A 115,343-nucleotide genomic window follows, 5' to 3' on the forward strand; every position below is an offset into this window, starting at 1 on the left:
ACCACAGCATGGGCGAGCGGCGAAAGCGACTTCCGGTTTAAAGCGCGCGACGACACCACGGCGAAACCGCGTCGCGCCAGATAGATTTGCTGCGCCATAAGGAAAAGGCTCGAGATGATGATGAGCACCATCGATCCTGTCGCCGCTAGAGCCGGATTGCGTCCGGCTTCACTGAGGAAGGAGGTGTAGATCAGAACCGGCAGCGCATTGACGTCCAGACCGATGATTCGCGGTGTTCCAAAGTCAGACAAGGCTGCCATCGTCGCAAGATAGAGCCCGGTGATAATCCCGGGGAGCGCGAGCGGAATTTCGACGGTCATGCGCACACGAGGCGGTCTGGCTCCGAGGCTTTCCGCCGCCTCGATATGACCGGCGTCCAAGCTCTGAAACGAGCTATGGCTAAGCAGAAAGATGATCGGGAAAACAAGCCAGGTGATAACCCATATGACGCCATGCAAGCCAACAATCGAGACATCAAGACCTAGATAATTGGTCAGAACGCCATTTCGCCCCAGGAGCAAGCGCCACGCATATGCTCCCAAAAATGGTGGAGAAACGGACGCCATGGTGACAAGAAAGACGATCGCCGTGCTGCCCGCGACCCGGTAGCGCGCGATAAGATAGGCAAGCGAAACCCCGATCAGAGCGGCGATGCCGGTTGAGGTCAAGGCAATCAACAAGCTGTTCAGCGTAGCGGAAAGTGTTTCCGAGCGCGTGAAGAAATCGATGTAGTGAGCGGCAGAGAGCGATAATGCCTTGTTTTCAAAGGTGATGTAGGCGTTTGCGGCATGCGACAGCAAGACGGTGTTGGGGGCCTGCGCCTGCATCTTTAAAGGTGCGGGGGTTGTTGTGGCAAAAAGCCCGCGCGGCGCCTGTTGTGAGAGCGCGAAACGAGCGGTGCCCACATCAAGTTGCAGGAGCCCGGCGCCGTCCCTGCCCAGAGAAATCGGCTCTTGCGATGAGAGGCGCAGCGTTCGGTCGTCCTCGACACTAACCTTCAGATGGTCAGTCGAAGCCAGCGATATGGCCAGCCCGTCGGAGCTTTTCTCCACTCCGTAACGGGCGGTCATTTCCGGCACGGATTGCAAGCCGTCCTTATTATGCAGAAGAGTAAAACGGCCGCCCTCCTCCAGCAGGGAGGCGGCCATGAGGCGAACTTGCGGGACGATTATCGTCAGGCCGCAAAGCACGAGCGCGACGATTGAAAAGATCAGCCAATTGTCGCGCAGCACTTTCATTTTCCGCGAAGCTCCTGGAAGCGAGCCACGACAACCGGGCGCGGATCGACAGCCGACACGATCGTGAGCGTGGACATGTCAGGCAGGGCGGCCGGGGGCGTTACATCCTTGCGTGCTGAACGTCGAACGGTGGCATCGCGAACGATCTCATGCACCTTCTTGCTGCCCAGGAAATCGATGAAGCTCTTGGCATCGTCGAGGTGCTGCGCGCCCTTGGCGATAGCCTGAGCATCGATCTGTCCGGTGACGGCATCGCTTGGATAGACGATATCGATTGGAAGCCCCTGCGCCTTCCACTTGGCACCGAGATCTTCGTTGATCCAGCCGACTGCCGCTTCACCGTCCCGGACTGCGTTGAATGCGTCATCAGAACCGGGCGCAATACGCGCACCCTTGGCCATCTGGCCAACGAAATCCCAGCCGAAATTGCCCGCAAGAGCAGAGAGAATGACATAGCCCGTACCAGATTTCGCTGGGTCTGGAATAATCAGACCGCCATTCTTTGCAAAATCATGTGAAACGAGATCTTTTTGCGTCTTGGGCATGGAGCCGGTTTCGACCCGCTTGGTACTAACGATCAGAGGCTGCAATAGCACCGTGAACGGATGCCAGATGTGATTGGGATCGTTCGTCACCATCTCGGCGTCCGACTTGCTCTCGTATGCTTGGAAGAGCGCCGAATTTTCTTCGAAAGTCTGTGTCGGTCCGCCCCACATCACGTCGGCCGAGGAGTGACCGCCTTCGGCACGCAGGCGCTCGATGAGTTCGCCCGTCCCACCGCGCACGACAGTCACCTTCACGTCCGGATTCGCTTTGGCAAAAGCTTCAAGAATGGGAGCAGACGTTGCCTCCCCATGAGCGGTATAGACGACAAGCTCTCCAGCATTCGCAACACCCAGGATTGAGGCCGAGGCCAAAGCGCCCGCCATGATCCGCCGCAAGGTCCATTTCAGCATGACTGTGTTCCCTTTTTTAAAGTCACTGCACTGAGAAGAAGGCGTGCTATTAATTCCATTGGATGGATTAAAAATCAAGCTGCCTTTTTCGCGGATTTACGGGGTTTTTATTACATCTATATGACAAACTCCAGGACGGCATCGCACTGACCTGACTTGACGACAATGAGAGGCACTGATAAATTCCATTTAATTGAATAAATAGGATTTGGCACCCATGAGCCTGATGGGCAGCAATCACACATATTCGGGCCGCTACAATCGTCGCCTGGTTTTCGACCTTATCCGCGCCGCCGGCGGCATCAGCCGGCGCGACCTTGTTCAGGTGACGGGTCTGAAGGCGCAGACAATGTCCAATATATGCAAGGATTTGATCGACCGGTCTTTAGTGGTGGAATCCATTCAGCAGGAAGGCGCGCGCGGCGCCCCGCAAAAAAGGTTGCAAGTGCGTGCGGACGCAGGGTGTTGCCTCGGCATCCATGTGGATCGCGACGGGCTTCTGGGCATCGTCTGCGACCTGGCGGGGCAAGAACTGGGACGCGAAACGGCATCGGCATCGCTCGAAGATCCGTCCGATACGATACGCGCCATAGCCGATATCACGCAGCGTCTGCGCTCTGTTGCCGCCGACCGCCCTGCCTGGGGTATCGGTATCGCCATGCCAACGCTGCAGGAAGCAGAGTTCGAGCATCCCGTCGGCCCGCCGGGCTGGGATGCCTGGAGCCGCATCCCCGTGGCGGAGGCTATCGAAGATTCTTGCGGCCTTCCAACAATCATCGAGAATGACGCCACAGCCGCCGCAGTTGCCGAACTCAGGGCGGGCAGAGCCTCAGGACTGACCCACTACGTTCATATTTTCGTCGGGCACGGGCTCGGCGCCGGTATCATAAACGACAGCATGCCGCTTCAGGGATTTTGGAACAATGCTGGAGAGATCGGCCTCCTGACATGGCCTGCCGAATTCACCAATCCGGACGCTGATGGACAGACTCCGTTCTCTATCGATGAACTGGCAGCGATGCTCTCTTGCGAAAGCAAGGAGATTGCGAGGCCTGGCGTGTTGGAGCAACTCTATGCTCAACGCAACAGTGTTTTGATGCGGTGGCTCGATCTCAATTCAAGGCGCCTCCGATTGCTGGTTTCGCTGCTTGAGAACATCATGGACCCGCAGACGATCATCGTCGGAGGGCATTTTCCGCCAGCGCTCAACAACTCCCTGATTGACCGGGCCTATCCCCTTTTGCCATCCGTCAGCGCCCGAAGCCAACGGGATATTCCCCGGCTGTGTGCTGGCGCACTCGGCCCGGGAGCCGCCGCGATCGGTGCGGCCATGCTGCCCGTGATTGCCCATGGTAGCCCGGACTTCAGGCGTCTCTCATCCATGCGCGGGCGCAGCCAGACCATGGATTTCGAAAGACGCTTCGATCGCGTCGCCGGGGCGCCCACGGATGATGACGCATCCTCCTGATTTACCCCATTCTCGCCAACAGGACTAGAAAATGAAAATTGCAGTCGCCGGGCTTGGCTTTCGGCTTGCCAATGTCATCGCCTCCTTCGCCAAGGCCTGCCCAGACCTTGAAATCGTCGGCCTTATGGACCCCGAGCCTGCAGGACTGCCAGCCATTCTTTCTTCTGGCATGCCGGAACCGAAACGCTTCGATTCAGTGGAACTGATGCTGACGCAGACGCGGCCTGATCTGCTTATGGTCGGTTCGCCCAATGTTTTTCACCTGGACCATATCACCGCGGGGCTGCGCAAAGGCGTGCGCGTGTTCACCGAGAAGCCGGTCGTGATCGATGAAGATCAGTCAATGAAAATGGCGCGCCTGCTTGCCGAATACGGCAAGGAGAGCGTTATGGTAGGGCTTGTTCTGCGGTATTCCGACCTCTATCGGGACTTGCGCGCGGCGCAGGCTCAAGGCCACATCGGCACCATCACGTCGATCGAGGCATCCGAGCATATCGCGCCTTACCACGGCGCGTTCTTCATGCGGGATTGGCGGCGGCACACGCGCTATGCTGGTCCTTTCATCCTGGAAAAATGCTGTCACGACATCGATCTTTACGGCTGCGTCGTGGGGCAGCGCGCCATGGCCGTCGCCAGCTTCGGGGGCCGTAAGTCATTCGTTGCGGAAAACCGGCCCGATCAGCTTTCCGCGTTTCAACAGCGGGAATTCTACAAGAAACCAAGCGGCTGGCTGAAGAGCGATGCCGTCTTCGAGAGCGACGGCGATATTATCGACTATCAGACCGCGATCGTCGAATATCAGGGCGGAGCGACGATGGCGTTTCATACCAACCTCAACGTTCCGGATCAGTTTCGCCGCTTCTGCGTCATCGGCAACAAGGGAATGGCAGAGGGCGATTTCATCCGTAATCGCTTCGAGGTCCACTCCGCCATTACGGGCGAAAAGCTTGTCGAGCGGCGTTACGAGGGACACGAAAGTGATCACTATGGTGCAGATGATCAGATGGCTTTGGATATTTACAAGCATCTGACCCAGGCGGCACCACTACCCGTCAATATCGTTGCGGCTTTGGAAGCGGGACTCGTAGCAATCAAAATCGAAGAGGCACGTCGTGCCCGGCGCACTGTCGAGCTCGCTGAGACCTGGCAGCGTTTCGATGACGCGCTTTGCAGCCCTGTAGCTGCAGCCTGAGGCCAAGTTCATGAACATTCCCTCCCCATCATCACCCGTTGTCATCCGCAACGCCCAGCCTTCCGATGAGGCTGCGATCCTGGATATCTGCCTGCGCACATCAGACAGCGGACGAGACGGATCACGACACTACACTGACGCGAGACTTCCGGGTTTTGTCTGGGCCTTGCCCTACGTTCGCTTCTGCCCAAAAAATGCCTTTGTCCTGACCCAGCGCGGCGTCGTGATGGGTTACTGTGTCGCAGCACCCGACACGACCGCCTATGAAGATTGGCTTGAGGCCTCATGGTGGCCCTTCCTGAAAGAAGAGCTTCGCGATTTCTCAGCGCGGACTGCAGAGGATGAGAATGTTCTTTCTCATATCCAAAGCCCGTCAAGAACACCAGCTCAGGTGACGAACCCCTACCCGGCACATCTGCACATCAATATTCTACCTGAGCTGCAGAATGGAGGTCATGGGTCGTCACTGGTGAGACATCAATTGAATGCGTTGATGCTGTCCGGAGTAGAAGGGGTCCATCTCGGGGTGAACCAGCACAACGAAAGGGTCGTAGCATTTTACGCGAAGTTTGGCTTTGTCGAAATCGACCGGACGCCTTCGATCCTGATGGCAAAGCGGCTTGTTGAATGAAAGGGGCGTTCGCAAAGCAGTGAACCGAACTCACAACTAGCGTGAATAACAAAACCTTTCATCTGCACGCAGTCGCGGAAATAATTGCCACCAACCCGTCCTGTTGACTGAGGCCCAAAGCCAGGGCACAAAGGTGGCATTCAAGGTCGCTCGGGGCGGGAAAATATAGGGAATTTCAAAATTTATCCACTAAGTCACTGAAATCAAGTGAGAATCCGCCCCCCTTAGCCAATTCTCCCTAAATGTCCTTCATTCCTTGATTTCGCAGTCGGGCCGGATAGTGTTTTGGCATCATTGGCGACCTGATGCCCGGGCAAAATTCGGGCACGGGCATTGTAAGTGGCAATCGAGGTCAGAGAACTCATGGCATTTCGCCGCGACGCCGAGGATCGATCTGCATGCATGTAGCTGACGGAGGCTGCCAGGTTGACGTTAACCTGGAAGACCATCCCTGCATTGCAATCCTATGATCAGCAAAACGGATATTGCTTTTTGCAAAGTGCCAACTTTACTTTCTATACGGCTATCGTAGCCGGCTGAATATGCTCCGGGATTGGACACACGTAAGGCTCGCCGCTCATCGCCACCTGCCACTCGTCCTTTGCTTTAGCCAGCAACTCAGGTGAGGTGGCCAAATCCAGCCCTGTTGAAGCCAAAGCTTTCGCGGCGTGCACCATTGCTTTATGAGCGGCAGCGCTTTTTCCCTGCGCGACCACCTGCCATGTATGCGGATTGGTTCCGATTGCCCAGGCCGGAGCCCAGCATTGCGCAGTCGGGGTAACACGGCTCACGTCTCCGACGTCAGTAGACCCTGCGCGAAAGTGGGATTGGCCTTCGAAGGCGCGCAGGCCCGTGTGCAACGGCGTGGAGCCATCGATCTTCTCGTTGGAGAAGGCATCGCCTTTGATTTGGTAGAGTTTGATGCTGCTTCTGATCGCTTCTTGGGTGAATGTCGCCTGGATCTTTCGAGCAAAATCAATATCTGCCTCGTCGAATGGCACCGGCCCGATGGCCACCAGATTTTCGTGGATGGCATTTTCGAGCGTGAGGTTTGGCAGAAGATTTGTGGCGGCGGTGTCGAATATGATCTCGACCTCCGTTCCTGTCATCATCGCCGCCCCGCGCGCCACCTGATCGACGCGTTCGGCCAGTGCCAAGGCCTGTGACATCTCGGGCGCACGAACCAGATACAGCACTTCTGCTTTCGCCTGGACGACATTGGCAGCGCGCCCACCCGCGTCGGTGATAGCGTAATGAACGCGGCAATCCTGTGGCATGTGTTCGCGGAGGAAATTCACGCCGACATTCATCAGTTCAACCGCATCAAGAGCAGAGCGTCCGAGATGAGCAGCGTTAGAGGCGTGAGCGGCAACTCCCTTGAAACGGTAGTAATATTCGAGCACTGCCAGATTGTTCGTTGATCTGACACCATTGAAAGGTGCCGGATGCCAGGTGAGAGCAGCGTCCACATCGTCGAATGCACCTGCCCGTACCATGAAGGTCTTGCCCGAGCCCCCTTCTTCTCCGGGGCAACCATAATATCTGATAGTGCCCGGCAGGCCGTTCGCCTCAAGATGTTTCGCCAACGCAATTGCTGCCAAAAGCGAACCAGCCCCCAACAGGTTATGGCCACAGCCGTGGCCACTGGCACCGGGTTCGCCCTGAAGAGGCTCATCAATGCCCGCAAGCTGGCTCATGCCTGCAAGCGCATCGTATTCGCCCAGAAACGCGATGACGGGATTGCCGCCACCATACTGGCCGATGAATGCGGTTTCCATTCCTGCGATGCCTTGCTCGACCGCAAATCCATGCTGCTTCAGCATCTGAACGAGCAGTTCAGCCGATTTGAATTCGTCGAATTTGAGTTCCGCAAGATCCCAGATCCGGTCGCTCAGGATGGTAAAATCCGGCGCGAGACGGTCGATCGATTGAGTCAGGGATTTCAGGGCAGTTTGATCTGGCATGCTGTTCCTCAAGGCAAAGCGAAACCATGTCCGCGCATCGACAATGGCGGAGGCTTCTGTCAGGTAGATAGGCAACGCACGAATGCGATGCCTTTGCATGATGGGTTATTGAGCGACGGAGACTTCCCAGAGCCGCGCATTCGATTGCCAGACAGGCTGGCCTTGAAGGGACTTGGTTGCCCCCCAGACATCGATCATGTCGTAAAGAAAGATGCCCGGCATTTCCTCCAGCATGAGGTCATGAAACTGGTCGAAAATCGCCTGCCGCTTTTTCTGATCGATTTCTGCGTAAGCCGCCTTCATCAGCTCGATTGCCTTAGGATTGTCCCACATCAGCGAGGCATTCTTGTCCTTGTCACCGACGTAAAAGCTATACATCAGCGCCGGGTCGAGCCGCGGTGCAACGGATTGCGAGATGATCTGGTAATTGCCGGAACGACGGCGATCCACCTGTGTCGCGTAGTCCAGCACTTCGATCTGCACATTGAGTCCGATCTGCTGCAACATGGCTTGCGCGATAACGGCAGCGGGGAAGCTTGGAACATTGCCGCGCTTGTTGGCGATGATGTTGATCTGCTCGCCTTTGTAGCCGGAGGCCGCGAGCTCTTTCTTGGCCGCAGCCAGATCGTAAGGAAGGCGCTTCTTCTGGGTTTCACTGAAATAGATCGAGTCCGAAGCCACCATGGAGCCGTTGGCCTTGCCGGTGGCATTTGAAGCAGCAGCAACAAGCTCATCCATATCGAGCGCCATTGCCATGGCACGGCGCACACCGGGCTTGCTCATCACAGGGTCGCGGGTCTGGATATAGAACAGGTTCTTGCCGTTGTTTTGCGAGATGATGACCTTGGCCTTTTCGCTCTTCTCGAACTCCGGAATGAGGTCGGGAGAGATTTCTGCCGTGTCGAGCACGCCGGATTGCAGACCAGCCTTCACAGTGGATGCATCGGGGATGACCATAAACTTGATGCCGTCCACCAGCGGACGTTTTGAACCGACCATGCCATCCGGCTTGCCGTCATTGGCTGGCGATTGATATCCATCGAATTTGGACAGTTGAATGTATTCGCCCTTCTTCCACTCATTCCATTTGAATGGACCGGTGCCGACCGGCTTATCGAACGAGCCATCGGCCTTGAGCGAATCCTTCGAGATCATTCCGGTATAGCCACATTCAGGCCGCGCCATCAGACCGAGGAAAACCGCCGAAGGTTTCTCCAGCGACATGGTGACAGTCTGGGCATCGACGGCCTTGATCCCTGTCACTTTCACCGTTCCGCCGTCGAAGTCCTTGATGCAGGTCCATTTCGTGGCCGGATCCATGTAGCGGTTCCAATTCCAAACCACATCATCAGCCGTCAGCGGCTTGCCATTGTGGAACTGGACGTTCTGCCGAAGCTTGAAGGTGTAGGTCAGCCCATCGGCTGATGTCTCCACGCTTTGCGCCAAAAGAGGCTTCACCTCGCCGTTGTTGGCATAGCCCACAAGCCCTTCGACGATGTGCAGAATGACGCCGTCCGTGTTCCCATCACGGTTGACGCCGGGAATGTTGCTGCGCAAATCCGAGCTTTGCGCAATCACGATATCACGCGCCTCGGCCACGCCCGAAAGCGCGATCAGCATGGTTCCGGCAAGAGTTAAGCTTTTCATGTTCTACCCTCTGTTCTTGTTTGTTGTGATGCTGTTGGGTCAGGCTCGAAAATCATCCCAGCAGACACGCGAAAGACGCCCGATGGTTTCGAGAGATACGGTATAACCCGGCGTTCCATCCGGCATTTCCTGCGGAACCTGATCCGTAAAAGCGGTGATGATGTAGAGCGGCTGGCCGTCATCGTAGACGATGCCCGCATTCATGCGGCCGCGCTTTCCCGTGCCACCCTTGTGTGCGACCACAGTGCCGAAGGGCAGACGCGAGGGGATGGCATAGCGCAGGATCTGATTTTTCAGCGTCTGCAAGGCATAGCTGCTGAGTTCTTGTGAAACGCCGAGATGCTCTGAAGCCTCCTTGGATCCCTGCGCACTGAGGATAGACTGAAGCAGGAACATCTGGTCGCGTGCGGTCGTCGTGGTGACGGATTTCAGCGAATGATCGGGCGAAAGAGCCAGTGGCGGGATCAGGAAACGGTGGTGCGTGCCGACCATCCCGATGGATTGGCAGTAGCTGTTTACTTCTTCCAGCGTCAGCCGCTCGAACACCATCTTGGTGCAGACATTGTCGGACAACACCATCATGCCAGTGATGGCATCGCGCAGCGAGATCACAAGTCCCGGCGTCAGATAGCGGAACATTCCGCTTGCGACCTCTTCGGCAAAACGCGCCTCGTAGACAATCTGCTCTTCGAGATCGAGCCGGCCCTCATGCACGGCTTTGAGCGCCGCCATCATGATGGAGGTCTTGCGTGTGCTGGCCGACGGTGTTTCCTCGCCAGCGCCGCGTTCAAAGATCTCGCCGCTGCGCAAATTTTTGATGGAAAACCGCGTGATGAAGGGCTGCGCGTCACAAATCGCATTCAGCCTTTCAGCGATCGATCCGAAGTTTTCAGATGTGATGGGTGCTGTATTCATTGTCACGCCTCCAGGCGCCATTTGAGTTTCACGCCGCCGGTTTCGTTGAGATCGAGCGCGGGAATTGCCGAGAGAAGACGCCGCGTATAGGCCTCCCTCGGCGTGTCGAAGATCGTGTTGCGATCACCTTGCTCGATGATCCTGCCGTCCTGCATGACGATGACCCGGTCAGCCACCTGTTCGACCACGCCGAGATCGTGACTGATAAACAGGCAGGAGAAGCCGTATCGTTTCTGCAGATCTGAAAAGAGCGCGAGCACCTGCGCACGGACAGTGACGTCGAGCGCTGAAACAGGCTCATCGGCAATCAGGAACCGGGGCCGGCGCGCAATGGCTCTGGCAATTGCCACTCTCTGACGTTGACCACCGGAGAGCTCATGCGGGTAACGAAGAGCGAAATCTGCGCTGAGGCCAACCTCCTCCAGCGTTTCATAGGCGCGCTTCATCTTGGCTGCCCGATCAATTCCGGAAACGAGACGTAGCGCCTCTTCAACCAGAGCAAGGATCGTCATGCGAGGATCGAGCGAGGAATAGGGATCCTGGAAAACCATCTGACAGTTGAGACGATAGTCGCGCCAATCATGATCACGCGTGCGGCCCTGGAAGAGAACCTCCCCTTCGGTTTCCTTGACCAGTCCCGCAATCGTGCGTCCCAAAGTCGTCTTGCCGGAGCCGGAGCCACCAACAAGCGCCACGACTTCGCCTTCATGAATGTCAATCGAGACACCATGCAATGCGCGCTTCGGCTCGCCCCTTTTGAGAAGCGATTTGCGTCCCGGATAATCGACAACAATGTTGCGGGCCGAGACCATCGGCGCGGACGTCGTATCGATGGATCGAACCTCGCCACGGACCGGCAAGGATGAAAGGAGCTTGCGCGTATAGGGATGCTGCGGGCGCTCCAGAATCTGTTCCGTCGTGCCGGCTTCTACGATTGAGCCCTTTTCCATGACGACGATCCTGTCGGTGTAGCGTGCCACCATCGGCAGGTCATGACTGATGAGAAGGACGGCGGTCCCTTCTGCCTTGGTCAGTTCCACCATCAGTTCCATGACATCACGCTGGATCACGGCATCAAGCGCTGTCGTCGGTTCGTCGGCAATCAACAAGGCTGGCTTCAAAAGCATGACGGATGCCAGCATGATGCGCTGGCGCATGCCGCCGGAAAACTCGTGCGGATATGACGTGAGCGCCCTTTCAGGATCCCGAATGCCGACGCGTTGCAGCATGGACAGGATTTTTTCGCGGCGGGTGGAGGCTTGATCCTGCGTATGCAGCGAAAGCCCCTCCTCCAGTTGCCGTCCGATGGTCATCGAGGGGTTGAGCGAGGTCATGGGCTCTTGAAAGACCAACCCGATTTCCGCTCCACGCAGCGTGCGCAGGTTCTTTTCGCTGATGTTGCCGATATCGCGGCCCTTGAAGGTGACCGTGCCGGCCACCTTGCGTATGACAGGCGGCAGCAGGGAAACGAGCGCACGAGTCGCCAGCGATTTGCCAGATCCGCTTTCGCCGACAATGCCGAAGATTTCACCGGGCGCTACATCGAAACTGACATCGTTTACGACACAGACATCACGGCGCGCGATCTGCAGAGAAAGGTTGCGGACGCTGAGAAGTTCTCCTTCAGTCATTTCAAACCTCTCATGCGGGGATCGAGTTTGTCGCGTAGCGCATCACCGAGAAGGTTGATGCCAAGCAATGTGAGCGCGATGCAGAGGCCAGGGAAAAGCCCGAGCCAGACGGCCTGCTCGATGAAGGGACGGCCTGCCGCCAGCATGTTGCCCCAGGTCGGAGCCGGCGGTGGCACGCCGAGGCCGAGAAAGCTCAAGGCGCTTTCCGAAAGAATGGCCCAGCCGAACATTGAGGTGGCAAGCACGGTGATCGGCGCAAGGCAGTTGGGCAGGATGTGCCGGAACATCGTGAAGATCTCGCCGTTGCCCATCACCCGCGAGGCTTCGACGAATTCCCGCTCCCGCAGCGACAATACGGCCCCCCGCACAACGCGTGCCATGGACGGGGTGTAAGCGATACCGAGTGCGAAGATGATTCCGTATTGATTTGCGCCGAACACTGCAAGAAGACCAAGCGCCAGCAGGATGCCGGGGAAAGCCAGCAGTGCATTGTTGACCGCCATGATCAGGCCATCGATCCAGCCGCGGGCATAGCCGCTCACCAAACCGATCAGAGTGCCTGCGATCACCGCGAAGCCCACCGTGAGGCAGCCGATCCAGACACTTGCCCGCGCGCCGACCATCAGGCGGCTCAGGACATCGCGGCCGAACTCATCAGTGCCGAGCAGATGAAGTGGACCGGGAGCCGCAAGCCGCGCGGTGAAGCTGAGCTTCATGGGGTCGAAGGGCGTCCAGAGCAGGCTCAAGGCAGCGACTATCAGAAGGAAGGCGATGAGAATGCCGCCGATCAGGCCATTGAGGGAAACGTGTTTCATTCGGCCACCACGCGCGGATCGAACAGAGGATAGAGGAGATCGACAATCAGGTTGACGACCACGTAGGACATGGCGACGAAGAGAAGGCAGCCTTGAATAACGGGGTAGTCCCGCTGGAAAATGCTGTCGACCATCAGGCGTCCGAGGCCCGGAATGGTGAAGACAGTTTCGATGACGGCGATACCACCCAGCAGATTTCCAAGGATCAGGCCAATCATGGTCCAGGTCGGACCGAAGGCATTCTTGAAAGCGTGCTTCCAGAGAACCGCCTGCTCGGACAAGCCCTTGGCGCGAGCATGGGTTATGTAATCGAGCCTGAGAACCTCCAGCGTGGAAGCACGCGCCATGCGGATCAGAACACCAGCCTCGTGGATGACGAGTGTCATGATCGGCAGGACCAGGTAGAGCAGGCCAGATGTAAAATTGTCCGAGATGGACACATAGCCCAGCACCGGCAGCCAGCCGAGTTTCAGGCCGAAGAAGAGGAGCAGAAGCAATCCGAGCCAGAATGTAGGGATCGACAGCAGAACAGTCGCCGTGCCAATCAGGAAGAGGTCGGATGCGCTGTTTTGACGCCAGGCTGCGATGACACCCGCAGGCACTGCGATGAGACTGGCAAGAATGACTGCAACCACCACGATCTCGGCCGAAACCATGAATCTTGACGCAACAAGCGGCAGCACGGGTTCCTTGTTGACGATGGAGTGGCCGAAATCCCCGCTCAGTACGTTGCCTGACCAAACGAGAAACTGCTGTGGCAGCGATGTATTGAGCCCAAGCTCTCTGCGCATCTCGGCAATCTGATCCGGCGTGGCCATATCTCCCAGCATCAACGCGGCCGGATCACCGGGAATGAATCGAATGAGCGCGAAGACTGTGATGGCAACGATCACCAAGGTTGGGATCGCCATCAACAGTCGATGGAATATGAATCTTATCATCGGTTCCCCTGAACGCGAATGTCGGCACCGGATCTGCAAAGTCACCGGCTGTTATGGGGTAGACTATGACGGATCAAAAAAATGAGCGCAATCTTATGCATTTTTGTCATACAGTAATGCATAATCCTGCGAGCCCCGGGCGGCTCAGGATTCCATCAGGATCCGTTCCGACCTCAAGCGATTGCCCGCTTCTGGGAGATTACGATCTGCCGCTTGAGAGCCTCCATCAAGGCCTTGGTCGCCAGAGAGGCCGATGTTCCCGACGGCGTCGCCAAGGCAAATTCCTGTGTGGTGACGGGAACAAAGGGACGCTGAACAATGGGGAGGTGCTGGTAGAGATTGGCAAAGAAGCTGCTTAAAATGGCAACGCCTAAGCCATGGGCCACATAGGAGCAGGCGGAGCTATTGGTGTGGGTTTCGATCTTCACGTTCTGCTTCACGGCTTCGCGTGAAAATGTCTGGTCGAGCAACATGCGCGTGGGCCTCTGGCGACCAATGAGGATCAGCGGCACCCCACGCAAATCCTTGGCGTGAATTTTTGTCAACGATGCCAGCTCATGCCCTTCGGGCAAAACGCATACGCTCGTTCCCGTTGCCACGATTTCCATGTCTATACCCGGGAGGGCCTGATGTTCGTTGCGCAAAAAGCCAAAGTCGATGACTTTCTGCTCGACCAGGCGTGCAATGTTGGACGTCGTTTCGAAAAAGGTTTCGATTCGCACTGAAGGGTAATCACGCACGAAATCAGTCATCATGGCAGGTGCAAAATTCTCCCACATACTGCTGGGAAGCCCAACCCGGACCAGCTCCGGACCTTTTGCGCCGCTTCGAAGATCTTCTGCCAGCCCTGAAAAGCGGTTCAATCCAAGCAGGATCGTCTCGGCATCACGAGCCAGAATGCTGGCCTCAGGTGTCGGGATAAGCCTGCCCTTGTCCCGGTCAAAAAGTCTCAGTTGAAGATCCGTCTCCAACTGCTGGAGCAGGCGGCTCACTCCGGACTGACTGAGGCCCATGCTTTTCGCAGTGGCAATGGTTGAACCGGTCGCGAGCAGCGTTTTCAGAACTTCCAGCTGTCTGAAATTGATCATCCCGTCGCCACTCCCTCTTAACCGGCTCGATGGCTTAAGCCCATTCCCGAAGGTAGTTCAAGAAGTGAAACGCCATTTTTGGAAGCGGGGAAAGCTCGGAACTGACGACTGCGTAATCAACGGCTATGGTCGGTTCAAGCGCAACAAATGCCAGCGGCAAAGCCTGATACTCCAGCCCCAGCAATTCGCTGACGATTGCAATGCCAAGCCCCTCAGCCGCAAGAGAACAGGCGCAGCCGACGGAATGCGCTTCAATGGCGGGGCGACGGCGAAGACCAGCACGATAGAACACGGCTTCCAGTTCGTGACGGACAGCACGCTCCCGGTTCAGAAGAATGAGCCGCTCGGTCTTCAACTGTTCAACAGTGATTTTGGAGCTTTTGGCAAGGGGATGGCTCTCCTGCAGGACGCAGATATTCCGGGTCGGCATGACATGCTCTTCACGAAGTCCAGGCGTCGGAGACGGCAAACGCGTGAAGCCAAGATCGACCGCGCCTTCCGCCACCATTCGCTCAATCGCAACATAGTTGCCGCATGCAATCTCGATCCTCACGGGACCGGAGTCGGCTAAAAACCTCTTGATCAGGCGCGGCACAAGCGTCGCGGAGAGGCTGGCAGGAAAGGCCAGTTTCAGCGGAATATCCGTTGAACGCCCCTCCTCCAGTTCCTGCGCCGTGATCTTCAACGCAGTCAGCTTGTCTGCTATGGCCCGGATCTGCGGTCCCAGTTGCATTCCTTCGCGCGTCATCGAGAGGCGGTTCTTATCCCTGTCGAACAGGCTTACACCAAGAAAAATCTCCAACTGATGCAGAAGACGGCTGGTATTGGACTGGGAGATGCCAAGATCCGCGGCAGCAGCAATGGTGGAGCCTGTGGCTGCAATCGCATCGAAGGCCTGGATATGTTTGATGCTGATCTGAACGTCGCCCGACTTTTTCATTCTCGTTCTCCCGGATAACGTCACCCGTCATTTGCATAAGATTGCGCCCGTAAACCTGCCCGTTCATCAATGCCGCTTCATGCAAGTTTGCAAGGAAGCGATAGAATGACAACGGCCCTCGAAAGAATTGCGCGACGACTCGTTTCAAGAAGGTCCTTTTCAGCCATTGCGACGGAGAGGGCGGAAGATGCAATTGTGGATACGATTGCCTGCATGATTGCGGGCAGGAATGACCCGGCAACGCACTCTGTTACCGCAGCTTTCGCAAATGAAATCAAACAAGATGGTCCCTCGCTGGTTTTCACGGGTGGCCGTTCATCGCGCTCGATTGCCGCCCTGATTAACGGCACCGCCGCCCATTGTCTCGACTTCGATGATAACTTCCATCCCGCACGTGCGCATGCGTCTGCCGTTCTGGTGCCGGCTCTCCTGTCGATTGCAACAAGCAGTGATCATTTTTCAGGGCTTATGCTGGTAAGAGCCTACCTTGCCGGTCTGGAAGCGCAGGCCTTGGTCGGCTTCGGCGTCATCCCGTCACACTATAACAGGGGCTGGCACGGCACCTCGACAGTCGGCTGCATAGGAGCCGCAGCAGGTGTGGCCATTCTTTTAGGACTTAACGAAGCCCAGATAGCAACTGCAATGAGCCTCGCCACCAGCATGGCCTCGGGCCCGAAAGGACAATTCGGCACCGGAGCAAAACCATTCCATGCAGGGATTGCAGCACGAAACGCCGTCGAGGCAGCCCTGCTCGCCCAATCTGGTTTGGGCGGCAGGCTCGACATTCTCGAACGTCCGCAGGGTTTCCTCGATCTCTTCGGTGGTGACGAGGCCGTGGGTTGGGCCGATCTGTCCTGGGACGAAAAGCACGTCATCGAAACACGCGGTCTGGTCACGAAACTCCACCCATGCTGCGCCTCAACCCATAGGGCCGTCGATGCGGCCTTGGACCTCCAGAAGGAGCATGGATTCTCGATTGACGACATCGAACAGATCGATACGAAAGTTGGCCGATCTGCATCTGACAACCTAGCCTATCCCGATCCTTCCGATGAGATGCAGGCGAGATTTTCCATGCAATACTGCTTGGCCGTCGCGCTATTGAACGGAAGCTTGTCACTTGGTGACTTCACTCCTCAAGCTGCTACCCGGCCCAGTTTGCGCGTCTATATGTCGAAGATCACTATGAGTTCTTACAGCGCAGAAGAAGAACGCGGCGTTGAGCGCCTACCGCATCAAGTCCATATCTCGTTAAAGGATGGGAGCAGGTTCTCCACCGAGCGACTTCACGCCAATGGCTCTATAGCTGCGCCCTTGAATGACTGGCAGAAGCTTGCAAAATTTGAAGATTGCCTGCGGTGGGCGGAACTATCGACGGCGCATATCACACCTTCCCAATTGAAATCCATGTGCTCGGGGGAAAGCGTAAGGGCCGTCAGCGATGATGTGTTGCACGTATTGAAGCAACATTCCCGTCGTTAAGCCATCTTTTGAGGTAAGTTATTAATGATTATATCCGGCACGGAAAAAGTGACCTTCTAAAAAGCCAGGCAATATCTGCCGCAGTCCGGTAGGCTAGACTTGCTGGGGGCCTGCGAGCACTCTGCATGTTGAGGCATGAGGCGTCAGCCTGCTTCTCTCTCGTGGACGAAAAAGAAGCAGGCTGCCTCATGAGGGGTACTGTATCAACTCTACGATTTGGCGGTTGACGCGCGCACACCAAAACATCCGAGCCGGCGTGCACGCTGCATGACGATAACGTAGAAGGTTGGGACAAAGAACACAGCCAGGATCGTGCCAGAGATCATGCCGCCGAACAGGCCGGTTCCGATGGCGTTCTGGGTTTCCGAGCTTGCGCCCGATGCAATGACCAGCGGTACGACGCCCAGCGTGAAGGCCAGCGAGGTCATGACGATGGGGCGAAGGCGAAGGCGTGCTGCCTCGATGACTGCGTCCACCAGCCCCAGACCGTCTATCTGGCGTTTGCGCGCGAACTCAACGATCAGCACGGCATTTTTGGCGGAAAGGCCGATCAGGGTGATCAAGCCAACCTTGAAGAAGACATCGTTTTCAAGTCCGCGCAGATGCACCGCGATTACGGCACCGATCACGCCCAGCGGCACCACAAGCATGACCGAAAGCGGCACGGTCCAGCTTTCGTAGAGCGCGGCCAACACCAGGAACACGACAAGGAAGGAAAAGGCCATCAGCATCGGCGCCTGGGCACCGGATTGCCTCTCTTGCAAGGATTGCCCCGTCCATTCGACGGCAAATCCCTTGGGAAGCATCAGCGCGAGACGTTCGACCTCATCCATGGCTTTGCCACTCGATACGCCTTTGGCGGCGGAGCCGGAGAAGCTGATCGAAGGGTAGCCGTTGTAGCGCGTTACCTGCAACGGGATGGTCGACCATTGCGTCGTGACGATCTCGGACAGGCGAACCATCTTGCCGGTATCGCTTCGCACATAGAGGTTGAGAACATCGTTGACCTGCATGCGGCTTGCCGGCTCTGCCTGGACGATGACTTGCTGCAGCCGCCCATTGCGCGGGAAGTCGTTGACATAAGTCGAGCCGACGGCACCGCCCAGCGTGTCGCTGATCGTTGAATAGGCAACGCCAAGCGCGCTCGCCTTCTGGCGGTCGACGGTTAGCGTGACGCTGGGACCGCTGGGAAGCCCGTCGACGCGGACGTCGCTGAGGAGCCGGCTCTGAGATGCAAGCCTAGTGAGCTGGGCGGCGACCGCTGCCAGCTCCTTTTCTCCGTGATTGGCGCGATCCTGCAGTCTCAGCGAAAAGCCCGAGGTGGTGCCGAGTTCCTCAATGGCGGGCGGCTTCATGCTCATGATCTCGCCTTCGTTTGAGGCAGCCATGGCCTGCGTTGCCGCGTTCACTTCGTCATCGACCTTTGTCGAGCGTTGGCTCCAGTCTTTCATGGTGGTGAACGACATGGCGGTGTTGGCGCCGGAGCCTGAAAAGCCGAAGCCCATGATCGTCAGATTGTTGATGATATCCGGTCGCGTCTGCACATGTTTTTCATAGAGGTCAACCACCTCACGGGTGCGCTCCGCCGTTGCCTCGGCAGGCAGGGTGAAGGAGGTCATGAAGGAGCCCTGGTCTTCTTGCGGCACGAAGGTGGTGGACAGCGCGGCATAGCCATAGGCGACCGCAGCGACAATCGCGAGGTAGACGACGGCTGTCCGGCCGGTTTTTTGCACCAGACCCGAAACCCAGCCGACATAACGCTGCGTCAACCTGTCAAAGGCCTGGTTGAACCAGCCAAAAATGCCCTTGCGCTGATGGTGATCGTGACTGACTGGCTTCAGCAGCGTGGCGCAGAGAGCCGGCGTCAAGCTGAGGGCCAGAAACGCGGAAAAGAGGATCGAAACAGCCATCGAGACGGTGAACTGACGGTAGATCGCCCCGACTGAACCCGAGGCCAAACCCATCGGAAGAAGGACGGCCGTCAGCACAAGGGTGATGCCGATAACGGCACCCGTGATCTCGCTCATCGCCTTGCGGGTTGCATCCCGGGGGGACAGTCCCTGCGTCGCCATCAGCCGCTCGACATTTTCGACCACGACAATGGCGTCGTCGACGATGATGCCGATGGCCAGGACCATGCCGAACATTGTAAGGACATTGATCGAATAGCCAATCGCCAGCATGACGGCGAAGGTGCCGAGCAGCGCGATAGGCGCGACTATCGCCGGAATGAGCGTGTAGCGGATGTTCTGCAGGAAGAGCAGCATGATCAGAAAGACGAGCACCATGGCTTCGCCAAGCGTCTGTACGACCTTCTGGATCGACACTTTTACGAAGGGCGCCGTATCATACGAAATTGCATATTCAAGTCCTGCGGGCATGGTGAGCGCAAGTTCAGCAAGCCGCGCCCGCACGCCGCCCGATGTGCTCACAGCATTGGCACCGGGCATCATCTGAATGGCGGCGGCGGTAGCGGGCTTGCCACCATCGAGAATGGCAAAGCCGGACGACTGGGATCCGACCTCGATCCGGGCGACTTCGCCGAGGGTAAGGCGTGAGCCATCCGGGTTTGATCGCAAAATCACTTCTGAAAATTCTTCCGTGGTCTGAAGCTGGCCCCTGATATTGAGCGGCACGGTGACTTTCTGACCGGGAACCGTCGGAGCATCGCCAAGCCGGCCGGGGGCTACCTGGAGGTTTTGCGACTGGATCGCCTGCGTCACCTCTGCCATGGAAATGGAATGGGCGACGAGGCGTGCCGGATCGACCCAGACGCGCATGGCCGCCTCGGAGCCGAAGGACTGGACGCGCCCGACGCCGTCCAAGCGCTTGAGTTCAGGCGCGATGTTACGCACGAGATAATCATCCAGCGCGATCTCGTTGAGTGTTCCATCCTTTGACTTCAGGGAGACAATCATCAAGAAGCCGGAGGACGCAGATTCGACGGAAAGCCCGCTGCGGCGTACCTGCTCTGGCAATCGCGGCTCGACAGCCTTCAACCTGTTCTGGATATCCACCTGGGCCAGTTGCGGGTCGGTCCCCGGCTTGAACGTTACTGTGACGGTTGTTGATCCCGAGGAATCAGCCGAGGAGTCGAAATAGAGCACATTCTTGGCACCCGAAATCTCGCGCTCGATCAGACTTGTGACGCTGTCGTTGATCGTCTGGGGCGTTGCGCCGGGATAAGTCGCGGAGATCGATACGCTCGGCGGGGCAATGGTGGGAAAGCGCGACACCGGCAACTGGGGAATGGCAATCAGTCCGCAGATCGCGATCATTATGGCGATGACCCAGGCAAAGACTGGCCGATCAATAAAAAACTGCGGCATCATCGGCTCCTTAGCTTTGGGTCTGCGGAGAAGTCTGCATCGGCGCAGTCTCGAGCGTCTTACCCCTCTCGACCCGCCCCTGGCCTAGCACAACGAAGGTTTCACCGGCAGCAAGGCCAGACTTGACAAGATACTTGCCATCTACCAGCGGTCCCAGCTCGACGCTCCGCAGCAGGCCGGTTTTTTCCGCCGTCACGATGGTAAGCTGCGGATTTCCGGCGGGATCGCGCGTCACAGCCTCCTGCGGCACCAGAAGCGCTGCGGAATAGACCTCCCGTGGCACCATGGCGCGGATGAACATGCCCGGAAGGAGCTGCTCTTCGGGATTGGGGACGAGGATCCGGATTCCGAGACTGCCTGTGGCACCATCAACCGAGATGTCGGAGAACAGGATTCGTCCCGTGTGGCTGTAAGGTGTACCAGCAATGGTCTTGATTTTGACTGGTAGCTCCTCCGGATTGTCCGTCCCGGCTCCAGGGGCCGTTTGGCGCAGGCTTTCCAAGCTCATGGAGGATTGGCGGACATCGACATAGACCTGATCGATCTGATGCACCACGGCAAGCGCATTGGTTGCGGCAGAGGATGCAAGCCCGCCCTCGCTCATGAAGGATTGGCCGATCCGGCCTTTGATCGGACTGCGGATGGTCGCATAGGACAATTCAAGCTTTCGCCGTGCAAGATTAGCGCTGGCTTCCGCTGCACTTGCCTTGGCCTGGGCAAAAGCTGCCGTGGCATTGTTCAAAGCTTCCTCACTGGTGATTTTCTGCGCCGACAAAAGCTTGGCGCGATTGAACTTCACCTTCGCATTCGCGAGTTCAGCTTCGGTGCGGGCGAGAACGGCAGAGGCCGCATCGACATCGGCTTCGAAGGGGGCCGGATCGATCTGGAACAGCGGCGTATTGGCGTCGACCATGGCGCCTTCCTGGAACAGCTTCTTCTGGATGATGCCATTGACCTGCGCCCGGATTTCCGCCGTGCGCAACGCGCTGACCCGACCCGGCAGTTCGTCGTAGATCGTGACGGTCTGCGGCTCGACGATCATCACGCTGACGCGAGCGGGCTGTGCGTCCGCAGGCGCATCCTCTTCCCCGGTGTTCGGTTGATCGCTGCAGCCAATCAGCAGCAGCATGGGCATGCAAAGCAGGCCGAATAGCCGGAAACGCGCCAGGTGCTTCATCGCAGTGACCATCCATCTCACTTGGGTACAATCTTGATGCCGGTCCTTTAGAATCGGGACGTTGGCGCTTTGTGGAGGTTTTGTTGCAATTCTATGGACGCAGAGCGCGCCCACTCGACGCTTCAAACGTTCGGTGGCATTGAAGTATCAAGGAGCGCGATAACCATGGCAGAACTTGTTTTGATCGCCGAAGACGATGCCGAAATCGCCGGCATCCTCGAAGCTTATTTCACCCGCGAGGGGTTCAGGACGGTCCATGCCCGCGATGGGCAGGTGGCGCTGGATCTTCACCGCTCTCTGAAACCAGATATTGTTCTGGCCGACATTACCATGCCGCGACTGGATGGCTGGGAGCTTCTGGCCGAAATCCAGCGACGGGGCCGCACGCCCGTCATCATGATCACGGCCCTGGATGAAGATGTTGACCGGTTGCAGGGGCTACGCATTGGCGCGGACGATTACATCGTCAAGCCGTTCAATCCGATTGAGGTCGTCGCGCGGGCCAAGGCCGTATTGCGTCGCGCCGGCATCAGCCAGACAGGAGCGGTGATCCGAGCCGAAACGCTCACGATCGATCTGGACAGCTATCAGGTAAAGATCGAGAAGAATGGCGTTGCCGTCCCCCTTTCTCTGACGCTGACGGAATTCCGGCTCTTGGCCCACCTTGCCAGAACGCCTTCCAAGGTGTTTTCGCGCAGCGAACTGGTGGACGCCTGTCTTCAAGGCTCCGACGCGCTGGATCGGACGATAGACAGTCATTTGAGCAAGCTGCGCAAGAAGCTCGAGCAGGCCGGCGGCGAAGGCATGCTGGCCAGCATCAGAGGCGTCGGCTATCGTCTGGCAGTTAATCCATGATGGTGAAGGGGCTCAGCCGGCAGATCCTTGTGGCCATGGCGTCCGTGACTGTGGCCGCTGGCCTTCTGGTCTTCTTCGGAACCTATCTCGCTTTCGCGATCCTGTTCTATTTCTCCCCCTGGTCCGAGGATGCCGACAACTGGCTGACGGGCTTTGACTTCATTATCCTGGCCGTCCTGATCCTGATCGCGCTCATTGTCGCGGCAGTCGCTTCGGTCAGGCTGGCGCGACGCATCCTTCAACCCCTGGAATCGCTCGCTGTCAGCGCCAGACGGATCAAGGATGGAGACCTTTCCGCCCGCGCCACACCCGGCGACCAATCCCTTGGCGAAACGGCCCTTCTTGTGGGGGACTTCAACGCCATGGCCCAACGTTTGCAGGACATGGCGGCGGACATGACCCTTTGGAACGCCACGATCGCGCATGAATTGCGTACGCCACTGACGATCCTGAAGGGTCGCTTGCAAGGCATGATCGACGGCGTTTTCACGCCCGATGAAAAGTCTCTCCATGCCCTGATCCTGCAGGTGGACTCGCTTGCCAGGCTGGTTGAAGATCTCAGAACGGTAACCCTGGCCGATAGCGGTCATCTGGACCTGAACCTGCAGCCCGTGCAACTGAAAGACGAAATCCAGCGCCTTGCGAGTATCCTGGAACCGGAGTTGCGGAACGATGGGTTTGAGCTTGCGCTTAACCTCGATGAGGTCGTGGTGAACGTAGATGCAATGCGGATCCGGCAAGTGCTCCTTGCGCTTGCGACCAATGCACGCCGCTATGCGGTGCGCGGCACGGTCGAGGTCAGCCTGGCCGTCGAAAATAATCGCGTGCTGTTGCGAGTGGCAGACGAAGGGCCGGGACTGGACGCCGACATCGCCTCATCTGCCTTCGAACCCTTCAGGCGTGGAACCCAGTCCGGCTCATTGGAAAAAGGCGGAAACGGTCTCGGCCTGTCCGTGGTGCGCGCCATCGTTGAGGCGCATGGTGGCCATATACGCTACGCGCCGTCGAGCCGCGGCGGCGCCGTGTTCGAAATTTTCCTCGGCAATCCTGTCTCCTGATCTGAAGCGCCTACGGCTTCAGTCATGGCTGTGCGCCCCCCGGATTACGCCCCCTCGTCTCCACAGTAGCTTCACACAGCCTCCACAAAGCCGCAAACCCTGCTTGCTAATCCAATGCTGGCATTTCTGCGCGGGATCGGGAGGCACATCCCGTTTGGATATTTCCGACCCTGTAGCGCGATTGAACAGTTAAAGGGAAAGTCATGACCAGTCCTACCGTAAGCCTTGCCATTACTGATCCAGCCGATTTCGCAAAGTTCAAAAAGGAGCTTCAGGAGGCGTTTGCCGTTGCAGTCATCGAAGAATATGGAAAGCTGTCGGAAAGTCCCATACCGTCCGACGAGGATCTTACCAGGTCCATCACCGCACCCGGAGCGGTTGCGCTCAATATTCTTTCAGACGGCAGGGTGGTTGGCGGCGCCGTGGTGACGATCAACGAGACCCACCACAACACGCTGGATCTGTTCTTCGTGAAGGTCGGAGAGGACGGAAAAGGTTATGGTCACAAGGCCTGGCTCGCCATTGAGGCGCGCTATCCGCAGACCCTGACTTGGCAGACTAACACACCCTATTTCGAGAAGAGAAACATCCACTTCTACGTTAACAAGTGTGGCTTTCACATCATCGCCTTCTTCAGCGCCAAACACCCCGATCCACACCATCCCGGCCCAAGTGATCTGCCGAATGACGAAGGATTTCTGTTTGAAAAAGTGATGCGATAACGCGTATTCGATCTGGAGCCCTGGATCTCGCGTTGACCCAAGTCTGCTTTGTAGAACCGGCCTTGATGGCGAGAATGGCAGATTTGGAGAGGCAATGCTATCGGGCGCGCCCCGCCCGCCTCGTCGCGTTCTGAAGCCCCAAACGGAAATTATCGTCGCTGGAGCGTCCAATTAGCTCCGGTTCGGAGGTGGCCTTGTGGTGCTGAGGTCACCGGCAACCAATCAATCTGTCTGTTGAACCATCACCCCATCTGCACCATTTAATGGGCATGCCGAAGACTGAGAAGAGCGATGTCGAACTGATCCGCACATGGACGTTGTCGCCCGTGATGACGCTGGGGTCTGCCGTTCGAGCCAAAGGCATTCTGCAGGAGATGCAGGCCCGGCTTCCGGGGCTTTTGAAAAAGACAATCAGCTTGGAAGGCAATGAGATCACCCTAGCAATGCCTGCTACCGAGAAAACGGCATTCAACGTCGCAGCCGCCATCGTTTCCGGAGTGATGGTAGAAGCCGAAAAATTGCCAGTGATCCCACGCGAGATCCAAGATATCCTGGTGATCAAAACGAGCGAGCGCCATCGCTGGCTTGCGGACGGCCGGCTTCCAAGCGCGGGAACAAGAACGGTGCGACTGAGCGGCCGTGCGCGGCAGATTACCTTCCATGTCTTTGATCCGAAGGTGGTCGAGGACCTTCTCGACCGAGGCGCCGTGGATGAGTGGCGTGTGCAGGATGCCGAGGCGAAGGCTGAGAAGCGACAGAAGGCGGCATACGAAAGGAAGCTGTCACGATCGCTCAAGAAGAAGCAGAAGCCGGGACAGAGGACGGACCGCAAGACCGACAAGTGCGCAGGAGAACTTGATGGTTGGGAAGAGTTCGACCGCGATGGTTTTCTTCGGTAGTCAATCGGAGCCCTTGTTCGACTGGCAGTCTTTTACGACCAATGCCTCCTGTCGGTCGATATGAGCATCGGCTGTCACACAAGGCATTTTAAGCGATCTGATTTTCGATGGCGACTTTATCAATGACAGAAAACACCTCGACTATTTTACTGCCTGTCACCTCGTAAAACACATTCTCTGCAAATGAAACGCGTTGACCGTTGATGTTTAAGCCGAGGAACTGGCCTTTTGGCGAGCAATCGAACATCAACCTCGCTGCAATAATCGGCGGGTTGCATACCAGGCGGTCTACGACGAAGCGCAGATCGGGGATGTCCTCGAAGTCTTTGATCAGCATCGAGCGGTAGCCTGACAGCCCAAGCTGGCGACCATTGTGCTTAACGTCGTCGGCAACATATTGCCTGAGTTCATTCCAGTCTTGTCGATTAAGGCAATCGATGTAGGTGTGGTAAAACTCTTGCAGCATCATCTTGCAGATATCATCACAATTCCTTTTCCGTCATGTGAACCAAGACGAGAAATACCCGCTTTGTTATGCGCTCTTACCGTGCGCCGCCAGGACAACCAGAAGATTATCTTCCTGCGTTTCGCGGCATTCCTCGCAACGTTCAATAGGGGCGCAAGGCGGCGATGGCCTCGCCGCCGCGCTATCCTTCGACACAACGAACCCTCCGTCCGAATACTGAAATTCTTGCTGAAGCCTTGGCGCAAGTTCTACTTCGTGAGGGTCAAAGTCTGCAATGGTGTCCGCATTTTGTCGTCGGCACCGCGTCGTCTTTAAAGATTGCTCAGATGCAACTGCAATAGCTCATCGTAGCAAGACTGGTTTGCGGCGAGAACCGGATGTCCGTTCAGGAATTCGGGACCGCTTGCCGGAAAGGCGAGGTTCTTGCCGCCTGCTTCGCGCACAAGGCAGAAGCCTGCCATGCAATCCCAGGCCCGCATATGTGGCTCGTAATAGCCGACCAGGCGGCCAGCTGCGACGTAAGCCAGCATCAGTGCGCCTGATCCATTGCGGATGAAATTGCCGCCGCGCTCCATCAGGCCCGCTATGATGGCACCGACGCGCTGAGGGGTCACATAGTTGTTGCATCCAATCCCGGTCATCGCATTCTGCAGGTTGCGGCTGGGATCGAGGCGCAGGGGCTTGTCGTTCAAGGTCGCGCCAAAGCCGTGAGCCGCAGCATAGAGTTCGTCTGAGCAGGGCACGTGGATGACACCAACCACTGGCTCTCCATCCCGCACAACCGCCACGGAGACACACCAGGTCGGCATGCCGTTGACAAAAGGCGCCGTTCCGTCGATCGGGTCGACCACCCAGGTGAAGCCGGAGGTGCCTTCGTCGTGGCCAAACTCCTCTCCCAGAAACCCGTCATTTGCGTAGATTTCGGCCACGCGCTCCTTAAGGAAGGTCTCGACATTGCGGTCGGCAATGGAGACCACATCCTGCAAATCCCGCTTCGTCTCGATCACCAGCGTATCTCGTCGATTGAAGTAATCGAGTGCCATGGCCCCCGCTTCCACAGCCAGCGTCTTTGCGAGAGCAAACCGCGCGGCGAGCGCCGTATCATTCATTGTCATTTTCTTCTTCCTTAGTCTTGCTGCAAATTCATCAGCCGCCGATGACGGCAATGCCACGGTTCTTGAACGCCAGTGTGACGTCGCTTTCGGCGGCATGGGCGTAGTCCACGGCATGATCAATGACGAAGAGCGTGCCTATATCGGTCTCGACTTCATATTCTACATGACCACCGAGATAGGCAGAGTGGAGGACGCGCCCTTTCAAACCCTCCAGGCCGGCAACACGGATCCTGATGGCCCCAGGTCGAACAGCGAGTTTTGCCGGGCCAATATCTGCTTTGGAAAGCAGGCGATGTTCAATATTGCTGACCCGTACGAGTACCTCCGCGCCATTGGATTGAACCACTTCACAGGGAAGCACATTGGCCTCCCCCATGAAGTCCGCGATGAAGGGTGACGCCGGTGCTTCGTAGAGTTCGCGCGGGGCACCGGATTGAGCAATCTCGCCGTCCTTCATCACGATAATCCGGTCGGAAACGGCAAGTGCCTCGTCCTGATCATGGGTGACATAGACAGCGGTAAAACCCAGCCGTTGCTGGAGATCGCGGATTTCAGTTCGCACCCGCCGCCGCAGACGTGCGTCGAGATTGGAGAGCGGTTCGTCGAGCAGCAGGACCTGCGGCTCCAGAACCAGGGCGCGCGCGACCGCGACACGTTGCTGCTGGCCGCCGGAAAGCTCCGCCGGCAGGCGATGGCCCATCCCTGCGAGCCCAACAAGCTTCAGGCCCTCTTCGGCCTTCTCACGCGCTTCCTTCTTTCCCAAGCCGGACGATTGCAAGCCGTAGGCGACATTTTCAAGCGAGGTCATATGTGGAAAGAGAGCGTATGACTGGAAGACCATGGAGACGTCGCGCTCGTTCGCCGGCAGCATGGTCACATCCTTTCCGCCGATCAGTATTTTACCGGAGGTCGGATGTTCGAGGCCCGCCAGCATCCGTAGCGTCGTGGTTTTGCCACAACCGGAAGGACCAAGAAGGGTGACCAGTGTACCGGGTTCGATATTGATCGACAGATCGTGAATGGCGGTAAAGGCGCCGAAGGTCTTGCGGACATTCTGGAAGATGACAGATCCGGCTTTAACGGTGATCATGCTGTTTTCTCCTGACCGAGAGGAACTGGACGGTTGTCGCCGAGACCTGCGACACGATTTTCGCGGCGCAGCTTGCGTTCGCCGACAAGGAGTTGGAAGCCGGCGATGATGGTGATCATCACGACGATCAGCATCGATGAGTAGGCGATTGCCACGCCATATTCGCCGTTTTCGACAAGGCCGACGATGTAGGAGGTTGCCATGTTGTGTTCGGCGCTGACGAGGAAGATCACGGCGCTGATGGAGGTGATGGCGCGCACGAAGGAGTAGACAAGCGCCGCCGTGATTGCGGGGCGCAGCAGTGGTAGGATGATCTTGCGCACAGTGCGGAAGCTGTCTGCTCTCAGCGTAAGCGAAGCCTCATCCAGGCTCTTGTCGAGCTGGGTCATCGCCGCAATGCCGCCGCGTACGCCAACCGGCATGTTGCGGAAGACAAAACAGGCGATGAGGATGAGGGCCGAGCCGGTCATTTCGAGCGGCGGCAGGTTGAAGGCCATGATATAGCTGACGCCGATGACCGTGCCGGGAATGGCAAAGCTCATCATCAGGGCGAACTCGAACAGGTTGCGGCCAGCGAATTTCTGCCGGACAATGATGTAGGCGGTCAGCAATCCGACGGCTGCGGTCAGTGGCGCGGAGATAAGTGAAATCTCCATCGTGGTCCAGAAGGAGTTCCACGCAACACCCGTCCAGGCGATCGAGCCATTCTCTATGCCCACGGAAAAGGCGCGCGCGTAGTGCCTGAGCGTCAGCGTGTTGTCGAGACCCCAGGTGGTGACGAAGCCGCCAGCCAGGATCATGCCATAAACGACGACCGTGAAGATCATCCAGGGAATGACGATGGCGTGCACGCCGATGGAGACGCCGCGCGGCAGGGCGATATGCGCACCACTGTCACCCTTGCCGGTAACAGTTGCGAAATTCTTGCCGGAGAGCCATAGGCGTTGGGCAAGGAAGGCTGACAGTGTGAAGACGAGCAGCACCATGGCCAGGACGGCGGCCCGTGAAGGATCGTTCTGCGAGCCCACGACAGCGAAGAAGATTTCGGTCGAGAGTACGCCATTGCTGCCACCGAGCACCAGCGGGTTGCCGAAATCGGCCATGCTTTCGATGAACCCGATCAGGAAGGCATTGGCGAGACCCGGCTTCATCAGTGGCAGCGATACCCGCCAGAAGGTGCGCCAGCGGTCGGCGCGCAGTGTCTGCGAAGCCTCCTCCATGGATGGGCTGACACCCTCCACGACACCAATCAGCACAAGGAAGGAGATGGGGGTGAAGGACAATACCTGCGCGATCCAGATGCCGATGAGGCCGTAAAGCCAGCGGCCGGGCTCGATACCGAACAGGCTGGACAGCGTCTCGGTGACAACGCCGGCACGACCGAAAAGCAGAACAAGCGCGAGACCGATGACGAAGGGCGGCGTGATGATCGGCAAGACGGTGAGAAGGCGCAGGCCCTTTTTGAAGGGAAAGCGGGTGCGGGTGGCGACGAGCGCGAAGGCAAGCCCCAGCAGGGTAGATGCGGTCGCCGTCATGATGGCAAGCGTGAAGGTGCGCCAGGCGACGCCGCAACGTCCCTCGCCAATCATGCAGCTCAGGCTCCAAATGCTGCGATCCTGCAGATTGCGGATAAAACCGTCAGGATTGAAAGAGCCATCGAAATCCTGAACCGCAGCCACGAGCATGCTGCCGATCGGATAGAAAACGAAGACAAAGACGAGGAAGACAAGCATCGAGATAGACCCGACGACGAAGGCATCGCCCTTCATGACCCCGCGCTCCACAAGGCCGAAGGCAAACATGAGTACGAAGACGATAGCCATGCAAACAGCGCCAGCTCCCATGGAGGCTTGCCCATTGGTCAGCGGTCCGAAAAGGGCGTCGCTGATCCCCCAGGTCCAGCCGGAGAAGCCGATCGCAAGCCCCTGCAGGCAGAGATAGACGAGCCCTGCCCCGCCAGCAGCCGCGAAGAAGGCACCACGGCGCATTGGGTCGGCGATGAATCGCGTGGCAAGGCCGAGACAGAAAAAGAACACCACTCCAAGCAGCCAGAGGCGACCGTGGCCAAAAAGCTGCAGGACGCCTGGCGCGGTTTGTTCGGTGAAAGGAAAATCCCTAAGCCAGCCAAGACCGAAGAACCCGGATTCCTGCCTATACCAGGGAAGCAGGATGAAGGACGCGGCTCCGAACGCCAGCAACAGATCCGATCTGCGGTTGCCATGTTTCACGGTCGACCTCATTCGAAAGAAAAGCAAGGATGAAAGGGGCCGGCAATCGCCAGACGACCGGCCTGAAGAAGATGGTGTCAGTTCGCGGCGGCGCCGATCTCACGATCCCAACGCTCGAGCAGCGTCTTGCGCTTTTCAGGATCGCCATAGGTCTTGAAATCGTAGTTGATCAGCTTGATGTCCTCGAACCTTGGCGCGTCCTTGGGGATCTCCGCGGACTTGTTCGACGGGAGCTGGAAGGATTTGGCATCCTTCATGCGGGACTGAACTTCCGGTTTCAGAGACCAGTCGTACCAAACCTTGGCGTTCTCCATATTGCGAGCCCCCTTGACGATCGACATGGAACCGATTTCGTAGCCGGTGCCTTCGCAAGGTGCGATCGACTTGACGGGGAAGCCTTCGGCCGTCTGGGCCACCGCGTCATGCATGAAAACGATGCCAAGGCCGGTTTCACCGCGGGCGGCAGCCTTGACCGGCGCAGAGCCAGACTTGGTATATTGCGAGATATTGGCGTTGAGCGCCTTCAGATATTCGAAGGCCTTGTCCTCGCCCATGATCTGCACGAGCGAAGCGAGCGCGGTATAGGCGGTGCCCGACGAGTTCGGATTGGCTATCTGTATTTCGCCCTTCAGTTCCGGTGCCAGAAGGTCAGCCCAGCAGGCGGGTTCCTTGTAGCCCTTCTGCTTGAAGATTTGGGTGTTGTAGCCCCAGCCAAGCGCACCGGCATAGACACCCACGGTCTTGAAGCCTGAGCTTTCAGCCTGGTTCTTCGCCCAATCCTGCAACTGGTCGAGCATGGGCGATTTATATTCCGCCGTCAGCCCTTCCGAGGCTGCCTGCAAGTGGGGATCGCCGGTACCCGCCCACCAGAGGTCGGTTTTTGGATTGCGGGCTTCAGCGCGAATCTTCGCATAGGCTTCGCCGGAGGACATGCGAACCATGTTGACCTTGATATCATGTGCCTTTTCGAAATCGCCCTTCATCTGCTCACAGATGACGACGTCGGCGGCGCAGATGAGATTGAGCTCGCCTGCGGCCATCGCCGAACCGGCAGACAAACTCGTACCTGCGAAAAGAAGTGTAGACAGTATTGCCAGTCGCATGGGTATCCTCCTGTTGCTTGCGTCTGAAGTTCAAGAAAATGGACAAGCCTTCGGCGGCAGCACCAATAAGGCGCCGTTTTCGAGGTCGTCCGGTTGTTGAAAGGTCAGTTGGTTGGATTGATTTCGCGATCAAAGCGGCTCAACAACCGACTTCGCTGTTCGGGTGAACCGAAGGTGGCAAAATCATAGTCCACCATCTTGATCATCGAGATGTCGGGAGCCGCAGGCGGAAGCACGGCCCGGGCGTTGGATGGGACCTGGTTCTGGCCTGCGGCTGCACCAGTTGCCTGGCCTTCGGGGCTCAGCGCAAAATCGACAAAGCGGCGCGCCTCTTCCAGATTTCGGCTGCCCTTGATGATGCTGACCGCTCCGATTTCGTAGCCGGTGCCCTCGCAGGGCGCGACAATGACAAGGGGAGCACCTGCCTCTTTCTGCGTAACGGCATCATGCATGAAAGAGATGCCGATGGTGATTTCTCCCCGGCCCGCCGCCTTTACCGGCTCGGCACCCGCCTTGGTATAGTCGGTTATATTCCGGCCAAGCTCGCGCATATAAGCGAAAGCTTCGTCTTCACCGAGGAGCTGGACCAGCGTGACCAGGGTGGTGAATGCAGTGCCCGAAGAATGTGGGTTTCCGGAGAGGATGTGACCGCGATAGATCGGCTTGGCGAGGTCTTTCCAGCAGTTTGGTACCGGCAACTTTTGAGCCGAGAGAATATCCGCATTGTAGGCAAAGCCGAGCGCTCCGGCGTAAAGGCCGACGGATGTGCCTCCAGACAGAGAAAAGAAATTCCGCGCCCATGGTAGAAGGTCCGCCTCCTGGCGAGGCCGATAAGGTTCGAGCAGGCCTTCATAGGCCGCCTGCAGGTGGGTCACTCCGGTCCCGCCCCACCAGACATCGAAGGTGGGAGCATTGTGCTCCGTTCGCACACGGTCGAGTATCTCGCCGGTGCTCATGCGGGGCATGTGGACCTCAATGCCAGTCTTCGCCTTGTAGGCTTTTTCCATGGCGGCGCACCACACCTCGTCAACGCCACAAAGAACCTTCAAAGGTTCGGCAGCGTGGCCCGTCAGGGCCGTGGCAAGGGTGGCAAGCAGCCCCGCACCGATGGCGGTCAATAATTTCACGTCATCCTCCCTTGGAACCTCCCCGTTCCAATGGCTGAAGCATGTCCGCTTCCGGCGATACTGGCAACCCGGCGAATGGTTACCGATCTTTCACACGACCGTCGTCAGCTATTGCAGAGATTGCAAATATTACAATTGTGACATCGGCCGATAACCACAAGTCTTTGGTGTTTTCCCGCTGGCCAGTTATGATGCCGATGGGAGGACTGCAACGTGTTGAACCAGAAGGTGAAAATTCTGATCGTCGAGGACGATCCGGATATGGCGGAGCTTATTTGCGACCTGATCGAAGCTGAAGGCTGGATACCCCTTACCGCCCCTTCCGCTGAGGCTGCCCAGGAGCGATTGCAGCAGGAGACGGTGCAACTGGTTCTGGTGGACCACAATCTTCCAGGCCTGTCCGGCAGAGCTTTCGCACAGCGACTGCGGGCGCAGACCGATGTTGGCATCGTCATGGTAACGGCGGCAGGCAGTTCTACAGACCGTGTCCTGGGTCTGGAAACGGCAGCCGATGACTATGTCGTGAAGCCGTTCGAACCCATCGAACTCACCGCGCGCATCAAGGCGGTTCTCCGCCGTACGCACCCGCAATTGCGCCAGGAAAGGGAGAGCGAGCGCGAGCATGCTTCGGCAGCACTGCGGCTCGGCGAATGGGCTGTTGATCTTGCACAGCGCCGTGCTGTCTGCCTTGCCGATCCGACGAAGACGCTGACGTCAGCGGAGTTTGCATTGCTGGAAATCCTCGCCGAAACCCCAAACATGCCGGTAAGCCGTGCGAAGATACTCGACCGGATGGGGGCAGACTCCGATCGTTTTGTCGATCGAAACGTTGACGTTCTGGTGCTCAGGCTGAGACGCAAGATCGAGCGAAACCCGGACCTCCCACGCCATATTCAGACACGACGCGGCAAGGGGTACATACTTCACACCGACGACGCCGGATCATCGCCTTGATCAACCGCGCCTTCCTCTCATCAATTGCTTTTCGATTGCCCTTCGCCATCGCCTTCATTTGTGTGTCGGTTCTCATCCTGTCGACAGTCGCCATTTATGGCCTGCAACGGGCGCGCAACGAAATGTCGGCTTACAGCGTGCAGGCCTTTTCAAGCCTTGCCAAGGCCTCACTGGTCTCGAGGCAGGTCTCCGACCTTGTTTCCAGCGCTCCGTTCCTGATGAATGCTACCTCTCCCTATCGTGTCTCGAGCGAAAGCCGGGCAGTGGTTGCGCAGGTAGAGACACTGCTGGAGACAATCGCACCGGAACAGCCAAGTGCGCCATTGCAAGGGGCTGGTACACACAGGATTATCGAACTCCTCGAAGATATCGAAACGCAGACGCTGGCGTTAGCCGCCAATGCAGACGCCGCCCAGGAGCAGAAGGCCGAAGCGGCTGTGGCGCTTGGAGAAATAGCAACGGCTCGCACGATCCAGGATCAGGATCTGCGACAGCGTCTCAATGGTATTGCGCAATCCGCATCGACATCCGACAGCCTGTTTCAGCTGGGCGAACTGCAAAGGCGCTTCGTCGCGGAAACGAGTGTCCGGTTGGCGTTGCACGGCCCAGGCACGCAAATTTCGGCTGAACAACTCGAACCATACCAACGAATTTTTGAGGCACAGACACGTTACCTGCTTGAGATGTTTTCCATCCGCGCATCGGTTTCACGCCTGCACACCGTGTCTCGCGATCTGTCACACGCTACCGAAACCCAGAGCGCCTTGGTTGCGAGCGCGCTGAACCAGAACCTCAAGGCAACATCAAGCACGTTGCGCCAACTGCTCGTCATGATCGTGCTCGCGTCCTTGGCAATCGTCATACTCGCTATTGTGTCTATCCGCTCTGTCATGCGGGTTTCACACGGGATAGGTGATCTTTCGCGCGGCATGAATGCGCTTGCGCGTGGCGAGGAAAATGTTGGACCGCCCGTCTATGCAGGGACGGAAACCGAATTGATCCGACTGCTCGAAGCCTTCCGCGCTTTCAAGGAGAGCGTGGATCGCGTGTCGCGCCTCAGGCGCACGGCGGAAGCGGCCGCACGCACGATCCGCTCGACCTTCCGGACGATGAACGAAGGCATTGCCCTCTTCGATTCAGTCGGTCGTCCGATCACTATGAATCGTCGCATTATCGAACTGATGCGCCACACAGGCTCGTCACGGAAAATGTCGCTGCGCCGTTTTGTTGGAACAGTCCCTGAGATTGATCCACTGCTCATGCCAGCCGAAAGCGAGCGCGGCTTGCTTGTTGAGCGTCAGGTACTCCGGCATCGATTTGTTAACGACCAGGTTGTCGAGATTTCCGCATCGCGACAACCTGACGGAGGCGTCGTCCTGCTCGCCCGCGACATTACGGCCATTGATCGGCAAGAAATGGAAGCTGCCCGTGCCCAGCGTCTGGATGTGGTCATGCGCATGACACATCAGGTCAGCCACGAGGTCGGCAATATGATCGGGATCATCACGGGAAGCCTTGGCCTGCTTGAGCGCGAGCCTGACTTTACCGAGAGGCAGAAGCGCCATCTGGGGCGCATACGAAAAGCGGCCGAGCGCGGGCGAGCGCTTGCCTCCAGCATGTTGTCTGTCGGCAGCCAGCAGCAGATCCATCCGGCACCGATCGACGTTGCCACAATTCTTCATGGCATGGCTGACGTGCTGGAAATGGCGATCGGCAATCGCAATCGGCTGAAGCTCGAACTTGAAGCCAACTTGCCGACTATCAGCCTTGATCCCGCGCTGCTGGAGCAGTCCATCCTGAACCTCTGCCTCAATGCATCGGCGGCCATGCCGGAAGGTGGCACGGTGCGAGTAGAAGCATTGGGACAGACCGATACAGTCATCATCGCAGTCGTTGACGAAGGGGTCGGCATGTCGCCAGAAGTCCTCGACCAGGCGATGGAGCCCTATTTTACAACCCGCTCAAAAACCGGCGGATCAGGGCTTGGGCTCGCGATGGTCTACGGTTTCGTGCGCCAGTCTGGTGGCGAGGTCAGAATTTCTTCCCGCATAGGAGAAGGCACTCGGGTCGAGCTTTGCTTTCCTTCGTTCGAAGTCCGGGGCAACGCGGTGGCAAGTTAAACAGGAGCAGGTGAAGCTCCCTTTCGAAGGTCGGTAACGTTTCGGTCACTGACTGATAAATGCCCGACTGCGAACATCATGGTCTGTGAGCCTCGTCCAGTGCCACCATGTGGGTGGCGACTTGTTCCTCAAAGAATTTTGAGAACGAGGCGATACGCGGTGGCAAGGCCTGGTAAGGCGGATAGTAGAGCGTCAGCCAGAGGTCAGGCGGCGCCCATCCCTTGAAGACGTGGACGAGGCGCCCGCTACGGATGTGCTCAGCGATGTTGAAGCCAGGAAGCAAGGCGACGCCTGCTCCATCTGCGGCCATATCGGCCAGCACCTCGCCACTATTGGCACTGAATGCTCGTCCGGCAGAAATCGCAATGCTCGATCCACCATCCGACAGAACCCAATTTTCCCGTCGGCTTTCCCCGCTATAGGCCAGACAGTCGTCCGGTGACAGCTCATTCGGATGTGACATATCGACGAAGCGACTGCCGGGCGCTGCGACAAGAATTCGTGGAACAACGCGGATCTTTCTCCAGATCGTGAACTTGTCAGATGGCTGGGAGGAGATGCGGATCGCCAGATCGTAGTCGTCGTCCACGATGTTTACCAGACCGTCCGACAGGGAGATTTCGAAACACATCTTCGGATACCTCTCCTTGAAGCCGGACAGGATCGGCGGCAGCACGACCTTTCCGAACCAGGTGGGTGCGCTGATTCTCAGACGCCCCTCCTCCGCTTTGTGTGCGTTCATGATCTCGCGTCGCGCGTCCTCAAGCGTCTTGACCGCAGGTTGGATTTGCGCGGCGAAGATTGCACCGTCGGTGGTCAGGGAAACCTGCCTTGTGGTGCGCACGAAGAGCTGAACCCCGAGCTCCGTCTCCAAGGCGGCTATGGCTCGTGTCACAGCCGCAGGCGTCATGTCGAGTTCGCGGGCCACTTGCGCGAAGTTGCGCTTCTCAGCGGCGAGGAGGAAGGTGCGAAGCGCCTTGTAATCGTTCATTCGATTGTTTCACCTGATGCAATTCTATCAAAATAAATATTGTAATTCCGTCACTTGATCAACGGCCTCAACCATTGCCGGCCCAGAGGCCAGTCGAGCTCACTGCGCTCCGATTGCAAGCGAGCTTCGACACGCTTAACCGCGCGTTCATATCGAGTTCTACGGCAGCTAGAGTTTAGCCCCGACAACTATTTCGTTTTCCGCAATTCACTCGACATTTTTATTGCAATTCCGAGTCAAGACCTTCGGCGATAGGTTTGTTTTCAGCAGCCAAGGCGGTGAGCAACGAGGTCAATGAGACCGGGACACTCCCGACAGCAGCTACCCAATTTTTTGGCACCCTTTGCGGGCCGCAACCGAGGAAGAGAACCATGTCCAAGCTCGAAGTCCTGACCCCCGCCAACAGCCAGCTTATCTTCATCGATCAGCAGCCACAGATGGCTTTCGGCGTCCAGTCGATTGATCGCCAGACACTGAAGAACAACGTCGTCGGGCTTGGCAAGGCAGCCAAGATCTTCAATATCCCAACCACGATTACCACGGTCGAAACCCTGTCCTTCTCAGGGAACACCTACCCCGAACTGCTGGCAGTTTTCCCCGAGAACGACATCCTTGAACGTACCTCGATGAACTCCTGGGACGACCAGAATGTCCGCGATGCCTTGGCGAAAAATGCAGCCAATGGCCGGAAAAAGATTGTTGTCTCCGGTCTCTGGACGGAGGTCTGCAACACGACGTTTGCCCTCTCCGCTCTTAACGACGTTTCTGACTACGAAATCTACATGGTGGCCGACGCGTCGGGCGGCACTTCGCTGGAGGCCCATGACAGAGCTATGGATCGCATGGTGCAGGCGGGCGTGATCCCTGTGACCTGGCAACAGGTCTTGCTTGAATGGCAGCGCGACTGGGCCCGCAAGGAGACCTATGACGCCGTCACCACGCTGGTGAAGGAGCATTCCGGAGCTTACGGCATGGGCATCGACTACGCCTACACGATGGTCCATGGCGCAGAAGAACGTGTGAAGCACGGCAAGCGCATCGGCCCGAACCCGGCAAAATCATGATCCCGCTGCCACTCCGACGAAATGTCGGAGTGGCTTCCAATTAGATAGGTGTCCCATGAAAATGTATCTCATGTCGCTCGCAGCCGGCCTGCTGGTCGGAATTGTCTACAGCCTGCTGAATGTCCGCTCGCCTGCCCCGCCGGTCATTGCCCTTGTTGGCCTGCTCGGCATTCTGGTCGGTGAGCAGCTTATTCCCTTGGCTAAAACGCTGCTGGCGCAGGAACCGGCAGCTGTCTCATGGATCAACCAGATCAAGCCACATATGTTCGGTCACCTCCCGAAGGGAAGCAAGCAGGCCGAGCTTGCCCTTCCGACCACAACAAGTCATGAGGAACGGAGCTGATGGCAACACGCAGATCCTTTCTTGGCGGGGCCTCCAGCCTCGCCTTCTCAAGCCTTTTCTCCGCAGCCCAAGCTGCTGATCGAAACCAGTCCGGAGTGGATAGCATGTATCCCGATCTTATCCTTCATAACGGCCGCGTGACCACGCTCGACCGGACAAATCCGAACGCGACAGCAATTGCGATCAAGGACGGCCTGTTTCTGGACGTTGGCTCCGATAGCGAAATCATGGCTCTCGCCGGTTCGGGTACGAAGATTGTTGATCTCAAGGGCAAGCGCGTTCTGCCGGGCCTGATCGACAATCACACGCACGTTGTTCGTGGCGGACTGAACTACAACATGGAACTGCGCTGGGATGGCATTCGGTCACTCGCGGACGCTATGGACATGCTCAAACGCCAGGTGGCAATCACGCCTGCTCCGCAATGGGTGCGCGTCGTTGGCGGCTTTACGGAACATCAGTTCGCCGAGAAACGCCTGCCGACGATCGAGGAAATCAATGCGGTTGCGCCCGATACGCCCGTCTTCCTGTTGCATCTTTATGATAGGGCGCTTTTGAACGGCGCCGCCCTTCGTGCCGTCGGTTACACCCGTGACACACCGAACCCGCCCGGCGGCGAGATCACCCGCGATGCCAGTGGCAACCCGACCGGCATGCTGCTTGCCAAGCCGAACGCTGGCATACTCTACTCAACGCTTGCCAAGGGCCCGAAGCTGCCTTTCGACTACCAGGTCAATTCCACCCGCCACTTCATGCGAGAGTTGAATCGTCTCGGCATCACCGGCGTCATCGATGCGGGCGGCGGCAATCAGAATTATCCTGATGACTATGAGGTCATCCAGAAGCTGTCCGACGAGAACCAGCTCACCGTTCGCTTGGCCTATAACCTCTTCACTCAAAAGCCGAAGCAGGAAAAGGAAGACTTCCTCAACTGGACGTCCTCGGTCAAATACAAGCAGGGCAACGACTACTTCCGCCATAATGGCGCTGGCGAGATGCTGGTCTTTTCTGCCGCCGACTTCGAGGACTTCCGCCAGCCGCGCCCGGAAATGGCCCCGGAGATGGAAGGCGAGCTCGAGGACGTCGTGCGGATTCTTGCTGAGAACCGCTGGCCCTGGCGGATGCACGCCACCTATGACGAAACGATCTCTCGGTCTCTCGACGTGTTCGAGAAGGTCAACAAGGATATCCCGCTGGAGGGCCTCAACTGGTTCTTCGACCACGCCGAGACAATCTCCGACCGATCGATCGACCGGATCGCAGCCCTTGGCGGCGGCATCGCCACCCAGCACCGCATGGCCTATCAAGGCGAGTACTTCGTCGAGCGGTACGGCCATGGAGTGGCTGAAGCTACGCCACCCATCAGGAAGATGCTGGACAAAGGCGTCAACGTCTCGGCGGGCACCGATGCCACCCGCGTCGCCTCATACAATCCATGGGTATCGCTTGCCTGGATGGTGACGGGAAAGACCGTCGGCGGCATGCAGCTCTATCCGCGCGCCAACTGCCTTGACCGAGAGACCGCGCTTCGCATGTGGACGGAGAAGGTAACCTGGTTCTCAAACGAGGAAGGCAAGAAAGGCCGCATCGAGAAGGGCCAGTTTGCTGACCTCATCGTGCCGGACAAGGACTTCTTCTCCTGCCGCGAGGACGAGATCTCTTTTCTCGTTTCCGAGCTAACCATGGTCGGCGGCAAAATCGTCTATGGTGCGGGCGAGTTCAAGGCCCTTGACGAGAACAACATCCCACCCGCCATGCCGGATTGGTCGCCGGTGCGCAAGTTCGGCGGATATGCCGCCTGGGGCGAGCCGGACGGCGCAGGCGCCCGCTCGCTGCGCCGCACTGCAATTTCCACATGCGGATGCGCAAACGACTGTGGCGTGCACGGCCACGACCATGCCGGTGCCTGGACATCGAAGCTTCCGATTTCGGATTTACGCGGTTTCTTTGGAGCCCTTGGTTGCTCATGCTGGGCTGTCTGATGCGCCAACGATATTATTCAAGCAAAGGGCAGCGGCATAAACCGCTGCCCTTTTTCGATTGCTCAACATCCGCATAATTGCGATTTATGCAATTATCTGACAACTATTGATGCAATTGTTATAAGAGACTTTTCCTAACACTATCGCTCCATCAGACGAACACGAACGCCGCTCGCACTGACCGGCCAGGATCGCAGGAGCAACCATGATCAGCACTTCATTTCCAAAAGCACGCGGGCTTGCCGCCTATGTCCTATCGGCACCTGCCTTGCGCAGAGCGGCCCTTCTTGCGCTCTGCGCCGCCTATATTCAGGGCCCTGTCACCAAGATCGCCGATTTCAATGGTGCGCTCGCCGAGATGGATCATTTCAATCTGCACCCTGCAACCTTCTTTGCCGTGGCCGTCATCGTCTTTGAACTGACAGCGTCGGCGATGGTCGTCACAGGCTTCCTTCGCTGGTTGGGCGCGCTCGCCTTGGCGGGCTTCACCATCCTCGCCACTTTCATCGCGTTGCGCTTCTGGGAAATGGCCCCGGGCATGGAGCGCATGATGGCGACCAATGCTTTCTTCGAACATCTCGGGCTTGCTGGCGCATTCCTTTTTGTCGCCACATACGATCTTTCGAAAGGAGAAGGCAAATGAGCTCCGCCAAGTCATCCGGGGGAAGTTTCGCACCCCTTGCACAGCCCGTCTTTGCGGTCCTGTGGGCCGCCACCGTTCTTGGCAATACCGGAAGCTTCATGCGCGACGTCGCAAGCTCCTGGTTGATGACGGACCTGTCTGCATCGACAGCCGCGGTTGCCATGGTTCAGGCTGCAGGAACCCTGCCGATCTTCCTGCTCGCCATTCCCGCGGGCGTACTTACCGACATCCTCGACCGCCGCAAATTCCTGATCGCCGTGCAGCTATTGCTGGCATCGGTCAGCATCTCGCTGATGGTCCTTTCACAGACGGGCATGCTTTCAGTCAGTGCACTTATCGGCCTAACCTTTCTAGGCGGCATCGGCGCGGCGCTGATGGGCCCAACCTGGCAGGCCATCGTACCTGAACTGGTCAAACGCGAGGATGTGAAAAGCGCTGTCGCGCTGAACTCGCTTGGCATCAACATTGCCCGTTCCATAGGACCGGCCGCAGGCGGCCTGCTTCTCGCGGCCTTCGGTGCGGGCATTACCTATGGCGCGGATGTGGCAAGTTACATCGTCGTCATTGCTGCGCTTGTCTGGTGGCCGCGTGCCAAGAACACCAGCGACGCGCTTCAGGAGAATTTCTTCGGCGCGTTCCGGGCAGGACTTCGGTTCACCCGTTCCAGCAGGCCGCTGCATGTGGTTCTCCTGCGTGCAACGATCTTCTTTTCCTTTGCCAGCGCGGTGTGGGCCCTTCTCCCCTTGGTTGCCCGACAATTGCTCGGCGGTGATGCGAGCTTCTACGGGATTCTGCTCGGTGCGGTCGGCGCCGGTGCAATCGGGGGAGCACTCGCCATGCCGAAGCTGCGTCAACGCCTGAACTCTGACGGCCTGCTTCTCGGCGCCGCCATCACCACCGCGGCTGTCATGGTTGTCCTTGCGCTTGCCCCGCCAAAGATCGTTGCCATCCTTGCGCTACTCTTCCTTGGCGCTGCCTGGATTACTGCTCTGACGACGCTGAACGGCACCGCGCAGTCCGTGCTGCCAAACTGGGTCCGCGGTCGAGGGCTTGCAGTCTACCTGACCGTCTTCAACGGCGCGATGACCGCGGGTAGTCTCGGCTGGGGCGCGGTCGGCGAGGCCGTCGGCATCCAGTCCAGCTTGCTGATCGGCGCCGCAGGTCTGCTTGTCGCAGGGTTCGTGATGCACCGCATTAAACTCCCGGCAGGAGAAGCCGACCTCGTGCCATCCAACCACTGGCCTGAACCACTTGTCGCAGAACCCGTCGCTCATGATCGTGGCCCGGTGCTCATCCTGATCGAATACAAGGTGGAGAAACACCACCGCAGCGCATTCCTGCATGCGCTCGATCACCTGTCACAAGAACGACGTCGGGACGGAGCATATGGATGGGGCGTGACGGAAGACTCAGCTGATCCGGAGAAGATCGTCGAATGGTTCATGGTCGAGTCCTGGGCCGAGCATCTTCGCCAACACAAGCGGGTATCGAACGCGGACGCGGATCTACAGGGCAAGGTTCTCGCCTACCATACAGGAACAGAGAAGCCTGTCGTCCGTCACTTCCTGACGATCAACCGACCAGGCGCTGCCTGACAGAGAGCGGGCCTGATCCTTCCCCCCACTGTTGCAAATAATGAAATAAACTCGAAACTATTGATGCAATTGTTGCTTGGACGAGCTTCGGTAGATTGAGAGCGTCAAACAACGGCAGCCTCACCAAACGCTCAAAGCGTGCTGCATCACAAAACAAAGGAGCTACGGCAATGGAATACATCACGACAAATGACGGCGTTGAAATCTTCTACAAGGATTGGGGCCCAAAGGATGCGCAGCCGATCGTCTTCCACCACGGCTGGCCGTTGTCGTCGGACGACTGGGACGCACAGATGCTGTTCTTCCTTGCCCACGGCTATCGGGTAGTCGCCCATGACCGGCGCGGTCACGGCCGTTCCGCCCAAGTTTCTGAAGGGCATGACATGGACCATTATGCCGCCGACGCCTTCGCGGTTGCCGAAGCTCTTGATCTAAGAAATGCAGTCCATATCGGCCACTCCACCGGGGGCGGCGAAGTTGCCCGTTATGTTGCCAAGCACGGCGAGCCTGCAGGCCGCGTTGCCAAGGCGGTACTGGTTTCCGCCGTTCCACCGCTGATGCTGAAGACGGAAAGCAATCCGGAAGGCCTGCCCATGGAAGTCTTCGACGGTTTTCGCTCAGCACTCAGCGCCAACCGGGCCCAATTCTTCCGCGATGTTCCCGCTGGCCCGTTCTATGGCTTCAACCGCGACGGTGCGACCGTCCAGGAAGGTGTTATCCAAAACTGGTGGCGGCAGGGCATGATGGGCGGCGCCAAGGCGCATTACGACGGCATCAAGGCCTTTTCAGAGACCGACCAGACGCAAGACCTTAAGGCTATCAGCGTACCTACGCTCGTGCTGCATGGCGAAGACGACCAGATCGTGCCGATCGCTGACTCAGCGCTCAAATCGGTCAAGCTTCTAAAGAATGGCACTCTCAAGACCTATCCCGGTTTTTCGCACGGTATGCTGACAGTTAATGCCGATGTTCTGAATGCCGACTTGCTGGCCTTTGTTCGGGCCTGATCAGCGCCTGCGGCGGGGTACGGCATGTGCCACCTCCGCCGCCTCTCACTGCGCGAAGAAAACCTCCTCACGATATCCGCCAAGGAAACGACCATGACCACTAGCAAATCCGCACAGAAGAAGATCATTAATCACGGCGTTGCCTGGGAGCAGGCCTTCGGTTACGTCCAGGCTGTACAGGTCAAGGACACCATCTACATATCCGGGCAGCTGAGCCACGGCGAAGACGGCAAGCTCATTGCTCCAGCCGCGCTCGACGATAAGGGTCGTCCCCGCGACTTTTCGCAGATGGAATCGCAAATTCGCCAGACCTACGTCAATGCCAGGAAGCTGCTTGAGCAATTCGGTGCCACTCTCAACGATGTTGTTGAAGAGACACTTTACGTCCTTGATGTTCCGAGCGCTTTTCAAGCCGGATCGAAGATCCGCAAGGAGATGTACGGCACGGATATCCCCCAATGCGCCAGCAATCTGATCGGTGTCAATGCCTTGGCGTTTCCAGAACAGATCGTTGAGATCACATTCCGCGCCGTCATCGACGGTCCTACGGACTGACCTTCTCAAATCAATGTCGTTAACCGCCGGACACGACCGAGCTTCGGCGGCCATATTCCCAGGAGGGTGACAAAGATGCAAAGAAGACCTACCCCTAAGACACGAGCCACGGCTGCTTTGCAATTGACACCCGAACTGGTTGCCAGAACGATCAAGGTTGTTGAGGATGAGGGCCCGGAGCCCCATTGGACACCGATCTCTTCCCAGCAACTTGATGCACTTGTAAAGCGGGTTGAAGAGGAGGCCGCGGACGAGGATCTATGGATATTCGCCTACGGATCTTTGATGTGGAATCCTGGCTTTGAGCCGTCGGCAATCGAACCTGCGGTTGTTCATGGATGGCACAGGGCGTTCGCCTTGCGCATTGAACGCCTGAGAGCGACCACCGAATTCCCCGGCCTGATGCTCGCGCTTCGGCCAGGAGGAAGCTGTTCGGGCATTGTTTTGAAGCTATCTCGTCACGCCCGGCGTCAGGACATTCGCCGGCTTCTCGCCCGTGAAATCCGTTATGCGGAGGTCTGCGAAATGACGCGCTGGGTATCTGTCCGAACACCTTCCGGAACGCGGCGCGCACTTACCTTTTGGGCAAGTCCGAAAACCTCTCCATTGACGGAAAAAATCGGGCTCGACGAAACAGCCAGGCTCATCGCCCAGGCATGTGGTCCCGCAGGATCATGCGCGGAATACCTCTACCGTGCAGTTTCCCACCTTGCAGACAGGGGCGTCCAAGACCGCAACCTATGGCGGCTTCAGACCCTCGTGGCCGGAAAAATCCAGGATCTCCACGGTCTGCCCAATCACGTTAAACGGGCTTGATGGAAGAAAACATGAGCGAGCGGTGGAGGCTGCACCGGCCAGATTGCCGTCGCAAAATTCATCAACGTGCCGCTTCAGCATCTCCGTGACACTCACGTCACCCGCAACGCCGCGATCAGCGCACGCAGTGCTGGCGGCGATTGGCGTCTGCTTGGGTGATAGAGATGAAAGCCCGGAAAGGACGGACACCAGTCCGCAAGCACCTTAATCAACGCGCCAGATGCGATCTCGTCTGCCACGTCGTGCTCCATTATATATCCGAGACCGACACCGGCCCGTACTGCGGCGGCCGGTAAATCGCTATCGTTTGCGACCAGCGGACCGCTCGTGTAGATTTTGATCTCCTTGCCGCCCTTCTCGAATTCCCAGGGCAGAAGACCGCCAGAAGTCGTCAACCGATAGCCAATGCAGGCATGGCGATCGAGATCGTAGGGCGTCTGTGGCGGCGGGTGACGTTTGAAGTAATCTGGTGTGCCGACCACGACAGTACGCAGGTCCGGCCCGAGCCGGACGGCGATCATGTCTTTGGCAACCGCCTCGCCCAGCCGGATACCAGCATCAAAGCCCGCAGCAACGATATCCGTCAGGCCGTCGTCCACGTTCACCTCCACGCGAATATCAGGATTGGCGAGAAGGAAAGCGGGCAGTTTGGGGAGCAGGACCATCCGGGCCGCATAGGCAAAGGTGGTAATGCGAATTGTTCCCGAGGGGTTATCCCGCCATTCCCGAAGCGCCTCCAGCCCCTCTTCAATACCTGAAAGTGCCGGTCTGAGTGATTGCAGCAGGCGCTCTCCTGCCTCGGTCGGCGCGACGCTGCGGGTTGTGCGGGCCAAAAGACGCACGCCCAGACGTTCCTCAAGGCCACGCATTGCATGACTAAGAGCAGATGGAGACATGCCAAGCTTTGCCGCCGCGCGCGTAAAGCTGCGTTCGCGGGCGACCGCTTCAAAGGCTAAAAGATCGTTGAGTTCGCCTCTTTCCATTGCTGCATTCTGCTCACAGGTTCATGTGGTGAGCAAGGGCTAATCCCGGGCCTGCCAAGCATCTAGATCTGTTGGCAACAAGCGAGGAGAATGCAAATGAACCTTACAAGCTATCGAACTCTTGGAAATTCCGGGCTTATCGTCAGCCCCTTGGCTCTCGGCACCATGACGTTTGGCGCAGGTCGATGGGGTGCCAGCGAAGCAATGTCTCGTGCAATCTTCGATGCTTATACGAAGGCAGGCGGCAACTTTATCGATACGGCGGACATTTACTCCGGCGGCGAAAGCGAGAGCATGCTCGGTCGTTTCCTCAAGGATAGCGGCCAGCGAGACCGCCTCGTCGTGGCGACGAAATCCGGCTTTTCCCGCGGGCCACATACGCCTCTTTGGGGCGGCAATGGTGCGAAGAACATTCGTCTTGCACTAGAAAGCTCGTTGAAGCGCCTGCAGACCGACTACATCGACATGTACTGGGTACATGTGTGGGACCGCATGACACCCGTTGAGGAAACCTTGCAGACGCTCACCGACGCCGTTCGCGCCGGCAAGATCCTGCATTATGGCTTTTCCAACACCCCTGCCTGGTACGTCGCCAAACTCGCGACACTCGCTACAGCGCATGGCCTTGCAAAGCCCATTGGCCTTCAATACGCCTACTCGCTGATTGATCGCGGTGTCGAACTCGACCTTTTGCCAGCAGGCCAAGAAATTGGCCTTGGCCTTGTACCGTGGAGCCCTTTGGCTGCCGGTTTACTTACCGGCAAATATGGCCGAGACAAGCTTGCCGATGCCGCTCGCGCCGCAGCCATGCCTGACCGTGGTTCGCACGTCAGCGACGAAGGCAGCAATGGCCGGCTCAACGGCGACAACCCCTTCGGCGGCATGCTGTTCACAGAACGAAACTTCCAGGTGGTGGATATCGTGAAGGAAGTCGCTGCGGAAATCGGCTGCACGCCTGCTGAAGTGGCGCTCAAATGGGTGGTGGAAAAGCCGGGCGTCTCGTCTGTGCTGATCGGCGCCAGCCGCGTGGAGCAGTTGGAACAGAATGTAGGATCACTCAATGTGAAACTGGAAGCTGACCACCTCGCCCGACTGGAGCAGGCAACCGCTCTGCCGCCGATCAACCCCTATTTCATCTTTCAGCTACCAATTGAACAGCTGTTTGGAGGACATGAGGTACGTCGTTGGTGATGAGTCCAGCCAATATTGGTTAGGTTGGCAATTCGGCGGGCTTGCGTGCCGCAGAAAACGGATGCTTTAACGCAAAAAGCGTTTTGCGGCCCATACGGTACCGAGCCCAATGACCAACACAAGCAACCCGCGCCATATCCAGGGTGTTTGATTGATCATGAAGCTTGAAGCGGGATAGGGAAATAAACCTGTTCCCTGACCAATCCAGACCAGGCCGAGCAGCGAGATCACGAGGCCGATGGCCAATACTATTCGCCTGTATGCCATCTTGCCTCCGGTCCAGCTGCTTTGACAGTTGGCAAGGAGACTACAGGCGGGATAGTGCAACGGCAAGTTCCCACCGGATTGATCGACTAATGAGAACGGATGGGTCGGGCGGGATTTCCGACCACTGTCTGGCCTGCTGGCACGCTTCGCGTGACCACTGATCCGGCGCCAATAATCGCCCCGTCTCCCACTGTCACCCCTCCAAGGATGATGGCGCCGCCACCGATCCAGACATTCTTGCCAATGGTGACCGGGCGAGCGCGCTCAAGCCCTGCCTTCCTGAGTGCCACGTCATGATGGTGTTCGGCGCAATAGATTTGCACGGCCGGACCAAGCATGCTGCCTTCGCCAATCACCACTGAAGCGCTATCGAGGATGACGCAGCCCGAATTGATGTACACACCATTTCCAAGCGAAATATTCATTCCGTATGCGCAATGAAATGGTGCCTCGATGAAAACATCACCGGCACCCGCCAACAATGATCGAAGCTCATCAGCGATGGGGCCACGTTCGTCGGGAGGCATAGTGTTGTGAGCATGGACGGAACGCCTGGCAAGCTTGCGCAATCCATCAAGCTCTAAATCCATGCAGGAATACCACTCGCCCTGCTCCATCTTTGCGCGCTCACTCTTCAAGTTTCGTCTCCACGCATCTCACTTCGTCGCCGTTCTTATACGTCGCATTTGGCGTTTCGTATCCCCGGTTTCACCCTCATGAGCACAATCGATATGTTGATTGGGACGGTCATCTTTATTGACGGTCAAAGCTTTTGCGTCCAGAAGAGGAGACTTATTCAGCTACATGACCTTGACGACAGACTGGAAGGCGGGTCCGTTGACTTATCTTCATGCGATGCAATCCGAAATCCAGGGCATACATGCTCTAGCGCCGGCAAAATGGCGCTCTCTGGATGGTATCGTCGGTGTTCATTGGGAGGCCGAGGGCCAGGCTGGTGCAAGTGGATATTATCTTTCCCCAGATCCCCGCATCGTGTTGTTCTTCAAGGACGTCAGCAATCACATCCGTGTTTCGGACCAATCCTCGCGCCTTGACCATTTCGAACGAGGCATGGCGGCTGCGATTTATGTACCGGCTGGTGTGCCGCTGTGGACGAAGTTTAGCCAGCGTCATCGCTTTTCCCATCTTGATCTGCACCTGCACCAGGACCGCCTGATGCGCTATATAGCACCGGCGATAGGATCTTCCGCTGCCCGAGCCGCTATCAGGAAGCCGGTAGAACTGAAAGATCCGGGTCCACTGGTGAGCCTTGCCAAGCTTGTCGTGGACGAGCTTGAGGATAGTGGCAAACATCCAGCCTTCGCCGAGAACCTGATCGGAAGCATTGTGACGGGCCTGCTCGATCTGCACGCAACGGCTGATGAAAATAGTGGTGCAAGCGGGCGGCTGACGCAGGCTCAACTCAATCGTCTTTCCGCCTATTTCGCCAATTGCGGTGGCCGACGTCTGACCGTGCGGGAAATGGCGGATGTGGTTGGTCTGTCCGAAAGCTGGTTTGCCACCGTTTTTCGGCAAACGACCAATCTGACCCCGCTACAGTGGCAGTTGTCCCGTCGCATCGACCTTGCCAGGCGCATGCTCAGTGATACCGGCATGAGCATCGCAGACATCAGCGCACAACTTGGCTTTTCCGATCAGGCGCACCTGACCAAGGTGTTTCGCAGCATGAGCGGAGATACACCTGCCGCATGGCGTCGCAAACACCAAACGGCATGAGAGAGATGGTCCCGCCGGGCGTCGCCGGGACCTGCTTCCACTACCAGCTCTGGCGAAGCGTCGCAAAGATGGCGCGTCCGGGATTGTAGTAGAGCGCGCCCCCATCATTATTCGCGATGTGCTTCTCATCAAAGACATTGCTGACATTGAGTTGGAAGGTCGTGTTCTCCCGTATATTGTAGGAGAAAGAGGCGTCGAAGACGACCGCGCCCTTCGATTTACGCGTGTTGGCGTTGTCGAAGTAGTAGGAGCCGGTGAACCGCGCTCCCGCACCGAAGGTCATGTCGCCCCGCGTGCCGTTTCCTTCCAGTGTATAAGTGCCCCACAAGGATGCCATGTGCTGCGGAACCTGGGCAAATTTCTTGCCATCATAGGTCCCGCCTGCATCGACGATCTTGGAGTTGATATAGGAATAGGCACCGATCAGGTTCACATTCGACGTCAGTTCCACCTTGCCTTCCAGATCGAAGCCGCGATGGCGCACCTTCTCTACCGTATTCGGCAGGTAGACAGGCGCTTCATAGGTCGTGATGTTCTCCAGTGTCAGGTCGTAAATGGAGGCCGTGATAAGAGCTGGAACGGCGTCCGGTCGATATTTGATTCCTGCCTCATATTGCTTGCCATAGGTAGGCTCTTTTCCAGACGTGGGAGGTGCGACCGATTCCGCATAGCTGACATAGGCTGCAAGCTCCTCGGTGAACTTGTAACTCAAACCAAACCGCTTGCTCAATTCGCTGTAATTGCCGCTTTGCTTTGTGCCGGCGAGCAGGTTGGTGTCGTCCAGATCCAGCCAATCGTTGCGCAGGCCTATGCTGGCCGTCACCCGATCAGAAAACACCAGATCCTGCTGTAGATATATTGCCCGTGTGACCTGATCCTTTTGCGAACTGCTGTAGGGCGAAAGCGGCCCTGGGCCACCGGCGAAGACCGGATTGATAAAATCGATCTGTGGCGCAGCGGTATAGTAGTTCGCGCCACTGGAATCGAAGTGGCTGTAATCCGTGCCAACCAGTGTGCGGCTTTCAACCTGCTCGAATTGCGTTTCGTAAAGAAGATGGGCATCGGCAATGAAATGCTCTGCCGAACCGTCGCTGCCAAAGTAGCTGCGATCAACCAGCGTATCGGCGGGATCGCGTGCACCAAGCGCATCGAAGATATAGGTGTAGCCAAAGCCATTTCTGGACTTGCTGTAACGGGCGTTGGAGCCGAACGACAAGCCATTGCCGAAATCATGCTCGAACATGACGGAATAGGTGTTTCGATTGGTCGTATCGTAGTTGTAGGATGGCTCACCGAAGAAACGGTCACGGCTGAAATCCGTGTCGAGAGGATGACCGCCGCTGCTCGGAGTACCCTTGCGATCCAGATGATCGAAGACGAAGGTCAAGGACGTCGCATCTGTTGGCCTCCAGGTCAGGCCGCCCTGAATGAAATTTTCGTCATTGTTCGAGAAATCGAACTCGCCATTCGAGCGCTCGAATTTGCCGGTCAGGCGGTAGGACAGTGTATCGTCTTGCGTCAGATTATCGCCGAAATCGATGCCTGTTTCCTTATGCGCGTAAGAGCCGGTGGTGGCGTAGACTTCACCGAAACGTTCGCTGCGCGGCTTCTTCGTGACATAATTGATTGCGCCGCCCGGATCGGAAACGCCAAAGCCGGTGGAATTGGCTCCTTTAAGCACTTCCAGCCGTTCAAAGCCGTAAGGCTCTTCCTTCACGCCAGTCCAGGTGCGCCCGACCATAAGACCATCGCGATAGGTAAAGGGCGTGAAGCCGCGAATCTTGACATAGTCGTAGCGCTCGTCCGAGCCATAGTAATCGGTGGTCACGCCAGCCGTGTATTGCACCACCTTCTCAACGCTATCGGCCTTGCGCTGTTCGATTTCCTTGGAGGTCACGACAGACACGGTGGCCGGCGTCGTGAAAATCTCGCCTGGCATCTTACCGACCGCACTTGATCGGTTCGCAACGATCGATTTGGAATCAGCATCTGCTTGTCCAAAACCCTGCACGGTAACCGCTTCCAGCACGATCCCGTCCCCATTAGCCTCCTGCGCGGATGCGAAGGCTGGCATCAATGCGACGAATGCCGTGCAGCCGAGAAGGGCAGCGGTGCGATGGCGCAGGGAAGCTCGGGTTTTGCTATTGGCGGAAATGGCGCTGATCATGCTTTCATCCAGTCATTGACGTTCCAAAACTCCCGCCGATGAACCGGTCATCGTCTGGAGCCGTCCGACAGCAAGGCTATGCCCGCAGGGGCATGAGGCAGCAGGCATTGTCGAACGAGGCTCTTTAACTGGATAATTTTCATCCAGTATTGTAAATATCTCTTTTTTGTAAAATTCCCCGGAAAATCAAGAGTGGGAGGGAATTGCACCGTCCAATTTGCTTGACCTCATAGCTTTAAGCTGAGAGTGACGGTCAACTTAGCAAGGAAAGGAACAGGACCATGCGGATCAGATTGCATCAGCTTGCGCCGGTAGCAGCCCTTCTCCTGAGCATGGCCGTGCCGCACGCCGTGGCAGCTGACGAGGTCCGCTATCCGCTGGAACTGAAGCATGCGCTGGGCACGACGACCATAGCCGAAAAGCCGCGTCGAGTAGCAACGGTCGCCTGGGCTAACCATGAAGTTCCTCTTGCTCTTGGAATTGTGCCGGTTGGCATGGCGGCTGCAAATTTCGGTGATGATGACGGAGATGGTCTGCTGCCTTGGGTCGCAGAACGCCTGAAGGAACTCGGTGCTTCAAAACCACGACTGTTCGATGAGGGCGACGGCATCGATTTTGAAGCAGTTGCAGAAACCCAGCCGGACATCATTTTGGCTGCCTATTCCGGCCTGAACCCGAGCGATTACACAACCCTCAGCCAGATTGCGCCGGTCGTCGCCTATCCCCAGGCGCCGTGGTCTACCGACTGGCGCGAGACCATCCGTTTCGATAGCGCCGGTCTTGGCCTGGCTAAGGAAGGCGAGGCACTGATCTCAGACATCGAGAGCAAGATTGCCGCGGAGGTCGCCAAATACCCTGAACTGAAGGGTAAGTCAGCGATGTTCGTGACGCATCTCGATGCCACAGATCTCAGCATCGTCAATTTCTACACGACGCAGGATACACGCGTTCGCTTTTTCAAGGATCTTGGCCTCTCCATGCCGAAAAGCGTGGTGCAGGCCTCTTCGAATGGCAGCTTTGCAGGGTCAATCAGCGCCGAGCAGATCGACCTTTTCGATGATGTCGATATCGTGGTGACCTACGGCAATCAGGAACTCATACAGGCAATGAAGGCCAATCCTCTCCTTGCCAAGATGCCTGCCGTCAAACACGATGCCATTGTAACCTTAGGTCGTGATCCGGTTGGAACAGCGGCCAATCCCACACCTCTTTCCATCACTTGGGTGTTGCCGGAATACGTGGCCAAGCTTGCCGAAGCGGCGAGAAAAACGGAATGAATGCGAGCCGCATGCTGCTTTCAAAACAGCAATCGACCATTCCACTGCCAAAGCACACCCGGCTGCTCTCTCTCTTCGCGGTTCTTGCGGTTGCAGGCCTTGTTGCCATCCTGTCTTTGATGGTGGGCACGCGTGATGTGCCACCGTCAGAAGTCTTGGCGGCACTTGCTGGCGACACATCTACACTTGACCGCGCAGCCGTGGCGACGCGCATTCCACGAACATTGCTGGCACTGTTGGCTGGGGCCTCGCTTGGACTGGCCGGTGCCGTGATGCAGGGCGTTACGCGCAATCCCCTGGCAGATCCTGGCATACTGGGTGTCAACACCGGCGCATCACTGGCGGTTGTGGTGGGTGTAGCCTGGTTCGGCATCAGCTCTGCCCATAGCTTCATATGGCTGGCCATCTTCGGGGCCGCGGCAACTTCCATTTTTGTTTATATCATCGGCTCAATGGGACGTGGGGGTGCAACACCCTTGAAGCTGGCATTGGCTGGCACGGCGACAGCCATTGCCTTTTCATCGCTTGTCATTGCCATTGTTCTGCCGCGAGCCGATATCGCCGGTGGCATCCGCTCCTGGCAAATCGGCGGCGTTGGCGGAGCAAGTTTCGAGCGCATCGAGCCGGTCTACGGCTTTCTGATCGTAGGCTTCATGCTTTGCCTCCTCTCTGCCAGAAAGTTGAACGCGCTTGCGCTTGGGGATGAGCTTGCAGCGGGGCTTGGCGAGCGTGTTGCAATCGCTCGGGTTATCGCAACCCTTGGCGCGGTCATCCTGTGCGGTGCCGCAACCGCCGTCTGTGGACCCATAGGATTTGTCGGCCTTGTGGTTCCGCATGTCTGCCGGCTTCTTGTTGGCGTGGATTACCGCTGGCTTCTGCCATTTTCGGCACTTGGCGGCGCGATCCTTCTCACAGTCAGCGATGTCATCGGCCGTTTGGCCGCGCGTCCTTCAGAACTGGAAGTGGGTGTCGTGACGGCTTTGGTGGGTGCGCCCTTCTTCATCTTCATTGTCCGTCGCCAGAAGGTGAAGGAGTTGTGATGCCTGCGCACATATCATCACCCTCTGCGGCAATGATGGGGAAAAGCCGCAAGCGCCACAGTCAACGTCGCCATGCGCTGCTGGTCACCATGCTGCTGGTCATCCTTGCCGGGTTCTGCGGCTCGCTGGTTTTCGGCCAAACCTATGTTCCTTTTCAGAATGTCATGCGCATTCTAGGCGGTGAGAACGTTCCCGGTGCAAGTTTTACGGTGGGCCAATTGAGGCTGCCTCGGGCGGTTCTTGGCTTGGTGGCGGGCATGAGCTTCGGTTTGGGCGGAGCAGCGTTTCAAATCCTGCTACGCAATCCGCTCGCCAGCCCCGACATCATCGGCATCACATCGGGCGCGAGTGCAGCAGCAGTCTTTTGCATCGTCATCCTTGGCGTCAATGGCCTTGCCGTTTCCGTTTTTGCGGTGCTGGCAGGACTTGCCGTGGCATTGCTTGTTCATGGCCTTTCATCCCGCAATGGCGTGGCAGGCGCCCGGCTCATCCTTGTTGGCATTGGCGTTTCGGCCATGCTTGAGAGCATGATCGCCTATATCCTCTCCCGCGCTCCTGCCTTCAGCCTCCAGGAGGCCATGCGCTGGCTGACAGGAAGCTTGAATGGTGCGAAGCTTGAGATGGTGGCCCCTCTCCTTCTTTCCCTTCTGATATTTGGCGCCCTCCTTTTGGTCAAGGCGCGGGACCTGGAAGTGATGCGAACGGGTGATGAAACAGCCACTGCACTTGGCGTCGATGTCGCATCCACCCGGCTTTGGGTCATCGTTTCCGCCGTGGGGTTGATCGCGACGGCGACCGCCATAACCGGTCCAATTGCTTTCGTTGCCTTTCTGGCAGGCCCCATTGCTGCAGGCATATTCGGACGCCGTCATTCCATCCTTCTTCCCGCCGGGCTGGTTGGGGCAGTGCTCGTTCTGGCAGGTGATTTTGTCGGGCAATTTCTGCTGCCCAGCCGCTATCCGGTTGGTGTCGTGACCGGCGCACTTGGAGCGCCCTATCTCATCATCCTGATCATTCGAGGCAACCGCCAGGGAGCGACCTCATGACTGATCCCCGCCTTGAGGCCCGGACCCTCTTCGCCGGTTATGGTGACAAGCAGATCTTGAAGGATCTGGATCTTGTCCTCCCTCCCGGTCAGATTACCGCAATTGTTGGAGCCAATGCCTGCGGAAAATCAACGCTGCTCAAGGCCCTTTCACGCCTGATCACGCCACAACAGGGCGAAGTGCTTCTTGACGGGCGCGCCATTCATCGGTTGCCAACGAAAGAGCTTGCGCAACGGCTGGGTCTTCTGCCGCAATCACCCATTGCCCCCGAAGGCATCACAGTGATGGATCTTGTGAGCCGCGGGCGGCATCCTCATCACGGTCTCTTCGCATCCTGGACCAAGGATGACGACCGCGCCGTTACAGATGCGCTTGCCGCGACGCAGACACTGGATCTTGCGGAACGACCCTTAGATGAATTGTCCGGCGGCCAAAGGCAAAGGGTCTGGATTGCCATGGCTCTCGCACAGCAAACTGCGGTGCTTCTGCTGGACGAGCCGACAACCTTCCTGGATGTAAGCCATCAGATCGATGTTCTCGACCTTCTGACCGACCTCAACCATACGCGCGGCACGACCATTGTGATGGTGCTGCACGACCTCAACCTCGCTGCGCGTTATGCGGATCACCTCGTCGCAATGCTGGAAGGACAGGTTTTCAAGGCAGGTTCGCCCCATACTGTGCTGACGCAGGAAATGGTTCGTGAAGTCTTTGGACTTGAGAGCCAGATCCTTCCCGATCCAACCTCTGGCAGACCGATGATGCTCCCGATGGGCCGCCATCACATGCAAATCCGTCAAGCCCCTTCTATGCAGGCAAGATCATGACCGCATTACTCCTCTCCACAATTTCCGGTGTCGCCTATCCTGCTGATGTCGGCGCCATGCTTGCCGAAATTTGCGAGCACTTTGTCGAACATTCCGATGTTGCTCCATCCGATCAGGGGGCCTTCCTCTCTTCTGAAGACTGGACGATCGATATCAAGACTTCTGATGCGCGTTTGATGATCGAAATTCGGACAGAGGACGATGACAAGCTTGCCGCCGCACGCACAATGTTTGCCGAGCATTTGTTCTATTTCGCTGGCGATGAGCCGTTTTCTCTTGAATGGTCCAAGCCCGCGCCAAAGGTACGCCCACCCGGGTTTTACGAGGCAACAGTTGTGGGATCGGAGGATGTCACGCCGCGTATGCGACGCGTAATTCTCTCCGTCGCGGATGTAACGCCGTTTGTGGGCGGTGATATTCACGTGCGTTTGCTCATTCCCCCGCTTGATCGAGTGCCTGTCTGGCCAAACCTTAAAGAAAACGGGAGCATTGGGTGGCCGGAGGGCGAGGATGAACTGCTAGTGCGCGCCTATACGATCCGTTCCGTTGATCAGAAGGCCAAACGCATCAGCATCGATTTTCTCCAGCATCCGAAGCAGGGTGTTGCCACCCCTGGCGCAGACTTTGCGCGTGACGCTCAACCCGGACGACAGGTAGCGCTGATGGGGCCGGGGAGCGGCGGCTTACCCGCCGCAAAGTCAATTCTATTCGCGGGAGATGAAAGCGCATTGCCTGCCATCTTACGGATGGTGGAAGAAGCTCCAGCCGACGTGCGAATAAATGCGATTATCGAAATTGAGGATGGCGCAGAAGAGCAGACGATCAAACATGATGGGCTGCTTTCAATCGAATGGCTGCATCGCGCCAGCTATTCCCAGCAAGCCAACGGACAGCTGGTTCATCGGCTCAAGGCTGAGATCGACGAAACGCAACCGGAAACATACATCTGGTTTGCCGGGGAAAAATCGGATGTTCGAAACGTAAAACGTTATCTTGCGGACAAGAAACGCGACCGCAGACACCAGTATATTGCATGGTACTGGAACAAGGATGATTGAGCACGACGCACCTTCAGAGCGTAATATGTGACTGGAGAAAGTCCATCGTCACGCATAGGAGCCTGATCAAAACGGATTGCTGCCAGCCATTGAACCATAGGCGTTGCTCGGGACCATGCGCAGCGCTCAGAACACCGTTGGCTTGGCAAAAAAGAGTTACTCGGCGGCAAGGATTTGGCTTGCGTCGATGATCCTTCTGATTTCCGGGCGACAGGAGCCACAGTTTGTTCCAGCGTTCAAGGCGGCACCAATCGCTTCCACAGATCGGCAGCCTCGATGCGCAGCATCCTCGATCTGGTTGATGCCAACCGAAAAGCACGAGCAGACAATGGCCCCTTTATCCGGTCGACCAGGTGCGGGCCGCCCAGCCATCAGCATGAAGCGGGCAGATGTTTCTGCGTGGGTAACGGTCAATTGCTCCACCGCCCATTGGCGCGAAACGGCAACGGGTCTCCGCGACACATAGAGCGCTGCTATGAGCCGGTCACCATTGAATGCGAGAAGGCGGTGTTCGCCGCCATTGGCGTCCACATAACCGGAAAATCCGGTTTCATCCTTAATTTCCAGCGTCTCGCGCAGCCAGTTATCCCAACCCTGTGCGGGACGATCGCCCGCGAACTCCAGACGATGGCCGCCATCGGTTCTGGCGATAGCCCAATAGGAAAATGGTCGCGATTCCGGCTTGGATTGCGAGACCAGAAAGCCATGGAAAGCAGGTACATAGCGCGCGACAGAGGCAACCGCATGCTTCAGCGCGGGCTGGCCAGAGATGGGATCGACCCGGTCACTCACCAGCGCGTCAACGCGTGCAGCCGCCGCCGTCTCACCGGTCCAATGCATCGGCACAAAGATTGAACCGCGCGGCTGCCGGTCCGTCAGCAATGCGCGGACGATAATGCAGCGGCCGGAGGCAGACGCGACGGTGACGAGGTCGGCATCCGCGATGCCAAGCACCTGTGCATCAAGCGGATGTATCTCACAGAACGGCTCTGCGATATGTGCCGACAGGCGGGCGCTCTTTGCTGTGCGGGTCATGGTGTGCCAATGGTCGCGCACCCGGCCCGTGTTGAGCGTGAAAGGGAAAACATTGCCTCGCTGGACAGGAGCCGGCGGCGTGACGGGCACGAAGCGAGCCTTGCCATCCGCGTGATAGAATTCACCATCTGCGAAGAACCGCTGGCGGGACGGTGCGCCCGCTGGCTGCGGCCATTGGAACGGAATAAGCGCATCATAGCTGGCCGCATCAATTTCGGCATAGGCTCCGATGTCGAAGTCGCGAGCACCCTCGTTCTCAAAGGCAGACAGCGCTGCGTGCTCGGCGAAGATATCCGCAGGCGACGCAAAGTTGAAGCCTTGCGCAAAACCTATGCGCTTTGCCACTTCCACCATCTGCCACCAGTCTGGCCGGACCTCTCCCGGCATGGGCAGGAATGGCCTCTGACGGGAAATACGGCGCTCCGAATTGGTGACCGTCCCGGATTTTTCACCCCATCCTGCAGCAGGCAGCAGCACATGCGCAAGCCGGGCCGTATCAGTGTTGGCCTCTATGTCTGAAACGACGACGAAGGGGCAGGCTTCCAGTGCAGCACGCACCGCATCCGCATCGGGCATGGAAACCACGGGATTTGTGGACATGATCCAGATCGCTTTGATCCGCCCGTCCGCCACCGCCTCGAACATGTCGACAGCCTTGAAACCTGGCTTTTCGGCCATCACAGGCGCATTCCAGAAGCGCTGAACGATATCGCGATGCGCAGCACTGCCGAGCTCCATATGCGCCGCCAGCATGTTGGCGAGACCACCGACTTCGCGACCGCCCATGGCATTGGGCTGACCTGTCAGAGAAAACGGTCCCATGCCCGGCTGACCGATCCGACCTGTGGCAAGGTGGCAATTGAGAATGGCATTGACCTTGTCCGTGCCGCTCGCCGACTGGTTGACGCCCTGACTATAGCAGGTCACAACCTTTTGCGTCTCTGCAAACAGTTGGAAAAACTGGCTAAGCATAGTGGCGGAAAGCCCGGTTATCTTGGAAAGATGCACCATATCGAGCTTGGCTGCGGCCAGTATTGCCTCGGGGAAACCGCTGGTATGTGCGCTGACAAAGGCCTCATCGACCCGCCCAGTATCAACCAGATAATGAAGCAGCCCGTTAAACAGGGCCACATCGCCATCGGCGCAAATGGCGAGATGCAAATCCGCAATGTCACAGGTTGCGGTGCGGCGCGGATCGATAACAACAATCTTCATCGCCGGACGGGCAGCTTTCGCAGCCACAAGGCGCTGATAGAGAACCGGATGGCACCAGGCCGTGTTGGAGCCGGTCAGGATGACGAGATCAGCGAGTTCCAGGTCTTCGTAACAGCCAGGCACGGTATCGGAGCCAAAGGCCCGCTTGTGGCCAGCAACCGAGGAAGCCATGCAAAGCCTTGAGTTTGTATCGATATTGGCCGATCCGATGAAGCCCTTCATCAGCTTGTTGGCGACATAATAGTCTTCCGTCAACAACTGGCCGGAGAGATAGAAGGCGACCGAGTCTGGCCCGTACGCATCAACGGTTTGCTTGAAGCGCTGTGCCACAAGCTCGAGGGCCTCGTCCCAGCCTGCCGTTTCGCCATGGATCTGAGGCGCAAGAACCCTGCCCTCCAGATCAAGCGTTTGTGCCAGCGCCGAACCCTTGGAGCAGAGCCTGCCGAAATTGGCCGGATGCTCCGGGTCGCCCTTGACTGTTACCTGGCCATCATCATCGACCTGGGCCATCACCCCGCAGCCAACGCCGCAATAAGGGCAGGTAGTGCGGGTCTCATTGGGCATTTCCGTCACTCCGCCGCAACCAGTGCCTTAGCCTCGAGCGCAATCGAAAGCTGTCCATTCACGTTTCGGACAGGGATCGTCCGCACCTCGCCCTCATCCGCCCCCAGCGCCTGGCCGCTTTCCAGAGAGATGACGAAATTGTGCAGCGGGCAGGTAACGGCTTTGCCGTGTACGATGCCCTGGCTGAGTGGTCCGCCCCTGTGGGGGCAGTGATCTTCAATGGCAAAGACTTCGCTCTCGGCAGTGCGGAAAACGGCGATCTTGCCTTCCGGCGTTTTGACGCAGCGTGCGCCGCGTAACGGTATATCGTCGATATGGCCGATGGCGATCCAGTTCGTGGTCATGATGTTACTCCGCTGCCTGATGGAAGCCGACAGTCGCCATCGGCTTGAACTCGTGCTTGTCCTTGCCGGAGACGCGCTCCGACCAGGGATCGACCTGGGCGAATTTCTGGCTGAAGACGAAACGCTCGTAATAGGCGCGGCGTTTGTCGTGATCCTCCATGATCTGGCGGCGGACTTCGTCATGGCCAATACGCTTCGCCCATTTGTAGATGCGCTCCAGGTAGCGGGCCTGTTCGCGATACATCTGGGTCAGCGCCACGATATGCTCCAGCGCCTCGTCCTCAGTTTTCACCAGGCCCAGAACGTCAGTCCCCTTGATGTCGAGGCCAGCAGCGCCCGCAAAATGAATTTCAAAGCCTGAATCCACGCAGATGACACCAATATCCTTGCAGGTCGCTTCCGCGCAGTTGCGCGGACAGCCAGAGACCGCCAGTTTCAGCTTTGCTGGCGTCCAGGAGCCCCACATGAATTTCTCGATGCGAATGCCAAGCCCGGTCGAATCCTGCGTGCCGAACCGGCACCATTGCTCACCCACACAGGTTTTCACGGTGCGCAGGCCCTTGGCATAGGCTTGGCCGGAGATGAAACCGGCCTTGCCGAGATCGGCCCAGACGGCGGGCAGGTCTTCCTTCTCGATGCCCAAAAGGTCGATGCGCTGGCCGCCGGTCACCTTCACCATCGGAATCTCGAACTTATCGACCACATCGGCAATGGCGCGCAGTTCAGATGCGCTGGTTACGCCGCCCCACATGCGCGGCACCACTGAATAGGTGCCATCCTTCTGAATATTGGCGTGCACGCGTTCATTGATATAGCGCGATTGATAGTCATCGGCATATTCATCGGGCCAATCGCAGACGAGATAGTAGTTGAGCGCCGGGCGGCACTTGGCACAGCCACAGGAGGTTTTCCATTCCAGTTCCTGCATAACGGCAGGAATGCTTTTGAGCCCTTTGGCCTTGATCAGCCGGCGCACGTCGTCATGGCCAAGCTCGGTGCAGGTACACATGGGCGTGACAGCAGCCGGGTTATAGGCATTACCCAGCGTCATCGACATCAGCTGCTCGACAAGGCCGGTGCAGCTGCCGCAGGAGGCAGAAGCCTTGGTGTGGGCGCGCACAGCGTCCAGCGTTGTTAGTCCCTTCTCGGTAATGGTCGAGGTGATTTTGCCTTTGCATACGCCGTTGCAGCCGCAGATTTCCGCATCATCCGGCAAGGCTGCAACGGCCGCCATAGGGTCCAGCGGCGTACCTCCCTGGAATGACTGGCCGAATATCAGCGTGTCGCGCATCGCTGAAATGTCGGTACCCTTCTTCTTCAAGTCGTTGAACCAGGCGCCATCGGACGTCTCGCCGTAGAGAACCGTCCCGATGATGCGATTGTCCTTGATGACGACGCGCTTGTAGATGCCCGCCGTCGCATCGCGCAGCACGATTTCCTCCCGGTCATCGCCATCGGCGAAATCCCCCAGAGAAAAAAGGTTGATGCCTGTCACTTTCAGCTTGGTCGGCGTGTCGGAATGGACAAAGGCGGGCTTTGTATCACCGGCAAGATGGGCGGCGGCAATGCGAGCCATCTCGTAAAGCGGTGCAACGAGGCCGTAAACCATGCCATCCACTTCGGCGCATTCTCCAACCGCGAGGATATTGCCGTCGGAGGTTTGCATGCCCGCATCAACCACGATGCCGCGATTGACGGCAAGGCCTGCCTCCTTGGCAAGGCCCGCATTCGGCCGGATGCCGACAGCCATCACAACCAGCGTTGCCGGGATGATGGTGCCGTTATCCAGTTCAATTCCCTCAACACGATCCGTGCCGATAATGCGTTTGGTATTGGCCTTGGTGATAACCTTGATGCCACGTTCTTCCACGGCCTTTTGCAGCAGATAGCCAGCGGCTGGATCGAGCTGGCGCTCCATCAGCGTCGGCATCACATGCAGCACCGTCACGTCCATGCCGCGCAGCGCAAGCCCAGCGGCGGCTTCCAGCCCAAGAAGTCCGCCGCCGATGACCACGGCCTTTTCACGCGACTGAGCGGCCAGCAGCATTGCGTCAACATCGTCAAGGTCGCGGTAGGTGATGACGCCGGGCAGATCTTTGCCCGGCACGGGAATGATGAAGGGTACTGACCCGGTCGCGATCACCAACTTGTCGTAGCTTTCCGTCACGCCATGGTCGGATGTGACGGTGCGGGCGTTGCGGTCGATTTCGACGATGCGATGGCCCTTGTAGAGAGTGACGTTGTTCTGAATATACCAGCCATCGCCATGGATGATGATATCTTCGAATGTCTTCTCCCCCGAGAGCACAGGCGAGAGCATGATGCGGTCGTAGTTAACGCGCGGCTCGGCATTGAAGATCGTGACATCGTAGAGGCCGGGCGCCTGTTCGAAGAGATGCTCCAGCATGCGGCCCGGTGCCATGCCGTTGCCGATGATGACGAGTTTCTGGGCCCCAAATTTTGGCATGGTGTTTACTCCGCGGCTTCGACGAAGCGGTGGCGTTCGTAGAGGAACTTCAGCACGGCTTCGCGGGATTTGAGGTAAGTGCGGTCAGCGGAAAGCGCGATACGGTCTCGCGGTCGCGCAATGGGAACGTCGAGAACCTCACCAATGCGAGCAGCAGGTCCGTTGGTCATCATCACAATGCGATCCGAGAGGAGAACGGCCTCATCCACGTCGTGCGTGATCATGATCATCGTGTTGCCAAGACGGGCATGGATTTCCATCACCGCATCTTGAAGATGGGCGCGGGTCAGCGCGTCGAGGGCGCCGAATGGCTCGTCCAACAGCAGGATTTTCGGTTCCATGGCCAGTGCGCGCGCAATGCCGACACGCTGCTTCATGCCGCCGGAAATTTCTGACGGACGTTTGTCTTTCGCATGAACCATCTGCACAAGGTCGAGATTGTGCATCACCCAATCATGCTTCTCTGTCTTGCTTTTGCGACCGGAAAACACCTTCGAGACGGCGAGATTGACGTTTTCGTAGACGGTAAGCCAAGGCAATAGCGAATGGTTCTGGAATACCACTGCCCGTTCGGGGCCTGGCGCGTTAACCTCCGTATTTCCGAGCAGGATCGCACCTGAAGTCACCCGGGTGAGGCCGGCGATCAAATTCAGAAGCGTTGACTTGCCACAGCCGGAATGGCCAATGATGGAGACGAATTCGCCCTTGTCGATGGTCAGGGACACATCTTTGAGCACGTCTGTTCGGGTGCCGCTGCGCTCGAAACTTTTATCGACATGATCGATTTTGAGATAGCTTTTCATGCCGGCCTTCCTCAATTGCTGCGCGTGACGATGAACCCGACAAAGGCAACGAGCTTGTCGAGGATGAAGCCGGTAACGCCGATATAGATGAGCGCTACGATGATGTCGGAGAGACGCGACGAGTTCCATGCATCCCAGATGAAGAAGCCGATGCCGACGCCCCCGGTCAGCATTTCTGCTGCAACGATTGCGAGCCAGGAGAGACCCACGCCGATGCGAAGACCAGTGAAAATGTAGGGGGCTGCAGCCGGCACCATGATGCGGAAGAAGAATTCCAGATGGTTGAGGCGCAGCACGCGGGCAATATTGCGATAATCCTCTGGAATATTGCGTACGCCGACAGCAGTGTTGATGATGACCGGCCAGATCGAGGTAATGAAGATCACGAAAATGGCCGAGGGGTTGCTGTCGCGGAAGGCCGCAAGCGACAGCGGCAGCCAGGCGAGTGGCGGCACGGTGCGCAGTACCTGGAAGATCGGATCAAGCCCGCGCATTGCCCAGACCGACTGTCCAACAACCGCTCCGAGGATGACGCCAACGAGAGCGGCAAGGCCAAAGCCGATGGCCACACGCTCCAGCGAGATCAGCACCCGCCAGCCAAGGCCGATATCCTGCGACCCGTTGTTGAAGAACGGCGAAACGATGAGATCGGAACTATCTGCCCAGATCTGCGACGGCGGTGGCAGGCTGGCACCTGGATGAGAACAGGCAATCTGCCAGACGGCCAGGATCATCAGCACGACGACGAGCGGCGGCAGAACTGCGCGAGCCACCGCGGCCAGAAAGGTTTGCGGGCGAAAAGCTCGGCGCGTTTGCCTGGGCAGCGTGACGACCGTCGACGTCTTCATCTTGTTCATCAGCGTGGCCTCAGACGCGGCCTGGGCCTTGCGGGCAGTTGCGGTCATGGAGAACTTCCTGTTTCGGCGCTAGACCGCTTCAGAGTTTCTGCGAAACCCCGAAACGCTCTTTGTGTTTGGTTTTAAGCAACTCCGGAGGCAAAGCGGTTTGCTCTTTCACGGGAATTGCCATGGGTTCAGGGAGAGCCCCGCCACTGCGAAAGATCTCAGTGCGGCGGGACAGGTCGCATCAGGCCGTGGCCTTTATCGTCAGGCTATCGAGGTAGGCCTTGGGGTTGTCGGGATCGAAGACCTTGCCATCGAAGAAGGTCTCTGGTCCTCGTGAGGTGGAGGCCGGAATATCGGCGGCCGCAACGCCGAGATCCTTGGCAGCAGCGCGCCAGATGTCCTCGCGATTGACCTTGTCGACCAGCGCCTTGATATCGGTATCGGGCGCAAATTTGCCCCAGCGGATATTTTCGGTGAGGAACCAGGCATCGTGGCTCTTGAAGGGGTAGGACGCATGATCCTTCCAGAACTTCATTTCCAGGCCGGTCTTCTCAGCCACACGACCGTTGCCGTAATTGATGTTCCCCTTGAGGCGTCCAGCGACATCCTTCGGCGGCACGTTGAACCATTGCCGCTTGCCGAGGATTGCCGACATTTCTTCCTTGTTGTCCATGCTGTCGGCCCACATCTGGGCTTCCATGACAGCCGTCATCAGCGCCTTTGCGGCGTTCGGGTTCTTCTCGATCCAGTCAGTACGCAGCCCTAACGCCTTTTCTGGATGGCCCTTCCAGAGCTCGCCGGTCGTACAGGCGGTAAAGCCGATGCCCTGGTTCACGAGCTGCTCGTTCCACGGCTCGCCCACGCAGAAGGCGTCCATATTGCCGACCTTCATGTTTGCAACCATTTGCGGCGGCGGCACAACGATGGTGGAAACGTCCTTGTCCGGATCTATGCCGCCAGCGGCGAGCCAATAGCGTATCCAGAGATCATGCGTACCGCCGGGAAAGGTCATGGCAACCTTCACTTCGCCGCCCTTTGCCTTCTTGGCCGTAAAGGCCTCCTTCAGCTTCGAGGCATCAAGCTGGACGCCACTCGAGGCATATTCCTGCGCCACAGAGATGCCCTGGCTGTCGAGATTGAGGCGAGCGAGAATTGACATCGGCACCGGCACGTTGTTCTGCGTCACCTTGCCCGTCGAAATGAGATAAGGCATGGGCGTGAGAATATGGGCGCCATCAATGCCGTTGGCCGCACCGCCAAGCACGAGATTGTCGCGGGTGGCACCCCAGGAGGCCTGCTTGATGACCTCAACCTCTGTCAGGCCATACTTGTCGAAAATGCCTTTTTCCTTGGCGATCAGTAGCGGCGCGGCATCGGTCAGCGCGATGTAGCCAAGTTTGATGCCCTTGACTTCAGGACCAGCTGATTGCGCGAAGGCCCCGCAAGGGAATGCCATTTTAACCGCGCCGATCATCGCCACGGCGGAAGTGATCTTCAAGAGGTCGCGGCGACCCATGCCTGTTCCTGTCGTCTTCGTCATTTGCGTCGTGCCCCTCTGGTTGACGGAGATTAAGAAAACAAAAAAACGCCGCTTGCTTTCCTGCGTTGTCCTGGCGGGAAGAGCCGGACAGCAAGTAGCCTGCGACGTCGTTGTCTGATGGTTATCTGCGCCTGTGAGGGCGCTCATCTGCCCTCAAATCGCCGTTGACTGAGGACAGAGTTGGATATGCAAGCAGCGTGCCAACTCGAGATGGCGCACGGGAAAGCTTAAGGATCTCAGCATTACCAGCTGCTTCAGGTGACGACCCTCAGCTCCTTACGAGCCTGAGCTGCTCGTTTGGAGGCCTTGAGCAAAATGCAAATGCCTTACGTTTGTGCACTGCCCCATTCACGCTTCGGACGTTCCAGGGAAGGCGGTTGCTGTTTGCCGGACGGGAAAGTTTTCGATGTAAGACGGCACATTCTCAGGATCGAAGAACTTGCCATCCATAAAGCCATCGTAACCGGAATGGCCCGTTTCCGCTGCCTCATCCGGAATGGCGGCATCTTGACCGAGGGCAGCCCGATATAGGTCGGGGCGGAACGCGCCTCTTGCATTTTGGAGGCCTTCACGGCTGAATCCAATCTGGCCCCAACGGATCATTTGGCTATAGATCCAGCTTGCCTGATCTGGCCGGGGATAGTTTGCCGCTCCGCGATGGAAAAGAAAGTAGTCTGGAACCACCCTCTTCGTTCCAAGCGCATCGAGATTGAACTGCCCGCTGAGGACACTGCGAATGATGCTCTTCGGCGCAGCGATGAACTCCGGCGCACTTAGAATATCTGCAAGGTCATTGTGATGGGCTTCATCATCGCACCAGCGGGCTGCACGGTCGAGCGCAACGATGAGGCGTGAGACTGTATCGGCATTGGCCTCGGCCCATTCGGGACGCATGCCCAGGACTTTTTCGGGTGCGAGCGGCCAGATATCCTGCTTGGCGGCAACAATGCGCCCAATGCCTCGCTCTGAGGCGATCATGTTCCAGGGTGCGCCGACGCAAAAGCCGTCAATAGCACCGGCAGCCAAGGCATCGGAGGTCAAGGGTGGAGGAACCACCACCAGTTTGACATCACGGTCCGGATCGATTCCCCCAGCCGCCAGCCAGTAGCGGAACTCAAAATTGTGGGAAGAAAAAGGATAGGTCACGCCGAGTGTCAGCATGGCCTCGTTCCTGTTTCGCATGTCGGCAAGGACCGCCGCCAAGGCTTTCGCATTGGCGAGCCCATCTGCATCGTCAACAAGCCCGGTCAACGCTTTCATGCGCTCGAAAATACGCACCGACAGCGTGATAGCGTTGCCGCCACGCCCAAGGGAAAATGGGGCAATGGTCGGAGAGGGATTTGAGCCGAGCCCCAGCATGGACGCAACAGGCATGGGCGAGAGCATATGTGCAATGTCAAACTGGCGAAAAGCGAGCCGGTCACGGACATTGGCCCAGGACACATCGCGAACAAGCTCAAGATGCAGCCCCTCGGTTTCTGCAAAGCCAAGCTCTGCCGCGGCAATCAGGATGGAGGCATCCATCAGGGGGATGTAGCCCGCCCTCAGTACTCTTTTTTCCTTGGCGCGCCCGCGTGCGGGAGCATGGACAGAACCGTCATCAGGTTGGGTCAAAACCGTTTCGTTCACCAGCATTCTCCGATCCCTCCCGCGCTCAAAGCAGCAGTCCTGCAGCCGTCACGACGCTCTGAGCGATATCGGCCAGCTTCTTCTTCTCGTTCATCGCTGTCTGTCGCAGCAGGGCGAATGCCTGTTCTTCGCTCAAGCCCCGCATCTTCATGAGGATGCCTTTCGCCCGCTCGATGACCTTGCGCTCCTCAAGCGCATTACGTGCCTCCGCCAATTCACGCTGCAGCCGGCTGAAGGCATTGAAGCGGCTCACCGCCATATCGAGGATAGGCTTGACACGTTCCTTCTTCAGCCCATCCACGATGTAGGCCGAGACCCCTGCATCCACGGCCGCCTCGATAGCGGCACTATCGGAGCGATCCACGAACATGGCAATCGGCCGCGAGACGCTGCGCGTCAGCTGGAACATGTGCTCCATCATGTCCCGATTGGGATTTTCAATATCGATGATGATGACATCCGGGTCCATCGTCTCGATCAGCCGGGCGACGCCCTGCATCTCGTGGATCACGGTGACCTTCAGATGACCGGCGTCTTTCAGTCCCTCTTCGATGATCGATGCACGGATTGCGTTTTCGTCAATGACCAGGATCGTGAGCTCGTTTGAGGCTTTGGACATGGTCAGGCCAGGTCCTCGTCAAGCAAGCGGCTGGGATGCGCATCACCGGAAGCCGTAACCCAGCCGAGCACAGTATCTTGCGCTCCTCTTGGCTGCATTAACAGCGCGTGGATAGCCCTCTGTTTCGGCAATGACATCTCCTGCAGATTACGTTCTGCAAGATATGCAATTATCGCGCCAACATCGGTCGGCGATGCTACTGCATGGAACGCTTGTTCGTCTCATGGCTTTTTCAACGATCTTGGTTTTAGTGTAGGACCAGCCCAGCAACTCAGTTGTCTCGCACAAAACCAGAAGTTCTGATTGAAAGAAGGAGCCCGTGCATGAGCGTGGCCTTTGTAAAAGAAGAGAGTGCTGAAACCGCTGCAGAAACCCTGCTGCCGGACCGCCCGATATCGCCTCACCCCAACCTTGTAACAGAGGCGGGCCTGGAGCAACTGAAACGGCAGATGGATGAGGCACGCGAGGCCTATCATGCGTCCAATGCCATTGAGGATGTGAATGAGCGAAGACGGCAAGCCGCAGGGCCTTTACGTGACCTGCGCTATCTGACCGAGCGGGTTCGAACGGCACAGATCGTTCCATATGCGCAGGATACGGAAATCGTTGCCTTCGGCCATACCGTCACCTTTTCGCGAGAGGATGGCAGGGTGCAGACCTACAAGATCGTGGGTGAAGATGAAGCCGACCCCAAGGCAGGCAGCATCTCCTATGTATCCCCCGTTGCCAGGCAGCTGGTCGGAAAGCGCGTGGGAGATGTGGTTATGGCAGGAGGCCAGGAACTGGAGCTGCTTTCCATCTCGCTTGAAGGCGAAACCTGAAATAGGGCTTCACGCAGACAGGCGCTTGAGCGCCGAGACTTCAGATGCTGTGAGCTGGCGGCTCTCGCCCTTACCCAGCTCGCCTAGCGGCAAGTCGCCAATGGCGATGCGTATGAGACGCAGACATTCAACATTTTGCGCCTCCAGCATCCGACGGATCTGCCGGTTCTTGCCTTCATCCAGCACGAATTCCAGCCAGGCATTTTTCTCGCCCTGCCGCAAAAGATCGATACGCCGTGCGGTCAATCTCTCCCCATCATGATCCACCCCTGCCCGCAGGCTTGCCAGCAAGGCGTCATCTGCAAGCCCATCAATCTGCACATGATAGGTTTTCGAAACATGCGTTCTGGGATCGAGAAGTGCATCGGCAAACCGGGTATCATTGGTGAAGAGAAGCAAGCCTTCGCTGGCTTTATCCAGTCGCCCGACCGGCGAGATATGGGCCGTTGCAGCATCCTTCAGGCAATCATAGACCGTTGGCCGCCCTTGGGGATCGTGCCGTGTCGTGACAAGACCGCGCGGCTTGTTGAGCATGAGGTAGACAAATTCTTGCGCTTTGATCGGTTGACCATCAACCGCAAGCCTAGACTGCTTGAGGTCAACCCAGGTTTCCTTGTCGAGAACCGTCTTGCCGTTCACTGTCACACGCCCGCCAAGGATCAGTTGCTCGGCCTGCGTTCTCGAGCAAAAACCGAGCTTGGATAGCGCGCGTGACAGGGTTGCACGCTGGCTATTATCAGGCGCCAGTCGCGGTGGACGCGAAGTGGCGGGTGCTTCCCGCCTCTCCTTCTGTCCCTTGGGCGGGCCACGCCTGTTGTTCGCCATTGCTCATCCCATCGAATTGCCGCGTGACAGCTTTTCCCAAAATGTTTTAGAGCAATAATGAACCTAGTCATTCTTGGAAAGTGAAACAGTGCCCAATCTGGATGAAACCGCCCGCGAACTTGTGACCCTGCGCGATTTCTGGCGCTATGCCATTTCCCGCTTCAATGCGGCAAATCTTTCCTATGGGCATGGCACATCCACTGCAGGCGATGATGCTGCCTTTCTCCTGCTCGACTCGCTGGATCTTCCAATCGACACGCTTGACCCATTCCTCGACGCACGGCTTCTTCCGCATGAACGCAAGCTATTGGCAGAGCGCATCGAAGCGCGTGTGGTGAGCCGCAAGCCTTCCTCTTATATCACGGGCCATTCCTATATTCAGGGCGTTCGCTTCCATGTGGATGAACGGGTGATCGTACCGCGTTCACATATCGGCGAAATCCTGTTCAACGAATATCTGAACCCCAATGGTTCCAGCTTTTTGCCCGATCCGATGCAGGTGAAAAGTGCAGTGGATATCTGCACCGGCTCAGGTTGCCTGGCAGTGATTGCAGCCAAGTTCTTCCCCCACGCGACTGTCGACGCTGTCGATCTGTCTGCCGATGCGCTGGAAGTTGCCAAGCTCAATGTTGCGGAACATGAGGTAGAGAGCCAAGTGAACTTGTTACAGGGCGATCTCTTCGCGCCGCTTGCAGGTCGCACCTATGATCTCATCATCACCAACCCGCCCTATGTCGATCATGAGGCTTTGGCCGGCTATCCACCGGAATATCAGGCAGAGCCACGCATGGCACATGATGGCGGCGAGGACGGACTTGATCTGGTGCGCCAAATCCTTCGCGATGCGCCAGCCTTCCTCAACCCGGAGGGGCTGCTGATCTGCGAAATCGGTTCAGGTCGCGAGATTCTGGAAGAAGAATTCCCGCATCTGGAATTTGCCTGGATTGAGACCGCTGAATCCCAGGATGCGGTGTTCCTGATCAGCGCCGAGACGCTATCGAGCTGATTAATCGTTATCGTTCGGAATATTCAGCACCTGCCCGCAGGCCTTGCAGTGAACGGCATCCAGATCGTGCCGCTGCAATCCGCATTGCGGGCAGGGAAACGTGACCTTGTTGGGCCGCACCACGGCCTGCGCCAGCCGCACGAAGAGGGAAATCCCAACGATCATGGTGACGACGGAGGTGAGCTTGCCTACGGTTCCGGGCAACGTGATATCGCCAAAGCCGGTGGTCGTCATGGTCGCGACGGTAAAATAAAGCGCGTCGACGAAGCCTTCCAAACCATCCTGATTGTAGAAGAAGGTGGTGTAGACGAAGCTCGTCACCACAAACAGGAAGACCATGAAGTTGAGCGCGGCTCGCACCACTTCATGATAATTGCCATACCCCGCTTTTCGAAGCGCCACCCGCAGAAGCGGGCTTTCCCCAATCGCCCAGAGGCGCATGGCGCGCAGAAACGCGAAATTGAACAGCGTGTCGGGAAATAGAAGCGTCGCCAGGACCGCCAGATCTATCCAGGTCAAAGGTCGCTTGAAAAAGGCCTTCGGCGAATCCGCCGCCAGCGCCCGCACCAGAAGCTCGCCCGCAATCCACACCGCAATCGCATAATCAATGATGAGATAGGTGGGGCCGCTTCTCAAGTAAGGGCCGAGAATGAAAAAGGCGAGGATGCAGAGATCCACGACGGCGAGCAAGGACTGCCAGCGTAGCGCCCAGGCATCGCGTCCACGCGCCAGGCGCCGCGCTGCCATGCGCCCATGGGCCAAACGTGTGGGAATGGAATGGGACGATGCTTTGCGTGTCTTCATTCGGCGGCGATATAGTGCTGATTGTGACGGGTCAAGCGGTGGCTTGCAAGTGCAAGCCAATCGCGAAGCACAAGCCAGCATGCTATGTCTGCCTCCAGTTCTTTAAAGGATGGAGATCAGGACATGGCGGAAAAGATAGCACTCATTACGGCAGGCGGCAGCGGCATGGGTGCGGCGGCAGCCAAAAGACTTGTTGCAGACGGTTATAAGGTCGCAATCCTTTCCTCTTCCGGCAAAGGTGAAGCTCTGGCCGCAGAGCTTGGCGGAATTGGTGTGACCGGCTCCAACCAGTCGAATGACGATCTGAAACGGCTGGTGGATTCCGCTATGGGCAAATGGGGCCGCGTTGATGCGCTGGTGAACTCTGCCGGTCACGGTCCTCGCGCTGCTATCCTCGATATCACTGACGAGCAATGGCATAAGGGCATGGATGTGTACCTGATGAACGTCATTCGTCCGGTCCGGCTGGTGGCACCCATCATGCAGGCGCAGAAATCCGGCGCCATCGTCAACATCTCGACAGCATGGGCGTTCGAACCCTCGCCTATGTTCCCTACATCCGCAGTCTTCCGCGCCGGCCTTGCCGCCTATACCAAGCTGTTTGCCGACACATTTGCCGCCGACAATGTGCGGATGAACAATGTGCTGCCAGGCTGGATAAATAGCCTTCCAGGTACGGAGGAACGCCGAGAGAGTGTGCCGATGAAACGCTACGGCACGATGGACGAAATTGCCGCCACCGTTGCATTTCTTCTCTCGGAAGGTGCCGGTTACATGACCGGCCAGAACCTCAAGGTCGATGGCGGGTTGATGCGTTCCGTTTGAGATCGCTGCCGATGAATTAAAAGCTCGGTGGCGTGCAGGCGCTGATAACTTCACACGCCACCGGTCCTACACATCGGAAACGATGCGGGCGACGACTATCGAAATAGTATGCGTCGCCGGGGCCGAGGATGCGGCGCTCATCATCCACAGTCACTTCCAATCGCCCGGACAGGATAATGCCGCCCTCCTCGCCTTCATGGACAAGCGGAACTTTGCCGGTATCGGCACCGGGCTGATAGCATTCTTTGAGAATTTGCAGGCTGCGCCCGAAGGTGTTCTCTCCCACCTGACGGAAAGAGATGCGGCCCTTGCCGATCTCTACCAGCTCCTCTGCCGCATAGAAGGCTTTCTTCGGTTTTTCCGGCTCGAATGCAAAGAATTCCGCCAGCCCAATCGGGATGCCATCCAGAATGCGCTTCAGTGCTCCAACGGAAGGATTGGAGGCATTCGATTCAATCAACGAGATGGTTGAATTGGTCACACCGGCGCGCTTTGCCAATTCCCTCTGCGAGAGCTTGTGCGCCATGCGGATCTGGCGCAACCTGTTGCCTATATCGACGGACATGCCACCACCTGTTTCACCTGTTCGACATATCGAAACTCATGGCGTATCCTATCAGTAAAATCAACAGGTTGCATGACATCAGAAAAGGACTTGTTGCCGCTTTGAAAATGCCGCACACAAACACATCGGAAATGGAGCCGCATTGCTATGGACCACTCTTCACGTTCTAACCTGCCTTCGATGGAAAACTTCTGGATGCCGTTTACGGCAAACCGGCAGTTCAAGGCCTCGCCGCGCCTCTTGGCCAGTGCCGAAGGCATGTATTACACCGATGTGGATGGCAATCAGGTGCTGGATGGCACGGCCGGTCTGTGGTGCGTGAATGCTGGCCATGGCCGCAAGCGCATTGCCGATGCAGTTGAGCGCCAGCTGCGCACGCTCGATTTCGCACCCACCTTCCAGATGGGACATCCCGTTGCCTTCGACTTCGCTGAAAAGCTTGGCAAGATGTCGCCCGGCGGCCCTTCCGCACAGCTTGACCGCGTGTTTTTCACCGGCTCCGGTTCCGAATCCGTCGATACCGCCCTGAAGATCGCCATCGCTTACCAGCGCGCCATCGGCCAGGGCACGAGAACGCGCATCATCGGACGCGAAAAGGGCTATCACGGTGTTGGCTTCGGCGGCATTTCTGTGGGCGGTCTCGTCAACAACCGCCGCATCTTCCCGCAGATCCCGGCAGACCATATGCGGCATACGCTGGATCTGGAGCGCAACGGCTTCTCCAAGGGTTTGCCACCGCACGGCATTGAACTGGCGGAAGATCTGGAACGTCTGGTGCAGTTGCATGGTGCTGAAACCATTGCCGCTGTGATCGTCGAGCCGCTGTCCGGTTCGGCTGGCGTTATCATTCCGCCGAAGGGTTATTTGGAACGTTTGCGTGCGATTTCCGAAAAGCACGGCATTCTGTTGATTTTCGATGAAGTCATTACCGGCTTTGGCCGTCTCGGCACGCCGTTTGCGGTGGATTACTTCGGCGTGGTGCCGGATCTTATCACGACAGCCAAGGGTCTGACCAATGGTGCGATCCCGATGGGCGCTGTGTTTGCAAGCCGCAAGGTGCATGACGGCCTGATGCATGGGCCGGACAACGCCATCGAGCTGTTCCACGGCTACACCTATTCCGGCCATCCGGTTGCCAGCGCCGCCGGTATCGCAACCATGGAAATCTATGAGGAAGAAGGTCTGCTGACGCGCGGTGCAAGCATGGCGGAAACCTTCCAGGAAGCCCTGCACAGCCTCAAGGGTCATCCACATGTGGCCGATATCCGCAACCTTGGCCTTGTAGGTGCCATCGAACTGACACCGCGTGATGGCGCACCAGGAACTCGCGCCTATGACGTGTTTGTCGATTGCTTCAAGAGCGGCCTGCTTATCCGCGTGACGGGCGATATCATTGCGCTTTCGCCGCCGCTGATCATCGAGAAGGAGCACATCGAGATCATCGTTTCCAAGATCGGCGATGCCTTGAAGCGGGTTGCTTGATCGACAAATGAGAAGCGGCCCTGCTCAGGGGCCGCTTCGTCTGTTCAGATCAGATCGACGTGACGGTTCACGTCCTTGTAGAGCAGGTAGCGGAAGCGGCCGGGGCCACCGGCATAGCAGGCCTGCGGGCAGAAGGCGCGAAGCCACATGAAATCGCCTGCCTCCACTTCCACCCAATCATTGTTCAGGCGGTAGACGGCCTTGCCTTCCAGCACATAGAGCCCGTGCTCCATGACATGGGTTTCCATGAAGGGAATGATGCCACCCGGCTGGAAGGTGACGATGTTCAAGTGCATGTCGTAGCGCACGTCTGACGGATCGATGAAGCGAGTGGTCGCCCAGCATCCATTGGTATCCGGCATGGCGACCAGTTCACGCTCATCCTCATGGGCAAAAATGGCAGGCGGAGCTTCCAGCCCCTCCACCACCTGAAAGCGCTTGCGCACCCAATGGAATTTCACGGCAGTAGAGCCGGTATTCTTCAACGTCCACTTTGCACCAGCTGGCAGATAGGCGAACGAGCCTGAGCGCAACGCATGGGCCGTACCTTCCAGCGTGATCGTCATCTCGCCTTCCACCACGAAGATTGCGCCTTGGGCTGCGGCGTTCGGCTCTGGCCTGTCGCTGCCGCCGCCGGGCTGCACTTCCACGATATATTGCGCGAAGGTTTCTGAAAAACCTGTCATCGGACGCGCGATAATCCAGGCGCGTGTCTCATTCCAATGCGGCAGAAGGCTGGTGACGATATCCGTCATGACCGTACGGGGGATAACTGCATAGGCAGTGGTGAATGTGGCCTTGCTGGATAGAAGCTCGGTCTGTGGTGGCAGACCGCCCATGTTCGCGTAATAGCTCGTCTTTTCCATTCCAATCTCCAATCGACACGCAGGCCATCCGTGTCATTTCCTTTGAACGCCTCATGTCTTATCGCCAAGTGATGATGAAATAAATCGCCAACTTCGGTGACATTGCATTCCGCAAAGCGCTGTTCCCTCGAAGGATAAGATCGGCTGTGGACTTAGACGAAAGTCGTTCTGATCCGTCCAATCCCTCTGTGTTACTTTGGCACCATCGCATTCTGTCACATGGGTAGGAGTTGACAGTCTGGCGGGGGACGCCGTGTTTAAACCGGCATGCAAGGAGGGCCGCACCCGAAAGGGAGAGATTGCAGACAGACGGCTGGAGGGCCGGACTGATGAAGCGAAGCGAGCCAGAAATGGCACCACGCGCACGATGTGATCAGCGATATTTGACGGTCGGAAGACCGGAATTCTGGAGGAGGAATTCATGGCAGCAATTGAAATGAACGCAAGGGACCGCTCGCGTCCCATGACCGGGGAGGAGAAGAAGGTCATTCTCGCCTCTTCCGCTGGCACCATCTTTGAATGGTACGATTTCTATCTTTACGGCTCACTGGCGGCGATCATCGGCGCACAGTATTTCACCGCCTTCCCGGAAGCCACACGTAACGTGTTTGCGCTTTTGGCCTTTGCAGCCGGCTTCATCGTTCGCCCCTTTGGAGCGCTCGTGTTCGGCGCATTGGGCGACCTTGTTGGCCGCAAATATACCTTCCTGATGACCATCCTCATCATGGGCCTTTCGACCTTCCTCGTCGGCCTTCTGCCAAGCTACAGCAGCTGGGGTGCGGCGGCTCCGGTCATTCTCATCATTCTGCGTATGTTGCAGGGCCTGGCGCTCGGCGGCGAATATGGTGGTGCCGCGGTCTATGTGGCTGAACACGCGCCTGCCAACCAGCGCGGCTATTTCACCGCCTTCATCCAGACAACGGCAACTCTTGGCTTGCTTCTGTCACTCATCGTCATCCTGATGGTGCAGAGCTATGTAAATGCCAATTGGGCTCCAACCGCGGTTCTCGATGCAGCAGGTGCAGCCGTCCTCAACCCTGATGGTTCGGCAAAGATGATCAAGGCCTTCGATCTTTGGGGCTGGCGTATACCCTTCCTGGGCTCGATCGTTCTTCTGCTGATCTCACTCTACATCCGCATGCAGATGCATGAATCGCCTGCCTTCAAGAAGATGAAGGAAGAAGGTGCAGCCTCGAAAGCTCCGCTTCGCGAAGCCTTCGGCACCTGGAAGAACGGCAAATTCGCCCTCATCGCCCTGTTCGGCCTCGTCGCAGGTCAGGCTGTAGTTTGGTATTCTGGCCAGTTCTACGCTCTGTTCTTCATCCAGAACGTTGTGAAGGTTGATAGCTTCACCGCCAACGTCATGGTGGCCTGGTCACTGATCCTCGGCACAGGCGGCTTCCTCTTCTTCGGCTCGCTGTCAGATAAGATCGGCCGCAAGCCCATCATTCTGGCCGGCTGCCTGATTGCGGCTCTCACCTACAAGTTCGTCTTCCCGCTTCTCACAGAAACAGCCAACCCGGCTCTCTACGCAGCACAGCAGACGCCAGTCACTGTCACCGCAGCTCCCGGCGACTGCTCGTTCCAGTTCAATCCGGTCGGCACGGCCAAGTTCACCTCCTCTTGCGACATTGCCAAGGCAACACTTGCTCGTAACTCGGTGAACTACACATCCGTCGAAGATCCAGCAGCCACGACAGCGCAGATCAAGGTGGGTGAAAGCGTTATCCCATCCTACGATGCCAAGGCTCTGACAGGCGATGCCGCCAAGGCTGCTCCTGCTGCCTTCACCAAATCGGTCAACGACGCTCTCACGGCTGCCGGCTATCCGCTTGCTGCCGACAAGAATACCAGCGTGATCAAGGCTGCGCACTTCTTCGATATCTTTACCGGCCAGAAGATCATGGTTATCCTGATCCTGACCTACCTGATCATTCTGGTGACGATGGTTTACGGCCCAATCGCCGCCATGCTGGTGGAACTCTTCCCCACTCGCATTCGCTACTCCGGTCTCTCCCTGCCCTACCACATTGGTAACGGCTGGTTCGGCGGCCTGATGCCAGCAACGGCCTTCGCCATCTCGGCACAATCTGGCAATGTTTACGGTGGTCTCTGGTACCCGATCATCATTGCGGGCGTCACGGTCGTCATCGGCGCGCTGCTGGTACCGGGCAATACGCACAAGAAGGACATCTTCGCCGACGACGCGAAATAACCCTCATATCGAATGATTGACGACGAACAGGCTGGCCCTCGCGCCGGCCTGTTTCATTTTAAAGTATAAGATTGTCAGATACTTATGTTCTTCATCTCGCCACTCACCTCCGTCGACACGCAACTTTGAGATGCTATAGGCGCTGGATCGAGAGCGAAGCAGCAGGCGTTGAACCAGCCAGCGCCAACTCGTGAGGATGAGCCGCACGAGCCGAGGCAGAGGCTCTGCTCTCGAACAGGAGTGATGAAGATGGGGATACCTATCGCAATCACGATTGAGCTAAGGAAAACCCGGACGAGCTGGTTAATTCGCGTCCGGGTCCAATTCTTTAGCTAGTCGCAACGAGGTCAAGTGTTAGCGCACTTGACCTCACTCCTGTAAGATACAGGCACGGCGTCTGACTTTCAAGCACGGCATCAGGTGCTTGTCTTCATCGCCTTGACTTCTCCCATGCCAGCCAGCCGAGCAGAAAAACGCCGAGAATAATGGCATTTGCAACAACCCCAAAGCCGATCGCCTGAACCCTGTCGACACCTGCTCCTGCCGCCGTGGTAAGCGGTAGCAGGACGGCGACGAAAACCACACCCATGGCAAGCGGCATGGTAAGGCCCATGGTTTCGCGTGTCCGTAGCGCCGTCATCAGCAAAAAGAAAATAAGCCCTATGCGGAACGGATCGAGCAATTGGCCAGTCAGAATGTCTATCATGGCTCCCCCCAATTAACACATTGGCGAGACTATGAAATCTCTGGGATGAACAAGCAATCGCAAAAGAAATGCCGGCGGATGAACCACCGGCACAGTCCCCATCAAAGATGGTGCTCAGGCCAGCGTGTAGGCTGTCTTCACCACGGTGAAGAACTCGGCGGCATATTTTCCCTGCTCACGTGGTCCGAAGGAGGAGGCCTTGCGACCACCGAAGGGCACATGAAAATCAACACCAGCCGTTGGCAGGTTCACCATCACCATGCCAGCCTCAGAGTTACGTTTGAAGTGGGTCGCGTGTTTCAGGCTTGTCGTTGCGATACCGGCGGAAAGGCCAAAGGGCGTATCGTTGGCGACCGCGAGCGCTTCCTCATAATCCTTCACACGGATGACAGCGGCAACAGGCCCGAAGATCTCTTCGCGGCTGATGCGCATATCATTCGTCGCCTCCGTAAACAGCGTCGGCTGGAGGTAGAATCCGGGCGTTTCGCGCTCGATGCGCTCCCCGCCATAGGCTAGCTTCGCGCCTTCTTTTCTGCCGATGTCGATATAGTCGCAATCCTGCTTCAACTGGCGCTCATCAACAACCGGGCCGATATGCGTGCCTTCTTTTAGCGCGTGATCGACATTCAACTTGCTGAGACGCTCCGTCAGTGCTGCGACGAACTTATCATGAATGCCTTCGGTAACGATCAGACGAGAAGACGCGGTGCAACGCTGGCCGGTGGAGAAGAAGCCGGAATTGGCGGCCGCCTCTACGGCCACGCCAAGGTCGGCATCATCCAGAACCACCATCGGGTTCTTACCGCCCATTTCCAGCTGGAACTTGCGGTTATGCTCAATGGATGCCGCCGCCACGCGCTTTCCTGTTCCGGTGGAGCCTGTGAAAGTGATGCCTGCCAAATGCGGGCTGTCAAGCATGGCCTGACCGACAACGGAACCCTTGCCCATGACGAGGTTCATCACGCCCTTGGGCAAACCTGCACGATGCAGAATATCCACGATCGCCCAAGAGCAGCCCGGCACGAGTTCGGCGGGCTTGAACACGACCGTGTTGCCGTAAGCCAAGGCTGGCGCGATTTTCCAGGCGGGTATGGCTATGGGGAAATTCCATGGCGTGATAACGCCGATTGGACCTAACGGCTCGCGGGTAATCTCGACCCCGATATTGGGCCGCGCCGAAGGAACGAGTTCGCCGGTCAAGCGCAGGGTCTCGCCCGCGAAGAAATCGAAGATCTGGGCGGCACGGATCGTCTCACCGATACCTTCAGCCAGCGTCTTGCCTTCTTCCAGCGAAAGCAGACGGCCAAGCTCGTCCTTGCGGGCCAGAATTTCGTCCGCCGTCTTTTTCAGAATGGCATGACGCTCGAGAATGCCGGAACGCGACCAGGATGGAAAAGCCGCCTTAGCGGCAGCGATAGCCCGTTGTGCATCCTGCGCTGTCGCCTGAGCATAGAGGCCTACCACATTGCGCGTATCGGAAGGATTGATGTTCTCTTCCGCCTCCGAGCCCACCCACTCGCCGGCAATAAGGTTTTGGTGAAGTGTCATGACGCCTATCTCCTTAGGGCGATCATCCGCCCTTCACATCTCACTAATCTTACTTATCATATGTCTTTTGAAGAGAAATGTGACAAGTGGCTTTTGCTCTTGGAACAATCCCGCCCTGCCTGCGGTTTCTGGTGGAAGAAATTTTCTGCGAAAGCGGAGCACGCACCATGTCTCAAATTAACTCTTCCTAAAGGTTGAATTTCGGGTTTGCGCCACTACATAAAGTATCATCGCGCGCAGGTCTTTCCATTGGAAGAGTCCTCTCTCACGAGGCAGAGCGCAATTTCAGGCGTGACCCTTGTCCGCCCTTTCGCGGTGATGCCATCCGCATCTCTCGCGTGTTGTTCGGCACTTGCCGAAACCGTACCAGATCATCAGGCACTTCGTTTTCGGGGTGCAGAAGGAGATATTTTTGCAAGTTCTCGTCCGCGACAATAATGTTGACCAAGCTCTCCGCGCCCTGAAGAAGAAGATGCAGCGTGAGGGTATTTTCCGCGAGATGAAGGCGCGCAGCGCCTATGAAAAGCCATCCGAACGCCGTGCCCGTGAAAAGTCGGAAGCCATTCGCCGCATGCGCAAGCTTGCGCGCAAGAAGGCGCAGCGCGAAGGGTTGCTGCCGATGCCAAAGAAAGCCGCCGCTGGCGGTCGACGCTGATCAAAGTGTGAAACGTTCCCGATAGTCGTTAAGAAAGGATAGGCCATGTCCCTGGATGATGTGACGATTGCTCCCGTAAAACTTTCCCCGCGCGACAGAGCGGAAGCGACGGATCGAGCCGCCCGAGAAATCATTGATACCGAAGCGATGGCGCGGGAAAAGAAAACTGAAAAGCTTCGCGCCATGCGGCTTGCCAAAATGGCAACGCAAAGTCCGCGCAAGGGCCGATAATACATTGGAAAAAGGCGATCCAGCAGGATCGCCTTTTTTGTTTGTCGTCTTACATCAACCGCCTGACGGGTTTTGCGGTGCCTGCCCAGGCTTGATGACCGGCATATTTCCGGTTTGCGGCGCAGGTTCAAGGATATCGTGATCCCCCGTTGCCGGCGGCTTTAACACCCCATTGCAATTTGCCAGATTGCCGGAAAGAGCTTCCGGCTTGCTGCCACCTGCCTGATTGCCACCATCGCCGCCAGTCTGCCCCTGGGCTTGGGGTGCGAGGCAGCGATCCGTTGATGGGCTTGGGGCGGTCGTTCCGGCCTGTGCCATGGCTTCGCTCGCTGCCAGCACTCCACCAACAGCGATGATAACGGAGAGAATAAGCGTTCCGCGCCTACGCTTCAAAGTTTGAAATTCGGACATGATATGCTCCTCCTTTCAAACGAAACCGCCTCACCCCGCCGCCGTTCCCGAAATGCATGTTCAACTTGCCGGGATGAAGCTTTCGCGAATCACCAGATCGGGGATGAGGCGAATTGTGCGGTGTGGCGCATCCGGATTTGCGGCACGCTCTTCCAGAAGCTCGATCACAGCAGCGGCGACACGTTGCGGGTCCTGGCGAAAGGTCGTCAGGCTATAGTTCAGCCAGGCTGCTTCGGGCACGTCATCAAATGCCATGACAGCCACATCCTCCGGCACCCTTTGACCGGAGCGCTTCAGCACATCGATCAGCCCAAGGGCCAGAAGATCGTTGGCGCAAAAGACCGCATCAAATTCCGCCTTGTTTTCCAAAAGTCTGTGCGCGGCCGTAACACCACCCTGATAATCCGAATCCGCACCGTGCGTCGCTGGAACTGGGGTGAGCCCGTGTGCTTTGCACGCCTCGGCGAAAGCAACTTCCCTTTCGCGAATGCTGGGCGTTCCCGAATGCGAACCAATGTAGGCGAGCCTTTTGCGTCCTGCTTGAAGAAAGAGTTCGGCCGCGCGGGTGGCTGCTTCCTGGTTTCCGGCCTGCACCAGATCCGCACCCGCTTCGGCCCGTCCGATCATCACCACCGGCTGGCCATTGCGCCTTGCCAGTTCGAAGAAGCTCTCAGGCGGGGAGCCAGAGAGGATGATGGTTGCCGCTGCGCGATGGCCAATGAGAATGCGCTGGGCGGCCAGCAATTCCTCTTCCGTCTGGCCTGTATTGATAAGAATTGGTACGCTGCCACGGGCGATCAGCGCTTTGGAAAGGGCTGCTGCCAGATGCGAGCGAAAGCCGACCTCCGGTTTGGTGGCGACAATACCGACAAGGCGGCTCTGATTGGCAAGAATTCCCCGTGCCAGATCGTTGACGTGATAGCCAAGTTCTTCTGCCGCTTTCATGACCTTCTCGCGCGTGGCGGGCGAGACACTGGCACCGGGCGTGAAGGTTCGCGAAACGGCAGAGCGTGAAACGCCTGCCTTGCGTGCCACCTGTTCGGCGCTGACAAAGCGGGTCTGGTTGCGGGCGGGCTTTTCTTTTGTCATCAAGACCTCATCGTCCCACGCGGGACAGCACGTCCGCTTTCAAGAAGCGTTCGACGAGCAGCATGAATACAAGCGAAGGGATCAGCAGCAGTAGTGCTGTGATGGAAGCAATCTGATAGTTGCCGCCAGACCCTGCGGAATAGAGCAACAGGGGCAGCATGTTCACATCCGGTGCGCCGACGAAGTAGCTTCCGGTAAATTCATCCAGCGATTCCAGGAAAACGAAGATGGCGCTTGCCAAAAGGCCGGGTGCTGCGAGCGGCAGGGTGATATCGCGAAAGGTCCGTATTGCCCCGGCACCGATCGACCGAGCTGCCTGTTCCAGTTCCGGCTCAATGGCGGAAAAGGCCGCCGTTGCGATCCATACCGCATAGACCAGACCATGCGACACGTGGACGAGAACCACGCCCGCAATGGTGCCATTCAGGCCGATCTCATAGAAGATACGTGCGACATTGACGTAAACCGTGAGGTTGGGAAAAGCCTGAGGCATGAGGAAAGCAAGCAGGATCAAGCCCCTCAACGGGAGCTTCAACCGTGCGAGCGCATAGCCCGCCGGAATGGCCAGCGCTAGTGAAACCAGCACGGTCAGGATTGCAACGATCAACGAGTTGCCAAGCGATTCAAGCGCTCCTCCCCTCGGCGCGAAAACCTTCTGCCAGCCGGAAAGTCCATATTCCAGCGGCAGCGCATGAGGAAAGTACCATTTCTCTGTCACAGTCCAGAGCAGCATGTTGAACAGCGGCCCGAAAATAACAAAGGCCATCAGCCCGAAGATGATGCCACGCGGCACCCACCAAAGAGCAGAAAGTGTGCGGGAGGAAACGTTCATGACACCCGCTCCTTCATGCTGATCCTGAGATAAAACCAGGCAACGCCAGAGGCCATGAGAAGCGAGATGAGGCCGAGCGCGTTGGCGACGCCATAATCACCATAGGCATTGACGCGGAAAGCGATGTCCGCCGTCAGCATGGTGGGCGATTGCGCATTGATCATCAACGGCACCGAGAGAACCGACATCATCGTGACGAACGAAAGGATGAGGCCCACTGCAAGTGTGGTAACCGCCTGGGGCAGGACGATCTGAAACAGAATGCGAAAGCGCGATGCGCCGAGGTTCATCGCTGCCTCAATGCCTTCCCGATTGACCGATGCCATGGCGCCGGACAGCAGGAGCGCCACGGAAGGCGTCTGCTTCCACACGAAGGCAATGACAATGCCGCGCCAATCCAGAAAACTCATGGCTTGCAGCGGCTCGATGAGACCAAGGCTGATGGCGGTATTGTTCATCATGCCATTCTTGGCAAGAAAGGTGCGCAAGACCTGCCCGACAACAATGAATGGCACGAACATCGGCCAACGATAAAGAAACCGGAGAAGCGCCACGGCACGCGGATGGTTACCGAGCGTAAGATAGCCGCCAATCGCAACGGAGAATGCGCCGATTAAAGCCGTCGAAAGCGTGATGATCGCAACGGTGAATGCCATGTCCTTCCAGTAAAGATCAAAAGACTTCCAGAAATTCGCGAGGCCCCAGCCCTCATCCACGCGGAATGCGCCAATACCGGAAAGAGTGAGAGGCAGGATGAACAACAGGCCGATCACCGCAAGCGCAGGTGCCACGAGGCAGAGGCCGAGAAAACGTCTGGACATGAAAGAAACCAGTGAACGTAATGTATGAAAAAGGTGCCCTCCCCTCCGAACCGAGCCGGAGGGGAAGCCAAGCAGGCGGTTACTTTACAGACTTCTCATAGGCCTCGAGAATAGCCGTATTGTAAGGCGCAATCGGAAATGGCTTGCCCTTGGAGGCAAGATCTTCCGGCGAAATATCCACGAAGAGCTTGTTCCAGGTCGCGTCGTCCAGTTCCGCCTTCACATGGGTTGCGTCGATGCCGGGATACCAGTTGAAGCGCTTGACGATGCCTTCTGCCTGTACCTTCGGGCTGGTGGCCAGCGCGACGAACTTCTCCGCCAGTTCCTTGTGGGCCGCATTTTCCGGGATCACGTAGTGCATCGGCTGACCAGGCATACCGGGTGCGGGAAGAACCAGCTTCATCTCCGGCGGCAGGCGGCCATCGGCCTTCCAGCTGTAGAACATGTCCACCCAGACCGGACCCATGGCGATTTCGCCGCGTGAGAGAAGATCAAGCGTTCCGGCATTGCCAGGGGTCAAAGTCGCATTGGTAGTGAAATCGGCGAGCTTCTTCAGTGCGCCGTCCCACTTCTGCGTGTCGGCCTGATCGAAGGGGCCGTTCATCAGTTTGTTGGCATCAGTATTACCGAAGGCGTAGATCCAGCCCATGACGAAGCTAACGCCGGATGCACCGCCCTTGATGCCGTTATAGCCGAACTGCTTAGGATGGGCTTTCGCCCAATCCACCAGTTCCACGTAGCTCTTGGGCGGGTTGGGAACGAGCGTCGGATTATAGGCAATGGCCGTCTGGCTGTTGAACATCGGCATGACATAGCCTTCGACATTGGTGCCGAGCGCCATCTTGGCATTGTCGCGCGTGACGAGCTTGCCGGTATCAATATCACCGCGATACTTGGCGAGATAAGCCTTGGTGACCATGGGACCAACGAACTTCTCGTGGACCACGGCAACATCCGTATCCCAGGTCTTCTGCTGGGCTCCGGCTTGCGCATCAAACCGCTCCAGAATCTTTTGTGAACCGGCATCGCCAGGGCCAGTACCCACCGCACGAACCGTGTTGCCGGGATTGGCTTTTTCAAACAGCGGCGCAAGATATTGGTTGATATAATCGACCATATTCTGATCGCCCGCCGTTACCACGGTCAGTTCTTCGGCATGGGAAGGAAGGGCAGAAAGAGGGAAGGCAGACAAGGCAAGAGCTGCCATTGCAGACAATCGGTTCATTGGTCGTCTCCGTTTGAGATGAAGAGGTTGAATTCGGCCCGGCGGCTTCAGGCAGCCGGGTTAAAGACAAAGAAGTTTTCGTTGGCGACGCCCAGCACCACATCCGCGCCCGGCGTGAAGGCGCGAGGCGCATCGGCCATCACCTCGTGTTCGCCAACACGGATGACATGCCGCCAGTGACCGCCGGGATAACTGACGGAGAGAACGCGCCCGTCGAAAAGCTGGCCGCCGGCTTCCGGCACAGCTCTGCCCGGTTCGAAAAGTTGGGCTGCCTCCGGGCGGAAGCGTGCTTCCATCAGGCCGGGCTTCAAAGCGTGACCCGGCACCGGCATTGTCAGCGTCTTATGGCTTGGAAAAGATGCAAAGCGCACGCGCTTATCCTCAACCTCGCCCTTGAAACTCAGAAGGTTTTCCGCCCCCATGAAGGCCGCAACGAAGGAGGATGCGGGCTGGTTATAGACGTCTTCCGGCTTTCCCTGCTGGGCGATCTGCCCACCATTGAGGATGACGATGCGGTCCGCCATGACCATCGCCTCCTCCCTGTCATGTGTGACATGAATGGCCGTAATGCCCAGCCGCTGCTGCAGGGCACGAAGCTCATGACGCACTGTGAGGCGAATACGCGCATCGAGATTGGAGAGGGGCTCATCCAGCAGCAGAATTTCCGGATCGATGACCAGCGCGCGTGCCAATGCCACACGCTGCCTCTGGCCGCCGGACAAGGCTGCGGGCTTGCGTTGACCAAGCCCCTGCAGCCCCAAAAGCGCCTGCACCGCTTCAACCTTGGCTGCAATTTCTGCTGAGGCAAGTTTGCGCAGCTTCAGGCCATAACCGATGTTTTGCGCAACCGTCATATGCGGCCAGAGCGCGTAGGATTGGAACATCAGCGCCATGCCGCGACGATCCGGCGGAAGCCTTGTAATATCGCGGCCCGATATGCTGACGGCCCCTTGAGACGGAGAAACGAAGCCGGCAAGCAGGCGCAGCAGGGTGGTCTTGCCACAGCCGGATGCACCGAGCAGGGCAACGAACTCACCCTTTTTGACGGACAGATCAATGCCCTTCAGCACCTGGGTTGACCCATAGGTGCTAGCCACCTGCCTCAGTTCGAGAAATCTATCTTCGCTCATTCCATGCCCCAAATGCACAGCCGTGCAACCGTTGGGAACACTCTTATGATTGCTTTCTAACAGGCAGATGACAGCAGGCGGCCATAGGCCAAAATTTGCTCACCCCATCAAAAGTGAGGGGCATACAGGCTGCTTTTGCCTGCGCTTTGTACCAAAGCAGACACTATATCCGATTTCGCTAATTTTAACGGAACAAGAACGCCGCGGGTTGTGTTTCTTGGACAGAGGGTATGGAGGCAAATATCATGACCGATATGACCACACATCATCGGGTTCAGGCTCAAATGATTGAGTTGATCCCCGCGCTACGTTCTTTCGCAAGACGATTGGACCGCAGCCCTACCAATGTCGATGACCTCGTTCAGGAAACGCTGGTTCGTGCATTGGCCAATATCGATAAGTTTCAGGAAGGAACCAGCCTTAAATCCTGGATGTTCACGATCCTTCGCAATACATTTTGTACAAAGTTTGGTCTTGCCAAGCGCGAAACCGTTGGACTTGAAGACTGCGCCTCGGCGCGCCCCAGCGTGAATGCGCCGCAGGAATGGTCTGTGCGGGCGCATGAATTTCATCGCGCACTTCTGGCACTGCCTGATCACTACCGCGATGCGGTGGATATTATTCTTCTTCAGGGCCAAAGTTATGAAGTGGCTGCTGAACGGTGCGGTTGCCCCGTCGGCACTATCAAAAGCCGCGTCAACCGCGCACGCGCACAGCTTTCCACTCAATTAAACTAACAAAAAACACCCCTCTCACCTCAAAAGGTAGCCATTCGCTACCTTTTATTTTGTCTGCTTCAGGGATGGGTGCACGCTTACTGGTCAATCGCGTGAGGGGACGGCTGTCCGGGAGCATCCCCGGAGGTGGAGAAGGGTCTGATCACGATCAGCGCCAGCACGACCAAGATGATCACGGCAATACCCAGCAGCATGTTTCTTTGCATGGCGAAATACCTTTATGGGAAATGGCGACCCATGAAAGGCCGCCATCGAATTTCGTTTACAGAAAATTATAGCTGCTCTGACTGAGCACCGCTGCCAGGCTTGGCAGGCCCGAGATCAGGCTTCGGTCCCATTGCGGAAAGGGGTGTCGAGGTGAAATTGCCCTTGCCATCAATGGAACGACCCTCAGACCAGCGACCCGCGACCGGCGGGGTTCCATCCGCCTGAAAGCCAAGGAAGGCATAGGAGAATTCACGCTTTTCCTCTTCCTGGGGGAAGCTGTTTGGAATGGGGAACGCACCTTCAGCGCCGCCCAGTTCTTCCAGCGCGGCCATCCACTGGTTCTGGTGCATGGTGTCACGGGCGATGAGGTAGGACAGCATGTCCTTCATGCCGGGATCGCTGGTCATGTTATAGAGACGCACGGCCAGTGTGCGACCTGTGGATTCGGCGGCGATATTGGCAGTCATATCCGCCGCAATATTACCGCTGGCATAGACGTGCGACATATCGAAGGGAACGCCGTCGCTATCCACCGGCATGGCGGAAAGCCCGGCCGAGAGCAGGTTCTTCATGTTGAAGCCGTTCATGACCATGCCGTTGACCGGATCGGCAGCCATGGCTTCCTTCTCCGTAAGCGGTGCAGCTTCCATATTAAGCGCAACGGCTGTGGCCAGCATTTCAATATGGCCCAATTCCTCGGCAGCCGTGTTCATCAACAGATCGCGAAATTTCGGGTTGCCGCGCGCACCGCATGCCTGGAAGAAATACTGCATCGCCACGCGGATCTCACCTTCCACTCCGCCGATTGCCTGCTGAAGCGCACGCGCAAACCTTGGGTCCGGTTTTTCCACGCGAACAGGGTGTTGCAGCTTTCCATCGGTATAGAACATTGAGCATCTCCTTGGGTTTCGGTGGCCCTCCAACAAGAGCATTTGGGAGAAGTTCCGTCCCTCCCCGGCAAAAGAGATTTCAACTTGCGCAGGCGGCGAAACCGCGTTAATGCCGATGCGTAATGTTATTACATATCTTTTTGGGCGACAGGGACGTCGCCGCCGTTTGAAAGGGAGTGGACGTGCACAAGGTCATCAAAACGCTTGGTTATGCCCTGGCGATTTCAACCACGGTCATCGTGGCGAGTGCAGCATCGACGCAGGCTGCCTCACACCACAAGCATAATCACAGCCATTCGCATGGGGAGGAGAAGGGCGTGCAGCAGGGCTATTTCGAAGATTCACAGGTAAAAGCGCGTGCGCTTTCCGATTGGGAGGGCGATTGGCAATCCGTCTATCCTTACCTGGTGGACGGCACATTGGATCCGGTGTTAGCGCATAAGGCTGAGCACGGAGACAAGACGGCAGCGGAATATCGCAGCTACTATGAAGAGGGTTACAAGACCGATGTGACCCGCATCACGATCCAAGGCAAGAAGGTCACCTTCTATCGTGGGAAGGACGTCGTCAGCGGCGACTATGAGAGTGATGGCCATGAAATCCTAACCTACAAAAAGGGCAATCGCGGCGTTCGCTTTATCTTCAAGAAGACGACGGGTGACGAAGCAGCGCCGCAGTTCATTCAGTTCAGCGATCACATCATCGCGCCGGAAAAGGCAGAGCATTACCACCTTTATTGGGGCAATGACCGCGCCGCCCTGCTTCAACAATTGACGAATTGGCCAACCTATTATCCGGCCAAGCTGAACGGCAAAGAGATCGTTGAAGAGATGATGGCACACTGATCATCACCAGATGGGCAGTGCAGAGGCAAGCCTTGGCGGCACCTTCTGCACTGCCGCTAAAAACTCTTGGTGATGAGGGCTTTAGCGCAGTTTTCGTTTGCAAGCGGGACCAAGCGGACGCAATGTTTGTTGCGCAAGTCATTTCATTCAAAAGAGCAGCATTACATGTCGGCAGATGTCATCGTTCTGGGTGCGGGTATCATTGGTGTTTCAACGGCGGTGCATTTGGCCAAGCGCGGCAAATCGGTGGTTCTGGTGGATCGCCGGGGACCAGGGGAAGAAACCTCCTATGGCAATGCCGGTCTGATTCAGCGCGAAGGCGTCGTGCCCTACGGCTTTCCGCAGCAGTTGGGAATGATCCTGCGCTATTCGCTCAATAATCGGATCGATGCGCACTATCACCTGAGCGCCCTGCCCTCCGTCGCCAAATTCCTGGCGACCTACTGGTGGAATTCCAATGTCAGCCGGCATCAAGTCATTGCCCGCGCCTATGCGCCTTTGATTGAGCATTCCATCACCGAGCACGACATCCTGATTGGGGAAGCAGGCGCCGCTCACCTCATCCGCAAGGATGGCTGGACGGAAGCATTCCGCACCAAGGCCAAGCAGGATTCAGAGGTGAAGGAGGCAGAGCGGCTGAAGCGGGAATATGGCCTGAACTTCGTTGTTCATGATGCCAAATCACTCGCGGAGAAAGAACCGCATCTATCGAATGATTTCGTCGGCGGTCTGAGCTGGGTCGAACCCTGGTCTGTGCTTGACCCCCATGCCCTGACCCTTGCCTATGTGAAACTCTTCGAGAGCTTGGGCGGACGTTTTATTCGCGGCGACGCCATGTCGCTCAAGCAGAAGGGAAGTGGGTGGGAGGTCACGACGGAAGATGGCCCCGTTTCCGCCAAGGATGTCGTCATAGCACTTGGGCCCTGGTCGGATACGGTCACCAAGCCACTCGGCTACCAGTTCCTCGTCGGCGTCAAGCGCGGCTACCACATGCATTATGGCATGCGTGACAATAAGGTCTTGAACGGGTGGACCATGGATGCCGAGCGCGGCTATTTTCTCGCTCCTATGAAACAGGGCATTCGCCTCACCACGGGCGCGGAATTTGCCACGCGCGATGCGCCGAAGACACCTGTTCAGCTGGAGCGCGCTGAAGCCGTGGCGCGCACTGTTTTCCCGCTTGGTGAAAGGCTCGACAAGGAACCTTGGATGGGTGCCCGACCCTGCACGCCGGACATGATGCCAGTGATCGGCAAGGCACCGCGACACAACGGCTTGTGGTTTGCCTTCGGCCACAGCCATCACGGGCTGACGCTTGGGCCAGTTACGGGCCGCGTCATTGCGGAATCCATTTGTGGTGAAAAGCCTTTCATGGATATCACGCCCTACCGCCCGGACCGTTTTGCCATCTGAGGAACATGTTGTCGTGACCCGCGCTACAAGCAGCAATCCCGGCCATACGGCCTCCTGGTATGCAGCATCCGCTAAGGATCAGCGCGTCCGCCCTTCGCTGGAGGGCGAGACTGATGCGCATGTTTGCGTGATCGGCGCTGGTTTCACCGGCATGTCCGCAGCGCTGGAATTGTGCGAGCGCGGCCACAGCGTGGTGGTACTGGAAGCGGAGCGCATCGGTTTTGGCGCATCGGGCCGCAATGGCGGGCAGATCGTCAACGGCTATAGCCGCGACCTTGCCACCATTGCCAAACGCTACGGGCCGGAGAAGGCTGTCGCGCTCGGTCAGATGTCTCTGGAAGGTGCCGCCATCATTCGCGAGCGGGTGGCACGCTACGACATCGACTGCGATCTTCGCGATGGCGGTTTCTTTGCAGCTTTCACCGAAAAGCAAATCCGGGAAATGGAAACGCACAAGGCTGACTGGGAGCGCTACGGCCATCCGGCTTTGGAGATGGTATCGAGATCGGAGCTCCCGCGCTACGTGAAGACGGACCGCTATGCGGGCGGCATGATCGACCGTTTGGGCGGCCATATTCATCCGCTTAACTTCGTGCTTGGTGAAGCGGCGGCAGTGGAAGCCCTCGGTGGACGCATTTTTGAGCGCTCCCGCGTGCTGGACGTTGAGGAAGGCGCACGATTGACAGTTCGCACCGCCCAAGGCCGCGTGAGTTGCGACTATGTGCTGGTCTGCGGCAATGCCTATCTCTTTCCTCAATTCCCGGAAATCAGCAGTCGCGTCATGCCGGTATCCAGCCAGATCATTGTAACGGAACCGCTCGAGCCCGAGCTTGCAGCCTCGTTGCTTCCCGCCGATTACTGCGTTGAAGATGCCAATTATGTTCTCGATTATTATCGACGCACCGGGGATAACCGCATCCTTTACGGTGGCGGCATCGGCTATGGCGGGAGAGACCCGGCCGATATCGAAGCTGTTATTCGCCCGAAAATGCTGAAGACCTTTCCGCGATTGGAAGGTCGCAGGATCGACTATGCATGGGGCGGCAATTTTGCCCTGACCCTCACCCGCATTCCGCACGTGGGACGGCTTTCAGATCGCATCTATTTCTCGCATGGCGATAGCGGGCACGGCGTGACGACCACGCAGCTGTTGGGCAAAATCCTCGGCGAGGCAGTGAGCGGCCATGCGGGGCGTTTCGATATATGGGCATCACTGCCCAACCTTCCCTTCCCTGGCGGCCAGACATTTCGCGTACCACTGACCCAGCTGGGTGCCTGGTGGTATGGCCTGCGGGATAAGCTCGGATTCTAGAGCATGCGCTTGGAAGTGAAGTAATGCCATCTTCACTGAAAGTGCCATAAGCAGAAAGGCGGGACAAAAATGCCCCGCCTCTAATCATTCTCTCGATGCCAGTCCGTTCAGCAGACGACGAAGCGGGCCAGCTGATGATGGATCGAGACCTTGAAGTCCGAAACGATCTGCGCACCTTCGCGCTCTGGCACCTTGATCGCCAGACGGACCATGCTGACCGTGAGATGACACATGACAAAGGCCGTGCGGCGAAACTCTTCGCGCAGATTTTCTGGCACGAATTGCTCTGAAGCTTCACTGAACATTTCCGAGATCTGACGTGCTTCACTGATATCAATATCGGCCAAGGCCTTATCCGCCTGGATCGCATTGATCAGGTCCTGCACCGGCGGATGGCTGCGCACAAAGCTGGTGTAAAGATCGATCATCATATCGGAAGCAGGTGCAATATCGCTTGGACCAGCAATCCGGCTCAAGCCTTCCGCCAGCATATTGCGAACTTGGCCAATATAGCGATCGTAAAGCGTTGCGATAATCGCTGTCTTGTTCGGGAAATATTGATATACCGACGCAATCGGGCCGCCAGAAAGGCTGGCGATTTCTTTCATGGTCACGGCATCGATGCCTTTTTGGCCGATGAGGTCCATCGCCACTTTCAGGATTTCATCAATGCGTTCGCGGCTGCGTTCCTGCTTGGGAATGCGACGCAAAGCCATTTGCGATCCGATATTGCGCCTTTCAACCATCTGGCTGCTTGCATCCATAATTATATCCCCCTTCCAGCGGCGTGATGCGCACGCTGTGTCTTGCCCGTTCGCCGCCACAGAAATAGCCTATGCTATTCTTAATATCGGCCTTTGCCCATCTCGGCGAGAGGTACAGTATCAACCCCTGTACACACTTGCCGCTGCCCTTACCCAATCTCAACTGACGATAGAAGTTTCTTCAACCATTCGTGAGAACGAGGATCGAATGCGTTTGGGAAAGGTTGGCCCTTTGCTTTGCACCCGACAAAACCGCCCGTACAGATGCAAATCATTACTTTCTCAGTCAAGAAGAAAGCCTTTATGAGGAGAACCCTCGAAATAAGGTCCTTCGTTCCGGAAGTCTAATACCAATTCTTACCAAAGCGCAGTTTTTGTTCGTTATCAGAAGCTCACGTACCGCGAAGCTCAACTCTGTCAGTACTTCATGTTGTACACTTGTTCAACTGCAACAGACAGCAGATATATCAATTTTTGAATACGGTTTTTTGTAGATGATAATTTACCGATCTCTCACCCACGCGATCATAGCGGGCATTAGAAAAGACAAAAATACAAGACGGACAATATGATGTGTTGCCACATAGGCGGGGTCTGCATTGAGAATAACGGCCATGGCGGCCATGGTTTCAAGCCCACCGGGAGCAAAGGCAATCAGTGCTGCGGGCAGCGGAATGTCTAGCCAGGCGGAAACCGCCAGTGACACGAGGATGGAAACAACCCCTGCCACCAGTGTAACGGCTGTGCCGGCAAAGGCTGCCTTGCGCAAATCCGCAAAGCTCACCCCGGAAAAACGAGCGCCGATCATACTGCCAAGCACCACATAGACAGGAAGCTGTACCCAAACCGGAATGGTGCCTTCCACAATACCTGTTACGTGCAGGCTGCTGGAAACAAGCATTCCGCCAACCAGCAAGGCCGCAGGCACACCCCATTTCTGCAATACCAACCCTATTCCAAGCGCAGGCAGTGCCATGGCAAAGACCACGACTGCACTCATGGATTTGATTGCGATAGCCGACATTGCCGGAGCGGGGTCGCTCAGCTCCACGAAAAGCGGCACCAGAAGGGTCAACGCCAGCACCCGCACGCTTTGTACGACGCCTACACTGACGAGATCGCTTTTGACGCCGGCAGCCAGGCTCAGCACATAGCTGAGATGGCCCGGGCAAGAAGCCAACATGGCTGTCATCGCATCATAGCCGAAAGATCGGCGCAGCATAAAGAAAACGAGGAACAGCAAGAAGGCCGACATGGCGATCAGCATCAGGAAGCTCAATGGCCAGGCCCAAGCCGCAGCGATAACTTGCGGTGTGACGCTGGCTCCCATGGAAAGACCAACGGCAAGGAAAGCCACATTGCGAATTGCTATGGGAACAGCGAACCTCAAGCCAGACAGGCTTCCCATGGTGACCAATGCAGCCGGACCAAGGAGAAAGGGGGCCGGAAGGCCAAGCGCTTGTGCGACCCAAGCTCCAAGAAGGCCGAAAGCGGCAGTGAGAATGAGGCTTGGAAAGGCTGCGGGCTTCATCAATTCAATTGGGGCGGCTAAACCGGATAGGCATGCCGCTTCAAATTCGCCGACCCGTTTGAAGAGATCGGCCCATAACAAAACCCCGCCAGACAGGCGGGGCAGCAAATCACTATCAAGCGGGAAGCGCGTTTCTGACGGGTGCGGCCTCTTCCAGACCCAGCAGGAAGTTGATCTGCGGGCGAGCCTTCACCAGATCGTCGATGCTATATTCCGCCAGAACATCGAAGAAGGCATTCAATGCCTTGCGCAATGCCGAATTGAGGCCGCAGCTATCCACCAGCGGACATTCCACGGCACCATCTTCAAAGCATTCCGCCATCGCGAAATTATCTTCTGTCACCTTGACCACGTCGAACAGCGAGATCTTGTCAGCCGCACGACCCAGACGCACACCGCCATTGCGGCCACGAACCGTTTCAATCAGTCCCGCCTTGGTCAAAGGCTGCAGGATTTTGAACAGGAAAAGTTCCGACACACCATAGGCTTTGGCGATTTCTGGAATCCGGCTCAGGCTTCCATCATTGGCGGCGCAGTACATCAGCATCCGCACTGCGTAGTTTGTCTGCTTTGTCAGGCGCATGCCATTCTCCCTGATTCCGTTAGGTTCTTCATATAAGCCCTAGCCAAGTTTTGAACAATTCCAAAATATGAAAATTTTGTTCAGGTAATGGCAGGACTCACAGCGGTGTGAATTGACGCCGACTGGAAATTCATGAATGAGGCAGTCAACATTAACATGGAGGGTATTGGGATGAAATGCGTAAAGACAATGTTGCTCGCAGGTATTGCGGCAGCATTCTCAGTTTCCACAGCGCTGGCAGATGGTGAAGTCAACATCTACTCTTATCGCCAGCCAGAACTGATCAAGCCGTTGCTCGATCGGTTTACCAAGGAAACCGGCATCAAGACCAATGTTCTCTTTCTGGACAAGGGCCTCGTCGAGCGCATCAAGGCCGAAGGCGTCAACTCTCCAGCAGACGTGATTTTGACTGTCGACATCCAGCGCCTGACTGAAGCCAAGGAAGGCGATGTGGTTCAGCCGGTGACCGATAATGCAGTCATTAACAAGGATATTCCGGCGGCTCTGCGCGACGCCGACAATACATGGTTCGGCCTCACAACGCGCGGCCGGGTGGTTTACGCATCGAAGGAGCGCGTTGCGCAGAACGATATTACCTATGAGGAATTGTCTGATCCGAAGTGGAAGGGCAAGATCTGCATTCGCGATGGCCAGCATGCCTATAACCTGGCGCTGTTTGCTTCGATGATCGCGCATCACGGCGCAGAATATACGGAAAAGTGGCTGACCGGCTTGAAGGACAACCTTGCGCGCAAGCCCGATGGCAATGACCGCAGCCAGGCAAAGTCCATCATGGCTGGCGAGTGCGATATCTCGCTCGGCAATACCTATTACGTTGGCCTGATGATGACCAATGACAAGGCGCCGGAAGAGAAGGAATGGGCCAAGGCCATCAAGGTTCTCTTCCCGAATGCAGGTGATCGCGGCACGCATGTGAACGTTTCCGGCATGGCATTGGCGAAGAATGCACCGAACAAGGACAATGCCCTGAAGCTGATGGAATTCCTTGCCTCCGGCGAGGCGCAGAAGATCTACGCGGAACAGGTTTTTGAATATCCGGTCATGCCGGGTGCCGAACCTTCGGCTATTGTAAAGTCCTTCGGCACCATCAAGCCGGATACCCTGCCCCTGACCGAGGTTGCCAAATACCGTAAGCAGGCCTCTGAACTGGTCGATAAGGTAGGCTTCAACGAAGGCCCTTCGAAATAAGGACCGAAATTCAATCACACAATCAGCATTCCACAGCCGGCCCACATGGGCCGGTTTTGTTTTGGCATATCGTCAAAGGCTTTGCGAGAAAATGTCATGTCACTGTCATAGCCAATGCCTAAGGCAACAAAGCTTGTCAGGCGCGAGAGGACGTGAAGACTTCCGCCTTGGCAGTCAATAAGAGCCGATCCCTGTTCTGTGGCGTTGAACGGGGGGGGTATGCCCCGCAGACGAGATGGCGAACCACCTTCAAAAACGCTCCGAAGGAGTTCTCATGTCTATGCCGCGTCTTTCCCAACATATTCGTCGCCCGTTGCTTGCAACCGTTGCCTTGCTGATCGCCAGTTCTACGCTGGCGGCACCGGTGGGCTCTGGCAGTTTTACTGTTCCCGTCCCAGACGTCGCCTATCCACTGCCCGTGGTAGACAATTACAAAGCCCAGGCGGGCGTCAAAGCCGATGGCCAAAAGGTCAATAAGTTTGATCGCGCCGCCAATCCCATCATCCAGATTCTCTCCGGCTTCGATGACATCTGGCAATTGGGTGACGAGCGCTGGGCCAAGGGCGGCGCCAATGGAGACGGCACGGAAGATTACACCAAGGTTAGGGTCGTTTCGCCGCAAATCTGGGCTGCAAATATGCGCTATGTTCTTGACGTGACGGGAGCCGCCCGCACGCCTGCAAACGCCTTGGCTGCCTATTTGGATGACCGCCGTGCGCAGGGCTATTCCGTCATCGACGGCATGGGGCCGCTTGCCGAGACATACCGGCGCGAAGCGGGCGCAAAGACCACCATTCTTCATAGTCTTGCCGATTTCGACCCGAACAAGCCTCTGCCGGAAAAGGAAGATGATCAGGGAACGGAGGCAGGCACAGGCAATCCTTCGCTTCAGGATTTCGTGCGGTTCATGACGGTGATGCGCGGATCGGAAGGTTCGACATCACCATCCAAATATTTCTATGCCTCTCCCCGCCCATGGCGAATGAGTGATCAGGGCGACGTGGTAAAAACCGGCTCTCAGGCCTTCGGCGACAAGGCGATCGACACCTATGAGAGCAATGTGCAGGTGATACCTGCCCTGTTGAGCGCAAGGGAGATACGCCGGGGCAAGGATGGAGCCTTCCCCTCCGGCCACACCAATGCTGCTTATGTTTCAGCCTATGCTTACGCCTATGCGCTGCCGGTTCGGTTTGCCGAACTCATGACGCGCGCTTCGGAACTGGGTGAAAACCGCATCGTCACCGGCATGCATTCGCCGCTGGATGTGATTGGTGGGCGCATTGCAGCCACAGCCATTGCCGCAGCACAACTCAACGATCCCGCGCACAAAGACCTGAAAATGCGTGCGCTCAACAACATGACAGCAACCATGCAAGCCAACCTCCCACAGGGGGAAAGCCTCTACGCGGCGGCGCACACTGGCAAGGATGATCGGTTCGATGATTACTTTGCCAATGCTGCCATCTACCGTCAGCGCATGACCTATGGTCTGCCGCAGGATAAGGCCAAGGCAGGCCAGGAAATGATTGTGCCCAAAGGCGCGGAAGTGCTTTTGGAAACCCGCTTTCCTTACCTCGACGCTGAACAGCGTCGCGTGGTTCTCTACACAACGGGCATCGATAGCGGTTATCCACTGCTCGACAAGAGTAATGGCTGGGGCAGGCTTGATCTGGTTGCCGCTGCCGGTGGTTTCGCTGCCTTTCCTGGCGATGTGACGGTGGACATGCAGGCTGAAAAAGGCGGTTACGCCGCGGAAGATCAATGGCTTCACAATATTTCTGGCAAGGGTATGCTGACCAAGGCTGGTAGCGGAAAGCTGACGCTTGCAGGCCACAACAGCTATGGCGGCGGCACTTTGCTGAACGAGGGAACACTTGTTGCCTCTCATCCCACGTCTCTCGGCCATGGCAGCCTTCAGGTCGATGGCGGAACGCTTGCCCTTTCGCACGAGGGCCTCATCCTGGCCGGTGATGTAACCATCACAGGTGGCACCCTGGAGATCGATATGACCTCTATCAAGGCGGATGAGGCCGTGGAAGCTATCAAGGCGACCGATATCAAGGGACAGTTCGAGCGCGTGGTGTCGACCAAGGGCCAGACCCTTCAAGCGACCTACGATAAAGGCGTGCTGACCGTTCGGCTGCCGACCGCGCAAGCTGGTTAAGCAGACTTCCCCAGAAGAAACAAACCCCGGAAGCAAGACTTCCGGGGTTTGTTTCGATCGATGAGGTCCGCTATGACTTCATCGTCGGCATCACTTCATCGTTGGCATCACAAATTCGGCACCGTCCTTGATGCCAGACGGCCAGCGGCTCGTGACTGTCTTGGTGCGGGTCCAGAACTTGATAGAATCCGTGCCGTGCTGGTTGAGATCGCCGAAGGATGAGGACTTCCAGCCGCCGAAGGAATGGTATGCCAACGGAACCGGGATTGGAACATTGATGCCAACCATGCCGATATTGATGCGGGACGCGAAGTCGCGCGCAGCATCGCCATCGCGGGTGTAGATGGCAACACCGTTGCCGTATTCATGCTTCATCGGCAGATCGAGCGCTTCCTCATAGGTCTTGGCGCGAACGACCGAAAGTACTGGTCCGAAGATTTCGGTCTTGTAGATATCCATGTCAGGCGTAACGTTGTCGAAGAGGCAACCGCCGACAAAGTGGCCGTTTTCATAGCCCTGAAGCTTGAAGTCGCGTCCATCGACCACAAGATTTGCGCCCTGATCCACGCCGCTATTGATGAGGCCGAGGATCTTTTCGCGGGCTTCCTTGGTGACGACCGGGCCCATATCGGCCTTTTCATCTGTATAGGGGCCAATGCGAAGGCTCTCTACCATCGGAGTGAGCTTTTCCACGAGGCGGTTCGCGGTTTCTTCGCCAACCGGCACGGCCACGGAGATCGCCATGCAGCGTTCGCCCGCAGAGCCATAACCAGCACCGATCAGCGCATTGGCTGCCTGATCGAGATCGGCATCCGGCATGATGATCATGTGGTTCTTTGCGCCGCCGAAGCACTGGGCGCGCTTGCCGTTTGCAGCTGCCGTTCCATAGACATAGCGGGCAATCGGCGTGGAGCCGACGAAGGAAACCGCGCTGATGTCCGGATGGGTGAGAATGCCATCGACAGCGGACTTGTCGCCGTTGACGACGTTGAGGATGCCTTCCGGCAGGCCAGCTTCGATCATCAGTTCTGCCAGACGCATCGGCACAGAGGGATCGCGCTCCGAAGGCTTGAGGATGAAGGCATTGCCGCAGGCGATGGCTGGCGCAAACATCCACATGGGGATCATGGCCGGGAAGTTGAACGGCGTGATGCCTGCACCGATGCCGACGGCCTGACGGATCGAGTACATATCAATATTCGGGCCGGCACCTTCGGTAAATTCGCTCTTGGCGAGGTGAGGAATGCCGATGACGAATTCGCAGACTTCAAGGCCACGAATGATATCGCCCTTCGAATCTTCGACCGTCTTGCCGTGCTCCTTGGAGAGCATCACGGCCAGCTCATCCATGTTGTCATTGAGAAGCTGGACGAACTTCATGAACACGCGGGCGCGGCGCTGTGGGTTGGTGGCGGCCCATTTCGGCTGTGCAGCCTTGGCGCTTTCCACGGCTGCATTCAGTTCCTCGGCGCTGGCCAGCGCCACTTCGCCCTGCGCTTCACCTGTTGCCGGGTTGAAAATCGGCTGACTGCGGCCAGACGTGCCTGCAACGCGCTTGCCGTTGATGAAATGCCCGATCTGATACATGGGGTTCCTCCATTGTTGTGGCGGCAGTATGCGCTTTCATTTGCACAAGACAACAGCATGATTTACGCATCCATTGTGCAAAAATTAAAGCGTGAGCGAAATGGACTGGGATAATGTGCGCGTGTTTCTGGCAGTGGCACGCGAGGGTCAATTGCTGTCAGCGGCACGAAGACTGGGCGTGAACCATGCCACCTTGGGGCGGCGTTTGAGTGCATTGGAAAGCGATCTTCGCACCCGCCTGATGATCCGCAAGCCCAGCGGCTGCGAGTTGACGGCGGAAGGCCATGCCTTTCTTGCATCAGCAGAACGCATGGAGGCGGAAATGCTGGCCGCCCAGGCGCGCACCGGCAAGCTGGATGCGCCCGTGGAAGGCACGGTGCGCATTGGCGCACCGGATGGCTTTGGTGTGTCTTTTCTCGCACCGCGCCTTGGAAAGCTTCTGGAGCGGCATCCGCATTTGCGCATTCAGCTGGTGCCGGTTCCGCGATCCTTCTCCCTGTCACAGCGCGAAGCCGATATTGCCGTGACGGTGGAGCAACCGAGCCAAGGCCGTCTCATCTGTTCACGACTGACGGATTATACCCTCGGGCTCTATGCTTCCAGCGATTACATTGCCAGCAGGGGCAGCCCGCGCGATATTGATGAACTGCGCCACCATCCGCGCATTGGCTATGTGGATGACCTCATTTTCTCGCCCTCGCTCAATTATACAGGCGAAATCATGCGCAACTGGGATGCAGCCTTCGAGGTATCGAGCGCGATTGGCCAGACGGAGGCAGTGCGCTCCGGTGCAGGCGTTGGAATTCTACACAATTATATTGCGCGCCAATCACCCGATCTTCAGCGCGTGCTGCCGGAACTTTCCATCCGCCGCGCTTATTGGACGAATTACCACGAAAGCCTGCGGGATCTGGTGCGTATCCGAACGGTGGTGGATTACTTGAGCGAATGCGTGAAAGCCGAACGCAGCATTTTTGAGTAGATGCTGCGCTCTGCCGTCCGCACTTTCAAGCATACCGTCGCACGGCGGCTGTGGATTGACCGCCAGCCAAGTGTGACTGTTCAAGCTTGAATTGAGAAATCAGGCTTTCCAGCGTGTTGCTTTCACGGGCAAGGCCAGCGCCTGCCGCATTCATCTGCTCTACCATGGCTGCGTTCTGCTGCGTGGTGTGGTCCATCTGGTTAACCGCACTGCTGATTTCCGCCAACCCGGATGATTGCTCCTGCGCGGCACCGGCTATGGCCTCCATGTGAGCGTTGACCGAAACGATGAGTTCCGCGATGCTTTCAAGGCCGCTGCCCGTATCGGAAACCAGCCGTACGCCTTCAGCCACCGCTACTTCCGAGTTGTTGATCAGGGTCTTGATTTCACGCGCTGCATTGGCGGAACGCTGTGCCAGTTCCCGCACTTCCTGTGCCACGACTGCGAAACCCTTACCCGCCTCGCCCGCACGCGCGGCTTCCACGCCTGCATTGAGCGCAAGCAGATTGGTTTGGAATGCGATCTCATCGATGACGGAAATGATCTGGCCGATCTGACGCGACGCCTGGTCGATCCGCTCCATGGCAACCACTGCTTCGCGCACGACTTCACCAGACTTGCCAGCCTGCATCTGAGCATCGCGCGTCACACTGCTGGCTTCATTGGACCGCCGGGATGTGGCCGAAACGTTGGAGGTGATTTGCTCAAGTGCCGCGGCTGTTTCCTCAAGTGAGGCCGCCTGCTGTTCCGTACGGCGCGAAAGATCATCGGAGGCGGCGGATATTTCGGAAGCACCACCGCTGACAGAAGCAACAGACTGGCGGACAGTCAACAGGGTTTGGCGTAACTGGCTGACAGAGCGATTGAAATCCGAACGCAGAGCTTCAAATTGCGGGGCGAAGGCTTCATGGATTTCACAGCTCATGTCCCCGGATGCCAAAGCACGCAGAGCAGCAGCCAAAGAACCGGTTGCGCGGTTGAGCCGCTCCTCAGCCTCTGCCTCGGCATGTCTTTGCGCCTCGATCCGGTCGCTCTCGGCACGAGCCCGAGCGGCATCCGCTTCCGATTCCAGCTGCGCGTTGCGAATGGCATTTTGACGGAAAACCTCAACGGCGCGCGCCATATCGCCGATTTCATCTTTGCGATTGCCATCCGTGCCAGTTGTTTCCAGATGACCTTCGGCCAAGCGCCCCATGGCGCCAACCATCGCCTTGATCGGCGAGGAGATTGTCATGGCCATATAGGCACACAACACAATCATCAGGAGGCCGCCACAAACGCAGAGGATCAGCACCGTCGTCAAGCTCGAAAAGGCATTAGAGGCATCGGCCTGCGCACGCGCTGCAATATGCGCAAGGCTCTTGTCCTCCAGCGCTTTCATCGCATCAATGCGCTGTGAGGTCAGAGAAAACCAGGTCTTGGCGTTGAGGTCTGCAAGATTGGCGGCATTGCCATCGCCCGCAATCCTGGCTCGGAGCGCGCGAATGTCTTCAAGGGCGGGCACCTGCAAGCTTGCAGCATAATCTGCCTTGCGCGCATCATCTTGGCCATTGAGGAAGCTTGCCAATAGTGCATCTTGGGCACCACCCATTTGCACAAATGCTACCAGACGTGCGGGATCAACTTTTCCAGCCGCAATGAAGCCATTGCCCGTGCCACGCTCCTGTCCCGCAATTTCCTTGGCGGCCATGAGCTGCGTGTAAGCAGTCATTTCCGGTGCCAGTGTCGAACTGCTGTCCAGTTCGACAAACTCACTCGCAGCACCCATGAGATCGGCAATCAGGCCGCTATAGAATTCGAAAGATTGCTTGCCCGGAACAGAGAGAGCATCAATTTTCGAGCGGAAACCCTGGAGCTCACTGAGTTTCGTGCGAACATCTGCGACTTCTTTGCTGAGACCTGCCTGACCAAGCGTGTCTGCCGCGTCATAAACATCGGGCATTGCCTGCAAGGCCTTGTCCGCTGCCTGCCGCGCGGCTGTCACTTCGGTCGCACCCGCCTTCCCTTGCGAGGTAATGAAGCCTGCCGTCTGCCCGCGTTCAACCTGGATCGAATGAACCACACCGGCGAGCTTTGTCAGATCGTCGCTGATCGCAACAACCACGTTCATGCGCTGGTAGGAGCTCCGGAAATCAACAACCTGGAGAGATGCCAGGTAGATCATGGCGCAAAGCGGTGGGAGAACAGCCATCCACAGCCGCTTCGATATGGCAATATTAGTCATAGTTAGAAACTTCTCTCTTCTCAGCCTGAAGCTGTGTTCAAAGCGAGAGTAAACAATCAATATACACAATTCCTAAATAACAGATGCCAATTCCTACCCTTGAGAAGTAGCATCAGGCCCAAATTTGCACACCCACCCGGTTCTCGGATGGGTCGTCGTTCACTCGTGCTCAGATCATAGGCCCTGTCGTTCAGGCAGCTCTTCGGCCGAGCGATGAGGGTGGCTCGAGCACGAAGGCGGACACCAGCTCTTGAAGCTTTCCCGACTCCTGGAACAGAGAGGAAGTTGCAGCCGTTGCCTCTTCAGCCATGGCCGCGTTTCTCTGTGTCGTCTGATCCATATGGTTCACGGCGATATTGACCTCCTTCAGTCCGAGGGACTGTTCATTGGAGGACAGAGCAATTGATTCGACATGCGCGTTGATCTGTACGATCAACTCCCCAATCGTCTTCAGCGCGCCGCCTGTTTCTCGCACCAATTGGACGCCACTTTCCACCTCGACAACCGAGTTGTGGATCAAGGCTTTTATTTCCTTTGCAGCGTGAGCGGATCGTTGCGCCAACTCCCTTACTTCCTGAGCCACGACAGCAAAACCTTTTCCTGCCTCTCCTGCACGGGCCGCTTCAACCCCGGCATTAAGCGCCAGAAGATTGGTCTGGAAGGCTATCTCATCGATAACACCGATGATGTTGGAAATCTGCGCAGAGCTTTGCTCGATACGGCGCATTGCTTCCTCCGCATTGGCAACAACACCGGCAGAAACGGTGGCAGAACTATTCGCCTGATTAGCAACCAGCCGTGCTTCCTTGCTCAAATGGGCGGACTGAGAAACATTCGTGGTAATCTCTTCAAGCGCCGCGGCTGTTTCCTCCAGGGCCGATGCCTGCTGTTCCGTCCTCCTGGAGAAGTCGTTTGCGCTTTCTGCGATTTCTTTCGTGGAGTTGTTCATGGTTTGCACAGCCTGCGAGACCTGGGACAGGACACGACCGAGCTGGGTAACCGAGACATTGAAATCATGGCGCAAAGGCTCGAAATCAGGAGCGAAGGCCTCGTTCAGCTGCGTGCTGAGATCGCCGGCTGCCAGCTTTTGCAAGCCAGCGGCCAATCCTGATGTGGCGATACGCAAACGTTCAGCAGCATCCTCCTCGGCGCGGCGCTGCATCTCGATCCGTTCGGCCTCAGAGCGAAGGCGGCTCTCCTGCGCCTCACGCTCCAGTTCTCGGTTGCGAAGGCCAGCATTGCGGAAAACTTCCAGTGCTTTTGCGATGGCACCGATTTCATCCCTGTTCTTCAGGAAGGGAACCGTCAGCGAAAGATTTCCTTGCGCTATCTCCGACATACAGTTTGTGATGAAACGCAGTGGACCGGTGACCCCTTTGAGGATGACCCGCACTGCCACGGCGACCACAACAAGAGCCACAACGGTAAAGCCGAGCAGCAGGTCCAAGGTCCACTCAGCCTTCGCTTCGGCTTTATCAAACTCAGCATGCCCGACACGCACCTGCAATTCAACCAGCTTGGCAATATGTTCTGTTATGGGATCGATTGCTCGGTAAAGCTTGGTATTGATGAATGACTGCAGGGCTACTTGATCGTGCTTGTCGAAGATGGTCGCCAGTTCCTTGATGGGCTCCCGTCCGCTACTGATGTCAGCTTGAGTTTCGAGGGCCAGCTTCTTTTCCTCATCGGTCAGATAGGTGGCGAGATACTGCTTCCAAAGCTCTTCAGACTTGGTCAGAGCTTGCTCCAGTGATTTCTTGCCGTTCTCCCAACTTGTGGAACCCGCATTCACCTTCTGTGAAGTATCGACGATGTTGACCGCATAGAGATCGCCTATCATTTTCAGGTCTCTGGCTGGAATCAATCGGTCGGTCACGATTGTCGACATGGAGCCGCGCATGACTTCAAGCACAGAGAAAGTGGACAAAATCGACGCAAAAAGAAGCAACGCGAGCGAAAAAGTTGTCGCGGTCAACTTGTGGGAAATCTTCACGGCAAAGCCTCCTATTTGTCTCCAAAATTGAGGCTGTATTGCTAATTGATCCTTACCGCATCACTGCAAGATTAAGGAGAAATAGTTATAGCGATTTCCTGCTATACTAATGTAGAAAAATTTTAAGGAATGCTTGCCTAGCCGTCTCTGAAGCAACCCGAGTTACTCTTGAGCAGAGGATATTTGCATCCGTCGGAAAAGGCTTGTTGCCATTGGGAGCGTGTCAAAGGAGGCGGAGCGCTCCGACACACTATTCATGGCGAGCTCCTGCGCAGCAGTTTTTTCTCAAATCATGGATCCTGGTCGGCCTATGCTGCCAAACCAAGTCGAAAGTCGCGCATCGAAGGAATGAGAAAAATGGTACGGTTGAGTGGAGTTGAACCACCGACCTCAGGTGCCACAAACCTGCGCTCTAACCAACTGAGCTACAACCGCACATGACATGGCCGGTTGCCCGGCGTCGTCTAGGGCGTGACATAAGAGAATTGCTTTTTTTTTGCAAGTCCCTTCCCGCCCCTTAATGAAAAAAGGCCGGGCAAAACCCGGCCCATCCTTGGGAGGATTTAACTTTTAGACCGTCTTGAAAGTCGACATGACCTTCTCAGCGGCATCCTTGCCTGGCTTGGAAACCTCTTCGGACACCTTGCGGGCAGCTTCCTGCATGGCCTTGGCCTGCTCGACTGCCACTTCCGCCTGCTTACGCACGAACGAAGTTTGCAGTTCGATCAGCTCGGACACGGACTTTACACCCAGAAGCGCTTCCATGTGGGAAAGCGACAAGTCAGCAGAGGTGCGCATGGCACCAATTGCCTTCAGGCCCAGCTCAACAGAGCCAGCATGTGCCGTCTGCACAGTTGTTTCCACAACCTTGCTAGCCTCTTCAGCGGCTTCCTTCATCTTGGAAAAAGCCTCACGGGACTGGGAGGCGCCCTTTTCCGCAAAGTCGCGCAGACCTTCAGTCATGCGGCTCGGGTCAAAGGCAGAGAACGAGAAAACGTCATCAGTTCTGTATGCCATGTCATCCATCCTTATCGAGTTAGACCTCAATCGAGGCTCCATGACCTCTATATAGGCGATCTCGTTGTGCATTGCAACATTATTGTGCGATGCAACATACAATTTTACAGGTTAACCCTGTTGAGGAGAATAACTCCTCCGCGAGTGGACCGAATGGGGGCTGGGAAGTTACTAACAATGTGTTAACCTCACTTCGGAATGAACTCCGAAGGGTCCCTGTCTAGGAAGCCGATGTCCGCTGTGCAGTATCCGTTCGTCGATATCGCTATTCATGAGAGAGTGCGTGAGCAGTTTGCCGCAGGCAAAGCGCTTGTTTTGTTCAGCCCGGACATGAAGGACGTGCTGTGGGCAAATGGTCGCGGCGCACGGCTCTTCCGCGCGGCCACGATTTACGATCTCATGGATCGTGGCGTCCCTGCCAGCGATATCACCTTCCGCCAGACAAAGGCTGCCGCGCGCGCACTGCGCCAAACCGGAGACAGTGCTGGTCTTTCCGTGCGCATCACCTCTGGGTTCGAGCGTATCTCCGCCCGTGCGCAAGTGGAATTGATCGATCTGCCGAATGCGCAAGCTGCTATCCTGCTCAGCGTGCCTGACGCTAACGAAGAGGCCGCAATGGCGGATTTCGCCGCTCGCATGCTGGAAGGCTTCGACGACCCGAATACGCATATGGCCGTGATGGGCGAAAACGCCGATTTGATTGCTTCCTCGCCGGATTTTGACCGTCTTCGACTTAATTCCGCCGCCCGCCTGGCCATGGTTGAGGCACTGGAGCGCGTGCCTGAGCGTATCGTCAAGCGCTTGCTCAAGACAGGCCTTGGCAATCTGCCCTGTGCACTCGCACGTCTGACTGACCAGCCTGCAAGGTATCTTCTGTTCATCGTCCAACCGCAGACGGATGAGAGCGTTGAAATCATGCCGGAGCCGGAATCGGACGTGGCTCCGCAGGGGTCGGATGCCGATCCTTCTTCGCAAGCGCCTGAAGAGCCAAAGACGGAGAATGATGTAGACGTTCATTCCACATCGCCGGAAAGCGCATTCGATCAAGCTCTCACAGCCATTGCCGACATTGATGAACTGGAAGAGCAGGTTGAAGAAGACCCTGATTTCACCGAGGTAGCCTTAAAGGCTGTCGACGATATAACTGATAATCCCGCGCCCGATGCGGATATTCAGGAGGCTGTGAAGGAGCAGCCGCGCGCGCCTGCCGTTGTGCGTCGGGAGCCTGATAATGATGAGCTCGTGCCTGCCGATGAGGCACCAGCCTCAGTGACAACGAGAGAAGGTTTCCCCTTTGAGCGCAGGCGCGATACGCGTGCGACGCGTTTCGTCTGGAAAATCGATGCGGATGGAAACTTCAGCGAGATTTCGTCTGAGCTTGCCAATGCCGTTGGCCCCCACGCAGCTGAAGTCACCGGACTTTCCTTCGGCGATGTCGCCGCTCTTTTCAATCTGGACCCTGAAGGCCGCATCACGGAGCTTCTGAACCGTCGCGATACCTGGTCTGGCAAAACAATCTGGTGGCCGATCGAGGGTACATCGCTGATTGTGCCGATTGATCTTGCAGCCTTGCCAACTTACTCCCGCAGCCGGGAATTCGATGGCTTCCGTGGGTTCGGCATTATTCGTCTTGCCGATGCCAAGGAAGACCCCTTGGGGCTGGGACTGACCCTGGTCTCAGAGGCTGAAGAAGAGGAATACATTTCCGACGACAGCGACGAAGCCAATTTTGTCACCTTCGAAGATGGCGAGACCAAAGCGCCGGAGGTCGAGGCTGCGCCTTTAGCAAGCGAGGCTGAAGTAGGAGCCGAGGCCGGATTTGCCGATGAGCCTTCGCCCCATCTTTCCGAAGGCTTGGAAGAAGCTTCGGAAGACGAGCCGCAGATTACCGAAGTCGAGGAGCCTTCGGAGGAAGAGACCGAGATTGCAACGGCTTCATCCGATGAGGACGAGGAGCTGGAACCCGTCACGGCGGAAGAGGTCGATGCCTTCTACGCAGAATTGGACGGCATGGACCTTGAAGATGCGGCCGACCTGGATGCGACTGTAGACTATGAGGCTGAGCAGGACGCAGCCTCGAATGAGGACGTGACCGACGAGGAAAACACCGAAAGGCTGACCGAGGTTGAGACCGAGGCATCCGGTGATGACGTGACGGCAGCGGCTACAGATGTTCAGGCGGACGACGCCGAAAGCACAATGGCTGGCGAGACCGAAGCGGACCGAAACGAACCAATGCCGCTTCCTGCTTTCGAAAAGCCAGTGCTGCGGATCGTTGAGAATCCGGGGCAACGCCACTCCGATAAAGTGGTACGCTTCGATGAGCGTCGTTTGCGCACGGGCGACCGGTTGACCCCTGGGGAACAGGCCGCCTTTCAGGAGATTGCGCGGCGTCTGGAAGCATTCCGACGCGGGGAAGAAAGTGCTAAATCGCAAAGACCGGCCGAGACCTCTGGGCCGCTGAAGACAGCGCCGGAAGCGGTAGCGGACGAGGTTTCTGCCGAGACCGTTAAGCCGGCCGGTTCCCTGCTTCACATTGGCCTTGAGGCCGACGATGACCAGAATGCTGTGAGCGAGGCTGAATTGGCCTCAGAGCATGAGCACGCGCAAGACGAGGTTTCGGAAACTGGCGAGGCAGAGGAAATCCCAGCCGTTGAAAGCCAGGAACTGACGCAAGCCGAAGATGACGCGCCTTTTGTTGAAAGCGACAGTGACGCAGTCGACGAAGATCAAGAGGCGGCTGTCGATCATTCTGGCGAGCAGGAAGAGGTGAGCCTAGAGGCAGAAGCTGAAGCTGATGAGGAGCCGATCACGCTCGCTCAGGCCTATGCAGAATCCGGCCTGCTTCGTCCCCGGCCGCAGCTTTCGGCTGACATCATCGATCAAATGCCCGTCGCGCTTCTGGTGCATAGTGGGGACGAATTGATCCACGCGAATGCAGAATTCCTGCGGCTGACCGGCTACGATTCCCTGGAGCAGTTGGGCGAAGTGGGTGGGCTCGATGCCCTGTTGCAGCGTCACGAACTGGATGACAAGACGTCTGAAGCGGGCGGCATGGTTGTTGTTCGTGCCGATGATGTCATTGTTCCAGTCACGGCCCGCCTGCAATCCGTGCGCTATGACGATGGTTCGGCGCTGATTTTGGCACTCATGCCAAATGTTACTGATCCGGACGCCGCCAAGGTCGAGCCCTCACCGGAGGCCCTTGCTGAACAGCAGGCGCAGGCCGACGAGGTCAATCGCTTGAGTGTAGAAGTGGAGGAATTGCGCGCCATTCTGGATACTGCGACGGACGGCGTCGTGACGCTGGGATCCGAAGGTGACATTCGCTCCATGAACCGGGCGGCAAGCGCACTCTTCAACTATGACAATGCCGAAACCATCGGCAAACCCTTCGTGATGCTCTTTGCCCATGAAAGCCAGAAATCCGTTCTCGATTATTTGAGCGGCCTCACCGGCTTTGGCGTGGCTAGCCTTCTCAACGACGGGCGGGAAGTGATCGGTCGCGAATCCAGCGGCGGCTTCGTGCCTCTGTTCATGACCATCGGCAAGCTGACCTCTTCCAACGGCTTCTGCGCCGTCATTCGGGATGTGACCCAGTGGAAGCGCACTGAAGACGAGTTGCGCAATGCCAAGCGTGCGGCAGAAACCGCCAGCGCTCACAAGACGGATTTCCTGGCGCATGTGAGCCATGAAATCCGTACACCACTCAACGCCATCATAGGGTTTGCCGATATGATGGCGACGGAACGCCTCGGTCCCATAGGCCATTCCCGCTACGTGGAATACGCCAATGATATTGGTCGTTCAGGTCGGCATGTTCTCGATATCGTCAACGATCTTCTGGATATTTCGAAGATCGAAGCCGGTGAGATGGATCTGGATTTTGCCTCCGTCGGCATCAACGACACCATTGCAGAAGCCGTTTCCCTGCTGCAGCCACAGGCCAATACGCAGCGTGTCATCATTCGCACGGCCCTTAGCCAGTCCGTTCCACCCGTGGTGGCCGATCTTCGCTCCATCAAGCAGATCGTGCTCAACATCCTCTCCAATGCCATTCGCTTCACGCCTTCCGGCGGGCAAATCGTGGTCTCCACCAGCTATGAAAGCAATGGCAGCGTGGTACTGCGCGTGCGGGATACAGGCATTGGCATGACACGTTCAGAGCTGGAATTAGCTATGAAGCCGTTTCGTCAGGTGGCAGGTGCCTCACGCAAGCGTGGGGACGGCACAGGCCTCGGTCTGCCACTGACAAAAGCCATGGTGGATGCGAACCGCGCTGTCTTCTCCATCCATTCCGCCCCGAATGAGGGAACACTGGTGGAGGTGACCTTCCCCTCACCGCGCGTTCTGGCTGATTAAGTTCAACGAAATCGTTCAGACGGCTATTGGCTTTTGCCGGCGATGTTGTAGGGCTGACGCTGAAATTCAAGAACAAAGGATGCCGGTTTGCCTCAAGCCAGCCTCGCTCTGAAACATGCGGCGCGTGCGGAAACCCGCACGCTCTCAGCAATTGCCGTATTGATTGCCGCGATTGCCGCCATGCCGGTGGCAGCGGTCATATGGATTGCATTTTCGGGCGGCTCTGAAACCATGAGCCATGTGCTGGTAAATGTGCTGCCGCGGGCAGCAACACGCACAGTTCTGCTGGTGGCGTTCACCGGCCTGGTCACCTGTGTTTTCGGCATTGCCACAGCATGGCTCGTTACCACATTCCAGTTTCCGTTTCGCCGCCTGCTTTCAGTCGCGCTCGTATTGCCGCTGGCCATCCCCTCCTATATCGCAGCCTACACCTTCGTGGAATTTCTGGATTATACGGGCCCCGTTCAAACGCTGTTGCGTGATATGTTCGGCTTCAAGACCATCCGCGATTACTGGTTCCCGGACATTCGCTCGCTCGGTGGCGCGGTTTTGATCATGTCCAGCGTACTTTACCCTTACGTCTACCTCGCCTGCCGCTCGACCTTCCTTATGCAAGGCCGCGCCGCTGGAGATGTGGCCCGCACGCTTGGGTCCGGCCTGTGGCGAACGCTCTGGCGCATTCAATTGCCCATGGCACGCCCGGCCATCATGATCGGTCTCACTTTGGTGGCGATGGAAACGCTGAACGATATCGGAGCGGTGGAATATCTCGGCGTCAATACGATCACCTTCTCGATCTATGATAGCTGGCTGAACCGTGGCAGCCTTGCGGGCGCAGCTCAATTGGCGCTTATTCTACTGGTCTTCGTCGCATTGTTGATCTGGGTGGAACGCATGGCGCGCAGGCGTCAGCGCTTTGTCGCCAATCGCACCACGGCAAGCGTAAATGATCATGTCCGCCGCCCCCTGCAAGGCTTGAAGGGTGCGGCAGCGGCATTGGTTTGCATCGTGCCTGTCGCAATCGGTTTTCTTCTGCCGTTTCTCATGTTGGTTCATTATGCCAGCAAACGCTTGTATCTTTTCTCCGATGAGCGATTGTGGAAAGCAATTGGCCATAGCGTCACTGTTTCAGGCTCCGCAGCGTTCGCTACTGTCCTGATCGGCTTTGCGCTGGCTTATGCCAATCGCGGCCATACGGGCCGCACCACCCGTGTGGCGGGGCGCATTGCATCTCTCGGCTATGGCATGCCGGGCACTGTGCTGGCGATCGGCGTTTTATTTCCACTGGCCGCTTTCGATAACGCACTGGATGCATTTCTCCGGCAGCACTTTGCCATCTCGACCGGCCTCATCCTCTCCGGTACTGGCTTTGCCATTTTTTATGCGTGCAGCACGCGCTTTCTCACCATGGCAGAAGGAACGGTGGATGCCGGCTTCCACAAGCTTTCGCCGCACCTCGACATGGCGGCTCGCACGTTGGGGCGTAACCGGCTTCAGACCCTCATCTTCGTTCTCTTGCCGAATATGCGCCCTGCCCTGCTGACGGCGGCCCTCTTCGTTTTCGTGGAAACCATGAAGGAGCTATCAGCTACCATTCTTTTGCGACCCTTCAACTTCAACACTTTGGCCACGCTGATCTACGAAGACGCCTCACGCGCACAGGTGGAAGACGCATCTGTTGCAGCACTGATCATCGTACTTGTCGGGCTTGTGCCAGTGCTGTTCGTCTCACGCACTATGGAGCGTTGAACGGCAAGCAAAAGAAAAGGCAGCCGAAGCTGCCCTCAAGGTCATGCTGATAGATTTTGTCCAGAGTTGAGCCACTAAACGAAGTTCGTTCTTGTCTCTGCCTTCGCATCCTCATACGCTCAACTTAAAAACCAGTTAAGAATATGAGCATATATAACATTTCTCCTATTCTTATTGCTGAAGCTCCGGAAGATTGGCAAACAGTTCCAACGCCTCGGCATTGGCAAGCGCTTCTTTATTCTTGACCGGACGGTTGTGGACCACCTCCCGCACAGCAAGCTCAACAATCTTTCCGGATTTAGTACGGGGAATATCGTTGACGGCAATGATGCGGGCAGGCACATGACGCGGTGTGCAGCCACTGCGGATTTTCGTCTTGATGGCCGAAGTCAAAGCCTCATCCAGCACCTTGCCTTCCGCCAGCCGCACGAAAAGCACCACGCGCACGTCATCCTCCCAATCCTGGCCAATGCAGATGGCTTCGAGAACCTCCGGCATCTGCTCGACCTGATTATAGATTTCTGCTGTCCCGATGCGCACACCGCCCGGATTAAGCGTGGCATCCGAGCGTCCGTGAATCACGAGCCCGCCATGGGCGGTCCATTCAGCAAAATCGCCATGGCACCAGACATTGTCGAACCGCTCGAAATAGGCGGCACGATATTTGGCACCATCCGCGTCGTTCCAGAACATGACCGGCATGGAAGGGAAGGCTTTGGTGCAAACCAGTTCACCCTTTTCGCCGCGCACAGGTTGACCCTCGTCATTCCACACATCGACAGCAAGACCGAGACCCGGCCCCTGGATTTCGCCGCGCCACACGGGTTTCAGCGGATTTCCCAGCACAAAGCACGAGACGATATCTGTTCCACCGGAAATTGAGGCGAGATGCACATCCTTCTTGATGCCCTCATAGACGAAGCTGAACCCCTCCGGGGAAAGCGGCGAGCCCGTGGAAGTGATAAGCCTGAGCGCGCTCAGATCATGCGAGCGGATCGGCTCGAAGCCGCCTTTGCGCACGGCATCGATATATTTGGCAGAGGTGCCGAAGATTGCAAAACGCTCCTTCTGCGCATAATCGAACAGCACATTGCCGTCCGGCGCAAATGGCGAACCATCGTAAAGGCAGAGTGTCGCGCCAGCCGCCAGACCGGAAGCCAGCCAGTTCCACATCATCCAGCCGCAGGTGGTAAAATAGAACAGGCGATCACCCGGCTGCACGCCGCAATGCAAGACATGCTCTTTCAGATGCTGCAACAGCACGCCACCAGCGGAATGCACGATGCATTTTGGAACGCCCGTCGTGCCAGAGGAAAAAAGAATATAGAGCGGGTGCGCGAAGGGAAGTTGAACGAACTCGAGCGGAGCTGCCGAGAAAGGCGCGATGAACGCTTCCAGCACTTTTCCATGGTCAAGCGAGGCCGCCAGTGCTTGCGCATCACCCGCATAGGGAACGATAATCACCGGCACTTTCAAGTCCGCCACAACATCGCGAACCTTGTCCGCTACATCCTGACGCTTGCCGTTATACCAATAGCCATCGCAGGTGATAAACAGCTTCGGCTCGATCTGGCCGAAACGATCCAGAACACCCTGCCTGCCAAAATCCGGCGAGCAGGAAGACCAGATAGCCCCAATGGATGCGGCAGCCAGCATGAAGGCCATGGTTTCCGGCAGGTTCGGCATCATGGCGGCGATGCGGTCACCCTCGCCAATTCCCTGCGCGCGCAGGGCCTGCTGCAAACGGGAGACCTTTTCGCGTAGCTCATCCCAAGTCCAGCGATAGGACACTTTGTCCTCACTCTGGAAAATCAACGCATCATCCGAGCCACTGCGCCGTAACAGATTTTCTGCAAAGTTCAGCTTCGCATCGGGGAAGAAACGGGCCTTCAGCATGATGTCGCCATCAACCAGCGCACGCTCGCCTTTTTCGCCGCGCACCTCAAAGTAGTCCCAGATGGCTGTCCAGAATTCGGCCCGATTTTCGATGGACCACGCATGCAGGAGATCAGAATCGCCAAAGGCCTGTCCGGTGCGACCGCTTAACCACGTCATGAACCGTGTGAGCGGAGCGTGTGCACACTGTTCGACAGAAGGGACCCAAAGCGGCATTTCGGCATTCATCGACAGTCCTCCAACCCTGATTGCTCAGCTATAGCATGTTGCAATGCCAGATAAAGAGCGCACCAATCTCTCGCATTTGCAAGAAGGAGTTATTTCAGTTAGAGCCAAACCGCGAATACACACACAGGCCTTCGCTCAGCGATCCTAGATCTGTCAGCGTCCCAACAGCGGACATCACCGTGGAAGCTCTCTCGACCGCATGAACCAGCACAAGCCGCGCAATTTTCTGATCAGCGCCGCGCTTCTGGCGAGCATGGCCGTGCTTTTGGGTATTTTAGCTTTCCGCATCTTCTCGCCATCCCTGATTTCCTCACAGCTTGTGCGTGAGCGCATGGAGGCAACGGTCGAAGAATGGCTGGGCCACGATATTCTCATTGCTGCCCCACCGGAACTCAGCTTCTGGCCACGCCCAGTGGTGACGTTGCGCGATATAACCATCCGCAAGGAGGATCGGGCCGATGCGCCGATCATCGGCCATGTCGAATCGTTGTCTGCCCGTTTCAGCATTTGGCAAGCTTTGCGTGGCGCGCCTGTCTTTGAAGATTTTACGCTGATCGAACCGCGCATTTTGTTACGACGAAATGCAAAAGGCCGTCTGAACTGGGGGACGGACGGGCTTCTCGGAAAGGCTGTCCGCGAACAGGCAGATCATGAAAGCGGCAATACCGTGCTAGCCCATGATCTCGTCCTTGGTGATATTACAGTCGTTCACGGCTCCATCATCATGAGCGATGCCGCCGGTCGCTCGCTCTCGATTGATGATATCGAAGGCACTCTCGATTGGGCGCGGCTTTCTGCCTCTGCCCGGCTGACAATGAAGGGTGTCGTGAACGGCAAGACTGCCGCTCTGGACGTGAGTGCCGCAGCACCATTGAGACTGCTGGCGGGTCGCAGCACCCAGGTGGATGCAAGCCTGCAATCCGCGCTGGTAACCGCCAATTTTAGCGGCTCGGCGGATCTGGCCCACTACGCCTTTTTCGCCGGAGATTTGAAGCTCACTGTGCCGAGTGTTGCAGACGTCGTTGCCTGGACGAAACTGCCCATCCATATCGCAGATCGACTGACTGATTTTTCCCTGAGTTCCAAGCTTGTGACGCTTGGTCATGTCATTCGCTTCGATCAGCTTTCCATCGGGGCAAACGGCACAACGGGAACTGGCGTCATGGATCTATCCATGGCCACGGAAACATCTGCCTCCAGAGTGACGGGAACACTTGCCTTCGATGCACTAAACCTGGGCGACTTGGTCACCGCGATTTCCGGTCAATCCGATGAAGATGACGGTGATGCAGAAAAGCCCGCCGAGCCTCCCTTCGAGCGTCAACTTGGTTTCGATGTGCGGTTTTCTGCCGCTCAAGCTCAACTGGGCATGCTCAACATGACGAATGCCGCCGTCAGTGTGGTTTCCAGCATGGAACGCGCGCAGGTGGAGGTTCTGGATGCCGATCTTTTTGGTGGCAATCTGACGGGTGACCTCTCCATGAGCAGCGAGCCCAAGGAAACGACCAAGCTTAATCTGAAGGCCCGAGACGTCAACCTTGCCCAGCTTGCAAGTGCGTTGAAGCTGGAAAATATTGCCATGAGTGGCAGGGGCAACCTGTCGGCGCGCCTGGTTGCCGATCAGCCGCTTCGCAATGTGAGCGCAGATGAAGTTCGCGGGCAGGTGCAGGTCAATGCCACCAGCGGCACGTTGCCGGGGCTCGATCTGGTCAAGCTCGATATGCTTTCCAGCAGTGCGAACTATTTCGATCTCAAACAGGTTCGTCGCGCGTCCCTAAGCTTCGACACGCTGGACCTCAATGCGCAGGTTAGTGGCGGCACGGTCGAAATCCAGTCGCTGGCGCTGAATGCCGCCCCCTATCGCTTGACCCTTTCCGGCGCGGTTCCCTTTCTCACCCGCAGCCTCTTCCTGACAGGTGCATTGGAAAATATATCCAACGGCAAAGCGCCGCGGGAACTCTATATCGGTGGTGTGTGGCCAAACCCTGTGATCTGGCCTTCTGCCCCGACGACATCCGTCGAGACGGCTGTTCCTAACACGCCTTGATCGCGTTTTCGGTTCACGTCGCCCCGCGCAGAGCGACATGCTCATCTCGAATACGGCGCAACTCCGTGCGCTTGGAGCTGATGGACGCGGCAATCACCCCGATTGTGACAAGCCCGATCAGGATCGTGCAGATTGCGTTGATTTCAGGTGTCACACCCAGTCTCACCTGCGAATAGATCTTGATGGGCAGCGTGGTCGCTCCCGGCCCGGTGGTGAAGCTCGCAATCACCAGATCATCCAGCGATAACGTGAAAGCGAGCATCCAGCCGGAAATGATAGCAGGCAGGATCAACGGCAGCGTGATGCGGAAAAAGGTCTTGACCGGCGGGCAACCAAGATCGAGCGCCGCTTCCTCCAGGCTTCGGTCAAAAGTCATAAGCCGGGACTGCACGATCACCGCCACATAGCACATGGTGAATGTGGTATGTGCGATTGTGACCGTCCAGAAGCCGCGATCGACATTCATCGCCACGAAAAGTAGCAGCATCGAAAGTCCAGTGATGACCTCCGGCATGACGAGTGGAGCGTAAATCATGCCGGTGAAGGGAATGCGCCCCGGAAAGCGTGGAAAGCGCACAAGTGTCAGAGCCGCTAACGTGCCGAGAACCGTGCCGAATGTTGCACTGAGCACGCCGACCCGCGCCGTGACCCAGGCGGCATCCATCAGGCTCTGATTGCTCCATAGGGACCGATACCACTCAAACGAAAAACCACCCCAGACGGTGACGAGTTTCGATGCGTTGAA

Annotated in this window: 96 protein-coding genes and 1 tRNA gene (2 of these 97 running past the window's edge); 42 read left to right on the top strand and 55 right to left on the bottom strand. The window is 57.2% G+C overall.

The window, feature by feature from the left end:
- On the bottom strand, nt 1-1,238 hold the 5' portion of the coding sequence (locus AC0JZ1_RS12970; protein WP_471882766.1) for an ABC transporter permease. It extends 769 nt beyond the left edge of the window; only the first 1,238 of its 2,007 coding nucleotides appear in the window; its start codon is at nt 1,236-1,238; its stop codon lies off the left edge, out of view.
- Nucleotides 1,235-2,194, bottom strand: coding sequence for an extracellular solute-binding protein (locus tag AC0JZ1_RS12975; protein ID WP_471882767.1), 960 nt, complete (start codon nt 2,192-2,194; stop codon nt 1,235-1,237). The genes AC0JZ1_RS12970 and AC0JZ1_RS12975 overlap by 4 nt, the downstream gene beginning before the upstream one ends.
- Before the next feature lie 217 nt (nt 2,195-2,411).
- On the opposite strand from AC0JZ1_RS12975, the gene AC0JZ1_RS12980 reads away from it, so the two are divergent.
- The 3 genes from AC0JZ1_RS12980 to AC0JZ1_RS12990 are packed head-to-tail and all read left to right on the top strand — an operon-like array spanning nt 2,412 to nt 5,485.
- Nucleotides 2,412-3,662 carry an ROK family protein gene (locus tag AC0JZ1_RS12980; protein ID WP_471882768.1) on the top strand — a complete coding sequence of 417 codons (1,251 nt, stop codon included), beginning with the start codon at nt 2,412-2,414 and terminating at the stop codon, nt 3,660-3,662.
- 31 nt (nt 3,663-3,693) lie between these two features.
- Complete coding sequence (locus tag AC0JZ1_RS12985) at nt 3,694-4,854, top strand: Gfo/Idh/MocA family protein (RefSeq protein WP_471882769.1); 1,161 nt, start codon at nt 3,694-3,696, stop codon at nt 4,852-4,854.
- Nucleotides 4,855-4,864: 10 nt separating this feature from the next.
- Nucleotides 4,865-5,485 carry a GNAT family N-acetyltransferase gene (locus tag AC0JZ1_RS12990; protein WP_471882770.1) on the top strand — a complete coding sequence of 207 codons (621 nt, stop codon included), beginning with the start codon at nt 4,865-4,867 and terminating at the stop codon, nt 5,483-5,485.
- Between the two features lie 515 nt (nt 5,486-6,000).
- On the opposite strand, the gene AC0JZ1_RS12995 is transcribed toward AC0JZ1_RS12990, so the two are convergent.
- From AC0JZ1_RS12995 to AC0JZ1_RS13030, 8 genes are all read right to left on the bottom strand, one after another.
- A complete protein-coding gene (locus tag AC0JZ1_RS12995; protein WP_471882771.1) occupies nt 6,001-7,449 on the bottom strand; it encodes a M20 family metallopeptidase in 1,449 nt (482 codons plus the stop codon).
- A 105-nt stretch (nt 7,450-7,554) separates the two neighbouring features.
- Nucleotides 7,555-9,096 (bottom strand): ABC transporter substrate-binding protein, encoded by a 1,542-nt coding sequence (locus AC0JZ1_RS13000; RefSeq protein WP_471882772.1) that lies wholly within the window; start codon nt 9,094-9,096, stop codon nt 7,555-7,557.
- Nucleotides 9,097-9,135: 39 nt separating this feature from the next.
- Nucleotides 9,136-10,011: a serine hydrolase gene (locus AC0JZ1_RS13005; protein WP_471882773.1), complete on the bottom strand. Its 876-nt coding sequence runs from the start codon at nt 10,009-10,011 to the stop codon at nt 9,136-9,138.
- Between the two features lie 2 nt (nt 10,012-10,013).
- Nucleotides 10,014-11,642, bottom strand: a complete 1,629-nt coding sequence (locus AC0JZ1_RS13010; protein ID WP_471882774.1) for an ABC transporter ATP-binding protein — start codon at nt 11,640-11,642, stop codon at nt 10,014-10,016.
- Nucleotides 11,639-12,457, bottom strand: a complete 819-nt coding sequence (locus AC0JZ1_RS13015) for an ABC transporter permease (RefSeq protein WP_471882775.1) — start codon at nt 12,455-12,457, stop codon at nt 11,639-11,641. Before AC0JZ1_RS13015 ends, AC0JZ1_RS13010 begins: the two co-directional genes overlap by 4 nt.
- Nucleotides 12,454-13,398 (bottom strand): ABC transporter permease, encoded by a 945-nt coding sequence (locus AC0JZ1_RS13020; protein WP_471882776.1) that lies wholly within the window; start codon nt 13,396-13,398, stop codon nt 12,454-12,456. Before AC0JZ1_RS13020 ends, AC0JZ1_RS13015 begins: the two co-directional genes overlap by 4 nt.
- A gap of 173 nt (nt 13,399-13,571) precedes the next feature.
- Nucleotides 13,572-14,483, bottom strand: a complete 912-nt coding sequence (locus tag AC0JZ1_RS13025; RefSeq protein WP_471883443.1) for a LysR family transcriptional regulator — start codon at nt 14,481-14,483, stop codon at nt 13,572-13,574.
- 37 nt (nt 14,484-14,520) lie between these two features.
- A complete protein-coding gene (locus AC0JZ1_RS13030; protein ID WP_471882777.1) occupies nt 14,521-15,426 on the bottom strand; it encodes a LysR family transcriptional regulator in 906 nt (301 codons plus the stop codon).
- Nucleotides 15,427-15,531: 105 nt separating this feature from the next.
- On the opposite strand from AC0JZ1_RS13030, the gene AC0JZ1_RS13035 reads away from it, so the two are divergent.
- Nucleotides 15,532-16,908 carry an MmgE/PrpD family protein gene (locus AC0JZ1_RS13035; RefSeq protein WP_471882778.1) on the top strand — a complete coding sequence of 459 codons (1,377 nt, stop codon included), beginning with the start codon at nt 15,532-15,534 and terminating at the stop codon, nt 16,906-16,908.
- A 209-nt stretch (nt 16,909-17,117) separates the two neighbouring features.
- Here the strand turns inward: AC0JZ1_RS13035 and AC0JZ1_RS13040 are convergent, their stop codons facing one another.
- Nucleotides 17,118-20,237, bottom strand: a complete 3,120-nt coding sequence (locus AC0JZ1_RS13040; protein WP_471882779.1) for a multidrug efflux RND transporter permease subunit — start codon at nt 20,235-20,237, stop codon at nt 17,118-17,120.
- A 10-nt stretch (nt 20,238-20,247) separates the two neighbouring features.
- The gene (locus AC0JZ1_RS13045; protein WP_471882780.1) at nt 20,248-21,414 is read right to left on the bottom strand and encodes an efflux RND transporter periplasmic adaptor subunit; all 1,167 of its coding nucleotides are present in this window, start codon (nt 21,412-21,414) and stop codon (nt 20,248-20,250) included.
- A 165-nt stretch (nt 21,415-21,579) separates the two neighbouring features.
- On the opposite strand from AC0JZ1_RS13045, the gene AC0JZ1_RS13050 reads away from it, so the two are divergent.
- From AC0JZ1_RS13050 to AC0JZ1_RS13065, 4 genes are all read left to right on the top strand, one after another.
- Nucleotides 21,580-22,269 (top strand): response regulator, encoded by a 690-nt coding sequence (locus tag AC0JZ1_RS13050; RefSeq protein WP_471882781.1) that lies wholly within the window; start codon nt 21,580-21,582, stop codon nt 22,267-22,269.
- Nucleotides 22,266-23,327, top strand: coding sequence for an ATP-binding protein (locus AC0JZ1_RS13055; RefSeq protein WP_471882782.1), 1,062 nt, complete (start codon nt 22,266-22,268; stop codon nt 23,325-23,327). The genes AC0JZ1_RS13050 and AC0JZ1_RS13055 overlap by 4 nt, the downstream gene beginning before the upstream one ends.
- Before the next feature lie 203 nt (nt 23,328-23,530).
- A complete protein-coding gene (locus AC0JZ1_RS13060; protein ID WP_471882783.1) occupies nt 23,531-24,049 on the top strand; it encodes a GNAT family N-acetyltransferase in 519 nt (172 codons plus the stop codon).
- A 269-nt stretch (nt 24,050-24,318) separates the two neighbouring features.
- Nucleotides 24,319-24,948: a hypothetical protein gene (locus AC0JZ1_RS13065; RefSeq protein ID WP_471882784.1), complete on the top strand. Its 630-nt coding sequence runs from the start codon at nt 24,319-24,321 to the stop codon at nt 24,946-24,948.
- An 88-nt stretch (nt 24,949-25,036) separates the two neighbouring features.
- Here AC0JZ1_RS13065 and AC0JZ1_RS13070 read toward each other — a convergent pair whose 3' ends face one another.
- The 6 genes from AC0JZ1_RS13070 to AC0JZ1_RS13095 all read right to left on the bottom strand — a co-directional run bounded on the left by AC0JZ1_RS13070 (nt 25,037) and on the right by AC0JZ1_RS13095 (nt 32,077).
- Nucleotides 25,037-25,414: an ester cyclase gene (locus AC0JZ1_RS13070; RefSeq protein WP_471883444.1), complete on the bottom strand. Its 378-nt coding sequence runs from the start codon at nt 25,412-25,414 to the stop codon at nt 25,037-25,039.
- Between the two features lie 311 nt (nt 25,415-25,725).
- The gene (locus AC0JZ1_RS13075; RefSeq protein WP_471882785.1) at nt 25,726-26,529 is read right to left on the bottom strand and encodes an inositol monophosphatase family protein; all 804 of its coding nucleotides are present in this window, start codon (nt 26,527-26,529) and stop codon (nt 25,726-25,728) included.
- Nucleotides 26,530-26,560: 31 nt separating this feature from the next.
- Nucleotides 26,561-27,619 carry an ABC transporter ATP-binding protein gene (locus AC0JZ1_RS13080; protein WP_471882786.1) on the bottom strand — a complete coding sequence of 353 codons (1,059 nt, stop codon included), beginning with the start codon at nt 27,617-27,619 and terminating at the stop codon, nt 26,561-26,563.
- Nucleotides 27,616-29,847 (bottom strand): ABC transporter permease, encoded by a 2,232-nt coding sequence (locus AC0JZ1_RS13085; RefSeq protein ID WP_471882787.1) that lies wholly within the window; start codon nt 29,845-29,847, stop codon nt 27,616-27,618. The genes AC0JZ1_RS13080 and AC0JZ1_RS13085 overlap by 4 nt, the downstream gene beginning before the upstream one ends.
- A gap of 77 nt (nt 29,848-29,924) precedes the next feature.
- Nucleotides 29,925-30,950: an ABC transporter substrate-binding protein gene (locus AC0JZ1_RS13090; protein WP_471882788.1), complete on the bottom strand. Its 1,026-nt coding sequence runs from the start codon at nt 30,948-30,950 to the stop codon at nt 29,925-29,927.
- Nucleotides 30,951-31,054: 104 nt separating this feature from the next.
- Entirely contained in the window at nt 31,055-32,077 is a 1,023-nt protein-coding gene (locus tag AC0JZ1_RS13095) for an ABC transporter substrate-binding protein (RefSeq protein WP_471882789.1), read from the bottom strand.
- Between the two features lie 213 nt (nt 32,078-32,290).
- On the opposite strand from AC0JZ1_RS13095, the gene AC0JZ1_RS13100 reads away from it, so the two are divergent.
- The gene (locus AC0JZ1_RS13100; protein ID WP_471882790.1) at nt 32,291-33,031 is read left to right on the top strand and encodes a response regulator transcription factor; all 741 of its coding nucleotides are present in this window, start codon (nt 32,291-32,293) and stop codon (nt 33,029-33,031) included.
- The gene (locus AC0JZ1_RS13105) at nt 33,028-35,151 is read left to right on the top strand and encodes a sensor histidine kinase (protein WP_471882791.1); all 2,124 of its coding nucleotides are present in this window, start codon (nt 33,028-33,030) and stop codon (nt 35,149-35,151) included. The genes AC0JZ1_RS13100 and AC0JZ1_RS13105 overlap by 4 nt, the downstream gene beginning before the upstream one ends.
- A 76-nt stretch (nt 35,152-35,227) precedes the next feature.
- Here the strand turns inward: AC0JZ1_RS13105 and AC0JZ1_RS13110 are convergent, their stop codons facing one another.
- The gene (locus AC0JZ1_RS13110; RefSeq protein ID WP_471882792.1) at nt 35,228-36,142 is read right to left on the bottom strand and encodes a LysR family transcriptional regulator; all 915 of its coding nucleotides are present in this window, start codon (nt 36,140-36,142) and stop codon (nt 35,228-35,230) included.
- A gap of 371 nt (nt 36,143-36,513) precedes the next feature.
- Here AC0JZ1_RS13110 and AC0JZ1_RS13115 point away from each other — a divergent pair, with 371 nt between their 5' ends.
- The 8 genes from AC0JZ1_RS13115 (at nt 36,514) to AC0JZ1_RS13150 (ending at nt 44,147) form a co-directional block, all read left to right on the top strand.
- Nucleotides 36,514-37,206 carry a hydrolase gene (locus tag AC0JZ1_RS13115; RefSeq protein ID WP_471882793.1) on the top strand — a complete coding sequence of 231 codons (693 nt, stop codon included), beginning with the start codon at nt 36,514-36,516 and terminating at the stop codon, nt 37,204-37,206.
- Between the two features lie 55 nt (nt 37,207-37,261).
- A complete protein-coding gene (locus AC0JZ1_RS13120) occupies nt 37,262-37,549 on the top strand; it encodes a XapX domain-containing protein (protein ID WP_471882794.1) in 288 nt (95 codons plus the stop codon).
- Complete coding sequence (locus AC0JZ1_RS13125) at nt 37,549-39,531, top strand: amidohydrolase (RefSeq protein WP_471882795.1); 1,983 nt, start codon at nt 37,549-37,551, stop codon at nt 39,529-39,531. Before AC0JZ1_RS13120 ends, AC0JZ1_RS13125 begins: the two co-directional genes overlap by 1 nt.
- Before the next feature lie 205 nt (nt 39,532-39,736).
- Nucleotides 39,737-40,174, top strand: coding sequence for a DoxX family protein (locus tag AC0JZ1_RS13130; RefSeq protein ID WP_471882796.1), 438 nt, complete (start codon nt 39,737-39,739; stop codon nt 40,172-40,174).
- A complete protein-coding gene (locus AC0JZ1_RS13135) occupies nt 40,171-41,769 on the top strand; it encodes an MFS transporter (protein WP_471882797.1) in 1,599 nt (532 codons plus the stop codon). The genes AC0JZ1_RS13130 and AC0JZ1_RS13135 overlap by 4 nt, the downstream gene beginning before the upstream one ends.
- A 170-nt stretch (nt 41,770-41,939) precedes the next feature.
- Nucleotides 41,940-42,776: an alpha/beta fold hydrolase gene (locus AC0JZ1_RS13140; RefSeq protein ID WP_471882798.1), complete on the top strand. Its 837-nt coding sequence runs from the start codon at nt 41,940-41,942 to the stop codon at nt 42,774-42,776.
- Between the two features lie 93 nt (nt 42,777-42,869).
- Nucleotides 42,870-43,331 carry a Rid family hydrolase gene (locus tag AC0JZ1_RS13145; RefSeq protein ID WP_471882799.1) on the top strand — a complete coding sequence of 154 codons (462 nt, stop codon included), beginning with the start codon at nt 42,870-42,872 and terminating at the stop codon, nt 43,329-43,331.
- Nucleotides 43,332-43,406: 75 nt separating this feature from the next.
- Nucleotides 43,407-44,147 carry a gamma-glutamylcyclotransferase gene (locus AC0JZ1_RS13150; RefSeq protein ID WP_471882800.1) on the top strand — a complete coding sequence of 247 codons (741 nt, stop codon included), beginning with the start codon at nt 43,407-43,409 and terminating at the stop codon, nt 44,145-44,147.
- Nucleotides 44,148-44,239: 92 nt separating this feature from the next.
- Here AC0JZ1_RS13150 and AC0JZ1_RS13155 read toward each other — a convergent pair whose 3' ends face one another.
- Nucleotides 44,240-45,130, bottom strand: a complete 891-nt coding sequence (locus AC0JZ1_RS13155) for a LysR family transcriptional regulator (protein WP_471882801.1) — start codon at nt 45,128-45,130, stop codon at nt 44,240-44,242.
- 96 nt (nt 45,131-45,226) lie between these two features.
- Between AC0JZ1_RS13155 and AC0JZ1_RS13160 the strand changes: the two genes are divergently transcribed.
- Nucleotides 45,227-46,321: an aldo/keto reductase gene (locus tag AC0JZ1_RS13160; RefSeq protein WP_471882802.1), complete on the top strand. Its 1,095-nt coding sequence runs from the start codon at nt 45,227-45,229 to the stop codon at nt 46,319-46,321.
- A 66-nt stretch (nt 46,322-46,387) separates the two neighbouring features.
- Here AC0JZ1_RS13160 and AC0JZ1_RS13165 read toward each other — a convergent pair whose 3' ends face one another.
- Together AC0JZ1_RS13165 and AC0JZ1_RS13170 are read right to left on the bottom strand one after the other, a co-directional pair.
- Nucleotides 46,388-46,567: a hypothetical protein gene (locus AC0JZ1_RS13165; protein WP_471882803.1), complete on the bottom strand. Its 180-nt coding sequence runs from the start codon at nt 46,565-46,567 to the stop codon at nt 46,388-46,390.
- Between the two features lie 107 nt (nt 46,568-46,674).
- The gene (locus tag AC0JZ1_RS13170; RefSeq protein ID WP_471882804.1) at nt 46,675-47,226 is read right to left on the bottom strand and encodes a sugar O-acetyltransferase; all 552 of its coding nucleotides are present in this window, start codon (nt 47,224-47,226) and stop codon (nt 46,675-46,677) included.
- A gap of 199 nt (nt 47,227-47,425) precedes the next feature.
- On the opposite strand from AC0JZ1_RS13170, the gene AC0JZ1_RS13175 reads away from it, so the two are divergent.
- Entirely contained in the window at nt 47,426-48,325 is a 900-nt protein-coding gene (locus AC0JZ1_RS13175) for a helix-turn-helix transcriptional regulator (protein ID WP_471883445.1), read from the top strand.
- Nucleotides 48,326-48,365: 40 nt separating this feature from the next.
- On the opposite strand, the gene AC0JZ1_RS13180 is transcribed toward AC0JZ1_RS13175, so the two are convergent.
- A complete protein-coding gene (locus AC0JZ1_RS13180; protein WP_471882805.1) occupies nt 48,366-50,492 on the bottom strand; it encodes a TonB-dependent siderophore receptor in 2,127 nt (708 codons plus the stop codon).
- 281 nt (nt 50,493-50,773) lie between these two features.
- Between AC0JZ1_RS13180 and AC0JZ1_RS13185 the strand changes: the two genes are divergently transcribed.
- From AC0JZ1_RS13185 to AC0JZ1_RS13205, 5 genes are read left to right on the top strand one after another with little or no spacing between them, the layout of a single operon-like run.
- Nucleotides 50,774-51,769 (top strand): iron-siderophore ABC transporter substrate-binding protein, encoded by a 996-nt coding sequence (locus AC0JZ1_RS13185; RefSeq protein ID WP_471882806.1) that lies wholly within the window; start codon nt 50,774-50,776, stop codon nt 51,767-51,769.
- Nucleotides 51,770-51,780: 11 nt separating this feature from the next.
- Nucleotides 51,781-52,809, top strand: a complete 1,029-nt coding sequence (locus AC0JZ1_RS13190; RefSeq protein ID WP_471883446.1) for a FecCD family ABC transporter permease — start codon at nt 51,781-51,783, stop codon at nt 52,807-52,809.
- Nucleotides 52,809-53,855 (top strand): FecCD family ABC transporter permease, encoded by a 1,047-nt coding sequence (locus AC0JZ1_RS13195; RefSeq protein ID WP_471882807.1) that lies wholly within the window; start codon nt 52,809-52,811, stop codon nt 53,853-53,855. Before AC0JZ1_RS13190 ends, AC0JZ1_RS13195 begins: the two co-directional genes overlap by 1 nt.
- A complete protein-coding gene (locus AC0JZ1_RS13200) occupies nt 53,852-54,682 on the top strand; it encodes an ABC transporter ATP-binding protein (protein ID WP_471882808.1) in 831 nt (276 codons plus the stop codon). Before AC0JZ1_RS13195 ends, AC0JZ1_RS13200 begins: the two co-directional genes overlap by 4 nt.
- Entirely contained in the window at nt 54,679-55,740 is a 1,062-nt protein-coding gene (locus tag AC0JZ1_RS13205) for a DUF2218 domain-containing protein (RefSeq protein ID WP_471882809.1), read from the top strand. Before AC0JZ1_RS13200 ends, AC0JZ1_RS13205 begins: the two co-directional genes overlap by 4 nt.
- Nucleotides 55,741-55,896: 156 nt before the next feature.
- Here the strand turns inward: AC0JZ1_RS13205 and AC0JZ1_RS13210 are convergent, their stop codons facing one another.
- The 8 genes from AC0JZ1_RS13210 to AC0JZ1_RS13245 form a co-directional block, all read right to left on the bottom strand.
- Nucleotides 55,897-58,554 (bottom strand): nitrate reductase, encoded by a 2,658-nt coding sequence (locus AC0JZ1_RS13210; RefSeq protein WP_471882810.1) that lies wholly within the window; start codon nt 58,552-58,554, stop codon nt 55,897-55,899.
- Between the two features lie 5 nt (nt 58,555-58,559).
- A complete protein-coding gene (gene nirD, locus AC0JZ1_RS13215) occupies nt 58,560-58,898 on the bottom strand; it encodes a nitrite reductase small subunit NirD (RefSeq protein ID WP_471882811.1) in 339 nt (112 codons plus the stop codon).
- 4 nt (nt 58,899-58,902) lie between these two features.
- The gene (gene nirB / locus AC0JZ1_RS13220) at nt 58,903-61,365 is read right to left on the bottom strand and encodes a nitrite reductase large subunit NirB (RefSeq protein ID WP_471882812.1); all 2,463 of its coding nucleotides are present in this window, start codon (nt 61,363-61,365) and stop codon (nt 58,903-58,905) included.
- A gap of 5 nt (nt 61,366-61,370) precedes the next feature.
- The gene (locus tag AC0JZ1_RS13225; RefSeq protein WP_471882813.1) at nt 61,371-62,168 is read right to left on the bottom strand and encodes an ABC transporter ATP-binding protein; all 798 of its coding nucleotides are present in this window, start codon (nt 62,166-62,168) and stop codon (nt 61,371-61,373) included.
- Nucleotides 62,169-62,179: 11 nt separating this feature from the next.
- Entirely contained in the window at nt 62,180-63,073 is an 894-nt protein-coding gene (gene ntrB / locus AC0JZ1_RS13230; protein WP_471882814.1) for a nitrate ABC transporter permease, read from the bottom strand.
- Between the two features lie 181 nt (nt 63,074-63,254).
- Nucleotides 63,255-64,553, bottom strand: a complete 1,299-nt coding sequence (locus AC0JZ1_RS13235) for a CmpA/NrtA family ABC transporter substrate-binding protein (protein WP_471882815.1) — start codon at nt 64,551-64,553, stop codon at nt 63,255-63,257.
- A gap of 348 nt (nt 64,554-64,901) precedes the next feature.
- Nucleotides 64,902-66,188, bottom strand: a complete 1,287-nt coding sequence (locus AC0JZ1_RS13240) for a CmpA/NrtA family ABC transporter substrate-binding protein (RefSeq protein ID WP_471882816.1) — start codon at nt 66,186-66,188, stop codon at nt 64,902-64,904.
- A gap of 19 nt (nt 66,189-66,207) precedes the next feature.
- Complete coding sequence (locus AC0JZ1_RS13245; RefSeq protein WP_471882817.1) at nt 66,208-66,801, bottom strand: ANTAR domain-containing response regulator; 594 nt, start codon at nt 66,799-66,801, stop codon at nt 66,208-66,210.
- Nucleotides 66,802-67,124: 323 nt separating this feature from the next.
- Between AC0JZ1_RS13245 and greA the strand changes: the two genes are divergently transcribed.
- Nucleotides 67,125-67,622, top strand: a complete 498-nt coding sequence (gene greA, locus AC0JZ1_RS13250) for a transcription elongation factor GreA (protein WP_471882818.1) — start codon at nt 67,125-67,127, stop codon at nt 67,620-67,622.
- Nucleotides 67,623-67,631: 9 nt separating this feature from the next.
- Here greA and AC0JZ1_RS13255 read toward each other — a convergent pair whose 3' ends face one another.
- A complete protein-coding gene (locus AC0JZ1_RS13255) occupies nt 67,632-68,447 on the bottom strand; it encodes a pseudouridine synthase (protein WP_471882819.1) in 816 nt (271 codons plus the stop codon).
- 88 nt (nt 68,448-68,535) lie between these two features.
- Here AC0JZ1_RS13255 and prmB point away from each other — a divergent pair, with 88 nt between their 5' ends.
- Entirely contained in the window at nt 68,536-69,453 is a 918-nt protein-coding gene (gene prmB / locus AC0JZ1_RS13260) for a 50S ribosomal protein L3 N(5)-glutamine methyltransferase (protein ID WP_471882820.1), read from the top strand.
- On the opposite strand, the gene AC0JZ1_RS13265 is transcribed toward prmB, so the two are convergent.
- Nucleotides 69,454-70,257 (bottom strand): potassium channel family protein, encoded by an 804-nt coding sequence (locus tag AC0JZ1_RS13265; protein WP_471882821.1) that lies wholly within the window; start codon nt 70,255-70,257, stop codon nt 69,454-69,456.
- Between the two features lie 123 nt (nt 70,258-70,380).
- On the opposite strand from AC0JZ1_RS13265, the gene AC0JZ1_RS13270 reads away from it, so the two are divergent.
- Nucleotides 70,381-71,082, top strand: coding sequence for an SDR family oxidoreductase (locus AC0JZ1_RS13270; protein WP_471882822.1), 702 nt, complete (start codon nt 70,381-70,383; stop codon nt 71,080-71,082).
- A 16-nt stretch (nt 71,083-71,098) separates the two neighbouring features.
- Here AC0JZ1_RS13270 and AC0JZ1_RS13275 read toward each other — a convergent pair whose 3' ends face one another.
- Entirely contained in the window at nt 71,099-71,647 is a 549-nt protein-coding gene (locus AC0JZ1_RS13275) for a cupin domain-containing protein (protein ID WP_471882823.1), read from the bottom strand.
- Between the two features lie 147 nt (nt 71,648-71,794).
- Between AC0JZ1_RS13275 and aptA the strand changes: the two genes are divergently transcribed.
- Nucleotides 71,795-73,129, top strand: a complete 1,335-nt coding sequence (aptA, locus tag AC0JZ1_RS13280) for an omega-aminotransferase AptA (RefSeq protein ID WP_471882824.1) — start codon at nt 71,795-71,797, stop codon at nt 73,127-73,129.
- 44 nt (nt 73,130-73,173) lie between these two features.
- Here aptA and AC0JZ1_RS13285 read toward each other — a convergent pair whose 3' ends face one another.
- Nucleotides 73,174-73,995: a bifunctional allantoicase/(S)-ureidoglycine aminohydrolase gene (locus tag AC0JZ1_RS13285; RefSeq protein WP_471882825.1), complete on the bottom strand. Its 822-nt coding sequence runs from the start codon at nt 73,993-73,995 to the stop codon at nt 73,174-73,176.
- Nucleotides 73,996-74,416: 421 nt separating this feature from the next.
- Between AC0JZ1_RS13285 and AC0JZ1_RS13290 the strand changes: the two genes are divergently transcribed.
- Nucleotides 74,417-76,210, top strand: a complete 1,794-nt coding sequence (locus AC0JZ1_RS13290; protein WP_471882826.1) for an MFS transporter — start codon at nt 74,417-74,419, stop codon at nt 76,208-76,210.
- Nucleotides 76,211-76,640: 430 nt separating this feature from the next.
- Here the strand turns inward: AC0JZ1_RS13290 and AC0JZ1_RS13295 are convergent, their stop codons facing one another.
- Complete coding sequence (locus tag AC0JZ1_RS13295; protein WP_471882827.1) at nt 76,641-76,916, bottom strand: hypothetical protein; 276 nt, start codon at nt 76,914-76,916, stop codon at nt 76,641-76,643.
- A gap of 114 nt (nt 76,917-77,030) precedes the next feature.
- On the bottom strand, nt 77,031-78,464 hold the full coding sequence (locus tag AC0JZ1_RS13300; RefSeq protein WP_471882828.1) for an aldehyde dehydrogenase family protein: 1,434 nt from the start codon (nt 78,462-78,464) through the stop codon (nt 77,031-77,033).
- Between the two features lie 412 nt (nt 78,465-78,876).
- Between AC0JZ1_RS13300 and rpsU the strand changes: the two genes are divergently transcribed.
- Together rpsU and AC0JZ1_RS13310 are read left to right on the top strand one after the other, a co-directional pair.
- On the top strand, nt 78,877-79,119 hold the full coding sequence (gene rpsU / locus AC0JZ1_RS13305) for a 30S ribosomal protein S21 (RefSeq protein ID WP_471882829.1): 243 nt from the start codon (nt 78,877-78,879) through the stop codon (nt 79,117-79,119).
- 45 nt (nt 79,120-79,164) lie between these two features.
- Nucleotides 79,165-79,350: a hypothetical protein gene (locus AC0JZ1_RS13310; protein ID WP_471882830.1), complete on the top strand. Its 186-nt coding sequence runs from the start codon at nt 79,165-79,167 to the stop codon at nt 79,348-79,350.
- A gap of 54 nt (nt 79,351-79,404) precedes the next feature.
- Here AC0JZ1_RS13310 and AC0JZ1_RS13315 read toward each other — a convergent pair whose 3' ends face one another.
- From AC0JZ1_RS13315 to AC0JZ1_RS13340, 6 genes are all read right to left on the bottom strand, one after another.
- Nucleotides 79,405-79,761 (bottom strand): hypothetical protein, encoded by a 357-nt coding sequence (locus AC0JZ1_RS13315; protein ID WP_471882831.1) that lies wholly within the window; start codon nt 79,759-79,761, stop codon nt 79,405-79,407.
- 60 nt (nt 79,762-79,821) lie between these two features.
- On the bottom strand, nt 79,822-80,850 hold the full coding sequence (locus AC0JZ1_RS13320) for a LacI family DNA-binding transcriptional regulator (protein WP_471882832.1): 1,029 nt from the start codon (nt 80,848-80,850) through the stop codon (nt 79,822-79,824).
- A 7-nt stretch (nt 80,851-80,857) separates the two neighbouring features.
- Nucleotides 80,858-81,682, bottom strand: a complete 825-nt coding sequence (locus tag AC0JZ1_RS13325) for an ABC transporter permease (RefSeq protein ID WP_471882833.1) — start codon at nt 81,680-81,682, stop codon at nt 80,858-80,860.
- A complete protein-coding gene (locus tag AC0JZ1_RS13330; protein ID WP_471882834.1) occupies nt 81,679-82,503 on the bottom strand; it encodes an ABC transporter permease in 825 nt (274 codons plus the stop codon). Before AC0JZ1_RS13330 ends, AC0JZ1_RS13325 begins: the two co-directional genes overlap by 4 nt.
- Nucleotides 82,504-82,582: 79 nt before the next feature.
- Nucleotides 82,583-83,728: an ABC transporter substrate-binding protein gene (locus tag AC0JZ1_RS13335; RefSeq protein WP_471882835.1), complete on the bottom strand. Its 1,146-nt coding sequence runs from the start codon at nt 83,726-83,728 to the stop codon at nt 82,583-82,585.
- 47 nt (nt 83,729-83,775) lie between these two features.
- Nucleotides 83,776-84,858, bottom strand: a complete 1,083-nt coding sequence (locus tag AC0JZ1_RS13340) for an ABC transporter ATP-binding protein (RefSeq protein WP_471882836.1) — start codon at nt 84,856-84,858, stop codon at nt 83,776-83,778.
- A gap of 245 nt (nt 84,859-85,103) precedes the next feature.
- On the opposite strand from AC0JZ1_RS13340, the gene AC0JZ1_RS13345 reads away from it, so the two are divergent.
- Entirely contained in the window at nt 85,104-85,595 is a 492-nt protein-coding gene (locus AC0JZ1_RS13345; RefSeq protein ID WP_471882837.1) for a sigma-70 family RNA polymerase sigma factor, read from the top strand.
- Between the two features lie 77 nt (nt 85,596-85,672).
- Here the strand turns inward: AC0JZ1_RS13345 and AC0JZ1_RS13350 are convergent, their stop codons facing one another.
- Both AC0JZ1_RS13350 and AC0JZ1_RS13355 read right to left on the bottom strand, forming a co-directional pair.
- On the bottom strand, nt 85,673-85,801 hold the full coding sequence (locus AC0JZ1_RS13350; RefSeq protein WP_471882838.1) for a hypothetical protein: 129 nt from the start codon (nt 85,799-85,801) through the stop codon (nt 85,673-85,675).
- Between the two features lie 66 nt (nt 85,802-85,867).
- Nucleotides 85,868-86,692: a manganese catalase family protein gene (locus AC0JZ1_RS13355; RefSeq protein ID WP_471882839.1), complete on the bottom strand. Its 825-nt coding sequence runs from the start codon at nt 86,690-86,692 to the stop codon at nt 85,868-85,870.
- 182 nt (nt 86,693-86,874) lie between these two features.
- Between AC0JZ1_RS13355 and AC0JZ1_RS13360 the strand changes: the two genes are divergently transcribed.
- From AC0JZ1_RS13360 to AC0JZ1_RS13370, 3 genes are all read left to right on the top strand, one after another.
- Nucleotides 86,875-87,537, top strand: coding sequence for a metal-binding protein ZinT (locus tag AC0JZ1_RS13360; protein WP_471882840.1), 663 nt, complete (start codon nt 86,875-86,877; stop codon nt 87,535-87,537).
- Between the two features lie 165 nt (nt 87,538-87,702).
- The gene (locus tag AC0JZ1_RS13365) at nt 87,703-88,950 is read left to right on the top strand and encodes an NAD(P)/FAD-dependent oxidoreductase (protein WP_471882841.1); all 1,248 of its coding nucleotides are present in this window, start codon (nt 87,703-87,705) and stop codon (nt 88,948-88,950) included.
- Between the two features lie 13 nt (nt 88,951-88,963).
- On the top strand, nt 88,964-90,262 hold the full coding sequence (locus AC0JZ1_RS13370) for an NAD(P)/FAD-dependent oxidoreductase (protein ID WP_471882842.1): 1,299 nt from the start codon (nt 88,964-88,966) through the stop codon (nt 90,260-90,262).
- Between the two features lie 107 nt (nt 90,263-90,369).
- Here AC0JZ1_RS13370 and AC0JZ1_RS13375 read toward each other — a convergent pair whose 3' ends face one another.
- The 3 genes from AC0JZ1_RS13375 to rirA all read right to left on the bottom strand — a co-directional run bounded on the left by AC0JZ1_RS13375 (nt 90,370) and on the right by rirA (nt 93,140).
- A complete protein-coding gene (locus tag AC0JZ1_RS13375; RefSeq protein WP_471882843.1) occupies nt 90,370-91,026 on the bottom strand; it encodes a TetR/AcrR family transcriptional regulator in 657 nt (218 codons plus the stop codon).
- Between the two features lie 502 nt (nt 91,027-91,528).
- Nucleotides 91,529-92,665 (bottom strand): AbrB family transcriptional regulator, encoded by a 1,137-nt coding sequence (locus tag AC0JZ1_RS13380; protein ID WP_471882844.1) that lies wholly within the window; start codon nt 92,663-92,665, stop codon nt 91,529-91,531.
- 7 nt (nt 92,666-92,672) lie between these two features.
- Nucleotides 92,673-93,140: an iron-responsive transcriptional regulator RirA gene (gene rirA / locus AC0JZ1_RS13385; RefSeq protein WP_471882845.1), complete on the bottom strand. Its 468-nt coding sequence runs from the start codon at nt 93,138-93,140 to the stop codon at nt 92,673-92,675.
- A gap of 171 nt (nt 93,141-93,311) precedes the next feature.
- Between rirA and AC0JZ1_RS13390 the strand changes: the two genes are divergently transcribed.
- Nucleotides 93,312-94,349, top strand: coding sequence for a Fe(3+) ABC transporter substrate-binding protein (locus AC0JZ1_RS13390; RefSeq protein ID WP_471882846.1), 1,038 nt, complete (start codon nt 93,312-93,314; stop codon nt 94,347-94,349).
- A gap of 274 nt (nt 94,350-94,623) precedes the next feature.
- Entirely contained in the window at nt 94,624-96,513 is a 1,890-nt protein-coding gene (locus tag AC0JZ1_RS13395; RefSeq protein WP_471882847.1) for a phosphatase PAP2 family protein, read from the top strand.
- A gap of 90 nt (nt 96,514-96,603) precedes the next feature.
- Here AC0JZ1_RS13395 and AC0JZ1_RS13400 read toward each other — a convergent pair whose 3' ends face one another.
- Nucleotides 96,604-98,100, bottom strand: coding sequence for a CoA-acylating methylmalonate-semialdehyde dehydrogenase (locus tag AC0JZ1_RS13400; RefSeq protein ID WP_471882848.1), 1,497 nt, complete (start codon nt 98,098-98,100; stop codon nt 96,604-96,606).
- Nucleotides 98,101-98,200: 100 nt separating this feature from the next.
- Here AC0JZ1_RS13400 and AC0JZ1_RS13405 point away from each other — a divergent pair, with 100 nt between their 5' ends.
- Nucleotides 98,201-99,082: a LysR family transcriptional regulator gene (locus AC0JZ1_RS13405; RefSeq protein WP_471883447.1), complete on the top strand. Its 882-nt coding sequence runs from the start codon at nt 98,201-98,203 to the stop codon at nt 99,080-99,082.
- 25 nt (nt 99,083-99,107) lie between these two features.
- Here AC0JZ1_RS13405 and AC0JZ1_RS13410 read toward each other — a convergent pair whose 3' ends face one another.
- The 4 genes from AC0JZ1_RS13410 to AC0JZ1_RS13425 all read right to left on the bottom strand — a co-directional run bounded on the left by AC0JZ1_RS13410 (nt 99,108) and on the right by AC0JZ1_RS13425 (nt 104,316).
- A complete protein-coding gene (locus tag AC0JZ1_RS13410; RefSeq protein ID WP_471882849.1) occupies nt 99,108-101,306 on the bottom strand; it encodes a methyl-accepting chemotaxis protein in 2,199 nt (732 codons plus the stop codon).
- 190 nt (nt 101,307-101,496) lie between these two features.
- Nucleotides 101,497-103,299, bottom strand: a complete 1,803-nt coding sequence (locus tag AC0JZ1_RS13415; protein WP_471882850.1) for a methyl-accepting chemotaxis protein — start codon at nt 103,297-103,299, stop codon at nt 101,497-101,499.
- A 358-nt stretch (nt 103,300-103,657) separates the two neighbouring features.
- Nucleotides 103,658-103,734: transfer RNA gene (locus tag AC0JZ1_RS13420), tRNA-His, on the bottom strand.
- Nucleotides 103,735-103,869: 135 nt separating this feature from the next.
- Entirely contained in the window at nt 103,870-104,316 is a 447-nt protein-coding gene (locus AC0JZ1_RS13425) for a phasin (RefSeq protein ID WP_471882851.1), read from the bottom strand.
- A gap of 231 nt (nt 104,317-104,547) precedes the next feature.
- On the opposite strand from AC0JZ1_RS13425, the gene AC0JZ1_RS13430 reads away from it, so the two are divergent.
- Both AC0JZ1_RS13430 and AC0JZ1_RS13435 read left to right on the top strand, forming a co-directional pair.
- Nucleotides 104,548-108,678, top strand: coding sequence for an ATP-binding protein (locus AC0JZ1_RS13430; RefSeq protein WP_471882852.1), 4,131 nt, complete (start codon nt 104,548-104,550; stop codon nt 108,676-108,678).
- 180 nt (nt 108,679-108,858) lie between these two features.
- The gene (locus AC0JZ1_RS13435) at nt 108,859-110,427 is read left to right on the top strand and encodes an ABC transporter permease (protein WP_471883448.1); all 1,569 of its coding nucleotides are present in this window, start codon (nt 108,859-108,861) and stop codon (nt 110,425-110,427) included.
- A gap of 171 nt (nt 110,428-110,598) precedes the next feature.
- Here the strand turns inward: AC0JZ1_RS13435 and AC0JZ1_RS13440 are convergent, their stop codons facing one another.
- Nucleotides 110,599-112,551, bottom strand: a complete 1,953-nt coding sequence (locus tag AC0JZ1_RS13440) for an acetoacetate--CoA ligase (RefSeq protein ID WP_471882853.1) — start codon at nt 112,549-112,551, stop codon at nt 110,599-110,601.
- Nucleotides 112,552-112,750: 199 nt separating this feature from the next.
- On the opposite strand from AC0JZ1_RS13440, the gene AC0JZ1_RS13445 reads away from it, so the two are divergent.
- Complete coding sequence (locus AC0JZ1_RS13445) at nt 112,751-114,598, top strand: AsmA family protein (protein ID WP_471882854.1); 1,848 nt, start codon at nt 112,751-112,753, stop codon at nt 114,596-114,598.
- A 13-nt stretch (nt 114,599-114,611) separates the two neighbouring features.
- Here the strand turns inward: AC0JZ1_RS13445 and AC0JZ1_RS13450 are convergent, their stop codons facing one another.
- Nucleotides 114,612-115,343, bottom strand: the 3' portion of a protein-coding gene (locus tag AC0JZ1_RS13450; protein WP_471882855.1) for an ABC transporter permease. Its footprint extends 87 nt past the window's final position; the window shows 732 of its 819 coding nt (coding positions 88-819); its start codon lies beyond the right edge, outside the window — the gene reads right to left on this strand; its stop codon occupies nt 114,612-114,614.

The organism is Affinirhizobium capsici, from assembly GCF_977018625.1.

What these genes read in the sequence shown, in the direction of transcription:
- AC0JZ1_RS12975 (WP_471882767.1), bottom strand. Translation starts at nt 2,194, where the DNA reads ATGCTGAAATGGACCTTGCGGCGGATCATGGCGGGCGCTTTGGCCTCG.
- AC0JZ1_RS12980 (WP_471882768.1), top strand. Translation starts at nt 2,412, where the DNA reads ATGAGCCTGATGGGCAGCAATCACACATATTCGGGCCGCTACAATCGT.
- AC0JZ1_RS12985 (WP_471882769.1), top strand. Translation starts at nt 3,694, where the DNA reads ATGAAAATTGCAGTCGCCGGGCTTGGCTTTCGGCTTGCCAATGTCATC.
- AC0JZ1_RS12990 (WP_471882770.1), top strand. Translation starts at nt 4,865, where the DNA reads ATGAACATTCCCTCCCCATCATCACCCGTTGTCATCCGCAACGCCCAG.
- AC0JZ1_RS12995 (WP_471882771.1), bottom strand. Translation starts at nt 7,449, where the DNA reads ATGCCAGATCAAACTGCCCTGAAATCCCTGACTCAATCGATCGACCGT.
- AC0JZ1_RS13000 (WP_471882772.1), bottom strand. Translation starts at nt 9,096, where the DNA reads ATGAAAAGCTTAACTCTTGCCGGAACCATGCTGATCGCGCTTTCGGGC.
- AC0JZ1_RS13005 (WP_471882773.1), bottom strand. Translation starts at nt 10,011, where the DNA reads ATGAATACAGCACCCATCACATCTGAAAACTTCGGATCGATCGCTGAA.
- AC0JZ1_RS13010 (WP_471882774.1), bottom strand. Translation starts at nt 11,642, where the DNA reads ATGACTGAAGGAGAACTTCTCAGCGTCCGCAACCTTTCTCTGCAGATC.
- AC0JZ1_RS13015 (WP_471882775.1), bottom strand. Translation starts at nt 12,457, where the DNA reads ATGAAACACGTTTCCCTCAATGGCCTGATCGGCGGCATTCTCATCGCC.
- AC0JZ1_RS13020 (WP_471882776.1), bottom strand. Translation starts at nt 13,398, where the DNA reads ATGATAAGATTCATATTCCATCGACTGTTGATGGCGATCCCAACCTTG.
- AC0JZ1_RS13030 (WP_471882777.1), bottom strand. Translation starts at nt 15,426, where the DNA reads ATGAAAAAGTCGGGCGACGTTCAGATCAGCATCAAACATATCCAGGCC.
- AC0JZ1_RS13035 (WP_471882778.1), top strand. Translation starts at nt 15,532, where the DNA reads ATGACAACGGCCCTCGAAAGAATTGCGCGACGACTCGTTTCAAGAAGG.
- AC0JZ1_RS13040 (WP_471882779.1), bottom strand. Translation starts at nt 20,237, where the DNA reads ATGCCGCAGTTTTTTATTGATCGGCCAGTCTTTGCCTGGGTCATCGCC.
- AC0JZ1_RS13045 (WP_471882780.1), bottom strand. Translation starts at nt 21,414, where the DNA reads ATGAAGCACCTGGCGCGTTTCCGGCTATTCGGCCTGCTTTGCATGCCC.
- AC0JZ1_RS13050 (WP_471882781.1), top strand. Translation starts at nt 21,580, where the DNA reads ATGGCAGAACTTGTTTTGATCGCCGAAGACGATGCCGAAATCGCCGGC.
- AC0JZ1_RS13055 (WP_471882782.1), top strand. Translation starts at nt 22,266, where the DNA reads ATGATGGTGAAGGGGCTCAGCCGGCAGATCCTTGTGGCCATGGCGTCC.
- AC0JZ1_RS13060 (WP_471882783.1), top strand. Translation starts at nt 23,531, where the DNA reads ATGACCAGTCCTACCGTAAGCCTTGCCATTACTGATCCAGCCGATTTC.
- AC0JZ1_RS13065 (WP_471882784.1), top strand. Translation starts at nt 24,319, where the DNA reads ATGCCGAAGACTGAGAAGAGCGATGTCGAACTGATCCGCACATGGACG.
- AC0JZ1_RS13070 (WP_471883444.1), bottom strand. Translation starts at nt 25,414, where the DNA reads ATGCTGCAAGAGTTTTACCACACCTACATCGATTGCCTTAATCGACAA.
- AC0JZ1_RS13075 (WP_471882785.1), bottom strand. Translation starts at nt 26,529, where the DNA reads ATGACAATGAATGATACGGCGCTCGCCGCGCGGTTTGCTCTCGCAAAG.
- AC0JZ1_RS13080 (WP_471882786.1), bottom strand. Translation starts at nt 27,619, where the DNA reads ATGATCACCGTTAAAGCCGGATCTGTCATCTTCCAGAATGTCCGCAAG.
- AC0JZ1_RS13090 (WP_471882788.1), bottom strand. Translation starts at nt 30,950, where the DNA reads ATGCGACTGGCAATACTGTCTACACTTCTTTTCGCAGGTACGAGTTTG.
- AC0JZ1_RS13110 (WP_471882792.1), bottom strand. Translation starts at nt 36,142, where the DNA reads ATGAACGATTACAAGGCGCTTCGCACCTTCCTCCTCGCCGCTGAGAAG.
- AC0JZ1_RS13115 (WP_471882793.1), top strand. Translation starts at nt 36,514, where the DNA reads ATGTCCAAGCTCGAAGTCCTGACCCCCGCCAACAGCCAGCTTATCTTC.
- AC0JZ1_RS13120 (WP_471882794.1), top strand. Translation starts at nt 37,262, where the DNA reads ATGAAAATGTATCTCATGTCGCTCGCAGCCGGCCTGCTGGTCGGAATT.
- AC0JZ1_RS13125 (WP_471882795.1), top strand. Translation starts at nt 37,549, where the DNA reads ATGGCAACACGCAGATCCTTTCTTGGCGGGGCCTCCAGCCTCGCCTTC.
- AC0JZ1_RS13130 (WP_471882796.1), top strand. Translation starts at nt 39,737, where the DNA reads ATGATCAGCACTTCATTTCCAAAAGCACGCGGGCTTGCCGCCTATGTC.
- AC0JZ1_RS13135 (WP_471882797.1), top strand. Translation starts at nt 40,171, where the DNA reads ATGAGCTCCGCCAAGTCATCCGGGGGAAGTTTCGCACCCCTTGCACAG.
- AC0JZ1_RS13140 (WP_471882798.1), top strand. Translation starts at nt 41,940, where the DNA reads ATGGAATACATCACGACAAATGACGGCGTTGAAATCTTCTACAAGGAT.
- AC0JZ1_RS13145 (WP_471882799.1), top strand. Translation starts at nt 42,870, where the DNA reads ATGACCACTAGCAAATCCGCACAGAAGAAGATCATTAATCACGGCGTT.
- AC0JZ1_RS13150 (WP_471882800.1), top strand. Translation starts at nt 43,407, where the DNA reads ATGCAAAGAAGACCTACCCCTAAGACACGAGCCACGGCTGCTTTGCAA.
- AC0JZ1_RS13155 (WP_471882801.1), bottom strand. Translation starts at nt 45,130, where the DNA reads ATGGAAAGAGGCGAACTCAACGATCTTTTAGCCTTTGAAGCGGTCGCC.
- AC0JZ1_RS13160 (WP_471882802.1), top strand. Translation starts at nt 45,227, where the DNA reads ATGAACCTTACAAGCTATCGAACTCTTGGAAATTCCGGGCTTATCGTC.
- AC0JZ1_RS13180 (WP_471882805.1), bottom strand. Translation starts at nt 50,492, where the DNA reads ATGATCAGCGCCATTTCCGCCAATAGCAAAACCCGAGCTTCCCTGCGC.
- AC0JZ1_RS13185 (WP_471882806.1), top strand. Translation starts at nt 50,774, where the DNA reads ATGCGGATCAGATTGCATCAGCTTGCGCCGGTAGCAGCCCTTCTCCTG.
- AC0JZ1_RS13190 (WP_471883446.1), top strand. Translation starts at nt 51,781, where the DNA reads ATGCTGCTTTCAAAACAGCAATCGACCATTCCACTGCCAAAGCACACC.
- AC0JZ1_RS13195 (WP_471882807.1), top strand. Translation starts at nt 52,809, where the DNA reads ATGCCTGCGCACATATCATCACCCTCTGCGGCAATGATGGGGAAAAGC.
- AC0JZ1_RS13200 (WP_471882808.1), top strand. Translation starts at nt 53,852, where the DNA reads ATGACTGATCCCCGCCTTGAGGCCCGGACCCTCTTCGCCGGTTATGGT.
- AC0JZ1_RS13205 (WP_471882809.1), top strand. Translation starts at nt 54,679, where the DNA reads ATGACCGCATTACTCCTCTCCACAATTTCCGGTGTCGCCTATCCTGCT.
- AC0JZ1_RS13210 (WP_471882810.1), bottom strand. Translation starts at nt 58,554, where the DNA reads ATGCCCAATGAGACCCGCACTACCTGCCCTTATTGCGGCGTTGGCTGC.
- nirD (WP_471882811.1), bottom strand. Translation starts at nt 58,898, where the DNA reads ATGACCACGAACTGGATCGCCATCGGCCATATCGACGATATACCGTTA.
- nirB (WP_471882812.1), bottom strand. Translation starts at nt 61,365, where the DNA reads ATGCCAAAATTTGGGGCCCAGAAACTCGTCATCATCGGCAACGGCATG.
- AC0JZ1_RS13225 (WP_471882813.1), bottom strand. Translation starts at nt 62,168, where the DNA reads ATGAAAAGCTATCTCAAAATCGATCATGTCGATAAAAGTTTCGAGCGC.
- ntrB (WP_471882814.1), bottom strand. Translation starts at nt 63,073, where the DNA reads ATGACCGCAACTGCCCGCAAGGCCCAGGCCGCGTCTGAGGCCACGCTG.
- AC0JZ1_RS13235 (WP_471882815.1), bottom strand. Translation starts at nt 64,553, where the DNA reads ATGACGAAGACGACAGGAACAGGCATGGGTCGCCGCGACCTCTTGAAG.
- AC0JZ1_RS13240 (WP_471882816.1), bottom strand. Translation starts at nt 66,188, where the DNA reads ATGCTGGTGAACGAAACGGTTTTGACCCAACCTGATGACGGTTCTGTC.
- AC0JZ1_RS13245 (WP_471882817.1), bottom strand. Translation starts at nt 66,801, where the DNA reads ATGTCCAAAGCCTCAAACGAGCTCACGATCCTGGTCATTGACGAAAAC.
- greA (WP_471882818.1), top strand. Translation starts at nt 67,125, where the DNA reads ATGAGCGTGGCCTTTGTAAAAGAAGAGAGTGCTGAAACCGCTGCAGAA.
- AC0JZ1_RS13255 (WP_471882819.1), bottom strand. Translation starts at nt 68,447, where the DNA reads ATGGCGAACAACAGGCGTGGCCCGCCCAAGGGACAGAAGGAGAGGCGG.
- AC0JZ1_RS13265 (WP_471882821.1), bottom strand. Translation starts at nt 70,257, where the DNA reads ATGAAGACACGCAAAGCATCGTCCCATTCCATTCCCACACGTTTGGCC.
- AC0JZ1_RS13270 (WP_471882822.1), top strand. Translation starts at nt 70,381, where the DNA reads ATGGCGGAAAAGATAGCACTCATTACGGCAGGCGGCAGCGGCATGGGT.
- AC0JZ1_RS13275 (WP_471882823.1), bottom strand. Translation starts at nt 71,647, where the DNA reads ATGTCCGTCGATATAGGCAACAGGTTGCGCCAGATCCGCATGGCGCAC.
- aptA (WP_471882824.1), top strand. Translation starts at nt 71,795, where the DNA reads ATGGACCACTCTTCACGTTCTAACCTGCCTTCGATGGAAAACTTCTGG.
- AC0JZ1_RS13285 (WP_471882825.1), bottom strand. Translation starts at nt 73,995, where the DNA reads ATGGAAAAGACGAGCTATTACGCGAACATGGGCGGTCTGCCACCACAG.
- AC0JZ1_RS13290 (WP_471882826.1), top strand. Translation starts at nt 74,417, where the DNA reads ATGGCAGCAATTGAAATGAACGCAAGGGACCGCTCGCGTCCCATGACC.
- AC0JZ1_RS13295 (WP_471882827.1), bottom strand. Translation starts at nt 76,916, where the DNA reads ATGATAGACATTCTGACTGGCCAATTGCTCGATCCGTTCCGCATAGGG.
- AC0JZ1_RS13300 (WP_471882828.1), bottom strand. Translation starts at nt 78,464, where the DNA reads ATGACACTTCACCAAAACCTTATTGCCGGCGAGTGGGTGGGCTCGGAG.
- AC0JZ1_RS13310 (WP_471882830.1), top strand. Translation starts at nt 79,165, where the DNA reads ATGTCCCTGGATGATGTGACGATTGCTCCCGTAAAACTTTCCCCGCGC.
- AC0JZ1_RS13315 (WP_471882831.1), bottom strand. Translation starts at nt 79,761, where the DNA reads ATGTCCGAATTTCAAACTTTGAAGCGTAGGCGCGGAACGCTTATTCTC.
- AC0JZ1_RS13320 (WP_471882832.1), bottom strand. Translation starts at nt 80,850, where the DNA reads ATGACAAAAGAAAAGCCCGCCCGCAACCAGACCCGCTTTGTCAGCGCC.
- AC0JZ1_RS13325 (WP_471882833.1), bottom strand. Translation starts at nt 81,682, where the DNA reads ATGAACGTTTCCTCCCGCACACTTTCTGCTCTTTGGTGGGTGCCGCGT.
- AC0JZ1_RS13330 (WP_471882834.1), bottom strand. Translation starts at nt 82,503, where the DNA reads ATGTCCAGACGTTTTCTCGGCCTCTGCCTCGTGGCACCTGCGCTTGCG.
- AC0JZ1_RS13335 (WP_471882835.1), bottom strand. Translation starts at nt 83,728, where the DNA reads ATGAACCGATTGTCTGCAATGGCAGCTCTTGCCTTGTCTGCCTTCCCT.
- AC0JZ1_RS13340 (WP_471882836.1), bottom strand. Translation starts at nt 84,858, where the DNA reads ATGAGCGAAGATAGATTTCTCGAACTGAGGCAGGTGGCTAGCACCTAT.
- AC0JZ1_RS13345 (WP_471882837.1), top strand. Translation starts at nt 85,104, where the DNA reads ATGACCGATATGACCACACATCATCGGGTTCAGGCTCAAATGATTGAG.
- AC0JZ1_RS13350 (WP_471882838.1), bottom strand. Translation starts at nt 85,801, where the DNA reads ATGCAAAGAAACATGCTGCTGGGTATTGCCGTGATCATCTTGGTCGTG.
- AC0JZ1_RS13355 (WP_471882839.1), bottom strand. Translation starts at nt 86,692, where the DNA reads ATGTTCTATACCGATGGAAAGCTGCAACACCCTGTTCGCGTGGAAAAA.
- AC0JZ1_RS13365 (WP_471882841.1), top strand. Translation starts at nt 87,703, where the DNA reads ATGTCGGCAGATGTCATCGTTCTGGGTGCGGGTATCATTGGTGTTTCA.
- AC0JZ1_RS13375 (WP_471882843.1), bottom strand. Translation starts at nt 91,026, where the DNA reads ATGGATGCAAGCAGCCAGATGGTTGAAAGGCGCAATATCGGATCGCAA.
- rirA (WP_471882845.1), bottom strand. Translation starts at nt 93,140, where the DNA reads ATGCGCCTGACAAAGCAGACAAACTACGCAGTGCGGATGCTGATGTAC.
- AC0JZ1_RS13390 (WP_471882846.1), top strand. Translation starts at nt 93,312, where the DNA reads ATGAAATGCGTAAAGACAATGTTGCTCGCAGGTATTGCGGCAGCATTC.
- AC0JZ1_RS13395 (WP_471882847.1), top strand. Translation starts at nt 94,624, where the DNA reads ATGTCTATGCCGCGTCTTTCCCAACATATTCGTCGCCCGTTGCTTGCA.
- AC0JZ1_RS13400 (WP_471882848.1), bottom strand. Translation starts at nt 98,100, where the DNA reads ATGTATCAGATCGGGCATTTCATCAACGGCAAGCGCGTTGCAGGCACG.
- AC0JZ1_RS13405 (WP_471883447.1), top strand. Translation starts at nt 98,201, where the DNA reads ATGGACTGGGATAATGTGCGCGTGTTTCTGGCAGTGGCACGCGAGGGT.
- AC0JZ1_RS13410 (WP_471882849.1), bottom strand. Translation starts at nt 101,306, where the DNA reads ATGACTAATATTGCCATATCGAAGCGGCTGTGGATGGCTGTTCTCCCA.
- AC0JZ1_RS13425 (WP_471882851.1), bottom strand. Translation starts at nt 104,316, where the DNA reads ATGGCATACAGAACTGATGACGTTTTCTCGTTCTCTGCCTTTGACCCG.
- AC0JZ1_RS13430 (WP_471882852.1), top strand. Translation starts at nt 104,548, where the DNA reads ATGTCCGCTGTGCAGTATCCGTTCGTCGATATCGCTATTCATGAGAGA.
- AC0JZ1_RS13435 (WP_471883448.1), top strand. Translation starts at nt 108,859, where the DNA reads ATGCCGGTGGCAGCGGTCATATGGATTGCATTTTCGGGCGGCTCTGAA.
- AC0JZ1_RS13440 (WP_471882853.1), bottom strand. Translation starts at nt 112,551, where the DNA reads ATGAATGCCGAAATGCCGCTTTGGGTCCCTTCTGTCGAACAGTGTGCA.
- AC0JZ1_RS13445 (WP_471882854.1), top strand. Translation starts at nt 112,751, where the DNA reads ATGAACCAGCACAAGCCGCGCAATTTTCTGATCAGCGCCGCGCTTCTG.